Below are 115,343 nucleotides of genomic sequence, written 5' to 3' on the forward strand. Positions count from 1 at the left end.
TGGAATGAGCGGGTTGTTCGATGGATCGAGCGGGTGAATGGAATGGCCACCTCCACCACTTTCCTTTTTAAAATGCGCAGCGCAGCGGAGCACACCAATCACGCTTGGTTTTAAATCAAGAGTATTGGATTGGTCGCGAGTTGGGATACGGATAGAGCTATGTTAGGTGCCGCGAAACGAGCGGGTTCCTCGACGGAATGAGCGGGTTGGGCCGCGAAACGAGCGGGATCCTGACCCTCATCATGTACTTCCCGCTTCCGCCTTTTCCAGTATACTCTTTCTGCTAACGTCAAAAAACACGGAAGAAGGCACCCCCTCTTCCGTGTTTACAAATTATCCAACTGCTACAATATTTACAAGTCGTCCTGGAATTGCGATGACTTTCTTCAATTCTTTGCCATCGATCCATTTTTGGACGTCTTCATTGGCAAGAGCTGCTTTTTCCAACTCTTCTTTTGTAATATCCTTATCGACTTCCAACTTCGCTCGGACTTTTCCGTTAATCTGTACAGCGATTTCCACTGTATCATCCACTAACTTATCCGCGTCGTACGTTGGCCAAGGAACATACGTGATCGTCCCTTCATGACCCAACTTCTCCCAGAGTTCTTCAGCTAAGTGTGGAGTGATCGGCGACATGAGCAATACGAATCCTTCTGCATATTCAGTCGGCACGCGATCGGCTTTATAGCATTCATTGATGAATACCATAAGCTGTGAAATCGCTGTGTTATTGTGCATCCCTTCAAAGTCCTCAGTAACTTTTTTAACCGTCTGATTGTACACTTTGTCAAGTGTACCATCGGATTCCCCACCGATTTTACTTCCGAGTGATCCGTCTTCATTGACAAACAATCGCCAAATCCGATCGAGGAACTTACGTGAACCATCCAACCCGTTAGTTGACCATTCTTTAGAAGCTTCAAGTGGTCCCATGAACATCTCGTAAATACGAAGTGTATCAGCACCATGTGAGTGAACGATATCGTCCGGATTAATGACATTGCCTAATGACTTCGACATTTTGACATTGCCTTCACCGAGAATCATTCCTTGGTTGAACAACTTCTGGAATGGCTCTTTCGTTTTCACTACACCAATATCGTACAATACTTTGTGCCAGAAACGTGCATATAGCAAGTGAAGAACCGCGTGTTCTGCACCGCCAACATAAATATCAACCGGCAACCAACGCTCCGCTAATTCAGGATCGATCAGCATCTCGTCATTTTTCGGATCGATATAACGTAAGTAATACCAGCAGCTGCCTGCCCACTGTGGCATCGTATTCGTTTCGCGACGGCCTTTCATGCCCGTCTTCGGATCGACAACATTGACCCACTCCGTAATGTTTGCCAGTGGAGATTCTCCAGTTCCACTTGGTCGGATGTCTCCAGTTACAGGAAGTTCAAGCGGCAATTCAGATTCGTCAACTGCAGTCATTGTGCCATCTTCCCAATGGATGATTGGAATCGGCTCACCCCAATAACGCTGACGGGAGAACAACCAATCGCGCAAACGATATGTGATTTTCTTCTCACCTTTTCCTTCTTCAACGAGCCAAGCAATCGACTTCTCGATCGCTTCATCTTTCCCGAGGCCGTCCAAGAATCCGGAATTCACATGTGTACCTTCACCGGTATACGCTTCATTCTCAACATCTCCGCCAGCCACTACTTCTGTAATCGGCAATGCGAATTCTTTCGCAAATTCGTAATCTCGCTCATCATGAGCTGGTACTGCCATGATCGCACCCGTTCCGTAAGAAACGAGGACATAATCCGCAATCCAGATCGGCATCTTCTCACCACTCGCAGGATTCACTGCATAAGCCCCTGTGAATACTCCGGTTTTCTCTTTCGCGAGGTCAGTCCGTTCCAGGTCACTCTTCAGTTTCACTTTATCCAAATACGCAGCAACCGCGTCTTTTTGTTCTGGAGTCGTGATGGAATCGACCAATTTGTGCTCAGGTGCAAGTACGGCATATGTCGCACCGAAAATTGTATCCGGACGGGTTGTAAAAACATCAAATGACTGTTCGCTGCCTTCAATAGCAAATGTCAATTGAGCACCTTCAGAACGCCCGATCCAGTTGCGCTGCATATCTTTCAAGCTTTCCGGCCAGTCGAGATCATCCAAATCTTCAAGCAAACGATCCGCATATTCCGTAATACGAAGCACCCATTGCCGCATCGGGCGACGTTCTACAGGATGTCCGCCACGCTCTGATTTGCCATCGATGACTTCCTCGTTCGCAAGCACAGTCCCGAGAGCCGGACACCAGTTCACAGCCACTTCGTCCATGTACGCAAGTCCGCGTTTATATAGTTGAATGAAAATCCACTGTGTCCACTTATAATACTTCGGATCCGTCGTATTCACTTCACGGTCCCAGTCATACGAGAAACCTAATTCATCCATTTGGCGCTTGAATGTCGCAATGTTCTTCGCTGTGAATTCAGCAGGATCATTTCCTGTATCGAGTGCATATTGCTCAGCAGGTAGACCGAACGCATCCCACCCCATTGGATGCAACACGTTGTAGCCTTGCTTGCGTTTGAATTGACTCAAGATATCCGTCGCAATATAACCAAGTGGATGGCCGACGTGCAGCCCCGCACCTGAAGGATACGGAAACATATCCAATGCGTAGAATTTCGGTTTTGACGGATCGTCCGTCATTTTGAATGTCTCGTTCTCTTTCCAAAAGTCACGCCATTTTTGTTCGATCTGCAGATGCTTGTAGCTCATGTTAAATTTCCTCCTATTCAAAATAAAAAAACTCCCGTCCCCACTAAACAAGGGACGAGAGTGAAGACAGGTTCCCGCGGTACCACCCAAATTGACGGCTTACACCGCCCAACTTGACTCCTTAACGCGGAAAAACGGCACGATTCACTCACTAACGTGCAGACTCAGGAAGTGAGTTCACCAAGATTCCATACTGACTCGCAGCCATCGTCAGCTCTCTGAAAAGGACATTCTCAACTACTATTCTCCGTCAACGTCAAACTCTATTGAAATTCATTTTACTGGAATGAAAGGGTAATGACAAGCTTTTCGTGACAATCCTTACTGTTTCACATCAATCGTTAAGTCCGCTCCAGTGGACTCTACAATGTCCTGAACAGTATAACCTTCAAAGACTTCTTTTAAAACAAGTCCGTCAGGCGTCACTTCAATCAGACCACGCTCTGTAATTATTTTATTCACCACTTGTTTGCCTGTCAGCGGCAGATCACATTGTTTTTTGATTTTCGGTTCGCCTTTTTTGGATACATGGTCCATGATCACGATGATTTTTTTAGCACCATGGACAAGATCCATTGCCCCGCCCATCCCTTTAATCACTTTACCTGGGATCATCCAGTTCGCAAGGTCCCCTTTTTCGGATACTTCCATCCCACCGAGAATTGCCACATCGATATGTCCGCCTCGGATCATCGCAAATGATTCCGCACTGTCAAAGTAAGCAGCTCCTGTAATCGCGGTCACAGTCTCTTTCCCCGCATTGATGAGGTCGGGATCCACCTCCTCTTCTATTGGAAATGGCCCGATCCCCAGCAGCCCATTCTCTGACTGCAGCACGACCGTCTTGTCAGGGGATATGTAATTGGCAACAAGTGTCGGCATGCCGATCCCTAGATTCACATAATCTCCATTTGCTATTTCCTTTTCTGCTCGCCGTGCGATCAGTTCCCTGGAATTCGCTGTCGTCATTGTCATTCGTCCCCTTCCCTTAGCGTGTTGTCAATCGTTCAATCCGTTTTTCCTGCTTCGCTTGCAAGAGCCCTTGTACGTAGATGCTCGGGGTGTGGATGAAACCCGGATCCAGCTGTCCGACTTCCACAATCTCTTCAGCTTCCGCAATTGTTATGTTGCCTGCAGCGGCCATCATCGGGTTAAAGTTCATCGCGGTCTTGTTATAGACCAAATTCCCGAATGTATCCGCTTTCAGTGCACGCACAAGTGAAAAATCCGCCGTCAATGATTCTTCAAGGACATATTCCTTACCCTTGAAAACTCGGATTTCTTTGCCCTCGGCAATTTCAGTTCCGACTCCAGCTGGTGTGAAAAACGCGGGAATCCCTGCGCCGCCAGCACGGATTTTTTCAGCCAGTGTTCCTTGAGGTGTCAATTCCACCTCCAGCTCACCGGACAACGCTTGTCGCTCAAACTCTTTGTTTTCACCTACATACGAGGCAATCATTTTCTTAATCTGCTTTTCTTTCAATAGTAGACCGAGGCCCCAGTCATCGATGCCACAGTTGTTCGAAATGATTGTTAAGTCTTTGACGCCCTTTTCAACGAGGGCTAAAATTAGCTGCTCCGGAATTCCGACAAGTCCGAATCCACCGACCATAAGGGTCATGCCATCTTGGATTGGTTCTACTGCTTCTCTTGCGGATGAATAGATTGTTTTCATCTGACGAACCTCCTATGCACATGCAATTTTTCTACAATAACCTATCTTCATTTAATCAGACCATTTCGTATTTTGCAATTAAACCAAAAAGAAAAACCGAAAAGCATCACCGGCTTTTCGGTTCATATCCACTGCGTTTAAGCGGGGCGTCATATAGAAGTGTCGGAATGACTGCTAAACTCATCAGTCCTGTCAAAATCCAAAGCGCAATCTGCACACCATATAAGTCTGTAAGAATACCCCCGGCAATTGGCCCTATCATTTTACCTATAGTTGCCGCGGAATTGACAATCCCTTGATAGAATCCTTCCTTCCCTCTTGGAGCAAGCTGATCTGCAAGCGTCGGGAATGCCGGCCACGCAATCATTTCACCAAACGTTAAAATAACCATCGCAATGATGAATACGTTATAGGTGTTAGCGAAGCTGACAACAAAAAACGACACTAGCAATATAGAAAGTCCTAACAAGATTTGCGTCTTTACTTTGTTTTCGAGACGCGTGATGATTGGTTTAATGAACGGCTGTCCTACTACAATCAGTAAGCCATTAATTGTCCATATGAAGCTATACTCCCTTAAAGTAACACCAACAGAAGTAGCATGGGTTGAAATCGTCGTCGCCCATTGTGAATAGACAAGCCAGGTCAGCAAATAGCCAATCATGACAATCAATAATGCAATGAATGGCGCCTTTTTCTTAATTCCCGTATTTTCTTTTAAAATCGATGTATGGACTTCTGGAGCTATACTCATCTGTTTATAGAAGAAGAATGCAATAAAGAAGAAGAGTACATAAAATGCCAGGTTCGCAGTGAAAATAAAGTCGATATTGAATGCAGCGACAAATCCAGCAAGCGCAGGTCCGATTGCAACCCCGACGTTTTGCGCCAAGTAAATCGAGTTAAATGACCGTCTCCCGCCTTCAGGCCAAACAGTTCCGACCATCGCATAGAAACTCGGGAAAATAATCCCACCGCTGAATCCTAATACAGTTAACAAAACAACATATGGTCCCCATGAGTGGTCAATTACCAATCCGATTAAGGCAGCAATCGAAATAAGAATCCCAGCCATAATTGACTTATATCCGCCAATTTTGTCAAAGAAAAAACCGCCAAGTAAATTACCAACGACTCCTGCTCCTGCATTCGCCATCAATACTAAACCCGCAACGGACAATGATTTCCCTAAATAATCGTGCATATAAATTGTATTTAACGGCCACAAAAACGAGTTACCGATTACATTCACAAACATCCCAATAATTAAAAGCCATACTTTCCTAGGCAAAGAATATTCGCCTCCTATCTTACAAGCTCAGTATGATTTTATGCCTATCTTTGCTAATTGACAAGATGAAAATTGATGTTCAATTATTCAGATGATGATTGTCCTTAAAAAGATGGTACACTATCACTTTAAGGAGTGGTTTCAATGGAAGAAAACAACTATCCGTTTCCGTCTGACGGGACACGCTATCATACATGGTCCCGTCATTTGAAAGATCGATTCGGTTTTAAAGTATTCAAAGTCGCGCTTGACGCAGGTTTCGATTGTCCCAACCGGGATGGCACAGTCGCGTTCGGCGGTTGTACGTTTTGCAGTGCTGCAGGCTCCGGGGACTTCGCGGGAGATCGCGTCGATCCGATAGATGTGCAATTTGCGGAAATCCGTGACCGCATGCATAAGAAATGGAAGAGCGGAAAGTATATGGCATATTTCCAAGCCTATACGAATACGCATGCACCGCTTGAAAAGTTAAAAGAGAAATTTGAAGCCGCACTTGCACAAGATGGTGTAGTTGCCTTATCCATCGCAACACGACCGGATTGTTTGCCTGACGATGTTGTGGAGTATTTAGCTGAGCTGAATGAACGCACATACTTATGGGTCGAACTTGGATTGCAGACGGTCCATGAAAAAACAGCTAAACTTGTCAATCGTGCTCATGATTTCGAACTGTATAAAGAAGGCGTCCAAAAGTTGCGAAATCATAATATCAATGTGTGTACACATATCATTAACGGACTTCCTGGTGAAGATTTGGACATGATGAAAGAAACTGCCAGTGAAGTGGCGAAACTGGATGTCCAGGGTATTAAAATCCACTTGCTTCATCTATTAAAAGGGACACCGATGGTCAAGCAGTATGAAAAAGGGATGCTTGAATTCCTGGATCAGGAGACATATGTCAACTTGGTCGTGGATCAGCTTGAAATGCTGCCGCCTGAAATGATCGTGCACCGTATAACCGGAGACGGTCCCATCGACTTGCTCATCGGGCCCATGTGGAGTGTCACGAAATGGGATGTTCTGAACGATATCACTCGCGAACTGGAACGTCGCGGCAGCTGGCAAGGGAAACATTACAAGAAAGAGGTCGCTCAACCTTGAAGGGCGGCGGCTTTCGTTTGCGACGAATTTTGCCGCACTCCAAACAGCTGCTGACAGAGGTGATTTCAGAAGGAGACATTGTGGTGGATGCCACAATGGGCAATGGCAATGATACCGTTTTTCTGGCCGGTGCGGTCGGTTCAACAGGCAAAGTATACGCTTTCGATATTCAACAACAAGCACTCGATGCCACCAGAGAACGCCTTGGCGATCTCCATAGCCGTACTGAGTTAATTCTGGACAGTCATGCACATCTTAACCGATATGTATCCGAAGGAATTACAGCCGCTATGTTTAATCTAGGATTTCTTCCCAACCAGAACGACCATTCCGTCGTTACACAACCGGATAGTACGATACAAGCTCTCGAGGCAACTCTCGATTTACTCAAACCAGGCGGGATGATCACAATTGCAGTGTACGATGGTCATCCTGGTGGCAAGGAAGAACGGGAGGCTGTTTCAGAATTCGTTCAACAGCTGGATGCTAAAATGTATCAAGCGGTACGTTATGAAGTCGCCAACCAACAAAATCATCCTCCGTTTCTGCTTATTATTGAGAAAACGTGTAGACGTTTACGATAAAAGACTTCAATAAAGAAGGACCGCTAACTCATAAAGAATTAGCGGTCCTCTTCATAGTTGCACCTCTAGCCTGGTTGGTTACTATAGAATTCTCAAAATCACAAGGTATCATCAAGGACCATAAATCCTTACTTTCTTCTAAAATCATAAGTATCTCTACGAACGTCCAATGCATGCCCGTTGATCACTACCGTATGATGATCCTTCCAAGTGATTTCCGCAGCCTCTTCTCGGTAATTCCAGTAGATATTTTTTGCTCTGTTCTTTTTTTTATGGAATACTAACTCCCCTCTTACTGCATACGCCCCGGTGGCTCCCCCATCTGTCACATAGGCTTTCAGTGTATACTTCCCATTCGGCGATGTCTCTTCAGTAAGAAACTCCCCTTTAGGTAAACGGTCCATATCGAAGAAGAACCAATAAACACCATAGCCAACCAATGCAACTAGTAACATACCTACTATCAACAAAAATCGTAAGACAATCTTATGAACTCTCTTCCGCTCTGCTGCCTCATTCACTTGTTGATTTTCCAAGTTACATTGCCTCCTCATTCTCAAGACACCAACTGCTATTAACCCTTCTACAATATAAGTAGAAAGCTGGTAGTACTAAAACAATTCCTATTGCACCTAATCTATTGGAAACGGATTAAAAATAACGAAATTTGAAGCTTTCACTTCTTACATGGTGTGTAATTACCTGCATCTCTAAAAGCTGCTAGTCATGCAGATTCCAGAATTGCTTATTTTCTTTATTCATAGCATACTAGTAGCTTTTTCTAAATCCTGATTCCCCTTCTTTTGTTGCATCAAAAAAGCACTACTTTTAGCTATGCCCATTTTCTTATAAGTTATGTTACCTAGAATCGTCAGACGAACTCGGATGATTCACTTTACTGAAGTCGGTTTCTAATATCCTTTAGTTCCTCTAAAATTTCTGGACTTGCTGACAATTGCTCACTTTGAGACAATGCTTGATACGCCTCGTCATACTTCTTTGCCGTCATCAGCTGATGATACCGTGTAATTTCTGCTAACCACTTTTTATAATACTCATCATCATATTCTCGATTCTCCTTAATACTTAATTCCACAGCCATTTCGGCAGTTTTGACAGCTTCCTCCGTATCACGGACTGTCAATAGTTGAGACACTGAATGATACGAACCGGCTTCATTCGGTTCTAATCCGATTATAGTTTTCCTTACACTGATTGCCTCATTCCACTTCTTATGTTTTACAAGACACAATGCATACTGATGCCACGCTAGTGATTCACCCGGATGCTTCTTGACCGTTTCTTGATATAAGCTAACTGAACTTTCATAATCAGAGTTTTGACAAGTTGCATAGGCGTGATTTAAATCTTCCTGAGCCGTGTAGATTCGATTAGATAAGATAGTTAAATCGAATCCTGTCAGTTCTTGAAAAGATTCTTCAAATGCCCCTGTTTCTTTTCCTTGCAGAATTACGGTTGAGAGAACTTTCCTATCCTTACTATTTCCAACCGCATATTCAATGGCTTTTTCAGCTAAATAATAGACATCCGACTCTCTGGATGCCTTATTCCATTCAACGTGATTCCGAAGGTTATTGAGTGATATTTCTGGGATGGATCCATGTGGATATCGATCTCCACCGATCACTTGTAAACTTACGTATTCACTCACCCCTTCATGGTACCACTTAGGGATCTCCTCAAATTCCATCTTGTTTTGCTCTAAAAAAATATCTAAAAGATAATGACTATATTCATGGCTAAAGATCCCTTGCAAAGAAGGCACTTCTTCCTGGTGATATAGCATAATTCTATTGCGATGCCTCACATAGGAACCGACTTGAGAGGAAGGGGCCCATGGCACTATGCGGGAATATTCTTTTGCATTAGCTAGGATGATGATCTCCAATTTTTTCTTCTTTTGCAATGGTTCTCCGAAAACTTGTTTCTCTAAGGTCTCGACCTCATCCATTCTTTCAATGATCCCATCAACTTTAGGTTCTAAGTGTGCAGGATATTTGAATGTCATATGATCGACGATGCGTACTGAATATTCGTCCGTAATTTCATCCAGTACTCGCGTATTCACAGCAGCATTCCCTTTAATAAAATCCAGTTTGTCGCGTGCGGATAGTTCTCCTAATTCCACTCCTATTATGAAGTTCAAACTTCCGATAATGACCAAAATAATTCCGGTTATTAGCAAATATAATAACAAAAATGAAAAGTGCACTTTACCTTTCCATTTGAAGAACTTGGATTGTTTTTCCACACGACCTTTAAAAGAAAGTATGAATAAAAGGAATAGACCAACAACCCCTCCTACCAAAATAACGAGTCCAGTAAATCCGGATAAAAATAAGTAGAGACCTACTAAAATGATCAACGTAAAAAGTATACTTAACATAGTTATCGCAAAGCTCTTCAATACATTCACTTTCACGCCTCAATTCACAATACTTCCTACACAAACGGAATTATTTCAGGTCTTCTAAAATCGATTCATAAGCCTAACAAAGAGTATAGGACAACTCTTTTCATTCGGCTTAAATTATAATTGCTATCATTTAATAATGAACAATCTAACCGGATCTATGAATCACGCACACTTTGAGTGATCTTTTATTGATTATTGAAACTATGTATAGATTTGGAATCTTCTACAACTATATCATATTTACAACTTTCCCCAAGACCCAAATCGCCACTCTTTTGTGCATAAAAAAAGCACTGCTTTAAGCAATGCCCATTTGAATCACTTACATAACCCTATTTTCTCAGTTAAGACGCGCAAGCACTTCAGTAGAAGCTAAATCCTCTTTTTCCATCCACTCAATCAGCAAGTGTGCTGTCGCTTCAGCGCTTCTCAACTTGCCTTCTTCTTTATAATTGATGAATTGCTCCAGCATCGGGAATCCAGAGATGTCACTCGAGCGGATCGTCTCTTGCATCCCGGTATCAATGATCCCTGGTGCAATCGAAACTATCCCTACCGGATGATCTGCCCGGTCTTGTTCCAGTCTGATAACTTTTGAAAACTGGTCAAGCCCCGCTTTCGTAGTGCAGTAAATCCCCCATCCTTCATAAGCATTTCGTCCAGCACCTGAAGAGATATTGATGATTTGCTTTTTCGCCTTCGTGTTACTTAAAATACTTATGAACTCATTGGACAATTCAATTGGTGCCGTCAAATTCAATTCGATTGCTTGCTGCAGAGTATCCGTAGAGAGTGTGCCCACTTTCCCTACAGGTTCTACAGTTCCTGCATTATTGATAAGAGTGAATGAGTCAGCAGTTTCTAGGTAAGGCGCAAGTACGCGCTTCATCAGTCCTTCTCTTGACTCACGAGTCGCTAAATCCAGTTCCACAAAGTTTTCGCGATTCCCCGGATTGCTGCGAGCAATTCCAATTACGACCGCTCCTGTTTTATGGAGTTGTCCATATAATTCCCCGCCGATTCCTTTTGACGCCCCAGTTACGATATAAATTTCCAAAATTATCACTCCTTTATGATTGATAGTGTACCATTTAGGGAATAAAAAAAACCAACCGACGAATCGGTTGGTCTGATTTTTATGAGGTTAGTTTAAAACTTTCACACGTACGGATTTTCTTCCCCATTGGATCGCTTGACTGTGTGACGCCATAAAGACATCAATACGATTTCCTTTGATAGCACCGCCAATGTCGCCTGCGACTGCATATCCATAACCTTCAACATGCACTTTAGAACCTAGTGGAATCACCAAAGGATCTACTGCGATTACTTTTAACGAAGGATTCTTTTTCAAGTTCAATCCTGTTTTTGTAATTCCAGAACACCCTTTACAAGAAGCGGTGTACGCAGATGAGTTCGCCATGAACTCTTTTGACACGTTATCATCATCAGAACGTGATGGTTTATTCACTGGCTTTTTCGCAGCTGTTGTTGCACCGCCGCTTACCAATTTCAATGTTTGGTTCGGATAGATCACGGATGATTTAATACCGTTCCACTTCATGAGGTTATTAACAGACACATTGTACATCCTTGAAATCTTATATAGTGAGTCGCCTTTTTTCACTTTGTACGTAGACGCTGCTGCTGAACTTTCATGTGAACCACTGACCATTAGTGCCGTAGCTAAGATAAACGTAAAGATTAGTTTCTTCAAAAGCTCCGCTCCCTTGTTTTTAAGTCTGTGTCTAGGTTAACAGCCCAATATTACAAAGAGATTACAGCTAACCACCATTCCCGTTACAAATAAAAGATGATTATTACAGTTGTCGGAAAGATTCCTTTTCAAGTAGTTCACTCTAGCGGAAAAGTAAGGTATAGTAGAGTCAGAAAGTCAGATCAGGACGGTGAACGCAATGCCAATACCTCAAAATCACACGAAACCAGCTCGCCAAACTGCAAAAGAAAGCGCATTCAAACAGCTCCAGCAATGGATCATTGACGGGACGTTGAAACCTGGAGAAAAATTGATCGACAGCGAGCTGGCTCAAGCACTCGGCGTCAGCCGTACCCCTATACGTGAGTCACTTCAGCTTCTGGAAGTTCAAGGGTTCGTTAAAATGTATCCAGGAAAAGCCACTCAAGTCACCGATGTCGAACGGGATTCCATAAATGATTTGTTACCACCTCTAGCTGCTATGCAAGCACTCGCGGCAGAGTTGGCTGCCCCTTCCATTTCAAAAGAGACAATTGCTGAACTGAGTATCCTTAATAAGAAATTTGGTGATGCTGTACGAAGCAAGGACTACTTCACAGCTTTGAAAATCGATGAATCTTTCCATCAGGTCATCGTTGACGCAGCGGCAAATCCTTACATCACATCGATTACTGCGTCTCTTCAAGTCCACGTGAGACGTTTGTTCTTCCACAACTCCATCATTTTAACTAAAAAATCCATCGATGAACATGAAGAAATCATCGATATGCTGAAAAATAATCGTGCTGGCCAAGCATCTGTTATCATGCGTGGAAACTGGCTGCGTGCCATTAACGAATTCCAGTCGCTGAACAGCTAAAAAACCGGTTTCCCTTATAATCAGGGGACCGGTTTTTTAGCTGTTCAATTATTTGTTTTTGCTGCGAAATATGGAAGCAGTCATTCTTTCGCGCTCAATGATCGGCTTGAATTCATGCCTGTCATACGGGCAATCGTACCCAATACAACTATGACGATGATGGTCGGGAGTAACCAGCCCAATCCATTTTCATACAATGGAAGTACTTCTCCATAGAAGGCTGTAATCGGTTCAATCAGTTTACCTAATTGTCCACCTGGAAGTGTATCCGCAAGGGCAGCTAACCCATCCACTATACTAATAAGCATCGCTACGATAGTTACAGTCACATAGACAATACGGGCGTGACCGAACAATGGCGAAACAAATGTGAGGAGCATGAGTGTGATCGCAAGTGGATATAAGAATAGTAATACAGGAATGGAATACGTAATGATATTATCCAAACCGATGTTGGAAACGATAAAACAGAATGCCGTAAATGAGACAACAATCAATTTATAAGACAATGTAGGAATCAGTGTGTGGAAATATTCTCCACATGCCGTCATGAGCCCAACGCTTGTCGTCAAACACGCTAACAAAATGACTACCCCTAACAATACGAGACCTGCTTGTCCAAAATAATGAGTAGCAACAGATGTTAAGACAGCACCTCCTGAATCCATCATGCCAAGTGATTGAACACTGCTTGCTCCTAAATAAGCGATTCCTACATACAAGATTCCAAGAAAACCTGCAGCAACAATTCCTGTCTTGAAAGTAGCAGCGACTATCCCCTTTTTAGACTGGACTCCCATTGAGCGGACAATTGTAATGACAATGATTCCGAAGACCAATGAAGCCAAGGCATCCATCGTGTTGTAACCTTCTGTAAACCCTTTTCCAAACGCTCCCGACATATATGTACTGCTCGGTGCTTGGAATGATCCCATTGGAGAGAACAGGGCTACTGCAAGTAATGCCAGCAACAAGATAATAATCGCAGGGGACAAAACCTTACCTACCCGATCGGCGATCTTTTGCGGATTCAGGGATAACCATACCGTAACCCCGAAAAACAGTGCAGTAAATAGGAATCGTGGAATCAAAGGATCCGCCCCATTCAAAAACGGAACAATTCCGATATCAAACGCCACTGCACCTGTTCGTGGTGCTGCGAAAAAGGGTCCAATTGTTAAATATAGAGCCGATGTGAACAAAATCGCGTATAAAGGATGTATACGGCTAGCGAGTTCCTGTAAGTTGGCACTGCCAGAGAAGCCGATTGCTAGAATTCCTAAGAACGGCAGACCAACTCCCGTAATCAGGAAGCCGATGACTGCCGGCCAAAAATTCGTGCCTGCTGCCTGCCCTAGCTGGGCGGGGAAAATCAAGTTGCCTGCACCAAAGAAAAGTGCGAATAACATCGTTCCTATGACGACTAAAGATGAAAACGGTAACTTCCGATCCATTCTGAATTACCTCCTAAGATGACTGAACAGCGTATGCGATATATTGCAGGTTTTCATCATAAACCGCGACTCCGAAAAAAGCAAGTCGCGGTTTCAATAAAATCTATGAAAATCAGAGGGTTTTCACTGGAGTTCGATACGAGTATAACTATGCCCTTCTTTTGTCTTTTCCACTCTCAAAACAGCCGGAAATGCCTCTTTTAGTTCAGCAACGTGTGAAATGACACCAATCATGCGTCCTGCTTTTTGTAAACCGATCAAAGTGTCAATCGCTTTTTGCAATGACTCTTCATCTAATGATCCGAAGCCCTCATCGATGAACATGGTTTCGACAGAGATAGAACCTTGAAAACTTTGAATGACATCAGCCATCCCTAGCGCCAGACTAAGAGATGCATTGAATTTTTCTCCACCCGAAAGTGTTTTCACATCCCGGTTCTGTCCTGTATATTCATCGTAAACATCGATTCCTAACCCACTTTGGCGACCTCTGCTTTCCTGGCGATCACTTCGCAACAACTGGAATTGACCGTTTGACAAGTCACTTAACCTTCCATTCGCAGCATGTAGGATACGCTCCAGATATTCAGTTTGCAAATACCGTTCAAACGACAGCTTACGCTCGTTATTTCCCCGGACTAAGTCATGCAGCTCAGTTAATCGAGCACACGTCTGTTCAAGTCCCCTCTGCGATTCTATTAACTGTTCCAATTTTTTCTGCAGTTCACCTGCAGTCTTTTCAAGATCGGATGCAAGATGGTACTCAGTTAACGCTCGTTCATAGGCTTGCTTGTTCTGTTCAGTCCGTTCACGAAGCACTGCTACTTCCACTTTCTGTTTGCCGGCCACTTGTTCTTTCAATTCTGCAATCGCTTGTTTTGCGGTCTGTATTTCCACATCATAATTGTGAATTTTCCGGGTAAGTGCAGTCCGCTGTTCAGACCGAAGTTTACTATTCTGGTACTCTGTCTCATCTTCGAAAATTGATTGGGAAAGAGCTGTGATGAATGAGTTTGATGCTACTTGCTGCTTGCGTGTCGAGTCTTCACTGGCTTTTGTAACGATGGTTAACGCCGTCTGCGCATTAGAGACGGATTCTGCAGCTACTTGTCGCTGCTCCCTGGCATGTTCCCAGGATTGTTCAAGCTCCGCTTTATTTTTTTCCTCTTTCGATATTTCACTTTGCAACACTTTAAGTGAGCGGACGTTTTTCGGAACGGTTTTCACGGATTCAGCCAAAATCGCTTGCGCTTGCTCAAGTGCGGCACGTGTAATGTAGACCTGTTTTTCTTTCTCAACAATGGCTTGTTGATGTGAGAGCAACTGCTCTTCCGCCTCTTGGTATTGCCGTTTTACAGCAGGCAAACGATCCCGATTCGTCTTTAATTGAAGAAGCTTTTTCTCCAATTGCCGAACGTGCTCCAGAACGGAAAGTAACTCATCAGGATTAGGTACTCCATCCAACTGGCGTTCAATTCTCAAAGCTGCTGCGTGTTCACTCTCTAAACGCAGCTCTTCCGCTCGGTATTGTTCATATGCTTTGGCAGCAGTTTTTTTGTCATTCTCCAATTGTTCTTTTGAAATTCGTATCTCGGATGTTTTCTGCTTCAATGCAGGATGGTGTTCGCTCCCACAAACCGGACAAGGAGTTCCATCTTCTAGAGTTTCAGCAAGAAGTGCAGCTTGATTTGCGATCCATTGTGTTTCAGTTGCGAACGCTTCCCTCCTTGTGGTCTCCATTCGCTCTTTTTTAATCTCCAACTCAGCTTTCAATTGCTTAATCATTTTAGTGTGATCGCTATGACGCGTGAGCAGATCCTTATTGTGGCGTGCATCAGTTAGGTCATCCACAACTTGTTCGTAACCTTCCGATGCAGACTCAAGGGACTCCAGAGTAAGTCTTAACCTCTGAACGTTATCAATAGTACTTTCTAGCGATAACTTCGCGTCCTCAAGTTCCAATTGCCCTTTGTCGAAGTGTTTTTGGAGCGTATGGATTTGCTGTTCCTTTTCTTCAATTTGCATCACGTTCGGTAAAAAGTTCTGAAGGGTGATGAGACGCTCGCCGCTTTCCTGGCGTAAAGGGTGTTTTTGCATTTCTTCATTAAAGACTTTTTCGACCTGAATGGAAGCTTCCTTAGCAGTTGCAAGGTTCAACGCTGCTTGTTGTAATTCCCTCTGACGCTCCTTCAGCTCATAGTTCGCTTCGACTAAGCGACTCTCATCCGTCTCTAGCTGAAGAGCCTGTTCTGCTTTTTGAATCCGCACACGATCAGCATTCAGTTCAGCTTCACGCGAATGCAACAGGTTCAGTTCATTCACTTTCCGTTCCAAGTTTTCAAATTGTGTATTTAGAGCAGTTCCTTTAAAGAACGCCTGCTGGGCTTGCTCATGCGCTTCATATGCCTGTTTATACTGCGCCTTACTTTCTTCTGCTGCCATTTCATAATGCTTACGTTCTTGCTCCAATCCATCAAGCATACGTTTCGGATGAATGGATTTTGTTAAGAGTGTTTCAAATAAGAACGATTCCCGCTCAGGCAGACTCATAGGCAGCTGACGGATAATCTGTTCCATCGAAAGCCGGGCCGTGCTCAGTTCACTCACCGCAAGATCTTTTCTCTTTTTTAAAATCTCCGCTAATTCCCGGTAATGCTCCGTTTTAAAGATTTTGCGCAAAATTGTTTCTTTGTTTTCGGTGTCAGACGTTAAAAATTTCCGGAACTCTCCCTGAGGCAACATTACAATTTGGCTAAATTGTGCTAGTGTGAAGCCGATAAGCTCCTCAATCCTTTTGTTTACTTCGGAAACGATTTGCCGCTCTACAGCCGGTATTTCTCCTTGATCTGTTAGCTGAAAAAATTCCGTTCGGGCACTTGTTTCACTCTTATTTCCCATTTTCATATACGGAACTTGGCGAAAGACACGATACGTACGTTCTTGAATGTTGAATTCCAATTCGACTGCCGTCTGCAGGTCGTTCTGCGCAAAGTCACTTCGCAACGCACGGATATCTGTTCGATCTTCACCACTGGCCTGTCCATATAAAGCAAAACAGATCGCATCGAATATGGTCGTTTTACCTGCCCCTGTAGCACCTGAGACCGCAAATAATCCATACTCTTTCAGAATGGTGAAGTCAATCGTTTCTTTGCCGCGATAGGGACCAAATGCCGTCATCGTTAATCGATTCGGTCTCATAGTGAATCCCCCTTCCGAGTGAGCAGCTCTTGTAATACTTCATCCACGATTGTGCGCGTTTCCTCGTCAGGTGCTGAGCCGGTTATTTCTTTATAAAATGATTCAAATAATGTACGATCATCCAGCCGCTCAATATCCGTTAACCGAGAAGACGCTTGTTCAGGGAGAGAGCGATTCACGATCCGCTCCACGTGCATCGCATTAGGATACACAGAACGTACTTTTTCCATTGGGAATAATACAGGTGCATTGTCCAAGAGTTTTACGAAAACATAATCCGGACTAGGTTCCTCATTCAGCAAATCCGCCATGCTTGCTTGAACCGTTCTGATATCGCGATTCTGGTATAATGCCCTTTTTTCAACTGTAATCTCTCCATGCTTATCAAGTTCAATCTCTAAAAATCCTTTATGATGATGTTCTTCAGATATTGAATATTTCATCGGCGAACCGGCATAACGAATCTGTTCTGTACCAGTAAAATGTGCCTGATGTAGGTGACCTAGTGCCGTGTAATGGAAAGGCTTGAACAAATCAGCTGCTACATATTCCGCCCCGCCTATCGACAATGGTCGTTCTGACTCACTCGTGTTCTCTTCAGGTTCACCAAAAGGTGTAACGAACGCGTGAGCAATCGCAACATGACGTTTTGATGGATCCAACTCCCCGAACTGATCAATAATCGACTCCATCGCACGATGATGGCTGTCAATCCTGTCGTTTTGAGTCAAGTTCCGAATAACGGATGGGTCGGCGAACGGAATCAGATGAAATTGAACTGGTCCGAACTCGTCTTCCACTTGAACAATGGTCCCTCCACCGCTGTTAGAAGGTTTTCCTACTATATGTAAACCGTTTGCTTGCATAAGACGGTTGCCGAATTGCAGACGAGCAGGACTATCATGATTGCCCGCTATAGCAAGAACCGGCGTCTTACAGTCAACCGTTACCTTCCACAGCACTTCGTCTAACAAACTTACTGCCTCTGCTGGAGGAACGGACCGGTCATAGAGATCTCCCGCAATGATGACAACGTCCGGTTTTTCCTCTTTAACGGCATCAGTAAACTGATTCAATACAAATCGCTGTTCTTCTATAAGTGACACTCCTTGAAGCACTTTTCCGAGATGCCAATCAGCTGTATGGAATATTTTCATAATACGTTCGCCCCTCTTCATTTCATTCTCCCTCTAGTTTACCGGAGATTATCCATTCTCTCCAACGCAAAAGGTACTCCATCGGTGAAATGTCTTTCCTATTATCGAAGGAATTATCAGACACAAATCTTTAAAGACTGCAGAGTCACTTCTCCAAAGCGAGAGAGAAACCACTCATAATAATCTGGGTTTTCATACTTTACTTACTAGCTCAGATAGACTATACTGAACAAAAGTTGTACGCGGGAAACTTAAAGTTGCCCATAGGAAAGACATTGCTCTATTCTTTTATCGAGAACCTTTAAGATAATCTGAGCATACTGTGAAAGAAAATAAGCAAACCCGTCTTAACCTTTTATTGTGCCAACTCATATTAAGCAAAAAGTTGCACGAAGGAAACTTTAATTTATCAATTCAGGAGGAATTAGAATGACTGAGTCCATTACTGCAAGTAATATTTCCGTCTCCTATTCAGGGAAACAAGTTGTCAGCAATGTATCGTTCACATTCGCAGCAGGGAGTTTAATTGGGATTTTAGGACCTAACGGTGCAGGTAAATCCACTCTGATGAAAGCTATGCTCGGATTGATACGGAAAGATAGCGGAACGGCACAAATCGGATCCCAACCGATTGATAAGGTGCGTAAGCTTATTGCCTATGTTCCGCAACGTTCTAACATTGATTGGAACTTCCCGATTGTCGTTAAAGATACGGTACTTCTTGGTACGTATCCAAAACTCGGATTATTTCACCGGCCAAGCAAAGCGGATAAGGCTTGGGCAATGGAATGTTTGAAACAAGTAGGCATGCAAGATTTTGCAGATCGTCAAATCGGTGAATTATCTGGAGGTCAGCAGCAACGGGTCTTTTTGGCAAGAGCTCTTGCTCAAAAAGCGGATTACTTTTTCCTGGATGAACCATTTGTCGGTATTGATGTTTCGAGTGAAGAAGTCATTATCGATATATTGAGATCGCTTAAAGATGCGGGTAAGACCGTCCTAGTCGTCCATCACGATTTGTCCAAAGTGAAAAGTTATTTCGATGAATTGATATTGATGAACAGGGAACTTATTGACGCTGGTCCGGTTGAACAAGTATTCCAGGAAAAAAATATGACCCGCGCTTACGAGCGTCCCATGACGATGTTTGGTGATTTGGAGGTTCAACTATAATGGAATTTTTCCACGATTTGATGAACTATGCATTTTTGCAAAAAGCGTTTATCACATCCGTAATGGTCGGCATCATTTGTGGTGTGATCGGCAGTTTCATTGTCTTAAGAGGGATGGCATTGATGGGGGATGCGATTTCCCATGCAGTCCTGCCAGGTGTCGCGATTTCCTATATGCTAAGCATCAATTACTTCTATGGCGCAGTTCTCACCGGAGTACTGACAGCATTCGGTATTGGAGCAATCAGCCAGAACAGCCGCATTAAGAGCGACTCTGCAATCGGTATCGTCTTCTCAGCATTTTTCGCACTCGGAATCATCTTAATCACAAAAGCCCGAAGTGCAACTGACTTGACTCAAATCCTATTCGGGAATGTATTATCAGTCCGTGATTCTGACATGTGGATCACGCTTGCAATCGGAGCTGTCGTAATCGGTACCGTTGCATTATTTTTCAAAGAACTTCTTATTTCAAGTTTCGATGAGACGATGGCTGCCGCTTATGGCTTGAACACGCGATTCATCCATTATGCGATCATGTTTTTACTGACACTTGTCACGGTGGCTTCTTTGCAGACAGTCGGTGTTATCCTCGTTGTCTCAATGCTGATCACACCCGCTTCTGCAGCGTACTTGCTGACAAACCGACTATCCACAATGGTCTTTCTCGCATCTTTCTTTGGTGCTTTGTCAGCAGTCATCGGCTTGTATTTCAGTTTCTTATACAACATGCCATCCGGTCCTGTTATCGCACTTGCAACGACTTCTATATTCGTTATAGCTTTCCTGTTTTCCCCGCATCAAGGGCTGATCACTCAAATGTTCAGATCCCGCAGAAAACAAGACACGCCTGCATAACGAAACCACCGAGAACACTTTCCTGGTTCACCAGGCAGTATATTAAATTTAGTTAAACCAAAGGAGAAGATTTTGCTTATGAAGAAGTTTGTAACCTGGATGGTATTGTCTTTGATGGCAGTCTTCATGCTTGCAGCTTGCGGTAAAGATAACGAAACTGCACCAGCACCTGACGGAAAAGAAAAACTGAAAGTCGTTACTTCGTTTACCATTATCGCTGACATGGCCCGCCAAATCGGCGGTGATTATATCGAGGTCCATAACTTGGTACCCTCAGGAACGGATCCTCACGAATATGAGCCACTTCCGAACGATATCAAAGCAGCGACAGACGCAGATGTCTTGTTCTACAATGGGCTGAACTTAGAAGGTGGAGACAAGGGCTGGTTCAAAAAAATGACGGACACCGTTCGCCAGAAGGAAGAGAATATCTTTAATCTTACCGAAGAAGTGACACCAAAATATTTAACAGGCGAAGACGGACGCGAAGAAGAGATCAATCCTCACGCATTTATCGACCCGGGCGTAGGCGTTCTCATGGCTCAAAAAATAACCGAGGTACTAATTGAAAAACACCCCACGGATAGTGATAAAATCCAACAGCGTGGTGAAGAATATGTCAATCGCTTAAAAGAGCTCGATAAAGAGTACGAAGAACGGATTCACGACATTCCCGAAGAAAACCGGACACTTGTTACGAGTGAGCGCGCATTCCAATATATGAACGATCACTACGGACTAAAGGAAGCGTATATATGGGAAATTGACACGGAAGAAAATGGTTCCCCGAAACAAATCAAAGACCTGGTTCACTTTATACAAGAACATAAAGTTCCTGTACTATTTGTAGAATCCAATGTCGATACACGTCCAATGGAAACCGTTTCCAAAGAGACCGGAGTGCCGATGGCAGAGAAATTCATCTATTCCGATGAAATCGGTGATCCAGGCGAAGCCATCGATACGTATGTAAAATACTTGAACTACAACATCGATCTTATTCACGATGAACTGAGTAAAAAAAGATGATGCTATACGAAAAAGACGGGTACGCTCTCATTCAGAGTTTACCCGTCTTTTTTGCTGCATTCCATTAGGTATTGGATGGGTAGGTCTAGCATAAGATAGTGCATTGAAGAAAGGATGATGTTTTGAAAAGTGTCCCTACACTTATTACAACGCGCCAATTACAGAACCCTTCACCTTCCATATCCATTGTTTATCCAGAAGTCCATCTTCCCCATCTTCCGATTGTGCAACATAGCCTCAACACGCAAATCCGGAATGAGCTGAACCAACTGCTCATTGACCAGAATTATTACGAGCCAAATCTGGTTGAACTCATTGTTTACTTCGAAATCAAAACAAACGAGCGAAATATATTGAGCCTCACACTAATCGCCTATTCCTTTACAGGTGGCGCACATGGAATGACTGTAGTCAAAGCGTTGACGTTTGATACACTTACAGGGAAAAGGTATTCACTCTATGACCTATTAGGTTCTCAAGACTTTGAAAAACCATTATCCGATCGTATTCGCACCAAAATTGAAGAATGGGATGTAGAACTGCTCGATCCCCCCTTCACGGAAATCAGAAGGGACCAAGATTTCTACCTAGCGGACACGTCACTCGTCATTTACTTCCAATTATATGAGATCACACCTTACGTATGGGGCTTCCCTTACTTCCCAATCGCATTGAAAGACATCGCTAATCTTATCCCTGCTGAAAGCCCTCTTCAACGATTCATCCCTTTCTTATAATTTAAACCGGTTTTGTTTTTTACGGAAACTCCATATTATGAGGATCACAAAAACAAACGCACTAGAAATGACGGGTATAGTCCATCTAGATTGACTAACATCAGGGGAGCTTGTTTCGGTTTGCGTAAACTCCTTCTTCCCGAGACCAAGCTCTTTTAAATCGTCCGTTGCGTTCGCTTCAGAGACAGTTCGACTGCATATCGTACTTGTAAGGAATCTGTTTTCTCCTTCACTCCGATCAGTTGCATAGAACAGATAGCTTTCTCCAATTGCGATTGGTAATCCGCAATCTCCACTGTTGTAACCCGTGTAGATCCTAATTGTTTCGGTATCGATACCTTTCCAAGCTTCATGGACTTCGATGGTCACCTCCCTTTGAATACCCACATCCTCAATAGTGGTAACCTTACCTAGAAACACAGCATCCGCTTCGTCCTTGGCTAGCGTAACAGACGGCAGTTCCATACACGAACACGCAATCACCTCATTTTCAAAGGAAAGCCCCCACAAGAGTATGAAAATAATAAGGCTCAACCAGATTTTTTTCAAACCTTCCATCTCCTCCCTTTACTGAATCAGACGGAAATCCTATTAATCGGTTTCAAGAATTCTGAAATTGATTTTTCTGTAAATGTACCGTACTGTTAATATAACTATGCTTCGGAAAGGAAGAGAGTTATGAAACGTACACTTGTCATTAGTGACATCCATGGGGAATTGGGGTTGCTCACTGCCTTATTAGAAACAGTATCTTACAACTCAAAGACGGATCGACTTTTTTTGCTTGGGGATTACATAGATCGAGGACCGGATTCAAAAGCGACGCTCGATAAAATAATGGAATTGGTTGAAGGCGGAGCGATAGCTCTCAAAGGGAATCATGAGGATATGATGGTTAAATCACTGATTGATGGTAATGAGCGTACTTGGAGAAATTGGACAGGTCGAAATGGTGGCGATGCGACATTGCAAAGCTATGGATTCGAACCGGAATCGTTCTTATTTTCAGATGAAGAAGAATTTCTTAAGCCACACCTTCACTCGGATCATCTCAATCGTCACTTGGAGTTCATACAAAGCCTGCCTTATTATATTGAAGAAGAAGATACGATTTTCATTCATGCGGGAGTAAAGCCAGGAGTACCGTTAGAAGAAACAGATCCTTATGAACTCATCTGGATCCGGGAGGAATTCCATAACAACTATAACGGGCCCAAGACGGTGATTTTCGGACATACACCAACAAAAGGCTTCCATGAAGATGAGAGTGATCACAGCATCTTCTACGGAAGGAATTCCATAATCGGTATAGACGGCGGTGCTGTATTCGGCGGCCAGTTGAACTGTTTAGTCCTACCTGAGAAAAAAACTTACTACGTTCAGGCAAAAAAATAAAACAAGCAACCGAGTTCTGGAAACCGGCTCGGTCGCTTGTTTTTTTATATGCAGCCTACTATCTTCAGCCCTGTTTCTGTTTCTTTTTCTTTTGTTTCTTCTGTTCTTTCTTCTTATTATACTCAGCTTCAATTCGTTCAAACCGCCGGACATCCCGAGGACGTACCGTTATCGGTTCTTTCTTCAGCATCTTTACCATAGCGAACAGCATGATGATTAAAAACAGACCGAATGGCAATGCAGATACTAATGAGGCCGACTGAAGTGCTTCGAGTCCACCTGCATACAGAAGAACTGCCGCAATTGCGGACATGAGTACGCCCCACGTCATCTTCACGATCATCGGTGGCATGAGACTCCCCTTCGTCGTCATACTGGCTAATATATACGTCGCCGAATCTGCAGAGGTAACTAAGAATGTAAAAATCAAAAGGATGGCAAGGAACGTTAATACCCCAGTGAAAGGCATATGCTGGAACGTTGCAAATAGAGCGGATGTCACGTCTTGGTCGACTGCCCCAGCAATATCCGTGCCATTCTTCAAATCACTGTATAGTGCTGTCCCTCCGAGTGTCGCGATCCACATACATGCAAATACCGGCGGAAGTACCATGACCCCGATAATGAATTCACGGATTGTCCGTCCTTTCGAAACACGCGCAACAAATGCTCCGACAAACGGTGACCAGGCAATCGTCCATGCCCAGTAGAAAATTGTCCACTTCTGAACCCATGTCCCCTCTCCATAAGGCTGCAAGCGTAAACTATATTGAATGAAATTCGTAATGTAATCTCCGATTGCTAGTGTGAACGTATCTAATATGAAGACTTTCGGACCTACGATGAAAAAGAAGAATAGCATAGCGATCGCAAGGCCTAGATTGAAATTACCTAAATAGCGGATCCCCTTATCCAAACCAGTCGATGCAGAAGTCATATACGCTACAAAAACGATGGCAATGATTAGAAACTGCAACGGAAAAGTATTGCGGATACCGAATGCATACTCCAATCCTCCACTCATTTGCAGTACACCTAGGCCAAGCGAAGTCGCGATACCCATGACTGTCGCAATGACCGCAAACGAGTCAATTCCACCCTTTAAGTATTTATTGGAACCTACTATCGGTTCCAATGCGGTCGAGATTAGACCATCTTTCTTCTTTCTAAACTGTAAAAATGCAATAACCAGTCCTACTAAACCAAAAATTGACCATTGTGAAATCCCCCAATGGAAAAACGAATAGCCCATCGCAAGACGTGCGGCCTCATCCGTACCAGCCTCCACTCCCGAAACAGGTGCATTAATATAATGGCTCATCGGTTCCGCCACGCCGTAAAAGACAAGACCTACACCAAAACCAGCGGAAAATAACATACCGATCCATGTAAAGAACGGGAATTCCGGACGTTCATCGTCTCCTCCTAGTCGGATTGCTCCATATTTACTAATTGCCAGCCCAATCAGGAAGATAACTAAAGCAAATACAACGAGTAAGTAGAACCAGCCGAAGCTTTTCGTCGTGAACTCGTACAGATGATCTGCTACCGCTCCAAATTTTTCATCCATAACCGCGCCAAGTAGTACTAAAATGAAGATGACGGAAGCGGATATTACAAACACAGGGTTCTTCCAAAACTTTTTCTCCAAGGACAACGACTCCCATTTCTATAGATACTATTCTCATACCCTCATTTTCTGCTGCTTAACATGCAAATTTCACTCCATACGCATATGTATTTGTTTGTCTAAAACCATTCCATTCCGGATACAATTTGTATGAAAAGGACGTGTTCTCATGACAAACTCTGATGAATTTGCATTATCACTTTATATCCCGATTCTCCTGCTGTTAACCGTCGTCGAGATTGTTCTAGGAGCTTATGAGAATTCGGAAGGGACTTGGAACAAAAAGTTAGCATCCGGAAAATTGCTGCTCAACATGGCCTGGACAAGCACCCTATTCCCATTGCTGCTTGATGTTCACTTATTTACGTTCATGATCGACTCATTGTATGAAGGCCGTCCGAATTTCGCGTCACCATTAAGCGGTAATGAGGTATGGTGGCTTTCCGGTTCCCTTGTATTCCTGTTATTCCTTGTCAATACAATAGATGTTTATCAAAGTTTCCGGATGGCAGAAATTTCCTCTCGCGAAGAAGAGATTTCATAGACCATTGAACACCTCATCTGAATGTCCCGATTTTTCTTTCCATGAAACAATGAGACTGATGGTTAACCCGACACTGCAAACCGTTATGAGTGAAAAGAGGAGCGAAACTTTCGGGACATAAAGACTCCCTGCCGTTACAATAAGTACGTCAAATAGCAGGATAATGTGACCTGAATTGGTTTTCAAACTTTTTGCGGCAAGCTGAGCTAGTAAGTCGGTTCCTCCAATACTAATGCCACGGCGCAACATGAGTCCTGTGCCGATTCCAATGAGGATACCTCCGGTTGCGCTGCTAGCGATCGGTCCGAATTGCAAAGCTCGGGCCGTCACTTCAAGTGGAGCGAATAGATCAATGACAAGAGCCGAGATTAGCATACCGTGGATACCGTTATAGAAAAAAGGTCTGTAGACTACCCATGTCAAAAAAAAGATAGGGATGCTAATCAGCAGAAATGTCAACCCTACTTTCGTACCTGTAACATAGTGGACAATGAGGCTGATACCAAGCGCCCCACCCTCCATCAACCCTTGAGGGATTAAAAATAAGTTCAAGCCGATCGCTATAAAAACACTTCCAACAATCAATGCCATAATCTTGCTCACGAGTTCCATCCCGACTCACCCCCTTATTGCGTTCTGTTACAACTATATGGTAGGAAACTGCAAGACTTTCCTACTCCTTTGAGGGAATTGAAAAAGCGGCATCCCTATGAAGTGGATACCGCTTTTTGTGCTATAGGTGTCTCTTTATGGAACAGTCGGTTCAATCAGTTTCATTTCCCTTTCGGATCCCGCAACAATGACAGCAGCTGAGGCATCTCCGACAATATTGACAGATGTCCGCATCATATCGAGCACCCGGTCAATACCGGCAATCAGAGCAATCCCTTCAAGCGGCATATTCACGGAGTTCAGGACCATAGCGAGCATGATCATCCCGGCTCCTGGTACCCCCGCAGTGCCTATAGAGGCAAGAACTGTTGTTAAGACCACAGTCAGCAACTGCATGAAAGTCAGCTGCAAGTCAAAGAATTGTGCGATGAACACCACGGCAACCCCTTGATAGATTGCAGTACCGTCCATATTGATCGTAGCTCCAAGTGGCAAAACGAAACTCGCTATGCGTTTCGGAACACCTAGATTCTCCGTTGTATTCTTGATCGTTACTGGGAGTGTCCCTGCACTGCTGGCTGTACTGAATGCGACAAGCGCAGCTGGGAAGATCCCTTTAAAGAATGTGATCGGGCTCAGTTTACCCATTGTCTTTACAGCAATGGAGTAGACAACAAGTGCATGCACAATACACGCAATGTACACAGCTAACACTACTTTCAGTAAAGGTAATAGAACGGATAAGCCATATTCCCCTACGACCGGGGCCATTAACCCCAGTATACCGAACGGAGCAACACGCATTATGATTCCCGTGATTTTGTACATGATCTCAGCAAATCCTTCAAAGAAGGACAGCACGGGAGCGGCTTTTTCACCAATCATAGTAATCGCAATCCCGATGAACAATGCAAAGAAAATGATTTGGAGAATATTTCCCGTAGCAAGTGCCTCAAATGGATTAGTAGGTACAATATTTAAAAACGTATCTATTGCGCTTTGCGGTTCTGCGACAGCAGCTTCCGGTATACTGCTCTCTTCTGTAGAAATATTGACTCCAGTGCCTGGATTGATCAAAAAAGCGACGGACAAACCGATTATGATTGCAATGGCTGTGGTGGCTAAGTAGTACACAATGGTTTTGATACCGATCCGACCTAGCTGCTTCGGATCTGACATACTCGCAACACCTACTACGAGCGTTGAAAGAATAAGAGGCGCAATGACAAACTTAATGAGTCGAAGGAACAAATCCCCGAGTGGCTGTAGGAAATCGATTTTACTACCGAAAACACTTCCTAGAATAATCGCCAGAACAAATGCTGTGAAAATTTGTGTGACGAGGTTAAACCGAAGTTTCATCTTCATTCCCTCCCTATCCCTAATGGTCTTACATCGTATTCCACTGTATATGTATACATGCAAACGCTTTCACTAAATACTATAAAAATACCTTTCCTAGAGTACCATTACACTAGGAAAGGTTTTCGCATGTGTATTTCTATCCATAATAACTTTTTTAGAATAGAAATACAACTACTATTTTTAAAATTAGCCGCCTGGTTCTTACGCAAGAATAGGATGAGATCTCAGTTCAAAAAGAATATAGATTGATTGTTCGTTTTTTTTGCTAGGGATCCTTCTTTATGCAAAAAATCCTGAAGGCTGACATACCGGGAAATCCGAATGATTTTGGCTGTTCACTAATTACATGAGAGAAACCGCAATCTGATCAGAACCACCGTCCCACGATTGGATAGTCATAAGGCTCATCTTGAAGTGTTTTCACAATCGCTATAATCGGAACGATAATTGTCACCAGGACAAATCCGATTAGAAATGGTATCCCAATAAGGATAACCGACAGGATAGTCGATACAACGATCAATGCTCCCATGACTAATTGGAATAGCAATGCTTGGATTGATAGTCGCCTTATTTGATCATCCAACTCTACAAAAAAAGTCATAATATAGATTGCAACTGGCACTAAACATGGTGCGAAAAATGCGCTTGCATGTATGAGAATTTTTAATCCTTTCGTTTCCATAGGTTTTCACCCTTTCACTCGATCTTAGTTATTTTACGAGTGAGCTCTGGAAAAGATTCATTTACTTTGTACCGAAAGCAGCGGGCATGACAACCGCGACAACTTCTCCAGTGGCGCATAAGTCATCATCCGCAAAAACTTCAACAGCTACCTTGAATTTCTTAGGATGCATTTCCTCTATAGTACCGATTGCTTTCAAAGTCGTCCCTTGTGGAGTCGGTTTTACATAATTCACGGACAAGGATGCGGTTACAAATCTCGGTGGGAGTTCCTCTCCGTCAGGTTCGAATCCATTCTTTCGATGAAGTGCTAACGAAGCGGCGCCTGTACCATGACAATCTACCAAAGATGCAATAATCCCGCCATAAACGAATCCAGGAATCGCTTTATGATCAGGTTCCGGTTTATAATATGTAACCGCTCGATCCCCTATCCAACCGGTTCTGAACTGGTGCCCTTCTTTGTTTAATCGCCCACATCCATAACACCATGAAAAGTCATCCGGATACCGATCCTGGATCGCATACTCAACTTTTTGAACCATACGTATTCCTCCTTCACCTATTTGCCTATCAGTATATCACAACAATTCTGCGAATTACTTAAGTAACTCATGCATATACTAGCGACGGAATGGAATACCACCTGATCATGAGCATGCGTATACTACACTAACGAACGATACAAGGAGGCAGTTTCCATGAAGTTACGCGCATTTCTACTAGTTCTGCTACTTGCAGGAGGGGCATATGCCATGATCCAGTCGATAGATGAGTTCTCCGCGAAGAAGTTCTCTGAAGTGATGCAAATGAACGAAGAGCATGTAGCTCAACTGATTTTCACTAAACCATCTCCAACGGGATTGACTCCGCCTGCATGGGTTTCTTCAGACAAAGAACAGATTACAAGTCTGCTGGAATTTTTAAGTGGCTATGAGCTGCAAAAAAAGAATTCACAAGAAGCGTTGGAAGAACTGAATTTCAACCAATTCACGATCCGTTTGGAGGATCATGATGAAAATTTTGTGACCATCATGGTGGAAGACAGTATGATCGTCACGGAAAATGGCGAGCAATATACCTTACTGGACGGTCCTTTTGATACGGACTGGATGATAAAATTCATCCTGTCGAGCCATTCCCCTTCCTAATTAATAGTAGGCTATAAATGTTTGTACATTTCAATCTATTTGTTTTATACTGAAAATAGTTCAGAATTCGAAATAAGGGAGAGAGTTCATTGGTTAAACAATTACCGCCAAGATCCGAAGTACCTCAAGAAGAAACGTGGAATCTGAAAGATCTATTCCATTCGGAAGCTGCCTATTCCGAGGCTTTAGAAAAATTGCAATCCGACGTTACAGCATTTGCAAAGAGATTCCAAGGAACTATCCAATCCGCAGAAGATGTAGTGGCCGTATTAAAAGAATTCGAAGCAATCTATAAGCAGATCATTCCGATTGGCACGTATTCAAGCTTAGCAGTGAGTGTTGACCAGACGGATGACGATGCACAAATGCGCGACAGCCACTTTGGTTCCATTTCAGCCAAAGTCGGAAGTCAGCTCTCTTTTGTAACGAGTGAATTGCTCGAGCTGTCTGAAGAAGTATTACAGCAAGCGATGGAGCAATCTGAAGAATACAGCCATTATTTGAAAGAACTCATTCGTGAGAAAAAGTATCGTCTGCATCCGGAAGTAGAAAAAGCACTCGCTGCCTATTCTTCTGGTTTTGATGCACCTTACGGATTATACAACACTACAAAAATGGTCGATATGGACTTCCCTGATTTCGTTGTCGACGGCAAAGCATATCCTCTCAGTTATGTATCATTTGAAGGAGATTGGGAGTCAGAGCCCGATACGAACAAACGCCGCGCTGCGTTCGATGCGTTTTCAGCTAAGTTGCGTGACTATCAGCATACGACGGCTAAAACGTACGACTCTCACCTGCAACTCGAAAAAACCACATCTGATTTACGTGGTTACGAGAGCGTAACTGACTACTTGCTGTTCAATCAGGAAGTCGATCAGTCAATGTATCACCGTCAAATCGATTTGATCACGAGTGAGTTGGCACCTCATATGCGCAAGTATGCAAAACTTCTTCAAGATGTGCATGGTCTCGACAAAATGACGTTTGCTGATTTGAAAGTTCCATTAGATGCTTCGTACGAACCGACAATCACTATTGAAGAATCCAAGAAGTACATTCACGATGCCCTTGCAATCATGGGTCCTGACTATTTGGACATGGTGAAACGCTCGTATGATGAACAATGGACAGACTTCGCACAAAACAAAGGCAAGTCGACCGGCGCATTCTGTTCAAGTCCTTATGGCACTCATCCGTATATCCTGATTTCCTGGACAGGCAGCATGGAAGACGTATTCGTCCTTGCACATGAACTTGGACACGCTGGACATTTCTATAATGCCCATCAACACCAGAACGTGTTCAACTCACGCCCATCAACGTATTTCATCGAAGCTCCATCGACGATGAATGAAATGCTCGTTGCGAACCACCTGCTTTCGAATTCAGAGGATCTGAAGTTCAAACGCTGGGTCATTTCATCCATCATTTCACGTACGTATTATCACAATTTCGTGACTCACTTATTGGAAGCCGCTTATCAGCGTAAAGTTTACGAAAAAATCGATGCGGGCGGCAGTGTCAATGCAACCATTTTAAACGAGCTGAAACGCGGAGTGTTGGAAGAATTCTGGGGAGATACTGTAGAGATCAATGAAGGAGCTGAGCTTACGTGGATGCGTCAGCCCCACTACTATATGGGTCTGTATCCATACACGTACAGTGCAGGACTCACCATTTCCACTGAAGTTGCAAAACGTGTGTTGAATGAAGGGCAGCCAGCTGTGGACGATTGGTTGAAAGTGTTACAAGCAGGAGGCACGAAAACACCAGCAGAACTTTCTAAAATGGCAGGTGTCGATATCACAACTGACGAACCGCTGCGCAATACGATTGCTTACATCGGTGATCTCATTGATCAGCTCGTGAAGCTGACAGAAGAAATCAATGCGGAAGCACAGCCTGCTAAATAACTTAACACTCAATTGAAACATACGAAAAGCAGCGGCTCAACGAGTCGCTGCTTTTCGTATGTTAAAAGTGCTATACACACTAAGTTAGAAGGTTTCACCAAAATGACGGTTTGGCAACCATAAGATAGAGCATAATCAGAAGTAAGCCTATGTAGCGCCAAGACGTATTCGTTAACTTCTTTAACAGTTCTTCCCGATTCTCGGGTTCTTTTGGGAACCGGTCCAAGACCACGGAAAAGCCGCTAGCGAGAAATACAATCGATAGCATCATGATTCCCAGTGTGACAATGACCCACGGAGTATACCATGGCCAAGGGCCAATCAAGATCAGGATCACTCCGGAAACTACAAGAACATGTCCCGAGTGCATCACAAAGCGTATTGTCCATTTAAATAATGAGAGAAGAATCGCTTCCTCATTCAAAACTGCTGTCCGGACACGTGAAATGATCGGGAATAGCAGAAATAGCGGCCCTACTGAAGCTACTGCTGATAATATGTGAATGTAGACGATAACTGTATAGAAGAAGTCCATTTGACTTCCATCAATTCGTTACGGGAGAAAACTCATGCACCCATACTTTCATCGTTGGAATCCATTTCATCCCTGCATGCATATCGAGAATCGACTGTTTGTATGCATCTAAACTTTCAAATCCTTCTTGCTGGGCATGCACTTCCGTTACCTCACCGAGTGATTGCTGGTACAGTGAATCCACTTTGAATTCCTTACCTTCTAACTCCATAATCTCACCAGGATATGCATAGACACCATTTCTTCGTGTAGCAGTTTTTTTACCTTCCAGTACTTTTTCTACATCTGCAGGTACTGTAACGAGTCGTTCAACGGAACATGTTTTTTCTGGATAATTCATAATAAAACCCCTCATTTCATCTATTTACTTCATTATATAGAGTTTCAGATGAAATTTCGAATGTGACAGTCTTTTATTCTGAAACAGTGATTTCGTGTGTTTCGTGCTCATGCAAGCCTTCCTCATTCTCAACATGAACAGTAACACTTGCGGCTCCCGCGGTTTCAAATTTCAATTCGCCATCGTATTCACCAGGTTTCTTCTCCGTTAACGATATCCACTGAGCCTTATCTTTTTTGTCATTCACCACGATTTCAAGTCGCACTCGTGCCTTTTCTAGAGGATTTTCATCTTGTTGCAAATGGACCATCATCCTTGCTGGTTCGTTCACTTTCACATTTTCCGGTTCCATGAAGTGCATCGAGAAGCCTACTGCAGCTTCATGGTGTTCGTGACTTTCTTCACCTTCAGCTTGAGCATTCGACTTACTATCAGGAGCTCCTGCACCAACTGTGATTTCTTTCATCGGCATTGTATGCATATCTCGCGCTGTAACATGGACTTGAACATGGTAGATGCCATCGTGCTCAAATTCGGCTTCCGCTTCGTATACGCCATCCGTTTTCTGGTCCGATTTGACCTTCCAGCTGTCCTCTTTCTTGCCATCTTCCCAAATCTCATATTCAACCTCATTAGCGTCCGTTACTTTTTCATCACCTTGAGTGACTGCAGCTGCTAAATGGACCGCTTCCCCCGCTTTTCCTGTTTCAGGAACGGTTAAATCCACCGTGATGGGAACCATCACCACTTCTTCTTTCTCATTTGCATTAGTATCTGTATTATTTTGTCCGCATCCTGACGCTAAAAGTGCGATGAGTGCGGTACTAAGTGCCATGTGCTTTTTTTTCAATTGAATTCCGCTCCTTTTTGCTTAACGGTTTGACCGCTATAAAGTATCATTACCTATAAGCATCATTGTACTAAGTAAATTCGAAGTAACGATGAAGTCCGAAAACTTCATGGAATGTTCACTGATTTTTGAGAAACTGAACTGATTAATGATTGATGAAATGAGGAAACCAGATGATGTCGTATATGATTATGGTAATCGATGATGAAGCAGAAATGAGAAAACTGATCCGCACATTTTTAGAAGGTGACGGGTATCGGGTGGTTGAAGCTACAGACGGGGTCCATGCACTTTCTCTGCTGCATGAAATCCGTGTGGATCTTTGTTTAGCAGATGTCATGATGCCTTATATGGATGGCTTCCTTTTCGCCCAAGAAGTGAAAAGAACAATCGATCTTCCAATTATCTTCTTATCAGCCAAAGGAGACGAATGGGATAAAATCAAAGGTCTTAAGCATGGTGATGATTATATTGTAAAACCCTTTCTACCCGGAGAATTACTTGCCAGAGTTGCTTCCGTCCTACGCAGATCCTATCAGCGGAAAGAGCTGCACAGTGCATTAACATTCGGCCCGCTTGAAATCGATAGAGAAGCGCACCGTGCGACATTGAATGGCAAAGCGCTGTCACTTACATTAAAAGAATTTGGCATTCTCTACGTTCTCGCAAAAAATGCGGGACGCGTTTACTCAAGGGACGAGCTTCTTCAAATTGTCTGGGGGGACGATCATGATAGCAGCGTTCGAACTGTCGATACACATATAAAGACGTTACGGTTGAAATTGGGGGACGAAGGGAAAAAAGTAGAAACTGTCTGGGGTGTCGGCTATAAGTTTGAGGCCTAATCCGATGAAGCTGACATTGAGTAAAAAAATCTTATCCTTATTTTTTTTAAGTTTAGCATTCACTATTTTGTTTTCCTTTTTCTTCATTCACTTCCTTTATTCAAAATTGTATTTGGAAAGCATTGAAGAATCGATCGTCTATCAGGGAAAACGAACAGCTGCCCATTACCACTTCGGAGAGCTGAGCGATGATATTATCGAAAAGATCCAATGGTATAACGTAGTATCCGAATATGAGATTGTTGTCGTAGATCAGCTGGACGATCTCTCTTCTTACTTTCCTTACCAAGTGAACTATGAAAGCTTAGTCGATAGTTCAGATCGAAAAATTCTTGAAAAAGGTTCATATGTAGTAAAAAAAGGATACGTGGAAGAATTCAATCGTGAAATTCTAGGGGCTATTTTTCCGATTCGAGGAAAAGATTCGTTGATCGGTTTTATTTATATCTACGTACCTCTAGCTGCAATCCAGGATGTGTTCAAAGAAAGCATCCCTTTACTGGTCGCTGCCGGTTCCGGGTTCTTCCTAATCCTTTTCTTGCTTATCAATCGGGTATGGAGCTCCCTATTCAGCCCTTTACGGAAATTAGAAGGACTGGCTGCCAACATTTCTCATGGAGACTATTCTGGAAGGGTGGATACCGAACGCTCCGATGAGATTGGTCAGTTGGCTCGTGCCTTCAATACGATGAGCTCGTCATTGGAAACACAGGAAGAACGAAAAAGGGAATTTACAAGTAACCTTGCTCACGAAATGCGGACACCGCTTACCTACATTAGCGGGTATACACATGCATTAAGACAGATTACCGAGTCCCGGAATTCTGATCCGGAGTCGAAAAACTACTTAAATACCATTGAAAAAGAAACCGCTCGACTCAGTAAATTGATCAATGACTTGACTGATTTAAACCACCTTCAAGAAGGTATTTTCACTGTTGAGACTCAGCCGATTGTCGTTGCCCAAGTGCTGCTCGACACTGTTGAATTGTTCCGGATCCACTTATCGTCTCGATCCATTCAATTGAAACTCGAAGTAGAAGAAGAGTTGATCATCCTTGGTGATCCTGATCGGATTCAGCAAGTTTTTTACAATACGATCGATAATGCTGTCAAGTACGTTTCTGACAGCGGAACAGTTCGAATCAGACTATTCGAGTACGGTTCCAGCATTCGCTATGAAATCCAAAACGAAGGACTGACCATTTCCAAGGAAGACTTAAGCCGGATGGGAGAACGGTTCTTCCGCACTGACAAAGCCAGAACACGGACTACAGGAGGAACTGGCCTGGGGTTGTCCATTGTAAAGGAAATCGTCCGACTGCATCACGGAACATTCAATATGGACAGCAATCCTGTTACTGGAACCACGGTCACCATTGACTTACCACTGTTCACTGAAGAGGAGGAGACAACATGAACGCTACTCGACTCGTCCCTATATTAATAGCAGTCATCGTTTTACTGTTTTCCTGCTCTTCACCGGCAACACCGATAAGAGAAATTTCTTCATTCACTTTTAAAGATCAGGACGGGGAACCATTCGGATTGAACCAGTTAGAGGATACCGTTTGGATAGCGGATTTCATATTTACAAATTGCGAAACCGTTTGTCCCCCGATGACTTCCGAAATGGCGACATTGCAGCAGGAGTTCAAAGAACATGACTTGGATGTCCAATTCGTTTCCTTCACTGCTGACCCCGTAGTGGATACACCGGAAACGTTAAAAGCTTATGCTGCTCAATTCACGGAAGACGAAAGGAATTGGCATTTTCTAACGGGCTATTCCGCTCAAGAAATCACTAATTTTGCAAGGGACAATTTTCAAACGATCATTCAAAAACCTGACACATCCGACCAAGTGATTCACGGAACAAATTTTTATTTAGTTGCTAAAGATGGTAAACTGATCAGTGAATTTAATTATGTAGATGAAGATTATGTACATGATTTACTAAAAACAGTGAAAGACTATACAAAATAAGACGAATCAGGAGGGGTTCTTTGGACTCAGAAGCAATTGCGACATTGTCCTATACGGTTCAGCATAAGTCTGTAGGTTGGATTGAACAGACGGTAACTACAGCCGTTTGCACGCTTGCCTTGCATGAAAGTAAAATTGTCTCGCAACAAAACTCATATCCGATCCATGCAATTCACGACTGTTCCTATCGGCCGTTTTCAGATGGAACGTGCTTGTTCTATCTTCATACAAACCAAGGCGTCCGATCTTTCCATGTCAATGTCGACCCAGACTTTTTCTTAAAATCATTTAAACGTCTAAGAGGCGACCTATATCTGTAATCCATCGCTCCCTCCTCGTTCCGTCGTGACTGTTGCCATCACCAATTTTAAAATAATTGTTTAACCTGGCTGGAATGATGGTATACAAACACTAGAGCAACAAAGTAGCACTCACTAATTGGAGGGATTCACAAATGGTAGAAAAATTTTATGTGGAAAACGCAGTTCAAGCAAAAGCAAAAGTAGACGAGCTAGCAACGAAAGGTTACACACATGACGAAATCTATGTTTTTGCACATGACAAAAAACGCCAAGATCATATCACTGACGCGTTGGATACTGAAAAAGCCGGGATGAAAGAGCAAGGGTTCCTAGACTCCATGAAGAACATGTTCAGCTCTCGTGGAGACGAACTTCGCAGCAAGATGCACGGTGCTGGTCTCACTGAAGATGAGGCAGCTGCAGCTGAGAGCGAACTTGATAAAGGTAAACTCGTCGTTATTGCGAACAAATAAACCTATAGACAAAAAGCACAACTTCGTTTAAACACGAAGTTGTGCTTTTTCTTGTGCAGAAACCTTTAATTTTCTGTATGATGGTGGATGGAAAGCAGGTGCAGTATATGGACCGTCACTTAGGGAAAATTGGTTTGTTTGCCGGATTATCGACGTTGGTACTTTTGATTTTCGGTGTTCGGACAATTAGCGGAGTGGAGTTAGGATGGAAAAACTATCTTGCTTTCACCGTGTTCGGGCTAACAGTGGGACTCATTGCGTTATTGTTGTTATTTTATAAATTACGCATCGCATTTTGGTTCTTTATGGCTGGGATGATTATCAGTTTTGAGGAGTTTTTCCGCAGTATCCTTACGATTGAAGGAGAACTTGGTCAGTCCATTGGTGTTCTTTCCGTCTACATCTTCTCCTCATTCAGTCTTGGAATAGGATTGATCGTCCAATTCATTGTAATCCTTATCGGGAAAAACAAATAGTAGACAGAAAAAAGCAGAATGCGGAGTTCAAACACTCGGCATTCTGCTTTTTGTTGCAGCTCAAGTAATTTACAATGCTTTTTCTTTCTTAATTTGCTTACTTCGCAATTGTCCACAAGCCGCGTCGATATCCGTACCTTGTTCCATACGCACACCGCAAACAATGTTTCTTTTTCTAAGCGTCTCATAGAATTTCTTAATGTTCTCAGGCTCACTTCTTGTATACTGGTCATGCTCATCGACCGGATTATAAGGAATCAGGTTAACATAGGACAAGTGACGTTTGTTGTAAAGCAATTTCGCGAGTTGTTCTGCTTCAGCGACATGATCATTCACGTCATTCAACAAGATATACTCAAAAGTAATTCGTCGGTTCGTCGTTTCCAAGTAATAGTCAATGGCATCCATCAATTTCTCGATCGGGTACGCCCGATTGATTTTCATAATGCGAGTACGCAATTCGTTATTCGGAGCGTGCAATGATACAGCCAAGTTGACTTGGATGTTTTCGTTTGCGAAGTCACGGATTTTTGGCGTCAATCCGCTTGTGGATACAGTAATGTGGCGAGCACCAATCGTCAATCCTTTTTGATCATTGACAACCCGCAGGAAATTCATCAGATTTTCATAATTATCGAACGGTTCACCGATACCCATTACGACGATATGACTCACCCGATCGTCATTGCCTTTCAAGTCCAGGTGATGTTGCACATTCATAATCTGCTCGACGATTTCTCCGGAGTTCAAATCACGGCTCTTTTTCAATAATCCGCTTGCACAGAAACTGCATCCGATGTTACAGCCTACTTGAGTCGTCACACAGACTGAATGCCCATATGGAAACTTCATCAAGACCGTTTCGATCAAGTTACCATCCTGCATTTTGAAAAGGAACTTGATGGTGCCGTCTTCTGACTCTTGTTTTACGGAGAGTTCCAATGTTTGGATGACAAAATTCGCCTCCAACAATTCCACACAGTCTCCGTTAATGTTTTTCATATCAGAGAATTGGAGGACCCGCTTTTTGTAGAGCCAATCCCATACTTGTGCGGCTCGATATTTCTTCTGACCATTTTCTATAAGCCAATCTGTAAGTTGGTCAAATGTTAGACCATATATTGATTTTTTCATTAGACATCCTCATTTCAGATAATGCATTTCATCCGTCCATTGTACAGGATTGTTCAATAAGACACAACAGCTTTGCAAGATAATGGGCCTCGTTGAAAATAAACAGTTTTCTACTTTTTCACTGAAAACTGTTGCTTTCACTTAAATTGTCCAAAGTCAGCATGAACAGAGTAAGTGTTCAGCACAGAGCACTCATTTTTTGTTTGTCCATATTCCAAGAATGATGTAGGCATTCATCCAACACATATACTGTCGTTCCGTTAACGGCGGTGAGTAATGGCTGAGTAGGCGAAGCAAGTCATACTCCGATAACTCAATCCGATAAACCGAATAGGAGTTTTATCTCCATTATAATCACTTTCCTTTTACACTATAATTACTTCTTTCTTCTAAATCGTTCTCTAAACGATGCAGTAATCTCCATCCTTCTGCAAAAGAAAAACAGCGCTCTGTAAAGAGTCGCTGTCCGTCACTTATTCCGGTTCACTTTTTTCTCGATATTCAGTTTAGCAATGAACGCTACGATATTCAGCAATGCGATTACGATAAGTAGAATGGCGACTCCCGTATGTCCATCTGCATAACGGTTCCATGCGAAGTATCCGAGAAGTACTGCAAAAACGATATCGACAGTTTTAGAATTGAATAGTTTCATCATCTTTTAACCCTTCTTGACGAATTCGGATTTCAACTTCATGGCACCGAATCCTGTGATTTTGCAATCAATGTTATGATCGCCGTCGACGAGACGAATCCCTTTTACTTTTGTGCCGATTTTTAGCACAGAGGAGCTGCCTTTCACTTTCAAGTCTTTAATGACTGTGACGGTATCTCCATTTTGCAATGGATTGCCATTTGCATCTTTGACTTCCAATTGCTCGGTTTGGACGAGCTCTTCACCTGCAGTCCACTCATATGCACACTCTGGGCATATGAATTGCAATCCGTCTTCATACGTATACGGCGACCCGCATTGAGGACAATTCGGTAGTTGTTCTGTCATCATATTTCCCCCATTCTCTATCTGACTCCACTATACCAAACTATTGAGCCAGGCGAGAACAATTTCAGACGTCAATATGCCGAACTTTTGTCTGTCCACACTCCCACTAATTCAAATAACTTTTCAAAGAACTGTTTCATTTCATCATCTGAGCCGATTGTGACACGCAGCCACTCTTCGGTCTCTGGCTTGGAAAAATGCCTGACGAGGATTTGTTTGTCTTTCAAGCTTTTGTGGAGTTGTTTTGCAGGAATTTCCGGATGATGGACAAATAAGAAATTCGCAACAGAAGGTAACACTGTGAACCCCACGGACTCGAATACCTTTTTCGCTTGTTCACGGGTCTGAATAATTGATTGTATCATGTCATTGAAATAATCCTTATCGTTAACAGAGGCAACGCCAGCAGCTAATGCTAACCGATCGATCGTATAAGAGTTGAATGAGTTCTTAATCCGATTCAGAGCCTCAATCATGTTTTTTGAGCCAATTGCATATCCGATTCGGAGGCCAGCCAACGAACGGGATTTCGACATCGTGCGGATGATCAGCAAATTGTCAAACCGCTCGAGTAAAGGGATAGCGGTTACACCGCCAAAATCGATATAGGCCTCATCTATGATAACTGTCCGCCCCCGATTTCCGCTTACAATGTTTGCAACCCCGTCAATTGACAATGAGATCCCTGTCGGTGCATTTGGATTCGGAAAAATGACGCCACCCTCTGAATTGCAAAATGCTTTTTCATCCAGGTTGAAGTCTTCCTGTAGCGGAATGGCAGCATGAGAAATATCAAACAACGCTGCGTACGTTGGGTAAAACGAGTAGGTGATTGCCGGAAACAAAATCGGCTTTTCTGGTGAAAAGAATGCCATGAACGAAAATGCCAGTACTTCATCTGATCCGTTTCCGATGAACACTTGATCCGCAGAGACTTGGTGCAATTCAGCGAGAGCGTTTCGGAGTTCTTCTGGATTTGACTCGGGATATTTACGCAGATTCGATGTCAGTTCCTGCTGCAACGCTTCAAACACACGAGGACTAGGTGGATAAGGATTTTCATTTGTGTTCAGTTTAATCCACTCTTCTCCATTCACTTGTTCTCCTGGAGTATATGGCTCCGTCCGTTTGACCATGTCACTCCATAGTGCATTCACTGACTTCCCTCCTCTTGCAGTCTGCGTGATTTCAATACAGCTTTTACGTCGTCAATTGAAAGCCCCAGCTCTTCCATCAACACGAGAATGTGGTAAGTCAAATCGGCTAGCTCGTTTGCAGTTTCATCCAAATCATTGTTCTTAGCTCCGATTACTACTTCTGTCGTCTCCTCTCCTACTTTTTTCAAGATTTTATCGATTCCTTCATGGAAGAGGTACGTAGTGTAAGAACCTTCTTGAGGATTGTCTTTCCTATTTTGAATTTGCTGTGCAACTTGTTGGACAACAGTACGTTGCTTTCGGATGTCTTGTTGATCGTCATGAGTAAAACAGGTTTCTGTTCCTAGATGACAAGCGGGGCCGGCTGTTTCGACTTGAACCAGAATGGTATCCCGGTCGCAATCAACGTCCAATTGCTTCACAATCTGTTTGTTTCCTGATGTTGCTCCTTTGTTCCAGAGTTCTTTCCGTGATCGGCTAAAGAACCACGTTTCCCCTATCTCAATTGTCTTTTGCAACGATTCCTCATTCATATAAGCGAGCATGAGGACTGCACCGGTCCGAGCGTCTTGAATAATAGCAGGAACTAAACCCTCGCTGTTAAAGCGTATTGAATCAGTCCCCATAAGAACCCTCTTTAACTACTTGTTGAAGGTCATCTAATGACACAATCCCGAAATGCAGAACTGAAGCTACGAGTGCTGATTGAGCATTTGTTTCTTCAAATACATCTCGGATATGCTGCGCATTCCCTGCGCCTCCGCTTGCAACAATCGGAATCGAAACTGAATTCGCCACCAAGCTTGTGAGCTCCAGATTATATCCATTTCTCATTCCGTCCTCGTCGATACAATTTACAACGATCTCCCCTGCCCCTAACTGCTCAGCCTCTTTCGCCCATTCTATCGCATCCATTCCCGTATCTTCATTACCTGCTTTAGCAAATACCATCCATTGACCGGATTCAGATTGACTGACGTCCATGGACAACATGATTCTGCTGGATCCATAGCGCTCTGATGCTTCACGGAGTAAATCAGGATTTTTTAGTGCTCCGCTATTTATGGAGACTTTATCCGCTCCTGCTTCGATTGCAAGTTCCACGTCCGAAAGTGTTTGGATCCCACCACCAACAATAAAGGGAATTTTAATGCTTTCACCAATCTGGCGGATCAAATCCAGAAACATGCCGCGTTGTTGAACTGAAGCAGAGATATCGTAAAATACTAATTCATCTGCGCCTTCTGCTTCGTACTTTTTCGCAAGCTCCAGAGGATCCCCTAATTCTTTTACGTCTTGGAACTTCTTCCCTTTCACAACACGTCGATGATCGATATCCAGACAGGCAATAATTTTTCTTCCAGTCATTTATAAAACCTCCATCATCTCTTGGAATCGTGTTCCGTTTTCATAGATTGCTTTTCCGACAATCGCTCCATACAAGGATTCCTGTTGAAGTTTCTCAATATCCCTTACAGTCGTGACACCGCCTGAAGCAATAATATCCATCTTTGTTTCTATCCGTAAGTTTTGAAGCTCTTCAAAATTAGGTCCTGCGAGCATCCCATCTTTCGCTATGTCTGTATAGATGATGGTTTGGACCCCTGCCTGTTCCAGCTCTCGTACTAACGTGGATACATCTGTTGTGGAATCTTCTGTCCAGCCAGCTGTCGTCGGTTTTCCATTTTTAGCATCTACGGAAACAGCAATCCGTTTACCATAACGGGTAACCGCTTGCTTCAACAAGTCGGGATCCTTTATAGCCGATGTCCCGAGAATGATCCGTTCGACTCCATAGGATAAATAATCCTCGATCGCTTCGATAGTACGAATGCCTCCACCCACTTGGATTGGCAGGTGCAAAGTGTCTGCAAGTTCAATAATCGCTTGACGATTCACGGATTGTCCTGTTTTTGCACCATCCAGGTCGACTACATGCAGCCATTCCGCCCCTTGGGCGAGCCACTTTTTTCCGATTACAAGCGGTGAGTCATGATAGACCGTTTCTTGTTTGAAATCTCCTTGGACTAAACGTACACACTTTCCATTTTGAATATCGATTGCCGGAAACAGAATCATTCAATACCTCCCCTTTCCTCCATCATTACAACATCCCTTTAGTTGAGGGAATTCCTGACCGTTCATTCTTAGCGGCAGCCACACGGATCGCACGACCAAATCCTTTGAAGACGGATTCCAATATATGGTGACTGTTTTTCCCATACTGCAAATTGATATGGAGTGTCACACCCGCATGGCGGGTAAATGCGAGAAAGAATTCCTCAGCTAGTTCGGTATCGAATACACCGATTTTGTCCTTCAATCCCGAAACGTTATAAACGAGATAGGATCTTCCGCTAATATCCATCGATACTGCAGCTAACGCTTCATCCATCGGAACTGTCACGGATGCATAGCGTTCAATGCTTTCTTTTGTTCCAATCGCCTCTTTAAAAGCAGTGCCTAGAGCGATTCCGACATCTTCCACACTATGGTGCTGGTCCGTTTCCAGATCCCCTTTACATGTCACTTGTAAATCGAGACCTCCATGCATAGTCGTAAGAATAAGCATATGATCGAAGAAACCAACTCCTGTATTGATGTCACTTTTTCCTGAACCATCTAACACGAACTGCATGGAAATATCCGTTTCAGCAGTTTTCCGTTCAATTGTCGACGTCCTCATCTGGATTCCTCCCCTGCCCTGACTCGAATGGCTTGTGCATGGCCTTGCAATCTTTCAGTTTTCGCTAGTTCGATTATGTGTGCTGAAACGTGTCCAAGTGCTTCCTCGCTATAGCGGATAATGCTCGTCTTTTTGACGAAATCATACACACCTAATGGCGATGAAAACTTTGCAGTCCCACTTGTCGGCAATGTATGGTTCGGTCCAGCCATATAATCACCGAGTGCTTCCGGTGAAAAGGGTCCGAGAAAAATTGCGCCCGCATGGTGGATGTCGTCCAGTCTGCTTTCTGGATCGGCTGTCAAGATTTCTAAATGTTCGGGCGCGAGTTCATTAATGATCTCAATTGCTGCATCTTCCGTTTCCACGACTGCAATCCAGCCATTTGCTTGGATAGACTGTTCGACAATTCCTTTTCGTTCCATGAGTTCCAATTGTCTGTAAACCTCCTTAGAAAGTGCTTCAGCATACTCGACGGAAGGTACAAGACAACAAGCCACGGCGTCTTCATCATGCTCTGATTGAGCGAGCAGGTCGGCAGCAACGAATGCCGGATTCGATTGTTCGTCCGCCCAAATACATACTTCACTTGGCCCCGCAATCATATCAATTGAAACGTGACCAAACACAAGCTTTTTTGCACATGCCACATAAGCATTCCCGGGACCTGTGATTTTGTGTACCGGGAGAATCGTTTCTGTTCCATACGCAAGAGCGGCAATCGCTTGTGCTCCACCGACTTTATAAATCTCGTCTACCCCGCATAGATCCGCCGCAACAAGAACAGCAGCATTGACAGTTCCGTCGGGTAGTGGCGGTGTTGTGAGGACGAGACGCTTCACTCCTGCTATTTTCGCAGGGAGTGCGTTCATCAATACTGTGGATGGGTAAGAAGCTTTTCCTCCCGGAATATAAATCCCTGCAGATGAGAGAGGGCGTACTTGTTGTCCCAAATAGACGCCCTCTTCAGGCTCAATCCGCCAACTCTCTTCTTTCTGCTGTTCGTGAAAAAGCTGAATACGTCCTCTTGCGTCTCGAAGTGCCTGAAGTAAGGGGGAGGACACCTTCTGATAAGCATCTTCGATTTCTTGTTCAGATACCCGGAGTGTTTGTAACTGAACGCCATCAAAACGTTCGGTTAAGTCTAGAAGTGCTGCATCTTTGAACTGTTTGACCTCGTCTAGAATCGATCTGACCGCCGGCTCAACAGAAGAAACAGAAGACTTTCGAGCCATTCGCTGTTTCAATTGCTCACGTGTTGTGATAATCTCCACGGCGGTCATCCACTCCTTTCTTCAACAGTTCAATACATTGCTTAACTTCAATATTTTTTGTAGCATAGCTCGCTTTATTCACAATGACGCGCGTACTCACTTTCGCGATTTCCCTTAAGATCACCAATCCGTTATCCCGAAGGGTCGAACCCGTTTCGACAATATCCACTATGACGTCGGATAGCCCTGCAATCGGTGCAAGTTCAATCGAACCATTCAAGCGACTGATTTCAGTACGAATTCCTTCTTTATCGAAATAAGTTTTGGCAATACTGGGATATTTGGTCGCAACCGTCAACGATTTCGTGTCTTCAGGGAAACTACCAGGGAATCCAGCAACGACTAAATGACAACTCCCGAATCCTAAATCCTGCAGCTCGTAGACGTCTTTCCCATCTTCCATGATCGTATCCTTCCCGACGATACCGATATCGGCTGCCCCTTTCTCTATGTAAGTCGGGACATCAGAAGCCTTTACAAATAACAGTTGATAGTTTCCATCTATACTATTAATGACTAGCTTCCGCTCATCATACAAGGTGTCTGGAAAAGCGATACCGCCTTCAGACAAAAGTTCTCTCGCTGTTTCTGCAATTCTTCCTTTCGCGACAGCAATTTTCATCGGTTCCATCTTCCTTCAACTCCTTCATTCAACCTGTCTGGACTTGTTACTTTTAGCCATGAAGATCGCTTCCACATCACAAGCGAATCCAACTGCCGGTAACTGGGCTCCGAATTTCTGACTCACCTCGTCATAACGTCCTCCCATCAGTAATGGTTTTCCGATTGAAGTGCTGAACCCTTGAAACTGGATTCCGGAATAATAGTCCATTTCGTTAACCATGCCGAGGTCGACTGTGACATGATTTCCGTACCCGGAAGCAACGACTAATTCAAAAACCCTTTCGATATGTTGAATGATAGGAGACATCTGCTTGTTCAAAGGAATTTCTCGAAAACGGTGGAAAACCGACGTGGCTTCCCCATATGAGAAAACTGTTTCAAGAAGCAATTCTCTCGTTGCTTCTTCTACATCATTTTGTTTTAAAAAGTTTGCCAGCTCACTGCTGTTTTTCATTTGAATGAACGATTTCACTTGAAGACGTTCCTTTTCTGTCAAGTGAAGGATACGATTCAGTTCATGTAAAATCCCCGCGTGCCCTAATTCGATTTTAAACTCATGGAGCCCTAATTCAATTAGTGCTAGACAAGCAAGTATAATCACCTCAGCGTCATTTTCCGCAGATTGTTTTCCGAAAAGCTCGACTCCCGCTTGCCTCTGTTCAGTTGGAATGGTGCGATCATCCGATTGACGAAAGATGGATTGTACATACCAGCATCTGACTTCTTCACTTAAGTTTTCAACTGATGTTGCAAGTTCACGCATGAGAGGAATGGTAACGTCGGGTCGCAAAACGAGAATATTTCCTGTTTGATCGATCAGCTTCAGAAGACTTTTACGACTTTGAATGGTTTTGAGTGATTCATATGTTTCATAACTTTCTAGAACCGGCAAATTGACTTCGCGATACCCTTTCGGTAAAAAAGAGTTCCGAAAGACTTCACGTATTTCATACTCTTCTTCTGCCGATTGGAATGGATTACTCAAAATAGCACCCCTTTCACTTTATCACTTTACTACAGTGAAGTTATCTAGTACTATAAATAGACAATTAAGAAATGTCAACCAGAAAGGAGTTTTTTGTTTATGTTCGATTATCATATGCACACCTCATTTTCAGCGGATTGTGAGGTTCCACCTGAGGATATGGTACAGGCCGCCATCCAGAAAGGACTTACTGAAATCTGCATTACGGATCATGTTGACTATGATTATCCCGATAGGAATTTCGTTTTTGAATTTGACCAGCAAAAATACAAGGAAAAAATTGAGTTCTTACGAGAACGCTTTGGAAATGAAATTCAAGTGAAACGCGGAGTGGAAATTGGAGTTCAGCCTCACCTACTTGACCGATACGCAAAGCTGATTCAAGAGCAGCAGTTCGACTTTGTTATTTGTTCGCTTCATACTGTTGAAAAACAAGATTTACATTTCGGAGCTATTTTTGAAAACCGAACGGTGGAAGATGCTTTTACCGCGTACTATCAAGAGTTGCTTCGTTGCATAAGCAAGTTTGACGCGTATAGTGTGTTAGGTCACGTGGATCTTATTAAGCGGTATGCAAAACAAGTACCATACCAGGATTTCCTTGCTTGCTTAAAAGAAATTTTTACTGAAATCATTCCTCGTGGGAAAGGAATTGAGATGAATACTTCTGGTGTCCGATACGGCTTACCTACTGCAATGCCCAGTTCAGACATCCTTGAATTGTATAAAGCCTGTGGCGGTGAAATTCTAACGATCGGTTCCGATGCCCACAAACCGGCGGATGTCGGTTTCGACATTCGAAAAAGTCTCCAACTCGCTTCCGATATCGGATTCCGCTTCGTTACGACTTATGACAAGGGAGAACCTCAATTCCATTCTATTGAGGAATTACTTCGTTAATCAGAAAAAGACCTTCCCATGGCTGGGAAGGTAGAGTCTGTAGACAAAAGGATTGAGAATCAGTTGATTTCCCATCCTTTTGTCTTTTTGCATCGTTGCCTTTAGAAATGAAAGATAACAGGCCGTTGATCTCCGCTCGCAGCGGAAATCAACTTTTCATTGTTTATTCCATTGAAAAAGGAAAAAGACTGTAGGTACCACCATGATTTCTGGAGTTTGTCTACAGTATGAAAGGACCTTCCCATAGCCAGGAAGGTCCTTTCAATTATGATTTAGTTGAAACAAGCTGCTTATTCACCGCTGCATGGACTTCTGTTGGCAGTCCCCATAGTTTGATGAACCCAACAGCCGCTGCTTGATCGAATTCGTCATCTGACGTATACGTCGCAAGCTTTTCATCATAAAGCGAATTGTCCGACTTACGGCCTTCTACAATCGCATGCCCTTTGAACAGCTTCACACGGACTGTTCCGTTCACTACTTGCTGTGTGTCCTTGATGAATGCTTCCAATGCGCTGCGTAATGGGGAGAACCAAAGACCATTGTAGATCAGTTCACTCAACTTTTGGGAAACGATCGGCTTGAAATGAGCTGTCTCTTTCACCAAAGTAATATCCTCAAGTTCTTTATGTGCTTTTATCAACGTCATAGCACCTGGACATTCATAGACTTCACGTGACTTAATGCCGACGAGACGATTTTCAACATGGTCGATACGGCCGACACCATGTTTTCCAGCAAGCTCATTCAAGTGAAGGATGAGTTGGTCCAACTCAAAAGCCTTGCCATCCAAGCTCACAGGAACACCTTGTTTAAAGGTGATTTCGACGATATCCGCCTGATCAGGTGCTTTTTCAATGGATGAAGTGAGTCCATATGCATCTTCTGGCGGAGCTGCCCAAGGATCCTCTAGAATTCCACATTCATTACTGCGGCCCCATAAGTTTTGGTCGATTGAATAAGGGCTATCCAACACGATGGGAACCGGGATATTGTGTTCTTTTGCATAAGCGATTTCTTCCTCACGGGACCAGCTCCACTCACGAACAGGTGCAATCACTTCCAATGTCGGATCCAGTGCTTTAATCCCTACTTCAAAACGGACTTGGTCGTTTCCTTTACCTGTGCACCCATGGGCTACTGCAATCGCATTTTCCTTATGAGCAACTTCCACAAGTTTTTTTGCAATTAAAGGACGGGATAGCGCAGAAATCAATGGATACTTTTCTTCATAGAGCGTACGCGCTTGAAGAGCTAGCAGTGCATAATCTTTTGCGAATTCCGCTTTTGCATCGATCACATAGCTCTCGATTGCACCCACTTGAAGGGCTTTCTGCTGGATGAAATCGAGATCTTTCCCTTCTCCAACATCCAAACAACATGCAACAACTGCATAACCTTGCTCAGTTAGCCACTGAACTGCAACTGATGTATCGAGTCCTCCTGAATATGCCAATACCACTTTTTTCTTCGTCATCATAAAAACCCCTCTCATAATTTATGTATGTTTATACACTCTGAAGTATATTTATAATACCATGCTGACGAGCAAATGCAAGAGAAAATACTGATTCTTTTAATAGGCGAAATATTCAGTTCAATTTTCAATTCACGATTGTTATTGAAAGATAAAAAAACTCACTATAGAAGGTGAGGGTCTCTATAAGTTGTAATAGTGATAGAGACTGTTGATTTTGCCGAGATCGACTTGTCATAATAATTTCATTGTAAAAGAAAAAAGACTGCAGGCATCCCCACGATTTCTGGAGTTTACCTACAGTCAGAGCACACATTAAAAGGTGTGCCGATTGTTCCCTATCAACTTAACCCATGAGCCGCCATTGCGTCTGCAACTTTTAAAAATCCCGCTACGTTTGCCCCCAGGATGAGATTCCCCGGTTTGCCGAAGCGATCTGCTGCATCTATACAACTTTCATATATCGAGCGCATCACCACTTTTAAACGCTCATCCACTTCTTCAGCAGTCCATCGGAGTCTCATACTATTCTGGGCCATCTCCATCGCTGAAACGGCTACGCCCCCTGCATTGGCTGCTTTAGCCGGCCCAAAAAGGATCCCGTGTTCTTGAAAAATCGTCAGTGCTTCGTTTGTACAAGGCATGTTGGCTCCTTCACCTACAGCAGTCACGCCATTTTTAATCAGAATATGCGCACTCGCTTCATCGAGCTCATTTTGAGTAGCGCAAGGAAGCGCGATGTCACAAGGTACAGTCCAGACGGCAGAACAATCTTCAAAATATCGGGCCTCCGGATGTGATTTCAAATAATCTTGAATCCGTTTGTTGTCGATTTCTTTCAGCTGCTTTACACAATCCAAGTCAATTCCATTTTCATCGACAATATAGCCTGAAGAATCACTGCATGCAATCACTTTTGCTCCTAACTGCTGAGCTTTCTCCATCGCATAGATGGAAACATTTCCTGAACCGGACACGATTACAGTCTTATCCTTAATCGACATGCCATATTCCTTGAGCATCTCTTCGGTAAAATAAACGGTTCCGTACCCTGTCGCTTCTTTTCGACCGAGACTTCCACCATGACTCGGATCCTTACCAGTCAGCACTCCCGCTTCGTATCCACCTTTTAACCGTTTGTACTGACCAAATAAGTAGCCGATTTCACGTTTTCCAACGCCAATATCTCCTGCAGGAACGTCTATATCCGGCCCGATGTGTCGACTCAATTCCGTCATGAAACTTTGACAGAATCGCATGATTTCCCGATCCGACTTGCCTTTTGGATCAAAGTCAGCCCCGCCTTTACCTGCACCAATCGGTTGGCCTGTTAACGCATTCTTGAAAATTTGTTCAAAGGCAAGGAATTTCATGATACTGCTATTCACGGATGGATGAAAACGAAGCCCGCCTTTATAAGGTCCAAGCTCACTGCTGAACTGAACTCGATACCCTCTGTTCACGTGGACTTTTCCAGAATCGTCTTCCCATGCGACTCTAAATGTCACAATCCTTTCCGGTTCAGTCAATCTTTCTAAAATCCCGCTCGTTATATATTCAGGATGCTGAGCGAATACAGGACGTAGTGAATCGAATATTTCCCGTGTGGCTTGGAGAAATTCAGTTTCGTTCGCATTTCTTTTTTTAACCTGATCATAAACCTGATGCACATAATCATTTGAACGTCTTTGTACATCCATATTTTCCACGTTTAGTTTTGTCATATGCTTCCCCCTTAGACCCCAATCTATCGTGTTGTATTTAGTTAGTATACGCTAGAACACATAATTTTGAAAATATATTTTAATCTGCAAACAAAAACAGAGGTTCAAGTCACCTCTGTTTTGTCTAAAAATGTTAGGTCAAACTATTTTTTCACTATATTAAAATTATCTTCAAGCAGCAGCCAATTTTGAGGGAACGCCAAGCCTAACTTCCAATACATAATGCCTCGCAAATTGTATTTTTTCAATAAGTCAAACTTTGCTTGGATGCTCCTAGCATCTTCAAACCAGACTTCATGTTGAATATTGTTTTGATCGATATACGTAAAATAGGGTGCCTGTGCAACATAGTCATACGAAATGGCTTCGTTTTCTCGAATGGCAAGTTCCGTAGCTTGTTTAGGGCTAAGTGCTTTTGCCGGTTGGCCTCCTTGTGTAGGGTATGGTTTTGACCAGTTATACCCGTATAAGTTCTGCCCTAAAAAGATTTTGTTGGCTGGAATTTCCTGCACTGCGTACTTTACCACTTGCTCCACTTGAGGCAATGGACTAACCGCTTGCGGTTCGCTGTACGTATATCCCCACTCATATGTCATAAGGGATACGAAATCTACAATTTCTCCATGGGCTTTGTAATCATGGGCACCGTAAATCCCTGTTTTGACATCACTTACTTTTGGAGCAAGTGCGGTAGATAATGTTAAGCCTGCCGGGTGGAAGCGATCTCTAGCTCTTCTAAGGAAAGCATTGTATAGTGCACGATCATCCGGGAACAATAACTCAAAATCAAAGTGGATGTCTTTGTATCCTACTTTTTGTGCCACTTCCAAAATGTTCGTGAACAACAGATCTTGAACACCTTTGCTCACAAATATATCGTGTGCAAGACCTGCACTAAACGCGAAATCTTCCAAGTTACTGACCACCATTGCGTTAAGTGCGCCTGCATTCGCAGCAATAGTAGGCAAATTCGCAATAGAAGGCGCTTTTAAGGTACCGTCCCGCTTCACTTCATAACTGAACAAAGCTAGATATGTGAGTGCATCCACTCTTTTTCTTGTCTCTTCTATCATCGCCTGCGTGACCGGGGTTCTCGGTTCAACGTAAAGTAACGATTGGATCTGTGTTTTCGGCGAAGGTGGGATATATAGTCTCTGGCCGACGGTCAATGGCGCTGAAAGAGAAATTTTATTGATGTTGGCCAGCTCTGAAATGGTCATTTTCTCTCGCCGTGCAATCCCAGATAGAGTATCCCCAGGTTGGACCCAATAATAACTTCCGGTTATTGGAATAACAAGTGCTTGACCAACAGCCAATTTCCCTGTAACCCCCAACTCATTTGCTTCTGCAATTTCTTGCCACCCAATTCCATATTGTCTTCCAATCGAATAAAGGCTTTGCCCTTTTTGAACTACGTGTATTTGCATTCTATGCACACCTTTCCATACAAAATCGTAATCCATTGTATGAAAACAACTCCCTCGCTATTCATACAAATGATTCCACAGGATAGAAAAATGTTGTTCGCTCATACTATTTGTGAACGAAAACAACATAGGTTAGGGAGGAAAACAATGACTACAAATCAAAATGGAACAACACATCAAAACATGCACACCGGTACGGTACCGCCTTCCATGAATCATGGAGGACATGAACTTTTTGATGTTCATGAAGTGTTGTCCAGCACAATCGGCGCTCTTAATCAGTCGATGTTACTTCGGCCACACGTGAAAGATCCCGAGTTGCTGGATATATTGGATCGGCAATACCGCTTTACACTGGACGAATACAATACCACAGTTGAGAGCTTTAAATCAGGGCAGGATCCCTCTCATCCAACACAAAGCTACAAGATGAAGGAAGGCAATGATTTCATCTATGGGATGAAGCCCGGCCAACCGAAAAAACCGATGATGAATGCAGCTGAAATCACGGATGAAATCATTTCCGGTTTCTTATTGAGTTCTGCCAAAGCAGGAGCGTCGATGAAAACGATGGCTGCGTGTGAAGTGTGTAATCCGGTTGTCAGAAGGGTACTAGCTGATTCGGTTCCGAACTGTATTGAAATGGCGTATGAATTGTCCATTTATCAGAACAAACATCATTACTATCAAGTACCTCAGCTCGCTTCACAGGATATGACGGAGCTGCTCAATGCCTTTGCGCCAGCGCAAGGTCAACCAGGTATGCCTCCTTTACAGTGAAGTCATGACTGGAATCGCATTTCAAGTACGACCTCTTGTGCAACATAAAAATAACCGCAAGCGCCTCTTTGGCGCATGCGGTTATTTCGATTTCTTATAGAAGGAAGTCGGTGGATCGGATATGAACGTGTGTTGCTCCATCGTTAGTGGATGAATGATCGTTAACTTGACGGCATGAAGACCGAGCCTCTTTATCGGGTTTGTTGAAGCACCATATTTCTTGTCGCCAACAACAGGATGTCCAATTTCTTCCATGTGAACGCGTATCTGATTTTTGCGACCTGTTTCCAATCTCAGCTCAAGTAATGAAAACTGGGCACTCGCTTGGAGCAGCTTATACCGCGTAATTGCTTTCTGTCCACCATTATCCGTTGGGTTGGAATAGACTTTGAAAGTTCTGGTCTCTTTCAGCCAAGAGATGATCTCGCCCGTTTCGTTTCGTACTTTGCCTTCAACAAGCGCTACATAACCTCGTTCTTGTACGGACTCTTCCCAATTATCTTGAAGGAGCTTTTTTACTTCTTCCGTTTTGGCGAAAAGCATAACGCCAGAGGTTTCCCGGTCAAGACGGTGGACGATGAAAACACGATTGCTTCTATTCGCTTTCCTTACATACGAAGAAAGCTCGCTGAAAGCGGTCACTTCTTTTTTATCCTTTGCCGCCATCGATAATAATCCCGCTTCTTTGTCGATGACGATAATGGCGTCATCTTCATACATTATGGATAGACCTGTAAGTTCGCTGTCAATTTTTGCTGCTTGATTGGTCATGATTTCAACTCTATCTCCGACTTTCAACGATCGGTCATGTTGCGTAGTGGGTACTCCATTTACAGATACTTGCCCTCTGGAAAGAATCCCCTTCACTGCATTTCTGCTTTTCGGTACAGCTTGTAACAAAAAAGGAAGTAATGTCTGTTCCTTTTGTACGGTATAAACGGCTGCTTGTGGCGTGGGTTGTTTTGAGTTGTTTCGCATAGTCACTTCTCCTTATTCTTTCATTATGCGCAACCTTTAACGAAATATCAAACATGATTTAAGACAATGCTTTTAGACCAATGACGCCAACGATAATCAAAACCAGACTTACGATTCTTGCAATGCTCTTCGATTCACCAAAAAAGATCATATTCAGCAGGACAGCACCGGCTGTACCGATTCCGATCCACACCGCATACGCAGTGCTCACTTGCAAATAATTAAATGATGCATATAAAAATGCGAATGCTAGACCAAATCCGCCCAAAAATAATATCCCTGAAGGAATCGTCTTCTTTTTACTATATTTGTTCAATCCGATTACACCTGTAAATTCAAAACCTGCTGCTAACGCTACAAATAACCAACCCATATTAACGACTCCCTTCTGCTGCCATTTTTTCGTCATGTCCGTCGGCAAGTTTCAATCCGATAACTCCTGTCACCAAAATGATGATAAAGAAAATTTTACCGCCACTTAATGTCTGTCCAAAGAAGAAGACGTCCATTAATGCAGTACCAATCGTACCGACTGCTGCAAATATGGCATATACCGTTCCTGTAGGCAACGTCTCACATGCTTTAGATAAGAAATGGAAGTCCACGAATATGAATAAGACAATTGGAATCCAGTGCCACCATACCGAAGCTACATTAAAACCAAATATCCATACGAGTTCAAAAAAACTAGTTGCCGCTACATAAAGCCATTCTTTTTTCATAATTAATACTCCTTTTCATAGGTGAGTGAGTAACTGACTGACTGACTGTCAGTCATTCCATTCGGTGATTGTTTAAAGTCGACGGTACACATCGACTCCATTTAATTCGGTTGCCAGTCGATGCGCGCCACTACTTCTTTGCGTTCTCCTTAGAATACCCAAGTGCATTCGTTAAAAACAACAATGTTTCAGTTTTTTGTTCTAATGCACGAACTTCCTGACCCATCTCATCATCATATAAGTAAATTTGTTCTGCTGCAGATTCAGTCAAACCGATAATTAGTTTAGCTAACTGATCTGGATGACTGTTGCCGCGGATAGCGCCTTGCGCCTGCCCCTTCGCAACAATAGTACTTACCCACTGGTACATAGGTGCGTAGACATTTTCCCACTCTTTCAAGTGCTCCGTAGACGCCAAACCTGAATAGATCATCGCTTGAATCTCGTGATGTTCTTCATTCACTGCAAAAATTGCATCTACAAATTGCTTAAGTTGCTCATCGAATGATGCAGATTCTTCCACAGCCTCTCTGACCGTTTCTAACGTGAGTTGCACCATCACTTCAGCAATTGCCGGCATGAGTGATAATTTAGAAGGAAAATATAAGTAAAACGTTCCTTGGGCAATACCAGCTGCTTTTACTATATGTGAAACGGTCGTCTTTTCTACGCCTTTTTCAGTAAACACTTGAATCGCAGACTGAACAATCTTCTCTTTCTTGTTCATAAGATCCCCCCCCAAAAATGACTGACTGTCATTCATTATACGATACTCAGCTGAGAATGACAAGTTCTTCAGCTGGCTTCACTTCATAATCATCTAACGGGATTATTTCCAATCAAATGGTGTCTGCTGGTAGACGTAATAATTCAACCAATTCGAGAACAGTAAATGAGTATGTGAGCGCCACGTATTTGGAGGTTTCAAGGACGGGTCATTGTTCGGTAAATAGTTTTCAGGTACCTCAATACGAAGCCCTTTCGCAATATCCCGATGATACTCTTCCTGTAACGTTTCTGCATCATACTCCAAGTGCCCTGTAATCATGACGTTTTTAGCGTCTTTGGACAAGACAATGAAAGGACCCACTTCGTCCGAATAAGCGAGAATATCCAACTCTTCATGAGCTCTGATTTTTCCACTTGAAACTCCAGTATGCCTCGAATGCGGAGCCGGAAACAGATCATTGAATCCTCTAGCAAGATTCACAGTAGGATCGGTCACCATATGATCAAAGATCCCAAAACACTTAGCAGGCAGCTGATGTTTATCGATCCCATAGTAATGGTACAGCGCAGCTTGTGCGCCCCAGCAGATATGCATGGAAGAAGTGACATTCTCTGTAGCCCAATCCAATATCCTCTCCATCTCCCCCCAATACTCCACCTGATCGAATTCCATCTGCTCAACAGGGGCACCGGTTACAATCATTCCATCAAACTTCTCTTTTTCAACTTGTGGGAAGGTTTTATAGAAAGTATCCAAATGATTTTTACTGACATTTTTCGATACATACGTTTCGGTATGTAAAAATGTGATATCTACTTGCAACGGCGTATTGCCTAGTAAACGAAGAAGTTGAAGTTCTGTTTTTTCTTTTTGTGGCATTAAGTTCACGACAAGTATTCGAAGTGGTCTGATATCTTGAGATGTAGCCCGGTCATCATCCATCACAAAGATTTTTTCTTGCTTTAGCAATTCCCCTGCAGGCAATTGCTTAGGTATTGTAATTGGCATTTTTCCTCACTCCTATTCAGCCCATCAAAAAACTTCCGCTTTCTCAGAAAGAGAAGTGGAAGTTAGTAGCCGTTCCTCTTATCTCTCAAGACAAAGTCTTGTGGAAGTAGCACCTTCCTGAATTGTTCAGGGGTTGCTGAAACGTCATCAGGCCATTTCCCTCGGTTTCTCTCGATAAGCGTATTCAATTACTGAACAGTATACCATTTTCAATTTATTTGTATAGTCTAATATCAGACAGTAGCTCTTTACAAAAAGATTCGCAATTAGTTAGTCATCGTATTGTGCTCGGGAAAATCCTCGTCCTAATATTTCGGATGCGTTCAAAAAGATTACGAAAGACGTCGGTTCTTCTTCTTGTACGATCTTTTTAAAGTAAATGGCTTCGGATTGCTCAACGACACAAAGGATCATCGTCTTCTCCTGATTCGAATAGCCTCCAAGAGACTTCACTTTTGTTAACCCGCGATTGAGCTCGCTGTTTATGAGCGTTTGCACTTTCTCCTCGTGATCCGTAATGATCAGGATCAGTTTTGTAGGCGAGGTTTGGAGCTGCACAAAATCGATTACTTTACTCGTCACATAGATTGCCATCATAGCATAAAGTGCGAGTTCCAAATCAAAGACGAAAGCTGAAATGATAACAACAGCACCGTCAACGATCAACTGAGCGAATCCACTGGAAAAATTGGTGTATTTCTTGAGAACTTGGGCGATGAGTGCAGTTCCACCCGTCGATCCATTCCCCCGATAAACGATTCCAAGCCCAATACCAAGCATAATCCCGCCGTAGATAGAACTCAATAAAGGATTATGAATAGGGACATTGATATCTGTTGTCAAAAAAATGAATAACGGCACAGAAAATGTTCCTACGATGGTTCGCCAACTAAAGTCTTTTCCCACGAGGAATAGGCCTAAAAAGAGCAAGGGGAAGTTAATAAGCCACTGAACATAGGCTGGGTTAAATCCATAAAGTTCATATAGAATCGTGCTTATTCCAGAAACACCCCCTGCAGCAATTCTAGAAGGTAAGAGGAAAATAGTAAATGCCAGGCCGACAAATGCTGAGCCGACAATTATTTGGATATAATCAAAAATCGCTGATTTCTTGAATTGAGTAAATGTCATCGTGTCCCTCCGTTCATGCCAACTGTATTATTCTATCAAATTACGTGACCGTTGTGGCGGTTGTAATTGGAACGAAGGAGAAGTTCTTTCATTCAGAATGTTCAAAATCAAGGAACTTTCGACAAATAATCGACCATTTTTTTGCATTTTTCCACATGGAATTGTATGATTATAGAAGAATTCAGGTACCATAGAAGGAGGTTCTCTTATGAGGAGCTTAAGTGTTATAAGAAAAGTTGATCATCTGGGGAGAATAGTTATCCCAATCGAATTGCGTGAGACAATGAAACTTCCCGAAGGACAACCCCTTGAATTTTTCACGGAGGATGAGACTATCATTCTCAGAAGCTATAAGATTCGTGAAGCGTGTGTGATTACCGGAGAAATCACCAGCGAAAATTTTGAACTGTCTAATGGCATGTTCGTCAGCCCAACCGGTGCTGAAATTATACTGGAAGAGGTAAAAACAAGGTTTTAGAATGTAAGAAAAAGGTTGCTGTGTGTAAAGCTCATAGTGCTTTACACACAGCAACCCTTTCTTCGTTGCTTTACATTTCCGGATGATCCAGAAAAGCTGTAATCTCTTCACGCGTTTTTCTATCCTTACTCACAAACCGGCCTTTTTCTTCGCCCTTACTGTATACAAGAAAACTCGGAATCCCAAAGATATCGTGTGCTGCACAAATATCGATGAACTGATCACGATCTACATACACAAATTCATATTCCGGGTAGTCTGCTTCAATACCTGGGAGTAGCGGATCAATGACCCGACAATCCGGACACCAATCTGCGGAAAATAAAAACACCGTTCTTTCCCCTTGCTTCAGTTCTTCAAATTGCTTTTCAGACTGTAACTTTTCCATTCAACTCGCCCCCTTATGCGATTCAGTATACCATTTCTATGTAGTGAAGAGGCAATATCATTCGACTCTTCTTTTTAACTCCATATAAAAAAGCAGAGAAGAAAGCAACAACTGCTCTTCCCTACCCTGCTAATTTTTGAGATGAAAATGCGAAATCACTCTTTGTGCTGCTGTCCGTTCAAGTGCATTGGCGGAGGAATGATCCATCCTTTTTCTTTGTTCAGCTTCAATAACTTTGCTCCAAACATCACTTTATCAGTATGGAATTTGGCAAACATTGTCGCTATGTCCTCACGCAAGCATTGCCCCATAACTTGGCTGCAGGAAACAAGCGCCTGACCCACGTTGATGGAAACTGCTCCACTGATTTCCGGATCCATGAATCTTGCTCCTGCCGGAATGTCATCAGCAGAACAAGTCGGACGGTCTGGCAGCGTTGGGGGAGGCATGATCCCATTTTCTTTCAACACTTCTTCAATCTGCTTGTTATGGTCTTTCATCATATCAACCGCTTCTTGCAAGAGCTTTTTAAGCCCTTCATCCCCAGCATGGTTTATAAAAGTCTGATACCCGCTGATCAAGCCCTTGTTCGCACCGACATATGCCCAGCAGCCAATGACTTCACCGTAATGCATTGGCTGATCTTTCGGATTGCCACTTAGAATTCCCATTCGATTCTCCTCATTTCTTAGAAAGTCTTTGTTCATCCTTAGGATGAGGAGAATTTGAAAAGTTATTCATAAAAAAAATCCGAAAGCACCTCATATGGATTATTCAAATATATTCCTCTCCCAAAAGCGTTGTTTTGCTAACGCAGTGAGGTACGCATTATTGAAATCAGATTCATTTTTCTCTAGTACGATTCCTGGTCCTTCTTGGACAGATGTCATAGGAATATAGCGTGAACCCTGATTAGTAAAAGCGATTGGTTTAAAATGCTTCCATTGTTCTTCAATGAAATTTTGCATGTTGCTGTCAAATTCTGCTGGATTACTTGACGTACCGCCACCTACCAGAATACTGTCGTACAGAACAGGTGCTGCAGTTGTGAACGTCTGATTTGCAATTGCAGTTTTTCCAGCGCTCCCTATTATCGACCCGAGTGTCCCGCTTACAATATCGACTGTGACACCTGAGTTACGAAGTGACCTAACAGCATTTCCAATGATTCCACTGTCAAATCCTTCACCGATTAAAATCGCCACTTTTAGCGTTTCCGGTACGTAAATCGTTTTCTTCATGCTCAGTGCTGGAGAGGATGCCGTAACATCTGACGGTGTGCATTCAGGACGTTTGACTCCAACTGCTGTTGCAATAGCTGCTGATAGGCCGCTATCCACCTGACAAAACATATCTACAACTTGCTGCCGTACAGACCGACTTTTCACTTTTGCGACTTCAAAACTGAATGCATCGATGATGTGCTGCTTTTCATAAGGAGCCATGCTGTTCCAAAAAAGGCGAGCTTGGGAGAAATGATCGTCAAACGAGGGACTGCTGGCGCGAATGACATGCCCTTCTACCTTTTCTTGATAATGTCCATATCCACCTTCATCCACAGGCGTTGGGAATGGGGTATTATCCGCCAGGGAGTTCTTGTGATAACTGACTTGCCCGACGTCAATTCGCTGTCTGCTGAAACCATCCCGCTGGTTGTTGTGAAACGGGCATACTGGCCGATTAATCGGGATTTCAGCGAAATTCGGTCCACCTAAGCGTAACAATTGAGTATCCAAGTAGGAAAATAAGCGTCCTTGCAATAGCGGATCATTCGTAAAGTCTATTCCAGGTACAACATTACCAGGATGGAATGCTACTTGTTCAGTCTCAGCAAATACATTATCGACATTTCGATTCAATGTCATCGTACCGATCAATTCAACCGGCACGATTTCTTCTGGCCAAAGTTTCGTTGCATCCAGTATATCGAAGTCAAACATGAATTCATCTTCTTCACGAATCATCTGGATTCCTAGATCGTATTGAGGATAGCTTCCCGCTTCAATCGTCTCCCACAAGTCCCGTCGGTGAAAATCCGGATCTTTCCCGCCAATCTTCTGGGCTTCATCCCAAACAAGGGAATGCACCCCTAATCTAGGTTTCCAATGAAATTTCACAAAATGCGCTTTCCCTTCAGCGTTCACGAGTCGGAACGTGTGCACACCAAACCCTTCCATTTTACGGAAACTTGTAGGGATGGCTCGATCTGACATGAGCCACATAATCATATGAGCTGACTCTTGGTTATTTGCCACAAAATCCCAGAAAGTATCATGAGCGGATGCTGCTTGCGGCATTTCATTATGCGGTTCGGGCTTAACGGCATGGATAAGATCCGGGAATTTAATCGCATCCTGTATGAAAAAGACTGGAATATTGTTTCCGACTAAATCATAATTCCCTTCTTCTGTATAAAACTTGACTGCGAAACCTCGCACGTCCCTTGCTGTTTCCATAGAACCCTTGCTTCCTACCACAGTTGAAAACCGGGTAAATAAAGGAGTGACTTTTCCAGCTCCTTGAAGAAATTTCGCCGTTGTATATTCTTTCATACATTTGTGCAAAGTAAATTCACCATGAGCAGCAAAACCACGAGCATGAACAACCCGCTCTGGAATCCGCTCATGATCAAAATGCGTAATCTTTTCTCTCAGATGAAAATCTTCCAATAAAGTAGGTCCACGAACTCCAGCCTTTAAGGACTGTTCGTCTCCAGAAACTTTAAGGCTCTGATTTGTAGTCAATGGTTTTCCAAAATTATTGACACGGTACCCCTCTAATTGGCGCTGTTTAGCATTTTGGTTCTGCATACCAGGTTGTTCACCATTTGAATTTTTCACGCAATCCCCTTTCATTCCTTCATCTCTCGCTCCCTGATAGTATATGCAACTCCATGCAGGCGGGTTACCTACTATATAAGGGGACTCATTTCTTGTTATACTGAAACTCATAAAGGAGAGGTTCCGCATGAACCATTATTTTGCAGCCATACCGATTCCATATGAACTGGTCAAAGAAAAAATCACGGAGAGCAGCCATCAATATGAACTTGCTTTTCACTATAAGGTAATCCCACACCCTGATGACTTGCATATTACGTTGCTCTTTTTCGGTGCACTCACCCCTTCTCAACTTGAACTTGTACAACGAGAGATGGGAGAAGCTGCAACTAAAACGGATGAATTCACCCTCTCCATAAACGGTGTATCCTTTTTCGGAAATCCTTCAGGACCTCGTGTCGTATATATGAGTGTTCAAGAAAACCCACAGTTGACTGAACTTTACCATTTGCTTGGAGAACGACTGGAATCCATATTACAGAAACCTGCTACAATAGCTTATACGCCTCATATCACCCTTGCCAAAAAGAGAAAAGATACTGTTCCGGTTCCAATACAACAGGAACATTTTGAGCCATTAGCTATGAACGTATCTGAGATGGTGCTCTATTCGATTGATCCATCCAGCTCCCCTAAGTATTCCCCTGTAAGCTCATTTTCATTTGAGGATTCTTCTCGTATCGATGACTAAATTTTGCACATACTCTTCAGGACGAAACCTTAAGAAAGGAGCATGATTATGGGACGCGATGAACATGCAAAGGGTGGAAAGAATGCAGCTTCACTTCCTCAAACACCGAAAAACCAGAAGCTCTCCGCTACTGAAATGAGGGCAGAAATGTCCCGCGAACTGGATAATATTGAGACATTAGTGAAACGGCGCAAGCAAAACGAGAAACGCAAGTAAAAAACCGGCCTCCTGTTATCTATGGAGGCCGGTTTATTCATACCGTAAATTGGTTCATATTTTGTTGTAATTTCTCCGCAAGTTCTGCAAGAAGTTGGGCGCTCGTGGAGATTTCTTCATTGACAGCCAGTTGTTCCTCCGATGACACGCGTGCCGATTCCGCTTCATCCGCTGCTTGCTGAGCTAACGATTCAATGGAATTCGCATGATCCACGACATGCTGGATCATGGTCTTCATCGTATTAATGGAATTCGCGACCATACTTACCCGCTCATCTACATCTGATGCAGCTCGTTCGATTTCTTCGAACACTTCACTCGTTCGGCTCGTTACTTCAAGCCCCTCTTGCATCTGACTTGCACTCACTTCTGTTTGTTCAACCGCTTTCTTCACATTTTCAATCATAATAGCAATGAGCTGATCGATCTCAGCGGAGGAACGTTTCGATTGCTCTGCTAAATTCCGAACTTCTTCAGCTACAACCGCGAACCCTTTGCCATGTTCGCCAGCACGTGCTGCTTCAATAGCCGCATTCAGCGCCAGTAAATTGGTTTGATCCGCCAAACCTGTAATCATCGAGGTTACACCACGGATATTTTCCGAGTGATCCGCCATTTCAGTTATTGAGCGCGATGAGTCCTTCATTATTGAACTGATTGCTGACATTTTAGCAGAAAATGTTGCCAATGAACCTGAACCTTCTTGTACTAATTTCGTTACTTTTTCCGAAGAATTGAGCATTTCATCATTATCTGTAGAAATCGTATCTACGGTATGGAGAACTTTACCGATTGCAGCATTCGATTCGAAAACGAGGGATTGTTGGTCTGTACTCGCTTGTAAACTTTGCTTAGCAATACTGGCAACCGTTTCCGAGGCAGCTAAGCTTTCTTCTGCTCCGGCAGAAAGTTGTTCAGCTTGAGCGGCAAGCTGATGTGCAGAATCTCGTACATGTGTCATGACGGCTCTTAGATTGCTCGACATGCCGTTAAATGCAGTCGCCATATCGCCAATTTCGTCTTTGTTTTTAACTATTACCGGTTCAGCCGATAAGTCTCCAGATGCGATTTGCTGAAATGCTTCTGTCATTTTCCCGACTGGACGGGCAATCATCCTGCTGATCAGCCGCGCAATAACGATTCCAGCCACCACTGCTAGGCCTGCCATAGCAATAATTATTAACTTTACTGTCAAAATGGATTTCTCTAAGTCTTTCTCCGCATTACCACGTGCTTTTTCTTGTGCAGTAATCAGTTCGGAAATCTGGCCAGCCATCACATCTTGATAAAGGGAGGCTTGTGAAGAAACTTCGATTCCCCGCTCTTTTGACTCGACTTGATAGCCTTTTATGGCTTTGTCCGTCAACTCATCATAACTTATGGAAGAGCTAATGATATCCGCAAGCAGTTCTTTGTTTTTCTTTGTATGCAACATCTTTTCTAATGTTTCGGACTTCTCTTTGAACTCTTTAATGAGGGTTTCCCGACTTTCCAAATAAGAGATCTGATCAAAAATCATGTATCCTCGGATTTCATTGGACTTTTGACTTTGTATCGCATTCAACTGCTCCAAAAGCATCACTTTCTGAATACGATCATTGATAAGTACTTTGTACTCGCGATCTAATTTAGTCAGTGCCCAAAAGCTGGCTGTTCCCATCACTACCATAATGATCAATACAGCTAGAAAACCAAACCACAGTCTCTTTCCAACAGTCATTCTCACAATATGTACCCACCCACCTATAGTCTGATAGATTGAGTATATCGTACTTATAGATAGGCGTATAGGTCTAGAAACAGAAAATTAATGTTTCACACAGGTGCTATATTTTTTGTTTCCTGTACAAGACAGTATAGCCTCCATCACTTACTTTTATGGAAGTTCCGATCCAACCAGCTTGTAGAAGTTTCTGTTGTTCTATTGTCTCTCCCATTCCTACTTCGATAGGATCGTCATTTGTAACGGTCACTTCCGTCAACAGATTTTTCATCATAATATAACGTGTGAGTGTTTCATATTTCACACTGAGAGCGGCGATATGCATCCCTAGTTCAAGTTTGTCTTTAATGCTCGCTATATTGAACGGAGCGACTGTGGAGCAAACATAGGTATACTGTTCCGTATCGACTTCTTCCATTACGATCTTTCCGAGTTGGCGCTGTAACCCATTTCCTTGAAATGCCGGATCGACATTTGTGATTTCTGAATACAGGACAGAACTCCACTGTTTTTGAGGAATGCCGGCATCTTTCCCCAAGTGTTCATCATCTTCTCCAGGATCGAGCAATGCACGAAAAGCAATCAGATTGTCCTCAGCACGCACTCCGACAACTACTCCGTTTCCCTCTAAAATATATTCAAATTCTTCGTCTGTTAACGGCTGCAAAAAGTTCTTGTCGGACAAATGCTCGATGACTTTTGCCTGCAATCTCATAATTTCAGGCAAGTCGGACGTTGTTAACTTAACGACAGGCAATGTAGTTCCGTCTTTTAGCGTTACTATGTTCATAGAGACACCACTTTTCACTGAACACGGTAATTTCAGCTAGAACTGATTCGTCGATGTCAATACCAAGTCCAGGCTTCTCGTTCAAACGGATATATGGGACATCGTAGTGTAAGTTCCCCACATCTTGGCTGAACTTCAATGGACCAGTCAATTCAACACTCGTAATCGCTTTTTGAGAAAACGCCACATGGAAACCTGCTGCTGAGCCGATCGATGACTCGACCATTGAGCCAACTTGGCAATCGATACCTGCCATTTCTGCCATGTGTGCGAGTTTCATGGCGGGATACATCCCACCGCATTTCATTAATTTGATATTCACTTTGTCTGCAGCACGCTTTGCGATGATTTCTCTCATTTCACGGACTCCGCGTAGTCCCTCATCTGCCATCAATGGAGTTGCACTCTTCGATTTCACTTCAACCAAACCATCGATATCATCTGCTTTTACAGGCTGTTCCAACCAGTCAAGATGGCACGTCTCCAGTTTCTTCATTGCCTGAAGTGTCGTTGAACTGTTGACCCAACCTTGGTTGACGTCCACGCGGATTGCAACTTCCTCTCCAACACGCTCCCGTACTGCTTGAATGCGTTTCACGTCTTCGGATGCATTTGTTCCTACTTTCATTTTAAATGAGGTATACCCGGCTTTCATGCGTTGAGCCGCCTCTTCCGCCATCGCTTCAGGCTCTCCGATACTTAAGACGTGTGTTATCGGGAACTCACTATGGTAACGTCCGCCGAGTAATTGATAGGCTGGTAGTCCGAGACTTTTACCAACGGCATCGAAACATGCGATGTCAATGGCCGCTTTCGCAGTTGGAACCCCGTAAATCTCTTTGTCCATCGTTTCATGCAGACGCTCGAATTCACTTGGATTGAGACCTAATACAGCCGGTGCAAGCGTATGACGCAAAACGGCAAACGTGCCTTCCCAGCTTTCACCTGTAACATGATCATCTGCAACCGCTTCCCCATACCCCACGACTCCTGTATCCGTCGTGAGTTTTACGATAATAGAGGGCATGTCATCATATGTTGCATAACTAATGACGAATGGCTCATGGAGTGGTAGTCTAATAGCAAAAATCTCAATTTCTTTAATTTTCATATAATTATCCCCTTCCTGCTTGGCAAGTGCTTGTTTTCATTGTATCATTGTCGTTAAATAGTCGCTAATTAAAAAGGTGGTTGAAGATGAGAACAAAAGTCGCTATATTCGGTTCCGAGGAATTCTGCCAACGTGCTGTACAGTTTACTGAGCAACGCAGTGAACTCATTTTAGACTTGTATCCATATACCGTGCCTAGTGAATCACCGGATCTCTTGAAAAAGTTACTTCCTTGTGATGCTATCCTTTTTTCAGGTTCGCTTCCTTACATCGCTTCCAAGGACCTACTGGCATCGATTCCCGTACCAGCCAGTTACCTAAAACAAGATGAATCTGAGATTACCACTACCCTGCTTGCAATTTCATTGCAACAGTCGTTAGATATTGGAAAAATGTCGATAGATATACGTGATCGTGGCGTTTTGAACAACGTGTTATCCGATATCAATGCAGATGGACTATGTCCTCTCGTTTACCAGTTGGAAGAAGATTATGTGTTGGATTCACTTGTTCAGTTCCACGCATCGGCCTATGAAAAAAATATTACAAATGTCGCTGTTACGAGTGTACACGCAGTTTATGATCTTTTAGCAGAACAAGGGATCCCCGTTTTCAAGATGATTAGTGTTAAAAGTTCTTTTTTGAAAACAATCGACCGTGTGTGCCAAGAAGCTCTATTACAAAAGAGCGAGACGTCAAAAATCGCTGCCGGTATTTTAAACAAATCCACTCTCACCACTGAATTGAAAGATCAGGCTGAAAAGGTTGCGGCGTTATTGCACGCCCATTATATCCTTGCAGAAGAAGGCATCTTGTTTTACACAACCCAAGGAGCAATCCAGGCTGCTCTACACACTCCTGAATTTCAACAGCTCGCCGCACAAGTGAGTGGACAATTGGCTTTCGGCAGCGGCCGCACGCTTACTGCTGCGAAGGAAAACGCTGTGAGTGCTCTGCGATATATGCAAACCGAGCCGAACTCAGGTCCCTACTTATTGGATGAAAAAAAAGAACTTCATAGTCTTCTCCGTTCTTCAAACAATACAATTGAATTGAGAGTGATTGAACCTGCCCTCACCCAAATCGCTGATAAGACTGCTCTAAGTCCCGCGGTCCTATCGAAGCTTGCTACATTCGGACAAAGCCAGCAGTCCACATCATTCACTGCAAACGATTTAGCCAATCATCTGGGTGTTTCCCGGAGAACTGCAGAAAGAACGATAAAAAAATTACTTTCGAGCGATTATGCAAATACAGTAGGTGAAGAGATGACGTATCGCCAAGGAAGACCCCGTTCTGTTTATGAGCTCAATTTCCCGATATATTGACGAAAAGGCTGTCCAGTAGATCAGTTATTCGCTGATTTCCTGGACAGCCTTCCTTTTTAAGAATGGACTGGTACTTGTTGTTTTTCTACTAAATCATTCTCAAGCAATTTCTTATCTTCTTCATCCACACGCTGTTTTTCCTCTGCAGTCATCTTGACAATTGAGAATCCAGTCATCGCATAGAGAATCGAAAGGATCGGCACTACAAAGTTGATGATTGCATAAGGGCCATATTCTGTCACTCCAACACCTAATGTACCGAGTATGAAGACTCCACACGTATTCCATGGGATGAATACTGACGTAAGTGTCCCTCCATCTTCCAGGGCGCGAGACAAGTTTTTTGAACTGAGTCCCTTATCTTTATAGGCTTGGCTGAACATACGTGAAGGGACAACAATCGAAATATATTGTTCTGAGCAAGTTGCATTCGTCATGAAACAAGCACCAATCGTTGAAATGATGAGTGAGGATGTTGACTTCACAACTTTCATAAGCTGATCCATTATCGATTTCAACATACCGGAATACTCTAAGATCCCGCCAAACGTCATCGCAACAATTGTCATCGACACGGTGTACATCATCGAGTCCAAACCACCGCCGTCAAACAATTTGTCGACGAGTTCGTTTCCTGTTTGAATAGAAAACCCCTCTTGTAGTGCAACTAACGCTTCTGTAACTGATCCACCTTGAATGAAGATTTGGCTTAAGAATCCCATGACAATTCCGACAATTAATGCTGGAACAGCAGGAACTTTTAGCGCCACCATCACAATTACTGCCAGCGGCACGAGTAATAGCCACGGAGAAATTAAAAAGCTCTCTTTCATTACTCTTGAAGTTTGAGCGATTTTCTCCATATCGAGATTACCATCTGCAAAACGTCTGCCGAGTACAGTAAATACACCAAATGCAATGACAAGTGCAGGAATAGTTGTATAAAGCATGTGTTTGATATGATCGAAAAGGTCTGTTCCTGTCAGGCCGGAAGCTAAGTTCGTCGTGTCTGAAAGCGGTGACATTTTATCCCCGAAATAAGCACCTGAAATGACAGCACCAGCAACCATCCCCGCTGGAATTCCCATACTCAGTCCGATTCCCATACCCGCAACACCGATTGTTGCCATCGTTGACCACGAACTTCCGATTGCAAGGGATACGATTGAACATATAATCATGATTGCGACTAAAAACCAAGCAGGTGTTATTAACTTCAGTCCGTAAAAAATCATCGTCGCGACAATTCCTCCACCCATCCAAGCACCGATTGTGAGTCCGACAAGCATGATGATGACAACTGCAGGGAGGGCAAGTCGGATTCCCTTATACATCATTTCCTCTATTTCTTTCCAATTGAATCCATATTTCCAAGCGACAAGTGATGCAATCGATGTCCCTACGATTAGCGGCATGTGAGGGCCTTGTTCGAGCCATACCACCGTAACAAGCATGACACCTATCATAATGACCAACGGTAAGATTGCCATCCAAAAATTAATCTCCCGTTTCTCTCTAGTTTTTCTCTGTTCCATTTGGAACCACCCCCAGTGAAATGTCAGACTAGCACTAACTGTCGCTTAATAGTCGTTAATCGAATAATAAACGCGCATTTCTGCATTGTCAATAGTTTTTCTGTAAACGGTTACAATGGTATACTTGTAAAATCAGAATAAGTCTGCACTTATTCTGCTCACCCCTTCCCAGATATTGATAAAAGTCTGGGTACAACTCTATAGAACAAAGGTGGTTACTTCCTATGAAAAAGGAGCATAAAAAGGAAACATTCTGGCACTTTGTCCTGCGTTATTTATTTATCGCGTTTGGTGCTGGCCTAGCAGCAGTTGCACTGGAATTATTTTTAATACCTAACTCTGTCATCGACGGTGGGATTATCGGGATTTCGCTGATCGTCAATTATTTAAGCGACATCCCCTTCGGTATTCTCATTCTGCTTTTCAACATCCCTTTTGTATTTTTCGGATACAAGCATATCGGCAAGAACTTCTTCCTCTCTTCCACTTTCGCCATCGTATTTTTGGCGGTCATTGAATTTCCCCTGAAAGCAGTCGGTCCCTTTGTGACAGATCCGCTTCTTGCGACAGCTTTTGGAGGAATACTTCTTGGTGCGGGTGTAGGTATCGTCATTCGTAACGGAGGCGCTTTGGATGGAACGGAGATACTAGGGATATTGCTGACTAAAAAAGTGCCCTATTCCGTAGGGGAATTTGTAATGTTTCTTAATATCTTCATCTTTGGTTGGGCAGGATTTGTGCTCGGTCCTGAAAAAGCGATGTATTCGATTTTGACCTATTACATAGCGGCGAAAGCGATCGACGCAGTGATTCAAGGGTTCGATGAGACGAAAGCAGCAATCATCGTTTCGGATGAATACGAAGAAATGGCAGCAGCGATTGGCAAGCGTCTAGGTCGTTCCGTAACGAAGTTGCATGGTAAAGGCGGATTTAGTGACAATGAAAAGGATGTCATCTATGTTGTGGTGACACGTCTTGAGTTGACCAAGTTAAAAGAAATTGTTCACGATATCGATCCGTCTGCATTTACAACTATTATGGATACGCAAGAGACGCACGGTTCCCGGTTCAAGTCTGCAATTCATTGATGGAAGAAAGGGCTGCCGCAAGAAGTCATTCGAATGACTCTTGTGACAGCCCTTTTAATTTTGTTCCTATTCCTTTCCATAGATAACTCATTCTTTGCAAATTGAACTAAATAATCCGTTTTAAGTACCAGGCTCCTATAACAAGTGCCGCGATTGTTATTGAAGGATTAAATTTATAGGAGTGCCAGTAGTGGAAGTCTTATCTGTTTTAACTTTGGCATCTTCCCTTTTTATCTGGATAGAATTTCTACTCCTAGTATAGACAGCCTTTCCATTATGCATGCTGATACCAAATAGCAATCAGAATGGAGAATTACTATGCAGGAAATAAAAAGAATTGAGAATCCGTTTTCAGTTGGTATGAATCGATTACTTTGGATGCTTCTAGGAATGTCCATTTTCGATGCGCTGGCTACAGATTTCGGATTACGTTCCGGGTTCATTGAGGAAGCGAATCCAATAATCGCTACAGTATATGAACAGACTGTTTACGGATTCTATTTTTTGAAGCTTGGATTCCCTTTTAGCCTGTTTACTCTTCAATCGGTTCTTGCCCATTCCAATTTAGTGAAAACACTTCTTCAATTTACTGTCGGTCTTTATGGAATCATTTCCGGGATTCATGTTTTCTGGATACTGCTATACTTACAATAATTGAACACCTTGCATTTCATCTGAAATCGTGTTGGTGCTATACTGTCAGTAAAACGATTTTGTGAAATGGCGGGTACATAGATGAAACAGACAATCGGAATTCTCGCGCATGTGGATGCTGGGAAAACAACTTTTTCAGAACAACTTCTTTTCTTGACGAAACAGATCCGGGAGCGCGGCCGGGTGGATCATCAAGATGCTTTTTTGGATAATCATTCAATTGAACGTGCCCGAGGAATCACTGTGTTTGCGGAACAGGCGGAAATTGAATATGAAGGCTGTGCATTCACTCTGATCGATACCCCAGGTCATGCCGATTTCTCCCCGGAGATGGAACGTGCGGTTCAAGTCATGGACGCAGCAATTGTATTAGTTAGCGCTGTTGACGGTGTTCAAAGCCATACGGAGCGCGTCTGGCAATTGTTGAAAGAGGCGAAGGTTCCCACATTTTTATTCCTGAATAAGATTGACCGGGAAACAGCTGATGCAGCTGCCATTATGAGAGAAATTCAAGAGTCGTTGTCGGTGGATTGTTTCGACCTGGAACAAATCGGTAATGACGGATCGATGTCTGAGGAGTTAGTGGAGTGGCTTGCGGAGCGTGATGACTCTTTACTCGATCACTATTTGAACAGTGGGTATGATGCGGATTACTGGATGCAGATGTTAAAACTGCTTGTGCAGGAAGGGAAAGTCTTCCCTTGTGGAAAAGGATCTGCACTGAAGGATATGGGTGTCGAGTCTTTCTTTTCTTCATTCGTCCATCTTCTCAATCGTCCAAAAACGGATGAGTTCCGTAAGCCATTTGCAGCATCCGTCTATAAGATTCGTCACGATGAAAATCGGCAGCGCATTACGTACTTGAAAGTTCTAAATGGGACTCTGCATGTGCGCGATGAGTTAACCGTTAAAGGACTTTCTGAAAAAGTCACACAAATCAGGGTCTATACTGGCACCAAATTCACTGCAATCGCTGAAGCGACAGCAGGAGACTTAGTCGCTGTGACGGGCCTGACAATTGCTTCGGCTAGTGACGTGTTCGGTCTTGCAGAAAAAACACAACCATTCAGTTCGATACCTGCTCTTAAGGCAGCTGTCCAGTATGATGCTTCCTATTCCAGTAAAGACGTCTGGAACGTATTCAGCATGCTCGACGCAGAAGATCCGACTTTACATGCGGTTTGGAACGAACATAGCCAGGAAATCGAAATCCGTGTGATGGGTGTGATCCAGCTTGAAGTCCTTCAACAGATTTTACAAGAGCGGTTCGATATAAATGTTACATTCGGAACACCTACTATTCTTTATAAAGAAACCATCACTTCGACAGTAACAGGATACGGACATTTTGAACCACTGAAACATTATGCGGAAGTGCACGTTGAAATGGAACCAGCTGAGCGCGGCTCAGGCATTCAATTTACATCCCGTTGCCATACGGACGCCCTCTCCCCCGGTCACCAGCGCGTTATTGAAAAGCATTTGTTTGAGCGCGATCATCATGGAATCTTGACGGGTTCGCCACTCACTGATATTTCAGTGACATTATTGACGGGCCGTTCCCATAATGAGCATACCTCTGGCGGCGATTTCAGAGAAGCCCTATTCCGAGCGCTTCGGCAAGGATTGGAACAAGCTGAGAATCTGCTTCTTGAACCGTACTATAAATTTAAAATGAAAATCGACAGTGATCTCATAGGACGTGCATTGACAGACATCCAAACGGCCTATGGAAATTTTGTTGCCCCAGAAACTGTCGGGAGTCAAACGATTGTCACTGGACGTGTTCCTGTTGCAACATTCATGAACTACAGTACAGAATTCGCTTCCTACACAGGCGGTAAAGGTGTTCTTGTTTTGACTCTGGACGGATATGATGCTTGTCACAATCCCGAAGAAGTCACAAAGCGCATCGGGTACGACAAATCAGCTGATCCTGAATACTCGTCTTCATCGGTATTTTGTGCAAAAGGCAAAGGGTATGCGGTTCCTTGGCAAGAAGCGAAAGAGGCCATGCATTGTGAGGTTGAGTAGAAAGGAAGTGATTTCTTGAAACGAGTCATTATCACTGGATATAAACCCCACGAGCTCGGTATTTTCGATGCAAATCATCCTGGCATTAACATTATAAAGAAAGCCTTATCAGACAGGCTTCAAGGACTCGTTGAGAACGGATTGGAATGGGCTATTATTAGCGGTCAGCCTGGGTGTGAAACGTGGGCGGGACAAGTCGTGGATGAGTTGAGAAATATATATCCGAGTCTTCAGCTGGCACTCATCACCCCATTTTTAGAGCAGGATAAAAATTGGAACGATACGAAAAAGCAAGATTATGAAGAACTTCAGCTTATGGCGGATTACCAAGTGAGTTTAACGAAACGCCCGTACGAAGCACCCTGGCAATTCATCGAGCGGGATAAGTTCTTGTTGAGGAATTCGGACGGATTGCTTGTCGTTTACGATGAAGAGAACGATGGATCACCGAAGTTCATGAAGCGGATGGCAGAAAAGTTTGCGGAGAAGCAACCGTATGAAATCTTAACCATTTCTGCTGATGATCTGCAGCTTATTGCAGAAGATATCCAGCGTGCGGAGCAAGAAACTTTCATGGATTTCTGATTTGACGAAGTATATTGTCCGCGGGGACAACAAGATCGTAGATAGGCATATAAGGACTGAGTTGTAAGGTTTCTTGGTTAGAAATCATTGGGACACCACCTGACTGTAATGCATTTATGATATAACAAACGTAAAGAGCTCATCACCTGTTTCACGGATGATGAGCTCTTTATTTTTCAATTAGAAGGTTTTGACTGTCTAAAGATGAATGACGAACCCCCTATGATTGGAGCAGAAGGCGGCGACTCCGGAGGGATTAGCGAAAGCCGTAACGAGGAACGGCTTTTGCGAGTAAAAGCGAAGCGTTAGGAGCACGTGTTTTCGAAGACCCTGAACTGAGCAACACGAGGGTGATGAGTGCTGCCTTAATTTCAGCAAAGTTCGCTAAAATACGGCAAATCGAACTCTTCGTCGTTCGATTGGCTGAAATCGAGCCTCTCGGAAAGCGTCCGCCTGGAGCGCAAATCAACAGTCTCCCACGCGTAACCAACTATGAATGGACTTTTTCAGTGGCCCCCACGTGCACTCTGTCTTTTTTGTATTAAAGAATTGAAGTAGTCATGAGGATCATGGACATGAAGAAAATGGTCATGTAATTGACGGAGTATAAGAACATCCATTGGGCCCATTTGTAATCATCTTTCATGAATAATCCCGCTAACGCAAGGATGAAGAAACCGATGTTCATGATTGTTGTCAGTACGATGAAACCTGTACCGAATGCTGCCAGGAAAAATGGCAGTGGCAAAAGACATGCGCTATAGACGATCGACTGGCGCTTAGTCATAGGTATTCCCTTGACAACCGGAAGCATCGCAACGCCTGCTGCACGGTATTCATCCACTTTTTTAATGGCAATTGCAAAAGTGTGAGGCATCTGCCAGATGAACAATACCAAGGCCAATACAATCGGAACCATATGATAAGAGGGTCCTACTGCTGCCCACCCAATTAGTGGGGTTACAGCGCCTGACACACTGCCGATAACCGTATTGAGTGTGTACTTCCGCTTTGACCACATCGTATACAGGACGACGTACGTAAACCACCCTACAAATCCGTAAATTGCTGCACTTGGGGAAGCCGCGTATAGCAGGATGACCCCTAATACGGATAACCCGATCCCAATTTTAAGGATTGTTTCCATAGAAATATTACCGGTTACAGTAGGTCTTTTCTGAGTTCGTGCCATCACTCGGTCCAAGTCCACCTCATACCAGTTATTTAACGTAAGAGCCCCAGCCATAAGCATCGTACTGCCCGCCATCGTTAAGAAAAAAAGAGTAATATATTCCGAAAATGTGCCTCCATAGAAATAGATAGCAAGCCAGAATCCTGCGAAAACAGGAAGGATATTTGCAATTAGCACAGGACCTTTAAATAAATATTTCAGATCATTAGCAAGCGTTGACGCATGCTGTTCGTTTTCAAGAGTTCGCTCCATAGTTTTTTGCATAAGTTCGCATCCTTTGAAGAATGATAAAAGGTAGTAGACGTGTTTCCTTCATACTACTATATCATCATTCGGACAGAAACAGAAAGACATGAAATGAAGAAAATGTGACATTTCTCTGGAATTCCATATTTTTAAAAGGGACGGACTCATATTCCACAATTGTTTGGTTAACGATAACTATACATTACAGTAACAGTTGCGCGTATTTCTAATGTACCCGGCTCAATTCGCGGAGCAGCGGCCATTTTCCCCATTTGAACAGCGAATGGGACAGCTTCACTTTGTAAAACTTCTTGAATAGTAACAGGAACATGATTCAAAACAACTTCAGCCGCTGTCGCAAGCGCTTGTGCATGAGCTTTCGCATTTTCAACTGCTTTACTTAACGCCTGCTCATAAAGATCTGTTATCTGTTCGATTCCGAACTGTAGGGAAAACACCTCTGTTGCACCTGACTGTACAGCAGCGTCAATGATCGACCCTATACTCGACACGGCCCTCGAAGTCACACGAAGCTGATGATGTACTTCGTAATCTCGAAAACGCTGCTGTCCATCGATGTAATCATATTGTGGAGAAACTGTATACGATGAAGTCTGGATGTCGTTTTCCTGTACATCTAACATGGCCAGTCGAGAAATTACAGACTGGGAGCGTGTCGTATTTTCAGCTTGGGCATCTGCTAATTGTTCAGCATGAGTTATGATTCCAAGCTGAATGGTGACCAGATCAGGTTTTCCCGTGACGCTTCCAGTTCCTGTGACAACCAGCGTCTGACTTCGTTGTACACTCATTTGCTTATCACCCTTTCCGTGGTTTCGAAGACCTTTCCCTTTACTTTCCTATACTATTCAACTGGGGTCAAATCCGTTTTGCTGGATCGATAGAGGGAATAAGAAAAACAATTGAAAGGAGTCGATAAAATTGAAAAACACTGAAATAGCTGCACCCACTAATCGAGGTAAATTAACTCGGAATATTTTAGTACCTATAATTGGTGGTTCACTCACCGGTTGGCTAGCGAATCGAAATACCCAAAAGCAATATGCCAACCTGGAAAAACCTTCGTTCAGCCCGCCTCCTTCTGTATTTCCAATCGCTTGGACGGCTTTATATGGATTGATGGGTTATGCGAAATACCGGGCAGAACAACATTCCAAGCCGAGCGTAGCACGAAAAGTACTGACCCCCTATGAACTGCAATTAGGACTGAATTACATCTGGTCCTTTCTCTTTTTCAAATGGAATTTACGTGGGACAGCACTTATCGAAATGACTATTTTGTTTGCGATGATTTCGTTAACCGCCTATGAGTTCAACAAAGTCGACAAATTGGCTGGAAAATTACTCGTTCCTTACTTAGGCTGGGTTTCGTTTGCATGGATGTTGAATTACTCCATTTGGAAACTGAACAGAAACTGATCCAAAAGGTTTTTTTCACATCAGGATACGTTCCCTTCAATTATGGGTATAGAACGCTTAAGAACTACTGCACTCATTATTGAATACAAGGGGTTATGCACATGAAATGGCGAGGACGAAGGGAAAGTTCAAATGTAGAAGATCGGCGAGGCAGAGGTGGAACTGTAATTGTCGGAGGTGGAATCGGGACCGTCGTCCTGGCACTCGTTGTGCTATTTCTAGGCGGCGATCCCTCAGAATTACTCGGTTCAATATCTGGTGAGGACACTACTCAGAACCAACCTTATGAAGAAACCGCAGAAGAACGGGAGCTATCAGACTTTGTCTCGGTTGTTCTAGCCGATACGGAGGATGTATGGGCTGACGTATTTGCTGAGGTCGGAAAGGCATACGAAGATCCGACACTCGTCATGTATACAGGCAGTGTTCAGTCCGCATGCGGAACAGCAAGTTCAGCTGTCGGGCCATTCTATTGCCCAGGTGATGAGAAGCTTTACATCGATTTAAGTTTCTACGATGAACTCAAAACGAATTTCCAAGCTCCTGGCGATTTTGCGATGGCGTACGTCATTGCCCATGAAGTCGGACACCACGTGCAAAAACTGCTCGGAACAAGCGACAAAATGAATACACTTCGAAACCGTTTAAGCAAAGAGGAATACAACAAGTATTCGGTGAGACTCGAACTGCAAGCCGATTATTATGCCGGTGTGTGGGCAGGACGCGCAAAACAAAAGGATCTGCTCGAAAAAGGTGATTTGCAAGAAGCCTTGAATGCAGCAAGTGCCGTCGGTGACGATACGATCCAAAAACGTTCCCAAGGATATGTTGTCCCTGAAAGCTTTACACACGGAACATCGAAACAGCGACAAGATTGGTTCTACAAAGGGTTTGAAACTGGAACAATTGAAGGCGGGAATACATTTGTAGGAATGAATTTCTAATTTCGGAACTAAAAAACGTTCGAACTTGTCCTTACATTGACAAATTCGAACGTTTTTTTATCTACTTGGTCGCACTATATGTGCGTATGGATTAGGCGTTCCCTCGAGCAAATCCTGAATGATTGCAGCCCCTGCCATCGAATAACATGTCCCATTGCCTTCAAACCCAAGCAAGTAGTAGACATTGTCTTGATGAGGCGCCCTCCCCATGAATGGCAACCCATCTTTGGAGATACCAAATAACGAATTCCAAGCATCTTCAATCTCAACGTCGATGTGTGGAAACATTTCTTTAATTTCATCTAAGATTTCCTGACCTTTTCGTTGGATGAATGCCGGATCATCATACAGGTCACTCGATTCTTCGTCCAATCCCCCAGCAATCATTCTGCCGCCAGGTGCCGTCCGGAAATAGAGGTACGGCTTTTTCGTCTCCCAAACCATGACCTGATCTTTCCAAAGCTCCCCCTCTATCGGTGTTGTCGCAATTGCAAATGTCTGATTCATTTGCGCTTTCCCATTCAGCTCGCTATAAAGCTTGCTGTAGCCGGTTGCGATAATGATCGAGTCGAATGAAATATGAGCCCCGGATTCACTCTTGATGGCATTTTCAGTCAGGGAGTCCATGTCAACTGCTGTATGTTCAAAATAGGTAACGCCCATTTTTATATTTTCAGCAGTCAACGCCTGTATGAATTGGTAAGGGTTCACTTCAGCATCATGCCATGTACGCAATGCTCCAGGTTTATCGATTCCATATTCCTCAACCAACTTCTGGTGAGCTAAAAACTCTGCTGGGAAATCGTATTTTTTTAAGTAGCTGTACTCCCTTTTCAATTTATCTACATCATTTGGCGTGGAAGCATAGTAGATACTGTCGCGCAAACGATATCCTGTGGTTTCAGGTAATGTTGAAGCGATCTTAGTTAACTCATCCATGGATTCCAGACACATTCTGTAGAATAGGACAGCGTCGTCTTCTCCGATTTTGTCAACAAATTCAGAGAGCATCGTGTCGCTCGCATACTGAAGCAGTCCAGTATTGGCAGAACTACTCCCTTTTCCGACTTCAGCACGGTCGATGACTGTGACGTTCTTCCCTGCAGATGCCAATTTGAAAGCAGCTAATGTCCCTGACATTCCACCTCCTACAATTAAGATGTCTGTATGGATATCCTCTTCAAGTGATGGAAAACTTGATGTTGGTTTTGCTGTTTTATCCCAATATGTTTGTCCTGTCGTCAGCTTCATAAGTATCTTCCTCTCGTTTACGTTCAACTCTAACGGCTATTCCCGCTAATGGAGTGAACACAAACCTGGAAAGTGAAAATTATTACCGGTATTTGCTACGTCGCAAAGATAATTGCTCCACGACAATCGCTACAATCGTACCTGTAATTAATCCATTGGATAATACCGAAGCAAGAACAGCTGGCAATTGGGCAAAGCTTACTGAAGGGACAAACATGATTCCTACTCCAGTCATCAGACCAATCGCGACCGCTTTCCTCGCACGCTCTTTTTCAAGATCCTCATCCAGTTCTGCAAATGCCATGGACACCATCTTCGTGAAAATGACAAACGTCACAGCATAGGCAACTGGTGCTGGCAACGCAGAAAATATTGCCATGATAGCAGGGAAAAACGTCACCACAACTATGAATGCACTGCCCACGATGAATGGAACGATAGATGCCATTCCAGTTGTCCCAACAAATCCCGCAGCCCCGGAAATCGGTACTGGACCTATTGCAGAAAACACACCAGCCAAAAGGTGGTTGATGCCCGAAACAAATGATCCTTGACGGACGCGGTCTTCAACTTGCAACGAAAACTTCTGTTTGAGCAAATTCTCCATAACACGCATGGAAGCTAACATATTGGCGATTAACAGCAAGGTGATAAAAACTGTTGTCATTGCAACACCGCTATCCCAAACAGGCGGCCCATAGACAAAAATTTTCGGCAGTTCAATAATCTGGGCGGAGACGATTGCGACACTTGGCGCACGTCCAATAACCGCAAAAATCGCCCATCCGATCACTATGGAGAACAACACTGCATATTTGGATACCCATTCCCGCTTGTTGGCCATTGCAACAAATGTAATAAGCAGAACGAGTAAGCTGCCCGTTACAATGCGAAGATCGATCACATCTTCACCAGTTTCCACGCCTGCCATTCCTTTTACAAAGGTTCCGCTCAGCTGTAAAATCAGCAACATTAAATAAGTGAACGTGATAGCGGGTGTAAATAGTTTTTTCATTTTTGTGATGACGCCTGCTGCCGAAAGGATGATGAACAACACGCCACTGTACAGCATGCCGCTTTGGAGTGCCTGTAAGGCTTCTCCGGGAGCGCTGTAAAACACACCCACCATCCCTGCGTATACGACGAAGATCCCCCACCACAAACCGGCTGGTCCCTCATTGATCGGCATCTTGTGTCCTAGAAATGCTTGTAATAGGCAGGCAACTCCTAAAACGAACATGGTCCGTTGTAAAAACAAGGCCGTATCCACTGAATCCATTCCGAATACGTGGGCGATTGCAATCGGTGCAGCGATGGAAGAAGCCATTAAGAACACTGCCCATTGAATGCCTCCCACAAGTTGTTTCATGTGCAATCCCTCCATTGGATCCGCTCGATTTTTTGTTTCTCAGTATACCATGCAATTTACCATTAGTTGAGGAACACTGTCGATTTTAAAAGGATGTTACCGCTTGATTTGGAACGGTTGTGGGTACAAGATAGATATAGAACGATCGAGAGAGGATGGTCACTCATGAGTTCCCAATTTGACGAAATGCGTCAGCGACTACAGCATATTGGAAATTTATCCAATTACGTAGAAGAGCTATTTACAAAACTACCCGGTAATTTAATTTCTGAGAAACAGCGAAAGAAAATGATGGAGATCATGATGGATGATGATGAGTTACAAAACTTATTGGAAGGCTTGAAAAACCCACGTCCACCGCGATTTGTATTGGTCGGCAGGACAGGCGTCGGTAAAAGCAGTCTTATTAACGCACTGAGCGGTCGCTATCTAGCTGAAGTGAGTGAAGTGGAGATTGGCACGAAGGAAGCAAAATGCTATGCATACGAGGCGGATGGGCATATTTACTTCGAGGTGATTGACACTCGGGGTATAGGCGAATCGGAAACGTTCGACTCAAAAGCGGAGGATACTTTAAAAGATGTGATTCAGTCGTTCCAGCCGGATGCTGTTCTATTTTTACAAAAAGCCACGGAACGTGCTCATATCGATAAAGATCTTGCCATTACCAAAAAGATTATGAAAAAAGCTGCTGAAGGACTTCCGCTGATTGCTGTGATAACACAAGTGGATGATTTGAACCCTTCTCGTATAAAAGAGACGGACAACTATCCTGCTTCAAAAGTGCAACTGATAACAGAGAAAACGGAACAGCTGAAAAGGATTTTCGAACAGAATGATCTGGAAGTTTCGGCTTTTCTGCCAGTATCATCTTACATCGAATGGTCAGATGAAGAGGACGCTAACCGCTCCATTGAATTTGATGGACGTTACGGGATCGAGGAACTGATCGATTTTTTAGAAGACAGCCTGGACATCCGGGCAGCGATCCATCTCGGGTTATCGATTCGACTGAACACTATTTCTGAACGGATTGCTTCGCGTTTCATCAAAGTCTTTGCGGCGTTGGCTGGAACAGTCGCACTGAGTCCGTTAATCGCGACGGACATCGCGGTTCTGCTTGCACTGCAATCGATTTTGCTTATGATTATCGCCTATCTCTCTGGCCGTGAACTTGATTTTAAAACCGCGCGTGAAGTATTGGTGTCGCTAGGCGGAATCGGCGCAACCGGTTTTACGCTGCGCATGATTGCCCAACAAGGGAGCAAATTTGCGAATCTCGTCGTTCCAGGAGCTGGTTCTGCTATTAGCGCAAGTATTGCTAGTGGCGGAACATATGCAATCGGAAAAGCTGCAGTTGCCTACTTTTTGCGTGGAGCTGATGAAAAAGAGTTAAAGGCCATAGTGAAAGATGCACGTCAGGAATACGAAAAAGACATGTAAAAAAGGATGAGCAGAGTGCTCATCCTTTTTATATTAAAACGTTATGGTTTGTGGCTCTTCACCTTTTTTGTTCATCACACGCATGGAATCCGGTACCACTTTTAAAATGACTAAATCGGGATCTTCCGGACCGTCGAACCAAGGTTTCATATGATCATTCCAGACCTTTTCCTTGAGTCGCTTTTCATCTGAAATCGTGACCGTCCCTGCTATTTCCAAGAAAGCATCCCCATATCCTTCGTCATTGTATCCAAGCAGAATATGTGTATTGGGATTTTTCTCAAGTTCGTCAACTTTTTCTGTTTTTTTAGATGTGGCTGTGTATAAAGTAAAGTTTTCGTGATAAAACGTCATATATCTGCTGAAAGGTTTGTTCGCCTCTACAGTTGACATCGTTCCGATATGACTCGTATTCAAAATATGTTGTGCAGTTTCTTTTGCATTCATAATACCCTCTCCTTTTTGTCCAGTTAACGTTAGTCTTCCTTCAATCGACCAAAATTAAACATGAAGCGGGAGCAGTTGTTATCGTTTAGAGGTGGTTGCAGGTGACACAAGTGTAATGACATACCCGATCCCAGCACCAATAATTGCGGGTAAAAGCCAGCCGATCTGCTGCTCGTACAGCGGCAAATGCTGAAGAATATCGGCGACTGGTTCGACTGTGATTCCTCCACCGGCAAGACCATCAAAAATACTTACTAGTGCTGTTCCGAGTAACGCAAGAACATAGACAACCGGTCGTCTGCCAAATGCGTTATCTACGAAGGACAATAGCATGAGAACAATAGCAAGAGGATAGATCATCAAAAGCACCGGAATGGAAAGTGAAATCAGCTGAGTAAGCCCCACATTTGCTACTACAGTGCTGAATATTGCAAAAACCATAACAAATTTCTTGTATGAAAGGGCAGGTACCACTCGAGAAAAAAATTGAGCACAAGCAGAAACGAGACCGACTGAAGTAGTCAAACAAGCAAAAAGGATGGTGACCGCTAAAATAATCGGACCAAATGAGCCATACAACAGTTCAGAAGCAAGTGATAAAACAATGCCGCCATTTTCTTGAAGCCCTATCGGCTCAAGACTCGTTGCACCTATGAAACCTAACGATATGTAAACGAAGCTTAAACCGATAGCCGCGACACTGCCAGCAATAATCATCGATTTCATTAGGCCTTTCGAGGTTTTTACGCCCTCTGCATGAATCGCAGTCGTAATGACGCTACCGAAAATAAGTGCTGCGATGACGTCCATCGTCAAGTATCCTTCGACAAAACTTTTAAAGAAAGGATGGGCACCAAACGCTTCATCGGGTTTGTTAATCGTACCAATCGGATCAACAAAGCTCTTGATGGCTAGAAGTGCAATCACTAAGAAGAGAATGGGTGTTAAAAACTTCCCAATCCGGTCAACAAGTTTTGCTGGATTGAGTGCCAGCCCAATAGTAATCGCAAAAAACAGAATACTGAATACAATTAGTGGCCATTGCGCAGTAGCTGCTCCATCAGACAAAAATGGTAAGATTCCGATTTCGTACGAAACTGTGGCTGTCCGAGGTATTCCAAAAAACGGACCAATTGCTAAATATACAATCATAGTGAAAATCAATCCGAAAACTGGATGAACACGATCTGCGATAGAGCGTAAATCGCCTCCAGCATGCGCGATTGCCAAAACTGCTAAAAGCGGTAAGCCAACCCCCGTAATCAGGAAACCGAACATGGCGATGGCCAGGTCGCTTCCTGCTAATTGACCTAGTTTTGGCGGAAAGATAATATTTCCAGCGCCTAAGAACAACGCAAATAGCATGAGACCGATAATGAAATTCTTTTTAAACGTCAATACTGTCACAACTCCTCAACAAACTATAAATAAATGGATTAGACAATCTTTTCTCACTTTAGAGCGTAACAAACATTCATCGAATTATAAAGGATTTTGTCGAAATCGTTTTGGGTAGAGTTAATATGGATCCAATTTAGTTGCCATCTAGAACTCGGCTCGTTAAAATGCTTTATTGGTAAAACAATTACGGAGGTCATTTAAAATGAAAAAAATACTACTCGTAAGTGCGTTGACTTGCTTGCTAGCGGGGTGTACGAGTAATGATCCTGCACAAAAGTCGGATACCCAAGACCAGAGCATGTCTTCCTTGGAAGAAAACTCAATCAATATTCCGCCTGACGACCACATTGAAGCGGAAAAACAAGCTTCTGAAAACGGAGCTGACAATAGCGGACTTTCGACATTCGAGGAGTACAGTAAGGTGGCAGAAGTGGCACCTATCGAAGGCCTCAAAGGAATCGTAGAGACGGATAACTCAGGAACAAGGGTCCTCCTCTTTGAAGATGAAAGCGGTCAAAAAACAATAAAAAGCATTTATGTGAAAAAAGAAAATCGTTTAAAAGTAATCTCTTCAGATGAAAATGATTTACTATATAACGACATCCTGAAATAACACATCGAAAAGCCCATTCGCACCATTGCGAATGGGCTTTTCATATCTTATTTCAAATAACGGCGGGCTCCTGAGAATTCGGTGTGATATGGCTCCGCATCCATTGAAAGGATTTCAACTGTTTTCTTAGGATTTGGTGAATGAATCATTTTTCCATTTCCGATATACATGCCAACATGATGTACAGATCCTTTTCCTTTGTTATAAGCAAAGAATAGTAAGTCACCTGGTTGAAGTTCACTCTTTTTCACAGCTGTGCCATGCGTAGCCTGGACACTCGCATCCCGAGGAATATCGATTCCATGCTGTCTATATACGGAGTACGTGAACCCGGAGCAATCCAAACCGAATCCAGAGGTACCGGCCCATAGATATGCCAACCCATTGAATTTTTTAGCTGTAGCTAATATATCCTGTGATGTCGGCGTCTTAACTTTATTTCCTTGTTCAAGCACGTTGACATCTTGTTTCTTTACATATTTCACTCCATCTGTTGCTGTCTGGACTTTTACCCAATCCCCTTGGACGTCCAGTACCGGTAAAATCGTGTTGAAACTGATTTCCATGAACGGCCGAGCTGTTGTCTCACCGTGATACAAGTTTGTGATGGGGGCTTTCACCATAGCAGTTGCACACTTCCCATAATCCGCATAAGACTCTTTAATGTGGGACGCAGGAACCCAACCTGGATAGCCTGATTTGTTTTTAGGTGAGTACTGGTCTTTGACAGCTATTTGTATCCAACTTCCCGATGTCTTCAGCACAACTACTTCTTGCCCATAGAGCGCTTGTGTTTCTGTTTTACCGACTAGCCATTGTTTCTGGGGTATGGTCATCGACTTCGTCCATTGACGAATATCAGATGGGGTCGAAACAGCTGGTCTGTCAATGACCCTGGCAGCATTAGGCGCTGTCCATAGTGTAGTAACCGCAACATTCACATGATAAGTCTTCTTCGCAGCAGGTTCGAAACACGTTAACGCTTCTCTAAACTCCGGCTTCAGAATCCGTGCGATGAAAATGCCGAAATGAGCACGAGTTAACGTCATCTCAGGTTTGAACGTATGATCTGGATAGCCGAAAGTGATGTTGTTTGCGAATAGAATACCAATCGATGGCGCTGCAAAACTTTTAGTATTCACATCTACAAATTGGAATTTCTTAGCGCCGCTCGGAGACTGCAACTCGAATGCCCGTACTAGAATCGCCGCCATTTCGGCACGCGTTAAAAGCGACTTAGGATTAAATTCCCGTTTCAGATTCCCGACCATAATTTTTTCATCGATTACTGTTGCAATGATGTCGTAGCCAGGGAATCCTTTCTTCACGTCAACTACAGATGGATCAGGACGATTTGTGGTGTCCAGTTTCAGTGCACGAACGAGCATTTCAGATGCGTCTAATCGTGTAATGGAATGGTTGACTCCATAAGCAACGGATGGACCTGATGTGACAATGCCTTGTTCAGCGAGAAATTCAAGTTCAGCTTTCGCTGCGTATTGGTCACCGACATCACTGAATACTTTTCCTGCTGATGCGGGACTGGTCACTGAAAATATAAGTGCGACGATAAGAAATGGGAAAATGATTTTCTTAATCATTAGAAGCCTCCTGATAGATTTTGTACCTATACCGTACATGAACCAGAGGCTTCTGTATAGATTTTTTTCAGAATACTATCCTTTCCTTTGTCATTCTAAAATTGCAAGCAGACGGTTCACTTCCCTCACTCCGATTTCCTGCCACTTGGATTTGTCGGGTATTCTTCCATCCTTATCAAGCGGCTCTTGGAATTGGTTGAACGTTGACGTCAATAGTGAATTTTCTTCCGACTCGAACCCGATGTTGACGACATGTTTGATTATAAAGGGAACTTTAAATTGAATGGATGCGTTATCTTGATCCAGCATACCGGCAATCACGTCAAATGGTGCACGGATGTAAATGGTCTCTCCCTCTTCCCGATTCAAAACCCTATCGAAAAAACCGGTATGGTAGTCCCAGTTCCCTCCGAGATGATAGCCGCATTCTTCAAGTCGATTTTGAATGATACCAAATTGTGTTTTTCTACCTTCTAGCCCTGTCTTTAATTGAATCATAAGAAGCACTCCCTTTTCCTCAAGTTCCGCTTAGTGTCACCTCTTAGCTTCTTTTCATACTCACGATGGAACTGTAAAAAGAATCTGTGCTATAATCATTTTGTGACCAGGTATTGATACTGACTGCTAACTAAAATAATTGTTATAGACCGATTTCAAGGGGGCCACTGAATCATGGAAGATTTACTGAAACTTAAGGGGAAAAATATTGTTGTCATGGGAGTCGCGAACGAGCGGAGCCTTGCTTGGGGGATCGCGAAAACACTTTTCGCTGTAGGTGCAAACGTTATTTTCACTTACCGGAAAGAGCGGTCTCTAGCAAAACTTGAAAAGGCACTTGAAAAGAATGAATTGACAGCTCGTTTAGTTGTTGAATGTGATGTGAATGAGGATGAAAGCATGCGATCTGCATTTGAAAAGATCGGTTCCGAAGTAGGCGTCATTCATGGCATCGTCCATTCCGTAGCCTTTGCTCATGCGGAAGATCTGCACAATGACTTTGTAGAAACATCACGTGATGGATATGCGTTTGCGCAAGATACAAGTGCATATTCCCTAGTTGCAACTGCTCGTGAAGCGCGCCGCTATATGACTGAAGGCGGATCGATCATTACGATGAGTTATTTGGGTGCTGAGCGTGTGTTGGATGGCTATAACGTAATGGGTGTGGCAAAGGCCGCGCTTGAATCATCCATGCGTTACTTGGCTTATGATCTCGGGAAAGAGAATATCCGTGTGAATGCAGTGTCGGCTGGAGCGGTTCGTACGCTGTCCGCCAAAGGTGTACCTTCGTTCAATACGATTCTCCATGAGATTGAAGAGAAGGCACCGCTGCGCAGAAACATTACGTTGGAAGAAGTGGCGAAGATGAGCATGGTCATGCTAAGTGACTTGTCGAGTGGCGTGACTGGCGAAGTGGTTTATGTAGATGCTGGTTATAACATTATGGGGTAATTGGTTACTTTGTTGATTTAAAAAGGCTGTTCAGAGGTCAGTATTCACTGATTTCCGGACAGCCCTTTTTGTGTGATGAAATCTTAAGTACACGGTATTGATTTACTTTACAGATAGACGCGGGCGTACAGGATGTAGGTCATGCACCCGTTGCCGCCCGACGCCGCTAACTTAGGTTGTTTCCATATCATCCCTCAAGAGTCGCCGTCCTCCCTTTCATTCAACGTAAACTGATGAAGCTTTCTTCTATAACTGCCATTTGAAAAGTTACAGGTAGAAGATCACTGGCCTACTTGCATGAACTTCTTTGTGCCTTTGTTCAGGATTTCGTCATAGTCGATATAGGCGAAGACGTCTTCGTCTATAGAATCGCTGAAGTTTTTGAGTTCAGCGATGGTGAGTTCTTCGATGCCCTTTTGCTGTTGTTCGCAATAGATAATCAGGCGGCCGACGATGCTGTGGGCGTCCCGGAATGGAGTCCCTTTACTGACCAGGTAGTCCGCGACTTCTGTTGCGTTCAGGAAACCGGCTTTGACGGCATTACGCATTTGGTCGGCATTGACTTGCATGGTATCGATCATGCTGGACATGATGTCTATACAATCGATGACGGTGTCAACTGCGTCGAAAAATTGTTCTTTGTCTTCTTGCATGTCTTTGTTGTACGCAAGCGGCAACCCTTTCAGTGTAGTCAACAATGCGAAGAGCGAACCATAGACGCGTCCCGTTTTTCCACGGATCAGTTCGGCAGCGTCCGGATTCTTCTTCTGCGGCATGATGCTACTGCCTGTGGAGAATGCATCGGACATCGTGACGAATTTGAATTCTTGACTGCTCCATAGAATAAGCTCTTCACTTAAGCGGCTTAAGTGCATCATAATGATGGAGAAATCGGACATCAGTTCCAATAGGTAGTCTCTATCGCTGACGCCGTCAATATAATTGTCAACCGGCTTTGCGAAATGTAGGAGGGCTGTAGTCACGTCACGATCGATTTCATGAGTCGTTCCTGCTAACGCACCGCAACCTAATGGGTTTTCATCCATGAGTTCCGCAGCATTTTCAATTCGTTTCTTGTCTCGTGAAAACATTTGGACATAGGCACCTAAATGATGACTGAATGTAATCACTTGCGCTCGTTGCAGATGTGTATACCCGGGCATAATGACATCATTCGCTTGTCCTTTCGCAGCCAAAGAATCCATCAAGCTTTGAAGCAAATCTGCTACTTCTTTCGCTTTAGCTTTAGCGTACAACCTCATATCCACGGCAACTTGGTCGTTCCGGCTTCGTGCAGTATGGAGTTTCTTCCCTGTTTCTCCGATTCGCTCCGTCAGTTGTACTTCGACAAACGAATGGACATCTTCGTAATCCCCTTCTACCAATAGCTTACCGGACGTAATATCCTGTTGAATCTCTTCCAACCCCTTGATGAGCAGTTCACCCTCTTCAGGTGTCAGTAAGTCACAATGCACTAACATGGTTACGTGAGCAAGACTCCCAGCAATATCCTGTTCAATCAACCGGTTGTCTACAGGTAATGACGTGTTGAATTGTTCCATGCGCTCGTGTTCTTTAGAAGAAAATCTTCCACCCCAAAGTTTCATGCAGCTCATCCTCCATCGATATGTATAATTATTATAATACATGAATTATAATTCATAATAAAACTTTTTGCAACGTTCTCCTTCCAGCTTCTCCACTTGTATTGTGTTTGTCAAAAAGGTATACTTATTGGTACGCAATTCACAAGAAGTGAGTGATTCCCATGTATACGATGCTTATTAATGACCAATCCTATAAATTCCCGACCCCACCCCCTGATGTAACTGCGTCAGGGGTTTTTGTTTCCTCTCTACAACTTTATCACTTGGAGGTCCTCAGTTCATGACAAACACGACACATTCACTATCCTCCCTCATTGCAATTTGGGTCAGTCTTGTCAGTAACATCTTTCTCACCATCCTGAAAATCGTTGTTGGCTATCTATTCCACAGTCCTGTTTTGTTAGCGGACGGATTCCATAACGCAGGAGACGTGGTCGCTTCTGCCGCAGCCTTAACCTCGATGCGCTTTTCTAAACGACCGCCAGATGAAGATCATCCATATGGTCACGGAAAAGCAGAAGTCATCAGCTCCGCTATCGTCGGCTTGATTTTAGGGGCAGCAGCCATTTACATTGCGATTGAAGCCATTATCGCATTTTTCGAAGTGCCTGCTAGAGCAAGTGTCCTTGCATTGATAACGGCCATCGTTTCGATGCTTTGGAAACAAGCGCTCTACTTCTACACCATGAAAATCGGCAAGCAAGAAAACAGTAAAGGGCTGATTGCCACTGCGTATGACCATCTTGCTGATGTGTATGCCTCACTGGCAGCTGTCATAGGAATCGGTCTCGGCTTAATTGGCTATCATTATGATATCCCTATCCTTTCCTACGGAGATCCGCTCGCTGGTCTGATTGTTGCTATTCTTGTCTTACGACTCGCAATTCACATCGGAAAAGAAGCGCTCGATATCCTTATGGAAAAGACAGTGAGTGATGCACGGCTGTTAACTTTCAAACAGGTCATAGAAGCATTACCTGAAGTGAAACGAATTGACCGTCTTCGAGCGCGGGAGCATGGTCATTATGTACTCGTGGATATCCGAATCAGTATTCCTGCGGAGCTCACCATCCAGCAAGGCCATGACATTACGAGCACTCTTAGAAATGCCATCAAAGATGCGAATCCGGATGTCGGTGAAGTCCTGATCCACGTGAATCCATGGTACCCAGAGATCGAGTGACTGTCGCGTGCCAATTAAGGTATACTGATAGTATTGAAGGAGTTGTGTTGAATGATAACAAAATGGATGACGAATTATATGGCAGGACACAATGCGCAAGAAGGAATTGCGCTGAACACGTTACAGAAGGAGTTTCTAGTGAACAAGGGGTTGCTTTCACCAGAAGTGAAAGTACTTGAAGCACCTGCTTTTTCCCCGTCTTATAGCCTTTCAAACAAAGAAACTGATGAGCCGCTGGAAACACCTGTGAATGCTGGAGAACTAGCTGTCTCTTATGTGAAGACACAACCGAATGATTACATGTTCGCAGAAGATACGTCATTTACGACGATTGGAATCGATGGCGTCGTCCTGGAGATGGATGATGTATTCGGCACCATCACTGCATTGTTTGGACTTCAGGTCCAGAAAAAGCATGGGGAATGGATGAAGAAGTATATCGATACGAAACTCGGAACCGCACCTGGTACACGCAGTTTGATGTTTTCTGCTGATGATGGATTGTGGGATGTAAATATCGCGCTTGACTATGTAGATGGCTTTAGCGAAACACATACTTTCAACGAAACACTGGAACTTGTATATGAATTTGTATTTAACATGCTCGTTGCATTAGAGGAAGAAGCGTGAACAAGACAGCAGTCAATCACCTATACACGTATAGTCGACACACCGATGAAATAGAGTTGTGCCGGCTTGAAATGCGCGCATTTTTCAATAAAGATACGCACGAGAATTTCATCTTCAGCGAAACCTGCATCGATCCAAGCCGAAGCCCTTTCATGAAAGAGCGGCTAGATGTACTAGTTACGTGCAATTCCATTCAGGAAATTACAGAATATGTTTCTACACTTACAGATAACGGACAACGTTTTCAAATTCGTTGCCTCAATACAATGACACTTGGTGAAACTGCTAAGATTGCTCATCCGGATCGGCGAAAAGTGGAACGTTCAATTGGACTGGCAATGCAAGGAGAAGCCGACCTGTTTCAACCCGATATTATGTACGGTGTTGTTCAGATTGGCCATCAATATCTTTTTGGCTATTTGACTGAGAGTATATCAGTATGGAGACAGCACATTAAAAAGCCTGAAATGTATTCAACCGCATTAAGCACACGTGTTGCACGCGCGGTTTCGAATATCGCCGTACCTCATACTGAAGGCGTAAAAGCGATTGACCCATGTTGCGGTATCGGTAACGTGCTAGTTGAAGCGTTATCGATGGGAATCGACATGGATGGACGCGATATTAACCCTCTCGCAGTTCTCGGTTCACGAAAGAATATTGAACACTTCGGTTACACGGGCAATGTAACACCCGGTCCTATCGAAGAAGCCCCAGGCCATTATGACGCGGCGATCATCGACATGCCATATAACTTGTACACACACGTTACTCGTGAGCAGCAAGCCTCGATATTAAAAGCGGCCCGCACGCTGACCGACAAACTCGTTATCGTTACAATCGAATCGATGGATGATTTACTGATCGATGCAGGTTTTGAAATCCAGGATCGCTGCATTGCAAAGAAAGCGCACTTTGAACGGGAAATTGTCGTGTGTCTGTAAAATTAGATGAGAACCAACAGGAAAACGAGCTGACCTAGTTTCTCAGGTCAGCTCGTTTTGCTTTTCCTTATAACATGGAACGTCACTTGAAGATGCTGGTCATTGAATCCAAAACTATGACTGGTAAATTGCTAATGAATCATTGAGCACGATATGCACTCCATTTTGAATAACCTGGCTAGTTATTATCCTCTAGATAAAACCGCTTTTTATCCGATCTAAGTACTAATCCTGCATATATAACAGAAGTTACAAGCATTACAATCGCTAATGATGCAATGACAACTCGTAAAGACAAAACATCTCCTAGAACACCTACGCCAATGATGAATATAACTTGCATAATGCTTTGAATGAGCTGATAGATACTAGTTACTCTTCCCATTATGGAAACCGGTACATTGTTTTGATAAAACGTCATAATCCCTGCATTTAGAAACACATTAAAGAATCCTAAAATCAAGAAACCGATCATGATTGATAAAAACGACCAGGAAAAGGCGTAAATCAAATAGCCTATCGTCATCATTATCAACCCCATGGAAATCATAGTTCTCAGAGAAATTTTAGTTGAAAAAATTGCAATCAAAATAGCGCTACACACGGATCCTATACCCGTAATACTGACTAGCAAGCTATAGTCGATTTCAGAAAGACCGATTACTCGTTGAGTGAAGACGACTTCTTGAGTATCCATTGCAAAAGAAAAGAGCATAACCATAGTGAACCCTAGATAAACAGAAGCTACATACCGATTCGCTATAACAAAATCCTTCACGACCGTGAAATCACTCACTACTTGCGGAATCGTCAACACAGGAATCCGACTTTTATCAATCACTTCTTTTTCCGGCAGCAATAGGAGCACCAGTGCAGCTACCACAAATAACACCGCATTGATCCATAAAGTAAGTTCATAAGATAATGAAAAGAGCATTGCACCTGCTATCGCTGGTCCAATAATGAAAGCGCCGGAACTTGCAAAAGAACGAAATGAATTGAACCGCTTCCTTTTCTCAATCGGCACAACTATGGTTAAATAGGTCGTAGATGCTGGATGGTAGAAAGAGTTCGCTATACTGAGCACCACCAAAATTCCATAAATAACGACCATATTGTGAGCTAACGGAATGAGACTTATGAACACAGCCCGAACTATATATGTGGTCATCATTATTTTTCTCTTACTTCTATAATCTATATAGCTTCCTGTCCAAAATTTAGTAGCGATGTTCGTAAGTGGACTAATCATCCAGAGTCCTGCAACTGCTGCCGCAGAACCTGTGAGATGATAGACAATAATATTAATGGCGATCAGATAAATAAAGTTACCCATATTGGAAATTGCGATGGACGACAGTAATATGCCTGGTTCTTTCCATCCCTTTAATGTACCCAATGTAAAACGACCCCTTCTTGCAGAAATCTCCTCCCTACAAGGATTCCCCTCGTTTTGCTAACACATTTTTTATAGTCTCCAAAGAAACGGGCCCCTTCTGCATAGGACGAGGACATGATCGATTATATTTAGAAACCTTTTTATTTATTTCCTCTAGCCGTTCTTCTAGGTACAAGGTGATATCCGCCTCATAACAATCAGCTAGAAATAGAACGTCCTCTCGAATTTCTTGTTGCAAATTCAGCCAATGCGGCTTATATCCAGCGTCCTTAGCAATCCGTTGAAAATGTTGCAGCGTATCTCCTGAAAAGTAGTCTTGACTCAGTGGTTTCCCTTTACCAGGTAAATTGTCCATCCCACCTTCTTCTGCATGTTTCTTAATGATGTCACCCATCAAGTCATTATAAGGTTCTTGAAAATCGCTTTCTTTCATAATTCCTCGCTCCCTCCATCTGACCAGCAATGATTTCTATCACTTGGTTGGGATGCCAACCTATACAAATAGTGAAGTCTAGTTTCCTATTCTTAGACCAAAACCTACACCTAGCTGCTCATACGCTGTCGCACTTTTTCACTTGCATTCAGTGCATATTTGAAACAGGTAGTTGCTTGCTTATAAGCATGGAGTTTTTCATAAAATGACGCCCATAATGGAGCGTAGTACAAGGTTAATGAATAATACTCTTGCTGCTGGAAATAAGGGAAAACGAGTTCTTCAATATCCTTCAACTTAGTAAGCTCGAAGTCTCCCTCGCTTGCACATTTCAACAAGAGCAGCTGATAGTGATGATGTGTGACGTTGAACCGATCTTTTGGGTATGCCCTCAATAACATCTTTAACATCTCTTCATCCCGTTCTTGATAGCTTGCCCGCATCCAATTAATCACTGTATGTAAATCTTCTTCAAAACGATTTGCTTGCTCATAATAAGACATAGCTTTTCTAAATGAGCCTTGGCACTCGTAGCAATAAGCGATGTTGTTATAAAGAGAACTCCATTGCCTCGGTGTTTGGATTGACTCAACATTTCTTAACAAGTCCTGCCCTGCCTCAAACTCCACTAGTGCCTCTTGGAATCGGTGGAGATCATTCAAAATAACTCCTTTCATCGAATATAACTTTAGTTGAAAGAGAGGCTTGTATTGGTGGGAAAATGCTAGGGACGCACTATTCATATAATCCAGCGCTTGTTGGAATGAATAATTGCGGTGGTGTGCAAAGGCTAAGTGGTAATAATAATTCGCTTGTTCAAAACGATTAGCAGTATTCATATAATTACTAACGTGTTGGTCTTTCTCTCTTAAGATAATCTGCTGAAACTCCAAGAAGGATAAATGAAGATTTGTCGAAGTAGCAATATATAGTTGAGTGATTCTGTCCTGATGCCATGTGACAAACGGCTCGATTTTTAAAAGCAGTTTCCGAGATTCATTCAAGCAATCGATAGAAAATAAATAACGGCTGTAAACTAATCCAGCCAGCAAATCGATTTCTTGTTGAAAAATCTCTTTCTGAAAAGATTTTAATTGACTTATTTCGTTTTCCATAAGGCTTTCATTCGATAATAGCTTTGCATATATCGTTTCAAAGAATGAGCGCTTCATCTCCAAATTATCTTTTTCTTGGGCTAGGTCAATCCCTAAGCGGGCTAATAGCATTTCGTAGACAGTTTGTTCAGCAATGACCACACCATTTTCAATCCTACTCAAATAAGAAGGCGTACAAACCCCCATTGAGACATCATCTTGCTTCAATCCTTGTTGCTGACGATGGAATTTAATCAGCCGTCCCCAGTTCTTACTATCGTAATCACTCATTTGTGCACCTCCTCCTTCAGTTTATCACAATATTTCGTTTCTTTATTACGTATTCTCCGAAGAACGTAAGGAGCCATTTATCTAATTCCCCTCCACTTACACAAATTAAAAACCATCAATTTGATGGTCACTTTAACTATCTGAACTTGTTAGTTTTCAGTGCCTGATTATAGGACAGTATCGTATTTGTGCAAGCATAAGAGTACTCCTTTTTGACGGGAAATTATTGCGGGTTGTTAAATAAGAACTATTAACAAAACGAGCTGACCTATTTTCCTAGGCCAGCTCGTTTTTTCGTAAAATGGGACATGTATTAAGAATTATTCAGAATATGCGTTTTTCATCCATTTTGCCGTTAACGTATCTGCCCTCATCATATCTTCCGGAGTTCCTTCAAATAGTACATGCCCACCCTTTTTACCGCCTTCAGGCCCCATCTCGATAATCCAGTCGCTCGCCGCAACAAAGTCCAGATTATGTTCAATAATGATAACGGAATTCCCTTTGTCTACAAGGTTTTGAAAGACGTTTAATAATTTGTCATTATCTTTTGTATGCAGCCCCAAAGAAGGTTCGTCCAACAAATAGATTTGTCCTTCATTTTTCAAGTGACTTGCCAATTTCAGACGCTGTACTTCTCCTCCGCTTAGAGAACTTGTTGTCTGGCCTAAAGTCAGATACTCTAATCCCACATCTTTCAACGTATCCACCTTTTTCCTGATCTTTGGCATTTCAAAATAGTGATTTGCTTCATCAATTGTGAGTTCTAAAATCTCAATGATATTTTTACCTTCATAGCAATAAGACAATGCTTCTTCTGAATATCTCGTACCTCCGCACGATTCACAGGTAACCGTCACTGGATCTGCAAAGGCCACGTCAGGTGTAGTGACTCCTTTGCCATCGCAGACAGGGCACGCTCCTAGCGAGTTGAAACTGAATAGCCCTGCCGGCTGCCCTGTCACTTTTGAGAAAATTTTACGAATGTCATCCATGATTCCCATATAAGTAGCAAGTGTTGAACGGCTCGAGGTCCCAATACTTCCCTGTCCAACCGCTATCGTCTCAGGATACTGTTCTAAAAACGCTTCAAACATCAAAGAACTTTTACCTGACCCCGACACTCCGCATATCGAGACCAAAACGTTTTCCGGAATCTCCACACTCACATCTTTAAGGTTATTATTACTCGCATTTTCAATTGTATAATAGCTTTCAGGCATTCTTGGATTTCGGTTGACAGTGAACTTATGGTCTAAGGAAGTGATGCTTGAAGAGTTTTTCAGTCCTTCCAGTTTCCCTTGGTAAACAACTTGTCCTCCATGTACGCCCGCTCCTGGGCCCATCTCTATGATTTCATCCGCGATTTTTATTACGGAGAGATTGTGTTCGATGACGACCACGGTATTATGATGATCTCTCAGACTTTCCAGCATGTGGATTAACATATTGATTTCTTCCGGGTGGAGTCCTGCACTAGGTTCGTCAAAAATGTAAGTGATGTTATTCAGACTGCTGCCTAAATGCCGAGCAATCTTTACCCGTTGGGCTTCTCCACCTGAAAGTGAGCCCGTTTTCCTCGAAAGACTCAGATAGCCCAATCCTAAGGCAACGAGTTGTTCTACGTTGGGGACTGCCTGCTGAGCAATCGATTTTCCAACTGGATCTTTTATTTTCGATAGTTCACTGAGTAGTTCAGTCAGTTCCAATTGGTCATATTCCGCGATATTGTATCCATTTATTTTACATTCCAGAACTTTTGGATTGAGGCCTGATCCTTCACAGGTCGGACATAATGTATGCGTAGAGACGGCTAAGACATCCTCCTGAGAGATTTGTTTTAGCTTGGTGACATCTCTGTTTATGTAGAGGCGAGTGAACCTTGGCAATAATCCATCCCACTCATGATCATGAGGGCCGTCTTTCGTATGAAATGGTGCAAAAACCCGTTCGCCTTCCGGTGGGCCGTATACAAGAAGGTCATACTCACCTTTGGCATAGTCTTTAATAGGTTTGTCCGGGTCAAACAATCCACCCGTCATCATCCAGTTCCCTTGCCATCCTGAAGGGGACAACGGCTTGAATTGCACAGCATATTCACGAAGGGACTTATTGGCGTCAATGAGTTTATCCACATCTGGTGCGATGACCTCACCATACCCATTACATTCCGGACATTTGCCGAAAGAACTTTGGCTGGAAAAATCCGTAGCGGAGCCTATCGGCGGACTGCCAATACGTGAGAACAGCAGTCTGATCAATGGATGAATATCCATATAGGTGCCTACAGTTGAGCGGGAATTGCCTCCTACAGGTTTCTGTTCAACTACGACAACGGGACTCAGATGCTGCATAAGATCCGCATGGGGTCTTTCATATCTAGGCATCTGATTTCTGACATAGAGGGGATAGTTCATCGTCATCTGTCTTCTGCTCTCCGTAGCTAATGTGTCAAAAACAACCGAGCTTTTTCCTGAACCTGATAGGCCGGTAAATACATTTATTTTCTCTTTAGGTATGTTTAAATCCACATTTTTTAAATTATTTTCTTGCAGTCCTCTTAAAATGATTTCATCTCTTGCTTCAGACACCTTATCTTCCTCCCTTGCTTTTCAACTTTTCACGGCTTCCGGGTGAATTCGTTCATACAAAATACATAATAATTCCCTATAGCAACGGGTTTCCCTGTTTCACTCAAACTTACACTATATCCTTTTCAGTAAGATTAGTACCCGTTTTGAAGGCACTAGCAAAATTACTGCAGAGCTGATTACATATATGGATCATTGAGTGCACGGATTTGACCTTTACAATCTAAAGAAAGGTATCAACCCTTTTTTATAAAGATAAGCCACAGTATTCAGGAAAGGGGCAGGAACCTTCTTCAAAAAGAAAGGGTTGCTGTAAAAACGCTGATGGGCCCTTTTAAGATGACTCCATTGGTTACAGACCTTCCTTTGCCTGTAGCGCGCAACATCAATAAGTTGTATTTCATTGTTAGAAGTGATGATAAGATTACGCAAGTGAATGTCGGACGGATTTAATCCCTGGGTTGAAGCCAGTGCAAGGGCGCGATCCACTTCTTTAATATGATCCGAGGTAATGATTTTTCCACGAGTCATACACTCAAAGAACGTGTATCCCTCGATGTAATCCATCACAATGTAGTTCAGTCCTGTTTCATGGATAGTTGGAAAATAATCAATACCCACTAGTGATTTATAGATTTCAGCTTCTTCTTGAGCAATATCCGTAAATTCAGGAAAGAATACTTTAATTGCCTTTTCTGATGAAGCCATCCTAAAAACAAATGCACTCCTCCCTGTGCCGACAAGTTTTAAAGAATCGTCATAGCTAATAAGACGATTCTTCTTATTAATGATTACGGTATTTATAAGTTCTAGATAATGGCTCAAAAGAAAACCTCCTATAACTTTCTAAAAATAAAAAAGAGACGCTATAACCAGTTTCGGTCATAAGGTCTCAAATAAAACAAAAGACCTCACCAAATAATTGGTAAGGTCTCGCAAACAACGTCTGTTGCCAATAAAGCCGAGGATTCACATCCCGTATTGACGGCTTTTACTGTATCAGCTACTCCCCTTAGTGGAAGTTGAATATATTATTATATAGATTCACTATAATTTTAAATTGCTTTCGTGTCAATTATCAGTGGATAGGCTGTACTTAAAATTAAGAGTGATACTTATTTAGAATATATAACGATTGTGTTCATTCTATTAAATATCTTGCCACATCTTGACTGAATCCTTCAATTCCGTAATACGATATATATCAGGTAAATAATGTAAGCTGAAGTAAGAACCATTCCTTCCCGCTTTCCAATTTTGAAACCGGTCCTGGAGAAAATCAATAATACAACTGTCAGTGCAATCATAAACACGACATCCATAAATACTTTTTCGTTCACCGCTAATGGAGAGATGGTAGCCGAGGCACCAAGTACAAATAGAATGTTGAAAATATTGCTTCCTACAATATTCCCTAGCGCAATTTCACTTTCTTTTTTCAATGCCGCTGTAATAGATGTGACAAGTTCGGGGAGAGATGTCCCTATTGCAATGATTGTGAGCCCCACTAAAGTTTCACTCATTCCTAGAGAGTAGGCTATTTCTGTCCCATTCTTGACTACCAAATCTCCTCCGAAAATAATTGCCGCCAGCCCTATGATGGTAACACCTATATTTTTCCCCCAGCTGATGTTCTCAGATACAGGATCGTCTGTTGCGTTTTTCCGGCTTTTCAAGCCGATCTCTATAACATAATACATAAAAATGGATAGGAACAACAAGAAGATGAACCCATCACTGCGTGTAATCATGTTGCTGCTGAAACCTTGCAAGGCCATGTCGCTCATTAGAATAAGCAATGCCACACTTGCGAGCAAGGTAAATGGAATCTCTTTTCTAATTGTCTCACTTTCAACTTTCAAAGGATAAAGAAAAGCAGTCAACCCAATAACTAGCGTAATGTTAAAAATATTACTGCCAACTACATTTCCCACTGCGACGTCAGCATTTCCTTCCAGTGCTGCAATGATACTGACAGTCGCTTCGGGAGAACTCGTCCCAAAAGCTACAATTGTTAAACCGATTAAAATAGGCGGGATTTGAAGCAATCTTGCGATATTGGAAGACCCGTCTACAAAAAAGCCTGCCCCTTTTATCAACAATGCAAATCCTACAATTAATAAAATATAAGCCATAGATTCGTTTTCCCCTTATACCATTCACGTATTTTCACTATCATTTCCTGATTACTAAAAAATTATAAATCCTTTTCCAACTTTCGCTTATGTATCTTTCTGCGAGTAAGCTGAGCGACTATTACACTCTCCTTAATATAGTAACATCAGCAAATTACCAACTCGATATGCAATTCTACAATCTTAAACGAAAATAAACATCCTACTTATTCTATTCGAAATAACTGTAGAAGCAAAGTAATAATTACAATCCACGTTACGACAATAAAAAATAACGGGATGATCTTTCTAACTTAAATACGCATTCTTTGCGATATACCTTAAAATAAAGTTAGAGTACATAACAGAAAAAAATCCTCACAAGTATTTCAAGCATAGGTTCCGCTTAAACGCCGTAGGAGGATTTTATATCCGGTTGTTCCAATCATTAAGACTGCTATTATCATTGTATGAAAACCTCTTCATTCCCTATCTGCAAGTTGAAGGGTAGTGAATCCTGCAGTTTCCAATGTTCAGTGTCCTCGAAACAGAACATTCAACGTAGGGGTTAGCACCTTGCAATTGGCACGCTGATTAAACATGCATTTCAACTTTATAGAAGGAATCAACTTACTTAGACGTCTTACGCATTATCTTCTTAATCATCCTTATCTGTCCCCGATGATTCAACTCATCCTCCATGACATGGAACCATTTGAAGTAGTTGTTAGTGAGTTCACCGTCCCAAAATGGAGTTTGTTCGAATAACCATGAATCGGGTAAAGTGCGGAAAGTTTCGATTGTCTTTTCTCGTGTTAACTTCATATTTTCCATATAGAATTCAACCGGATTCCCTTTAATTTGTTCCCTAGCTTCTTTCCCTAAATCCAATCCTGGATTGAGCAGTCGGATATCCTCTTCCGTGTATTCACGTTTTTCAAATGTATCGATTTGATAGGCTTTTTCAACAGAGATCGAATGGGCAAGCAGCATACCGATTGAGTTCGCTTCATCGTGAATTAGAAAATCCAATTCTTCAATCGTTAAGTCTTTCACTTCGGCCAATGTCGTCACTCGAGTATATTCCATCATGGAAAGTAACTTGCCAAATTCCAAATCCAATCCTTCTTTTTTCTCAATTAAATACAACCCGTGTTTTTCCAATCTGATTTCCCCCTAATCCCCTCACATTTACTGTGATTTGTAATTATCGTCATTAAGATGGTTCCTGTATGTTTCATAAAACTTCGTCAAACAATAGAATGCTGTCATTAATTAGATGCATCAGCCCCTAGGTGACAGAATTATTATACCACTTCACGATCCATTAGTTAGATAAAATTCCCAATAATAAAAAAGCGCATTGTTGTTTCACAATGTGCTTTGGTCACCCGTTTCGTTCTATTCACTTCGAAATTTCAGCAACATAATCCGCCAGCAATCGTGCTCCGTAGCCTGTTGCTGTCTTCGGATAATAGCCGGAGTTTGATGTCTTTTGCATCATCCCTGCCATGTCCACGTGGAGCCAGCGTGTGTCTTGAGATACGAAACGGCGTAAGAAGAGTGCTGCAGTAATGGATCCTGCGAAACTGAGTGAGCTGATGTTATTGAAGTCTGCATAATCACTTTGCAAAGTTTCATCATACGCATCGATCAGTGGCATCGGCCATACTGCATCCCCGTTTTTCGCCCCGATTTCTTTCATTTTACTTGCAAGTTCTTCATCCCCGAAGACACCTGCAATCTCAGAGCCTAGTGCATTTTCGATTGAACCGGTTAATGTGGCAATATCCACAACATAGGCAGCATTCAGCTCAGCCGCACGTAACAGTGCGTCCGCCAAAATCAGTCGGCCTTCTGCATCAGTATTGCCGACTTGGACTGTGTGTCCATTCTTATACTGAATGACTTCCCCTGGCAGAACAGATAAGTTGTCTGGAGAATTCTCCACGATTGGTATCAATGCCACAACATTGACATCCGCTTCACTTTCAACTAGCAGCTTCATAGCTCCAGCGACCGCAGCAGAGCCACCCATATCCATACGCATATCACTTAAGTCTTTCCCACTCTTCAAACTGATGCCGCCTGTATCGAATGTGACGCCTTTTCCCACAAGTGCAACCAATGGTTTCGAGGGGTTATGGCAATAAGAAACCTCTACAAATGAAGGAGCATATCGGCTTCCTCTGCCAACAGTGAGAACTCCATTCATCTTCATCTCTTCCAGCTTTGTTTTGTCATGAACGATGACGTTTGCATCTGTGTTCTGGAATGTCTCTTTCAAGCGCTCTGGATAGGATTCCGGATTCAGGACATCCGATAGTTCATTCATCAGATCCCTCGAATAGGAGACCGCTTCTGCACGGTGTTCCCCTGTTTGAATGGCTTTCTCGGGTGCGTCTTCAATCGTCAATTTAGTGCTGAACGGTTCCACGTCGGATTTGTATGTGAGGAACTGATAAGCTCCTAAATGCCAGCCTTCCACAAAGGCAGTGACCGCTTCTTCAGAATCCAAACCTGAAAATTGATCACTTAGCGCATTCACCTTTAATGCTGCTGATGAAACCTTGGCACGGCTCAATGCACGTGCTGCCATTCCTGCCATCGACCGTACGGTTTCCAGACAGCCTGTTTTGCCATCTTTCACCGACATCACATACCATTGTTTCCCCTCGAAAAAAACAGTACTCCCAGCTCCAGGTTGTACTTGTTGTGCATACGTTTTCAAATCTTCATTGTGTTGAATTGCTTGGTCCGTTGAAAAGAGCAGCTTCACTTCAGTCATCATGGTTCTCCCCATTCTCTTATAGCATCGTTATATAACAAATGATTCCTCCACAGTGTACCACGTGAAAACAGAGGATTCTAATAATTGATAGCATACAAAAAACCATCCCAAGAGAAGGAATGGTTTAGCTATTGATGGAGTTCATCGCTCCTGAAACCTGGACATGGTCATAATTCCAATCACCTGACCTTTTTTTATTTCTTCTAATGAAAGCTGAGGGGGTAACTTTCACCCTCTTTAGCAGCGGTTTCCTTCAGCTTATGTGTCTTCTCCAATGTGCGGTTTTCAGCATCCATCCGACGCCCATACTCTTTTCGATTATTCCACAATCATCCGACTATTCTCAGACGACTTCATCCTATTCCTTCCCATTTAGTAGATCACTTATTTTTTGTTTTCCCGCGGAGGTTCCGTTAAAAACATCGAAAAGTGGGGAAAAATGATTTTATATCCTATGCTGTGATACGCTCTAACTAAGTGGGGTGAAAGAAAGATGAAAATATTAGTCGATGCAGATGGATGCCCTGTAGTGGACATGACGATCAGCACTGCAAAGGCACATCGAATCCATTGTTTGCTCATTTGCGATACCGCTCATGAGATGATCCGTGAAGGTGCTGAAACACTTGTTGTTTCCAAAGGAGCGGATGCAGTTGACTTTGTCCTAGTGAACCGCATTGAAAAGGGCGATATAGTAGTTACCCAAGATTATGGTCTTGCTGCCATGGCGCTCGCTAAAGGCGGACGTCCAATTGACCAAAACGGAAGATGGTATACAGATGCAAATATCGATCAGCTGTTATACTCCCGGCACTTTGCCCAAAAAGTTCGCCAAGCGGGAGGTCGTTTAAAAGGACCAAAAAAACGCTCCGTTGAACAAAACGAAGCGTTTCAAAGCAGTTTAACACAACTGATCGCACATCAGCACTGAGTATCACGTTCATGCTATTCAGCATAATTCATGAATTACAGTCATACCATGATTGCGTTATGGTGTGATTTGAAAGACACAGATATCCGCATCGGTCTCTGCGAACAAGCTATGCTTTTCGTAAGGGGCCATGTGAAGGATATTTTCTTCTGAAACTGTAGCAGGGATCCCTTCGACTGTAAACCGGACTTTTCCTTTTCTGACAATGATCAGCACTTCTCTATCCGAATCATGCTCAGCCACTTCTTCTCCTGCGCGAAGCTGAATATTCAGCACAGTGGCATTTGGAATGGCACATACTTGTTCAATCGACTTCGCCTTACTGGATAATTGACTACGTGTTTCAATAAGATTCATGATGATCTCCCCTTCAAAATGGTTTATGAGAACTGTTCCTGCCCGATTCTATCTGACTCGTTTTCAATACCTTACTGCTTCCCAGTGTATAAGACTTCAGGGTGTTTTACTGATTTAGCGTTTCATACGGTTTGAATTATCCGGATTTAGGAAATTATATAAGTAAAGACAACTAGGAGGTTCAAATATGCCCCAGATTTTATCCGTAAGCACTCATTTACCACCTAATCTTATAAAACAGGAAGAAGCCGTTGAATTATCACGTTCCGTTTTCAGTGGACGTTTCAAAGACATCGAACGGCTATTGACTGTGTTTCAAAATGGGGATATCGAACAGCGAAATGTGTGCATGCCGCTCGAATGGTATGGGCAAGCCCATGATTTTGAAGAACGTAACGACTTGTACATATCTCATGCGATTGAATACGGAACAGCTGCGGTCACTGCGTGTCTCGAATCTGACATGCTCGATCAAAAAGTGGACTACAAAGATATCGATGCCATTATTTTTGTATCCAGTACCGGAATTGCCACCCCTAGTATCGATGCCCGTATTATGAATAAGTTACCCTTTCGTGACGATGTAAAACGTATCCCTCTTTGGGGACTCGGGTGTGCGGGCGGCGCTTCAGGGCTAAGCCGTGCCAACGAATTCTGTTTGGCATATCCAGAAGCAAACGTCCTCGTTCTGGCGATTGAGTTGTGCAGTCTGACGTTCCAGAAAGACGATTATTCAAAGAGTAACCTCGTCGGAGTCTCATTATTTTCAGATGGAGTCGCTTGTGCATTAGTTGCTGGAGATCAGTCCAAAATCCGTTCAAAACAAGCCCGTCCTTCTATTATTGCGACAACATCCAAGCTAATGCCTGATTCCGAAGACGTCATGGGATGGGATGTTAAAAACAGCGGACTGTACGTCGTCTTTTCAAAAAGCATACCGACCATAATTAGTGACTGGCTTGGACCTTTCGTCCATCACTTCTTAGAGAAATACAATCTCACAGACAAAGACATCTCCCATTTCGTTGCACATCCAGGCGGAAAAAAAGTGTTGGAAGCTTATGAAAAAGCACTTCACTTTGACAACTCTATGACTGAGATATCCAGGGATGTCTTGCGGATGAATGGAAACATGTCATCACCCACGGTTCTTTACGTATTGAAGGAATTCATGGAATCGACGCCTGCAAAAGGGGAATATGGTGTGCTCGCTGCACTTGGACCTGGGTTTTGTGGAGAACTTCAATTGTTGAAATGGGAATGAGGTGGACAACTTGTTTTTCTGGATTGTAATTTCACTTGTCATCCTTCAAAGGCTTACGGAATTAGTCATAGCGAAAAACAATGAGAAACGGATGAAAGCACAAGGAGCATACGAAGTAGGCGGGCGTCACTACCCTGCAATTGTCCTACTTCATACTGCATTTTTTGTTTCCTTCCTACTGGAAGTAGCCATTCGTCAACCAGCTTTGTCGCCAATATGGATCGTGTTATTGACGATTTTCTTGTTGACACAAGTATTACGGGTTTGGTGCCTCGCTTCTCTCGGGAGGTATTGGAACACAAAAATCATTATCCTTCCAGGTGCCGATGTCGTCATGAAAGGACCCTATAAATTCATCCGGCATCCTAACTATCTTATCGTTGCAACAGAAATCCTTGTATTGCCCATGATATTCGGAGCCTATATCACCGCTATTATCTTCACTTTATTGAATGCCTGGATGATGTCCGTTCGGATACCTCAGGAAGAACAAGCGTTGAAAGAAGCAACCAATTATAAAGAAAAATTTTCATTGGAATAAGTAAAAGCAGTGGCCATGTTCGGAGGCCACTGCTTTTTGCATGTTATGAATGGGATTCTTTTATAGAGTCATCGTATGTCAACGTTTTGCCGAACAGGCTGAACAAGACTGTCAAGATGGGTGAGAATAGACAGAAAAACGCAAATCCGAAGTAGTCTACTACAGGTACCCCTAACACATCCGCAATGAATATCCCGCACACACTCCATGGAACGAGCGGATTAACGACCGTCCCTGCATCTTCCATAACACGGCTCAAGTTCTTGCTCGCAAGACCTAACTTTTTAAATTGGCCTTGGAATGCTTGACCGGTTAGTAAGATCGATAGATATTGTTCCCCGATCAGTACATTTATACTGATCGCAGTTAATGCAGATGCTCCAATTACTGATCTTGCAGAACGCAGCGATTGTTCCACCTTTTCAAGTAACGTCTGCACGATGCCTAGCTTGAACAACAACCCGCCCATCGTCAGTGCTAAGATGACCAGTGTAATCGTGAAGAACATGCTGCTTATGCCTCCGCGACTCAGTAAACTGTCTACCGCTTCAACACCCGTCTCTGACTTAAAACCGTCAAAGAGAATTGCAAATACTTGTGAAACACTATAAGCATGTAATGCACACCCGATTGCAACTGCTGATGCTGTACTTGCCGCCAGCGTCAACAGTGCAGGAACCTTGATTAGCGTCAGGACAATAAGTATGACTAACGGCAAGAACGAAACCCAGTTCACCAGACCGGTTTCAGCAAGTGCTTCACGGAACGACTGAATCGTGTCTAATTTGGCATCCCCTGCTGCAGGGGAAAGAATCGCAAAGATTCCAAACGACAAGACAAATGCTGGAACGGTCGTCCACATCATATTGCGGATATGGGCGAACAGATCGACGCCGACGATCGACGAAGCTAAATTCGTCGTATCGGACAAAGGAGACATTTTATCCCCAAAGAATGCACCTGAAACTATTGCTCCAGCAGCAATAGCTGGAGATAGACCAAGGACTCCTGACATACTAAGCAATGCTACCCCAACTGTCGCAACAGTAGTCAAGGAACTCCCGACGGAGATCCCGATAATTGCCGTCACCGTAAAGGCAATCGCGTAAAAGTAGGATGGTGTGATGAGTTGGAAGCCTGCATTGATCAAGCTTGGAATCGTACCGCTCATCATCCAGCTGCTGATGAGCATACCGATGAAGAAGAACAAAAACACGGCAGCCATCCCGGCTCCGGAACCTTCTGTCATTCCGTCTTGCAATTCCCTGTATGAGACTTTCTTTAAGAATCCATAGCCGATAAGCAGTAAGATACTGCCTAAAATCGGTAAGTGTGGAACAGCTCCAAAAAATATGATGCTCACACTGATCATCGTGACGATAATGAAAATAAGAAGAGCGGCTTCTATTACGGTTGGCTTAATACGTGACTGAATATGAAACATGTCTGTGTCCCCCTCGGCTTTTGCATACAAAAAAACTCCATTCGTTCCCTAAGACAGGGACGAAGGAGTTCTCCGCGGTACCACCCATGTTGACAAGCTGACATCGCTTATCCACTTCATTGGATTCAAAGATTGCTTGTTGACGTAATTCATGAACGAAGCGCCTGGATTTGCACCACCTATCCAGTCTCTAGTTGCTGCGATCTTCGTTCACTACTGCATCATCACTTTGAATAAATATTCACGTTTCGGTTTGAATGATTATTGAAATCTTACCATGACTTTATAGTTTGTCAAGCATCTACTTTATTTATCTTGGTTCACAAGCGACGCCGTCTTTGTCTCCGTCCATCCGTTCGGTGTAAGCAGGATAGCCTTGTTTTACACCCTCAGGGTACACTTTGCGAAGTTCTGTACAATTCGCATACTGTTCAGCGGACGGTGTGGATGACTTTTCAGATTTTGGTTTTGGCGAAGTATCTCCTTTTACAGGATAAGAGTCACTGTCGAATCCACGATCGGTTGCATAATCTTCTAACGTCCAAATTCCAATCCCTTTTTTCTTCGCTTCGTTCTGGACTTTTTCATAGTCATCCAAATGCCGGGTGTTCGGAGGATATACATACGCTACTCTGGCAAGCCCCTCTGCGAGCAATTTCTCCTGAACGCTTTCCCCATCTATGTAAATATAGGCAAGCAATCGGCCATATTTATCGTACTTCTGTCCGATGTCAAATTCAATTTCCAGCTTCCCGCTATTCATCAATTCCTGGTTCCGTCGCTTCGCTTCTTCACCAAAAGGCTGCTTTCCCAATCTTGGATGGTTCGTCTCAGGAGTATCTATGAGTAAATAGCGGACGTTCGTTTCTTTTCCCTCATACATAATTTTAATCGTATCCCCGTCAATCGTTTTGACTAACTCAACGGGTTCCAGCCCTTCTCTAGAGGGTGACGTATCCGCTTCCGGAGAGAAAATGTAGTACACTCCCGCGAGAATAACCGCAATCACAAGCGCAGATAGACTTCCCTTCGCTTTACTCGTTTTTCTTGATTTTTGTGCCATTTCGTTCATTCCCCACTCAATTCGTCATTCTTACAAGTTTAGCAGGTTGTGTGGCGAATGAAAAGCAGACGCCTCACCGAGAATATGAAGAAATGAGAGAACAGCTTTCCAGTTTTGGACCTTAGTTACGTGTTTTAGCGAAGAGTTCAATCCTTGCACCTATTTCGTCACGTACCCGCTGAAAAAATGCCCATTTCTCCTCGTCTGTTCCTTCTGCTTTCGCAGGATCATCAAATCCCCAATGTTCACGTTTTATATGAGACGGTGTCACAGGGCATTTGTCAGCTGCATCCCCACAAAGAGTAACGATGAAATCTACATGATTTAAAAGTTGCGGATCAATAATATTCGACGTTTGGCTTGAAATGTCAACGCCAATTTCCTTCATCGCTTTCACCGCATTCGGATTGACTCCGTGCGCTTCAATACCTGCACTTAATACTTCCCAATCTTCACCAAGAAACTTTTTGCCCCATCCTTCAGCCATTTGGCTGCGGCATGAGTTACCTGTGCACAAGAAATAGATTGTTTTTTTTGACATTACTATCATTCCCTTTTTTTATATTAGACTACCATTAACCACAAATAGAGGCCCATCAACGTAACAAACAAAGTAGGAATTGTCAGGACGATCCCGATTTTGAAATAAGTTCCCCAACTGATTTTCACCCCTTTTTGAGACAGGACATGCAGCCATAAAAGAGTCGCAAGGGATCCGATCGGTGTGATTTTCGGACCCAGATCAGACCCGATTACGTTCGCGTAAATCAACGCCTCCCGTATCGGTCCGGAAGTCGTTGTCTCTGCAATCGCCAGCGCATCAATCATCACAGTAGGCATATTATTCATAATTGATGAAAGGAATGCGGCTATGAAGCCCATGGCCATCGTAGCGGTGAATAATCCCTTGTCGGCAGCCAGTTGAATCACATCCGCCAATACACTCGTCAGACCCGCATTTTTCAATCCGTATACGACAACATACATGCCAATGGAGAAAAAGACGATCGCCCACGGTGCACCTTTCAGCACTTGTTTCGTTTGAACAGCAGCGCTTCTTTTTGCCATGTACAAGAAGAATAAGGCGACGATTCCTGCAACAAATGACACCGGCACCCCGATAAATCCACTTGTGAAGTAACCAACCAGTAAAATGCTGATAACAATCCAAGATAATCGAAACATCTTATGATCTTTTATCGCTTCACTCGGTTTTTTTAATGCCGCAACATCATAGTTGCCAGGAATACTTTTACGGAAAAATAGATACAACACCACAATACTTGCCACTAAAGCAAACAGATTCGGAACGATCATCCTGGAAGCATACTCAACGAAACCGATATCAAAAAAGTCCGCGGAAACGATGTTGACCAAGTTACTCACAACAAACGGCAGAGATGTCGTATCTGCTATGAATCCACTAGCGATTATAAAGGGGAAAATCATTTTCTCACTGAAATTCAAGTTCCGCACCATCGCCAGAACAATGGGTGTCAAAATCAATGCGGCGCCATCATTTGCAAATAATGCAGCAACGATTGCACCAAGAATACTAACGTAAACAAACATACGGACGCCGCTTCCTTTAGCGAATCGCGCCATGTGAAGAGCAGACCACTCAAAGAATCCGATTTCATCCAATATTAAAGAGATGATGATAATTGCAATGAAAGCAAGTGTGGCATTCCATACAATGCCTGTTACATCGGCAACATCTCCGAAGTCCACTACACCGAAAAGTAAAGCGACCAGGGCACCGATACAGGCAGACCAGCCAATCGACAAGTTTTTCGGCTGCCAAATGACAAATATTAGTGTTACAACAAATATCAAAGATGCGACAAAAACTGAAACCAACTTACTTTCCTCCTTCAATACAAGAAATACGTAACCCTTGCATTTCCAACTCCATAACCAGACCATCTTGTTCAGGCAGGTGATTCAAGATACTTTCAACGAAAAAATAATCATCGTGTTCGTTATTAATGGAGTAAAAGATCCATTGTCCTCTTCGTTCTTCTTTCACCAATCCAACGTCTCGCAGCTTCCTTAAGTGCTGGCTGATAGCAGGTTGACTCATCTTAAAGATTTCAACAAATTCACAAACGCAGCAATCGTGCGTTTGAAGTAACTTCATCATTGTTAAACGAGTTTTGTCTCCAAGCAACTTTAAAATTTGCGTTGCTTTCTGCAGTTCTACTCCCTCTGTTTCGTTCACCTATCATCCCTCCATAACTTCCAACAGTATATAATCATATACTTATATAAACAAGTACATATTTGTGTATGATAGCGAAAAGGGCTGTCAATGGACAGCCCTTTTCTTTCAAAGCTTTTAATTCAGGAACTCGTGCTCCTTTGCATACCCTATATATAACTCTTTCCCTTCAGCCCATGACATTTCATAAAAAAGTACCCTCGAACCAATAATCCTATTCGACAAATAATTTTCCCTTATCAGTACACTCCATCTGCTGCGCTCTGGTTAAACGTGTGAGCAATGGAGCAAAAAAAGCGGCAGCTGCCCAGTTGGACAGCTGCCGCTTCTAATTTTATCGATCCCAATGACGGTGTTCAGCTACGGCGTTGACAAATTGAGCAGCAAAATCTTTTTGTTCACACGTAATTACACCTGCAGTCATTTCTACAATCGATTTCTCTGTAAATGCCTGACCTTTTGTGAGTATTGCAATTGGCTTGAAGTGCTTATAAGCTTCGTTCATGAAGTCTATCGTATCCATTTTGAATTTCTGTGGATTATCAGCATCCCCACCTGCGACAACAATCGCGTCATACAGCACGGAATGCATCGTCAAGAACGTTTCGTCTACTTCAGCTTCCAATCCATTCTTTCCTGTCAGCTTGCCATACTTCTCACTTACCAAATCTACGTCCACACCAGCCCCTAAACAAGCTTCTACAATCGATTCCACTTCGGAGTCATCGAACTGATTTCCGATGAGGATACCGACTTTTCGTGTATCAGGCAATTTCACCTTGTTCTCTTGGCTCAATGCTGGGGAACTTTTGGTCACTGTGCTTTCTTCACTCGCATTCGGTGCATGTACACCTACTGCATGAGCAAGTGCAGAGGCTAACCCGTTATCCACATGACCAAACATGTCAACGACTTGTTGACGAATGTCTTTGTTTTTCACTTTCCCCACTTCAAAGCTGAACGCATCCACAATATGTTTTTTCTCCACAACCGACATACTGTTCCAGAATAATTTAGCTTGGGAGAAATGGTCTTTGAATGAGTCACTGCGAGCAGCGATTTTGCGCCCGTCCACTTTCTCTTGATAGTGGACGTATCCTCCCTCTTCTTCCGTGGAAGTCGATGGTGTGTTATTTGCTAACGAATTCTTATGGTAGGATACCTGTCCTGTATTGATTGTCTGACGGCCGTAGCCATCCCGCTGATTATTATGGAATGGACAAACCGGACGATTGATTGGCAGCTCGTGGAAATTCGGTCCGCCTAGACGAATCAACTGCGTATCGGTGTAGGAAAACAAACGACCTTGCAATAGCGGGTCATTCGAGAAGTCGATTCCTGGTACGACGTGTCCTGGATGGAAAGCGACCTGTTCAGTTTCTGCAAATACATTGTCGACATTCCGATTCAAAGTCATCTTCCCGATGATTTTGACTGGGATGTCTTCCTCTGGCCAAAGTTTGGTCGGATCCAATATATCAAAGTCAAAGTCGAATTCCTGGGACTCTTCTACGAGTTGTACGCCGAGTTCCCATTCCGGATAGTCACCATTCTCTATGGATTCCCACAGATCCTTACGATGGAAATCCGGGTCTTTCCCACTGATTTTTTGGGCTTCATCCCATACTAGGGAATTCACTCCCAGTTTCGGTTTCCAGTGGAATTTGACGAAGTGGGACTTCCCTTCGGCATTCACGAAGCGGAATGTATGTACCCCAAATCCTTCCATCATACGGAAGCTTCTCGGTATTGCCCGATCCGACATATGCCACATCACCATATGGGCGGACTCCTGGTTATTTGCAACAAAATCCCAAAATGTATCATGGGCGGAAGCCGCTTGAGGCATCTCATTATGCGGTTCCGGCTTTACAGCATGTACCAGGTCCGGGAATTTGATAGCATCCTGAATGAAGAAAACCGGTATGTTGTTCCCAACAAGGTCATAGTTCCCTTCATCCGTGTAGAACTTCACAGCAAACCCACGGACATCCCGTACCGTTTCAGCAGAACCTTTACTGCCAGCCACTGTTGAAAAACGTGTAAACACAGGTGTTTTTTTACCTGGGGTCTGTAAGAAGTCCGCTTTTGTGTAGTCACTCATCGATTCATACAATTCAAACTCACCATGGGCCGCATATCCTCTAGCATGTACAACTCGTTCTGGAATCCGTTCATGATCGAAATGCGTCATCTTTTCACGGAAATGAAAGTCCTCCATAAGTGTCGGTCCGCGTTGACCCGCTTTCAGCGAGTGTTCGTCTTCTGATACTTTCAAGCCTTGGTTTGTTGTAAGCGATTTGTTTTTGTCTACTGTCCGAAACGTTTCAAGTTGACGGTGTTTTTTGTTCTGATCTTCATTTTCGTTTTGCAAGCTTGTCCGCCTCCATTCAAGAATATCAGTCACCAGTCTATTCCCGAACAATAGCTTACTAAACCGTTACTCCCGAAAAAAAGCAGCACTATGATAACCCGCATAGACACATGCAATTCCCAAGACGATAGTTCCAAGCAAATAATAACTCGACTTCCCTACCTCTTGTAAACGTGCCAGACCTACGATTTCTTTCAGCCAAGTGGAATACGTCGTCAACGCCCCGGCCACGCCCGAGCCTAGTAAAAAGGTCAGCGACGGAGAAAGTTTCAACCCTACCACCAGACCGATGAGAAGGCAGCCTAACAAATTGACTAGAAGCGTTCCATAAGGAATACGTGCATGGGCATTCAGTTTTCCAGATAAGAGATAGCGGATGATCGCGCCTATGAAGCCGCCAGCTAGAGTAGCAGCTAGATCTACCCACGTCATTTTGCCTGCCTCCTTCCGCCAAGTTGAATTCCAAGGGCACCCGCGAATAAGCCGACAACCAGACTGACTCCCACGTAAAGCATCGCCATTCCAACATTCGTTTGTAACAATATCATCGTTTCATAACTAAACGCTGAGAATGTTGTAAACGAACCAAGAAAACCGACCGTGATTGCTTCATGCACCGTTTTGTTCACAAGCGTCCAGTGAAGGGTCCTTTCAACTAGAAAACATAGAATGAAAGTCCCTGCAATGTTGATAATAAATGTCCCTATAGGGAAACCATTTACTGCCGGAACAAGCATGCCGACACAAGCCCGCGCTACCGCCCCTAGTGCCCCCGCTCCACCAATCGCTAGTATCGTTTTCATAACTCAGCCGTCTCCAACATCCGCTTTTCCAGAACGGGTTGTAATGCTAAACGCTTCGTTGCTGCAGCGAACCTGATTTCGATGGACTCCGCGCTCACTTCGATGATTTCCCCTTTACCGAAAACTCGATGTTTGACAAGTGCCCCCCTTGTCAACAGCTTGAGATCACCAATCCCATTTGGATTGACTGTAACCGATTGTGGTGCGGTTTTCGCCAAGCCGCTCGTTTGTTTCAAGGAATCCGTCCGCTTCGGCAGCAAAATCCCTCTCACCTCATTCACAAACTTGGAATCTTCCTTCGACTTCCCGTCTTCAGAGGAGTACGACAACAATTCGAGGCGTTCTTTTGCTCGAGTCATACCAACATAAAATAAACGCCGTGCTTCTTCTAACAAGGATGGGTCCATCAAGTCTTCTTCCGAAGGTATGGTGCCTTTGACAAGGTCAATCATGAATACCCGTTTAAACTCCAATCCTTTCGCACTATGGAAAGTCGATAGCGTCACCGCTTGTCCCACAGGCTCCTGTTTAGCTTCCTGTACGGCGTCTTCAAGGGTTTTCAGCTGTTCTGCAAACTCAATCATCGTCCGCGTCTGTTCAGCTATCCCTTCTAATGTATCCAGAATACCTGTTAAACTGTCTGCCCGGTAGCCGAACTTCGTCGACATGCTCAAAAGGCTTTCTTCAAAGCCGAGTTCGTAGCGAATCATGCGGATAATTTGAGCCGGTCTCATATCAGGGATTTTCTTATACACATTCAAATACGATTCGAGCTTTCTCACCTGGCTGTCTTTTAACACCGCCATCTTTTGGAAAGCTTCAAAAACATTCCCCTCTACCGTGCTCCGTTCAAACTGCTGCAATGTCGACTTTGAAACAAACAACTGCATTTTCCCCGCAATCTTCGCGAAAATATCTTTGCGTTCCAGGTTGAAACTAAGTCTCATGAAGTTGAGAATATCTTGTACGACCCAGTGGGAGAAAAATTTATCATCTGCATCTTTCATGTAAAACGGAATGCCTCTTCGATGCAGTTCGTTCACAAAAGGTGTAGAGGAGGCGTTATTCCGGAAAAGGATCGCCACCTCACTTAGATCATCTTCAGCAAGAAGTTCATACGTCACATATTCCAGCTGCTGCTTTGGATTATGGAGACGCCGTAACTGAATCGCTCCTTTAGCACCGTTTTCCGTGAACATTTTCTTTTCCCAACGTTTTGTATTCCGTTTTATGAATGCTGCGGAAGTTGTGACGATTTCAGAAGAGGATCGATAGTTCTGTTCCATATACAGTAGCTTAGCTTCCGGATATACGAGCTTGAAGTCCATTAAATAATCTGGATCCGCCCCTCTCCATGCATAGATGGATTGATCGTCATCTGCAACAACACAGAGATTTCCATGCATCGCAGTCAGGTGTTCTACGATTTTGTGCTGGACGAGCGACGTATCCTGGCTCTCATCCGTCAGGATATAGTCATATTTAGATTGGAATTCCGCTCCAAGCTCTTCATCGGTTCGCATCGCTTGTTCAGCTGCTAGCAAAAGATCATCGAAGTCGAGCAGTACGCTATCTGAAGATGCAGTCTTCACTGATTCATAATGACGTGCAATTTTTGCTGCCTGCTGGAAGGGCTCATCCTTTTCGGTCCATTTCTCTGCAGGAATCATTTGGTTTTTCATAAGGCTTATATAGGTGGAGAGCGTGTTCAGCTGATCGTCCGTCGCATTCTCTTTCAGCACATGACGGCATGCTGATTTCAAAGCGTTCTGCTTCGGATATCCTTCCAACAGCGTAAATTGGCGGCCTTGCTTCGCGAGCCACTTCTTAGAAATCGTGAAGGCTAAGCTGTGAATCGTCGAAAAATCCGCTGTCGGCAGGTCAGGAAACAACGCAGCGAATCGTTTCTGCATGTCCCTCGCAGATGCTTTACTGAACGTAATCGCTTTAATACGCCTTGGTTTAACACCGTATACTTCTATCAGATATCCGATTCTCATAATTATGGTGGTCGTCTTTCCAGACCCTGGACATGCGAGAAGAAGCAATGGACCTTCCGTAGTTTGGACGGCCTGTTTCTGCACGTCGTTCAACTGGATATTCAGTTGTCTTTTTTTACGTTCAAAAAAATCTTCCATCCACATCAAATCTCCCTTAAGAATACGTTCCTTTAAATTTATCACAAAATGAGTGACTTGAAGACTATATAAGGTGGACTGACTTATTTCTGTACCTCCTCAAGTTAGTTGTACGGCTCAGTAGGCAACAGTCCGGAGGTATCCATACAATTCAACTTACCTAAAAAGATGTAAAAAACCTCTGCACACTTTCTGCAGAGGTTAGGATACGAATTTGCGGCTAGCTAAAAGCCGCCTGTTTCAAGTCGATCATTTTGCAGATCGACTTTCTTTTTAGCACTGCCCGTATAAGCAGTTGACGCGACTTCATCGGTTCGCCGCTGGCCGTCGGTATACTCCGTACCAGCCATGCTTCGTGTTTGTCCATTTGATCGCGGTTCTTTGCCTGATTGCCTTTTTGACATTTACGCCACTCCTTTTCAAAGCCGTCTATCAGTAGCATGTCTCAAAACCATCAGACTTAATCAGGTGAAATTTACCTGTCGAGAACAACCAATCACTTTGGATTTCCGATTTCATTGAATGGATAAAAACGAAATTTCACTTTACCAACGACAGAGTCTTCTTCAATACTTCCAAAGATTCTGCTGTCCATACTGTTGGAGCGGTTATCTCCCATCACGAATAATTGACCTTCCGGAACAATCACTTCGAAGTCCTGTGTCAACTTCTGACCTTCCGGAAGTGCATCTTTGTTCAAGTCCAAATAGGGTTCTGGATACTCTTTCCCATTAATGGTAAGCACATCATTTTCCATTATCACCGTGTCTCCCGGCAGCCCGATTACCCGCTTAATGAAGTCCTCATCTGCGTTTGGTGCATGAAATACGATTTTGTCGAAGTGTTCAAGTGATGAAATTTTCGAAATGACGACCCGATTATTGTCATGGTATGTCGGTTCCATTGACTCTCCCGACACAATGACAGGTGTGAACAAGAACTGCCTAACGATAAATGCGATGAGTACTGCGACAATCAGGGACTTCCCCCATGACCAAAACTCTTTCTTTGCCTCTGCTTCCATAGTTGCCCCTCCGTCTATCAATTTTCTATCACATATCCAAGTGAACGTAACACATTATCAATGAATGATTTTGTATATAAAAAGACCTCTTCCTTTTCTGGCTCGAGATAGACGTCATGATATAAATACCGCCACTCTTTATATTGGAATTCACTTAAATTTTGACGTTTCATCCACTTCTTTGTTTCAGCGATATCTGTCATCCGATCCTCTCCGCCGTTCTGAACAAGCAACGGTACATCTTGTATCGATTTCTCTGACTGGAGAGTTCCTTTCATGAACGAAGTGAGCTCTTTATACCAACCGCCTGTTACAATCGATTTTACATCGGATGAGATACGTGTTTTCGGACGTTCTTCCGGGTTTTTTGTAAGCA

At 43.3% G+C, this 115,343-nt stretch carries 115 protein-coding genes, 1 riboswitch and 1 other annotated feature (1 of these 117 running past the window's edge); of the genes, 38 read left to right on the top strand and 77 right to left on the bottom strand.

Annotation, left to right across the window (positions count from 1 at the left end; genetic code table 11):
• Positions 1–333: 333 nt before the first annotated feature.
• The 4 genes from leuS to ABE021_RS12780 form a co-directional block, all read right to left on the bottom strand.
• Positions 334–2,751, bottom strand: coding sequence for a leucine--tRNA ligase (leuS, locus tag ABE021_RS12765; protein WP_430289139.1), 2,418 nt, complete (start codon positions 2,749–2,751; stop codon positions 334–336).
• A gap of 47 nt (positions 2,752–2,798) precedes the next feature.
• Positions 2,799–3,014 (bottom strand) — a binding site (T-box leader).
• A 58-nt stretch (positions 3,015–3,072) separates the two neighbouring features.
• Positions 3,073–3,720, bottom strand: coding sequence for a 3-oxoacid CoA-transferase subunit B (locus ABE021_RS12770; protein WP_430289316.1), 648 nt, complete (start codon positions 3,718–3,720; stop codon positions 3,073–3,075).
• Positions 3,721–3,739: 19 nt separating this feature from the next.
• Positions 3,740–4,426 carry a CoA transferase subunit A gene (locus ABE021_RS12775; RefSeq protein ID WP_430289140.1) on the bottom strand — a complete coding sequence of 229 codons (687 nt, stop codon included), beginning with the start codon at positions 4,424–4,426 and terminating at the stop codon, positions 3,740–3,742.
• Between the two features lie 106 nt (positions 4,427–4,532).
• Positions 4,533–5,717 (bottom strand): MDR family MFS transporter, encoded by a 1,185-nt coding sequence (locus tag ABE021_RS12780; protein WP_430289142.1) that lies wholly within the window; start codon positions 5,715–5,717, stop codon positions 4,533–4,535.
• Between the two features lie 144 nt (positions 5,718–5,861).
• Between ABE021_RS12780 and ABE021_RS12785 the strand changes: the two genes are divergently transcribed.
• Together ABE021_RS12785 and ABE021_RS12790 are read left to right on the top strand one after the other, a co-directional pair.
• The gene (locus tag ABE021_RS12785) at positions 5,862–6,821 is read left to right on the top strand and encodes a TIGR01212 family radical SAM protein (protein ID WP_430289144.1); all 960 of its coding nucleotides are present in this window, start codon (positions 5,862–5,864) and stop codon (positions 6,819–6,821) included.
• Between the two features lie 17 nt (positions 6,822–6,838).
• Positions 6,839–7,405 (top strand): class I SAM-dependent methyltransferase, encoded by a 567-nt coding sequence (locus tag ABE021_RS12790; RefSeq protein ID WP_430289145.1) that lies wholly within the window; start codon positions 6,839–6,841, stop codon positions 7,403–7,405.
• A 128-nt stretch (positions 7,406–7,533) separates the two neighbouring features.
• On the opposite strand, the gene ABE021_RS12795 is transcribed toward ABE021_RS12790, so the two are convergent.
• From ABE021_RS12795 to ABE021_RS12810, 4 genes are all read right to left on the bottom strand, one after another.
• Positions 7,534–7,890: a DUF5412 domain-containing protein gene (locus ABE021_RS12795; RefSeq protein ID WP_430289318.1), complete on the bottom strand. Its 357-nt coding sequence runs from the start codon at positions 7,888–7,890 to the stop codon at positions 7,534–7,536.
• Between the two features lie 410 nt (positions 7,891–8,300).
• The gene (locus ABE021_RS12800; RefSeq protein ID WP_430289147.1) at positions 8,301–9,842 is read right to left on the bottom strand and encodes a hypothetical protein; all 1,542 of its coding nucleotides are present in this window, start codon (positions 9,840–9,842) and stop codon (positions 8,301–8,303) included.
• Between the two features lie 340 nt (positions 9,843–10,182).
• Positions 10,183–10,908, bottom strand: a complete 726-nt coding sequence (locus tag ABE021_RS12805) for an SDR family NAD(P)-dependent oxidoreductase (RefSeq protein ID WP_430289148.1) — start codon at positions 10,906–10,908, stop codon at positions 10,183–10,185.
• Positions 10,909–10,986: 78 nt separating this feature from the next.
• Entirely contained in the window at positions 10,987–11,559 is a 573-nt protein-coding gene (locus ABE021_RS12810) for a 3D domain-containing protein (protein WP_430289150.1), read from the bottom strand.
• A gap of 199 nt (positions 11,560–11,758) precedes the next feature.
• On the opposite strand from ABE021_RS12810, the gene ABE021_RS12815 reads away from it, so the two are divergent.
• Complete coding sequence (locus ABE021_RS12815) at positions 11,759–12,418, top strand: GntR family transcriptional regulator (protein ID WP_430289151.1); 660 nt, start codon at positions 11,759–11,761, stop codon at positions 12,416–12,418.
• Positions 12,419–12,498: 80 nt separating this feature from the next.
• Here ABE021_RS12815 and brnQ (ABE021_RS12820) read toward each other — a convergent pair whose 3' ends face one another.
• From brnQ (ABE021_RS12820) to ABE021_RS12830, 3 genes are all read right to left on the bottom strand, one after another.
• On the bottom strand, positions 12,499–13,872 hold the full coding sequence (gene brnQ / locus ABE021_RS12820) for a branched-chain amino acid transport system II carrier protein (RefSeq protein ID WP_430289153.1): 1,374 nt from the start codon (positions 13,870–13,872) through the stop codon (positions 12,499–12,501).
• A gap of 123 nt (positions 13,873–13,995) precedes the next feature.
• A complete protein-coding gene (locus tag ABE021_RS12825) occupies positions 13,996–17,073 on the bottom strand; it encodes an AAA family ATPase (protein WP_430289154.1) in 3,078 nt (1,025 codons plus the stop codon).
• A complete protein-coding gene (locus ABE021_RS12830) occupies positions 17,070–18,230 on the bottom strand; it encodes an exonuclease SbcCD subunit D (protein ID WP_430289156.1) in 1,161 nt (386 codons plus the stop codon). Before ABE021_RS12830 ends, ABE021_RS12825 begins: the two co-directional genes overlap by 4 nt.
• Positions 18,231–18,659: 429 nt before the next feature.
• Here ABE021_RS12830 and ABE021_RS12835 point away from each other — a divergent pair, with 429 nt between their 5' ends.
• The 4 genes from ABE021_RS12835 (at position 18,660) to ABE021_RS12850 (ending at position 22,026) form a co-directional block, all read left to right on the top strand.
• On the top strand, positions 18,660–19,403 hold the full coding sequence (locus tag ABE021_RS12835) for a metal ABC transporter ATP-binding protein (RefSeq protein ID WP_430289159.1): 744 nt from the start codon (positions 18,660–18,662) through the stop codon (positions 19,401–19,403).
• The gene (locus ABE021_RS12840) at positions 19,403–20,260 is read left to right on the top strand and encodes a metal ABC transporter permease (RefSeq protein ID WP_430289160.1); all 858 of its coding nucleotides are present in this window, start codon (positions 19,403–19,405) and stop codon (positions 20,258–20,260) included. Before ABE021_RS12835 ends, ABE021_RS12840 begins: the two co-directional genes overlap by 1 nt.
• A gap of 78 nt (positions 20,261–20,338) precedes the next feature.
• Positions 20,339–21,289, top strand: a complete 951-nt coding sequence (locus ABE021_RS12845) for a metal ABC transporter solute-binding protein, Zn/Mn family (protein ID WP_430289162.1) — start codon at positions 20,339–20,341, stop codon at positions 21,287–21,289.
• Positions 21,290–21,411: 122 nt separating this feature from the next.
• Positions 21,412–22,026 (top strand): DUF3298 and DUF4163 domain-containing protein, encoded by a 615-nt coding sequence (locus ABE021_RS12850; protein ID WP_430289164.1) that lies wholly within the window; start codon positions 21,412–21,414, stop codon positions 22,024–22,026.
• On the opposite strand, the gene ABE021_RS12855 is transcribed toward ABE021_RS12850, so the two are convergent.
• Complete coding sequence (locus ABE021_RS12855; RefSeq protein ID WP_430289166.1) at positions 22,021–22,575, bottom strand: hypothetical protein; 555 nt, start codon at positions 22,573–22,575, stop codon at positions 22,021–22,023. The genes ABE021_RS12850 and ABE021_RS12855 overlap by 6 nt on opposite strands.
• A gap of 129 nt (positions 22,576–22,704) precedes the next feature.
• Between ABE021_RS12855 and ABE021_RS12860 the strand changes: the two genes are divergently transcribed.
• Positions 22,705–23,421: a metallophosphoesterase family protein gene (locus tag ABE021_RS12860; RefSeq protein WP_430289168.1), complete on the top strand. Its 717-nt coding sequence runs from the start codon at positions 22,705–22,707 to the stop codon at positions 23,419–23,421.
• A gap of 64 nt (positions 23,422–23,485) precedes the next feature.
• Here ABE021_RS12860 and ABE021_RS12865 read toward each other — a convergent pair whose 3' ends face one another.
• The gene (locus ABE021_RS12865) at positions 23,486–25,072 is read right to left on the bottom strand and encodes a BCCT family transporter (RefSeq protein ID WP_430289169.1); all 1,587 of its coding nucleotides are present in this window, start codon (positions 25,070–25,072) and stop codon (positions 23,486–23,488) included.
• Positions 25,073–25,220: 148 nt separating this feature from the next.
• Here ABE021_RS12865 and ABE021_RS12870 point away from each other — a divergent pair, with 148 nt between their 5' ends.
• Positions 25,221–25,595 carry a hypothetical protein gene (locus ABE021_RS12870; RefSeq protein WP_430289170.1) on the top strand — a complete coding sequence of 125 codons (375 nt, stop codon included), beginning with the start codon at positions 25,221–25,223 and terminating at the stop codon, positions 25,593–25,595.
• Here ABE021_RS12870 and ABE021_RS12875 read toward each other — a convergent pair.
• The 4 genes from ABE021_RS12875 to ABE021_RS12890 form a co-directional block, all read right to left on the bottom strand.
• Complete coding sequence (locus tag ABE021_RS12875) at positions 25,590–26,207, bottom strand: YitT family protein (protein ID WP_430289172.1); 618 nt, start codon at positions 26,205–26,207, stop codon at positions 25,590–25,592. The genes ABE021_RS12870 and ABE021_RS12875 overlap by 6 nt on opposite strands.
• Before the next feature lie 135 nt (positions 26,208–26,342).
• Positions 26,343–27,575: a dicarboxylate/amino acid:cation symporter gene (locus ABE021_RS12880; protein ID WP_430289173.1), complete on the bottom strand. Its 1,233-nt coding sequence runs from the start codon at positions 27,573–27,575 to the stop codon at positions 26,343–26,345.
• A gap of 364 nt (positions 27,576–27,939) precedes the next feature.
• Positions 27,940–28,257 (bottom strand): DUF4870 domain-containing protein, encoded by a 318-nt coding sequence (locus tag ABE021_RS12885; RefSeq protein ID WP_430289174.1) that lies wholly within the window; start codon positions 28,255–28,257, stop codon positions 27,940–27,942.
• Between the two features lie 61 nt (positions 28,258–28,318).
• Complete coding sequence (locus ABE021_RS12890; protein ID WP_430289175.1) at positions 28,319–28,801, bottom strand: PaaI family thioesterase; 483 nt, start codon at positions 28,799–28,801, stop codon at positions 28,319–28,321.
• 156 nt (positions 28,802–28,957) lie between these two features.
• Here ABE021_RS12890 and ABE021_RS12895 point away from each other — a divergent pair, with 156 nt between their 5' ends.
• Positions 28,958–29,407, top strand: coding sequence for a hypothetical protein (locus ABE021_RS12895; RefSeq protein WP_430289176.1), 450 nt, complete (start codon positions 28,958–28,960; stop codon positions 29,405–29,407).
• An 89-nt stretch (positions 29,408–29,496) separates the two neighbouring features.
• On the top strand, positions 29,497–31,323 hold the full coding sequence (gene pepF / locus ABE021_RS12900) for an oligoendopeptidase F (RefSeq protein ID WP_430289178.1): 1,827 nt from the start codon (positions 29,497–29,499) through the stop codon (positions 31,321–31,323).
• Between the two features lie 94 nt (positions 31,324–31,417).
• Here the strand turns inward: pepF and ABE021_RS12905 are convergent, their stop codons facing one another.
• The 3 genes from ABE021_RS12905 to ABE021_RS12915 all read right to left on the bottom strand — a co-directional run bounded on the left by ABE021_RS12905 (position 31,418) and on the right by ABE021_RS12915 (position 33,048).
• The gene (locus ABE021_RS12905; protein ID WP_430289179.1) at positions 31,418–31,858 is read right to left on the bottom strand and encodes a hypothetical protein; all 441 of its coding nucleotides are present in this window, start codon (positions 31,856–31,858) and stop codon (positions 31,418–31,420) included.
• A gap of 10 nt (positions 31,859–31,868) precedes the next feature.
• Positions 31,869–32,198, bottom strand: a complete 330-nt coding sequence (locus ABE021_RS12910; RefSeq protein ID WP_430289180.1) for an ASCH domain-containing protein — start codon at positions 32,196–32,198, stop codon at positions 31,869–31,871.
• Positions 32,199–32,271: 73 nt separating this feature from the next.
• On the bottom strand, positions 32,272–33,048 hold the full coding sequence (locus ABE021_RS12915; protein WP_430289182.1) for a FixH family protein: 777 nt from the start codon (positions 33,046–33,048) through the stop codon (positions 32,272–32,274).
• Between the two features lie 173 nt (positions 33,049–33,221).
• Between ABE021_RS12915 and ABE021_RS12920 the strand changes: the two genes are divergently transcribed.
• The 6 genes from ABE021_RS12920 (at position 33,222) to ABE021_RS12945 (ending at position 37,130) form a co-directional block, all read left to right on the top strand.
• Entirely contained in the window at positions 33,222–33,893 is a 672-nt protein-coding gene (locus tag ABE021_RS12920) for a response regulator transcription factor (RefSeq protein WP_430289183.1), read from the top strand.
• A 4-nt stretch (positions 33,894–33,897) separates the two neighbouring features.
• On the top strand, positions 33,898–35,313 hold the full coding sequence (locus ABE021_RS12925) for a sensor histidine kinase (protein WP_430289184.1): 1,416 nt from the start codon (positions 33,898–33,900) through the stop codon (positions 35,311–35,313).
• On the top strand, positions 35,310–35,879 hold the full coding sequence (locus ABE021_RS12930; RefSeq protein WP_430289185.1) for an SCO family protein: 570 nt from the start codon (positions 35,310–35,312) through the stop codon (positions 35,877–35,879). The genes ABE021_RS12925 and ABE021_RS12930 overlap by 4 nt, the downstream gene beginning before the upstream one ends.
• 20 nt (positions 35,880–35,899) lie before the next feature.
• Positions 35,900–36,199: a hypothetical protein gene (locus tag ABE021_RS12935; protein WP_430289186.1), complete on the top strand. Its 300-nt coding sequence runs from the start codon at positions 35,900–35,902 to the stop codon at positions 36,197–36,199.
• Between the two features lie 134 nt (positions 36,200–36,333).
• Complete coding sequence (locus ABE021_RS12940) at positions 36,334–36,654, top strand: general stress protein (protein WP_430289187.1); 321 nt, start codon at positions 36,334–36,336, stop codon at positions 36,652–36,654.
• 107 nt (positions 36,655–36,761) lie between these two features.
• Positions 36,762–37,130 (top strand): hypothetical protein, encoded by a 369-nt coding sequence (locus tag ABE021_RS12945; protein WP_430289188.1) that lies wholly within the window; start codon positions 36,762–36,764, stop codon positions 37,128–37,130.
• A 69-nt stretch (positions 37,131–37,199) separates the two neighbouring features.
• Here ABE021_RS12945 and rlmN read toward each other — a convergent pair whose 3' ends face one another.
• The 11 genes from rlmN to hisZ all read right to left on the bottom strand — a co-directional run bounded on the left by rlmN (position 37,200) and on the right by hisZ (position 45,993).
• A complete protein-coding gene (gene rlmN / locus ABE021_RS12950; RefSeq protein ID WP_430289189.1) occupies positions 37,200–38,264 on the bottom strand; it encodes a 23S rRNA (adenine(2503)-C(2))-methyltransferase RlmN in 1,065 nt (354 codons plus the stop codon).
• 469 nt (positions 38,265–38,733) lie between these two features.
• The gene (locus ABE021_RS12955; RefSeq protein ID WP_430289190.1) at positions 38,734–38,922 is read right to left on the bottom strand and encodes a hypothetical protein; all 189 of its coding nucleotides are present in this window, start codon (positions 38,920–38,922) and stop codon (positions 38,734–38,736) included.
• A 3-nt stretch (positions 38,923–38,925) separates the two neighbouring features.
• Complete coding sequence (locus ABE021_RS12960; protein ID WP_430289191.1) at positions 38,926–39,267, bottom strand: zinc ribbon domain-containing protein YjdM; 342 nt, start codon at positions 39,265–39,267, stop codon at positions 38,926–38,928.
• Between the two features lie 71 nt (positions 39,268–39,338).
• Positions 39,339–40,424, bottom strand: coding sequence for a histidinol-phosphate transaminase (gene hisC / locus ABE021_RS12965; RefSeq protein WP_430289192.1), 1,086 nt, complete (start codon positions 40,422–40,424; stop codon positions 39,339–39,341).
• Positions 40,421–41,050, bottom strand: coding sequence for a bifunctional phosphoribosyl-AMP cyclohydrolase/phosphoribosyl-ATP diphosphatase HisIE (gene hisIE, locus ABE021_RS12970; RefSeq protein WP_430289193.1), 630 nt, complete (start codon positions 41,048–41,050; stop codon positions 40,421–40,423). Before hisIE ends, hisC begins: the two co-directional genes overlap by 4 nt.
• The gene (gene hisF / locus ABE021_RS12975; protein ID WP_430289195.1) at positions 41,040–41,792 is read right to left on the bottom strand and encodes an imidazole glycerol phosphate synthase subunit HisF; all 753 of its coding nucleotides are present in this window, start codon (positions 41,790–41,792) and stop codon (positions 41,040–41,042) included. Before hisF ends, hisIE begins: the two co-directional genes overlap by 11 nt.
• A complete protein-coding gene (gene hisA / locus ABE021_RS12980; RefSeq protein ID WP_430289196.1) occupies positions 41,793–42,503 on the bottom strand; it encodes a 1-(5-phosphoribosyl)-5-[(5-phosphoribosylamino)methylideneamino]imidazole-4-carboxamide isomerase in 711 nt (236 codons plus the stop codon).
• Between the two features lie 25 nt (positions 42,504–42,528).
• Positions 42,529–43,110, bottom strand: a complete 582-nt coding sequence (hisB, locus tag ABE021_RS12985) for an imidazoleglycerol-phosphate dehydratase HisB (protein WP_430289198.1) — start codon at positions 43,108–43,110, stop codon at positions 42,529–42,531.
• On the bottom strand, positions 43,107–44,384 hold the full coding sequence (gene hisD / locus ABE021_RS12990) for a histidinol dehydrogenase (protein ID WP_430289200.1): 1,278 nt from the start codon (positions 44,382–44,384) through the stop codon (positions 43,107–43,109). Before hisD ends, hisB begins: the two co-directional genes overlap by 4 nt.
• The gene (hisG, locus tag ABE021_RS12995; protein ID WP_430289201.1) at positions 44,362–45,015 is read right to left on the bottom strand and encodes an ATP phosphoribosyltransferase; all 654 of its coding nucleotides are present in this window, start codon (positions 45,013–45,015) and stop codon (positions 44,362–44,364) included. Before hisG ends, hisD begins: the two co-directional genes overlap by 23 nt.
• A gap of 15 nt (positions 45,016–45,030) precedes the next feature.
• Positions 45,031–45,993 carry an ATP phosphoribosyltransferase regulatory subunit gene (gene hisZ, locus ABE021_RS13000; RefSeq protein WP_430289202.1) on the bottom strand — a complete coding sequence of 321 codons (963 nt, stop codon included), beginning with the start codon at positions 45,991–45,993 and terminating at the stop codon, positions 45,031–45,033.
• Between the two features lie 99 nt (positions 45,994–46,092).
• On the opposite strand from hisZ, the gene ABE021_RS13005 reads away from it, so the two are divergent.
• On the top strand, positions 46,093–46,893 hold the full coding sequence (locus tag ABE021_RS13005; RefSeq protein WP_430289203.1) for a histidinol-phosphatase HisJ family protein: 801 nt from the start codon (positions 46,093–46,095) through the stop codon (positions 46,891–46,893).
• Between the two features lie 265 nt (positions 46,894–47,158).
• Here the strand turns inward: ABE021_RS13005 and ABE021_RS13010 are convergent, their stop codons facing one another.
• From ABE021_RS13010 to ABE021_RS13020, 3 genes are all read right to left on the bottom strand, one after another.
• Positions 47,159–48,373, bottom strand: coding sequence for an argininosuccinate synthase (locus ABE021_RS13010; protein WP_430289205.1), 1,215 nt, complete (start codon positions 48,371–48,373; stop codon positions 47,159–47,161).
• Positions 48,374–48,711: 338 nt separating this feature from the next.
• Positions 48,712–50,094, bottom strand: coding sequence for an NADP-specific glutamate dehydrogenase (gdhA, locus tag ABE021_RS13015; RefSeq protein WP_430289206.1), 1,383 nt, complete (start codon positions 50,092–50,094; stop codon positions 48,712–48,714).
• A gap of 143 nt (positions 50,095–50,237) precedes the next feature.
• The gene (locus ABE021_RS13020) at positions 50,238–51,521 is read right to left on the bottom strand and encodes a LysM peptidoglycan-binding domain-containing protein (RefSeq protein ID WP_430289207.1); all 1,284 of its coding nucleotides are present in this window, start codon (positions 51,519–51,521) and stop codon (positions 50,238–50,240) included.
• A 147-nt stretch (positions 51,522–51,668) separates the two neighbouring features.
• Between ABE021_RS13020 and ABE021_RS13025 the strand changes: the two genes are divergently transcribed.
• Positions 51,669–52,301, top strand: coding sequence for a spore coat protein (locus ABE021_RS13025; protein WP_430289208.1), 633 nt, complete (start codon positions 51,669–51,671; stop codon positions 52,299–52,301).
• Between the two features lie 81 nt (positions 52,302–52,382).
• Here the strand turns inward: ABE021_RS13025 and ABE021_RS13030 are convergent, their stop codons facing one another.
• The 6 genes from ABE021_RS13030 to ABE021_RS13055 form a co-directional block, all read right to left on the bottom strand.
• Positions 52,383–53,279 (bottom strand): RluA family pseudouridine synthase, encoded by an 897-nt coding sequence (locus ABE021_RS13030; RefSeq protein ID WP_430289210.1) that lies wholly within the window; start codon positions 53,277–53,279, stop codon positions 52,383–52,385.
• Between the two features lie 58 nt (positions 53,280–53,337).
• Positions 53,338–53,652, bottom strand: a complete 315-nt coding sequence (locus ABE021_RS13035) for a DMT family transporter (protein ID WP_430289212.1) — start codon at positions 53,650–53,652, stop codon at positions 53,338–53,340.
• Position 53,653: 1 nt separating this feature from the next.
• Positions 53,654–54,004, bottom strand: coding sequence for a DMT family transporter (locus ABE021_RS13040; protein WP_430289320.1), 351 nt, complete (start codon positions 54,002–54,004; stop codon positions 53,654–53,656).
• 127 nt (positions 54,005–54,131) lie between these two features.
• Complete coding sequence (locus ABE021_RS13045; RefSeq protein ID WP_430289213.1) at positions 54,132–54,728, bottom strand: TetR family transcriptional regulator; 597 nt, start codon at positions 54,726–54,728, stop codon at positions 54,132–54,134.
• A gap of 102 nt (positions 54,729–54,830) precedes the next feature.
• Positions 54,831–55,739, bottom strand: a complete 909-nt coding sequence (metA, locus tag ABE021_RS13050; RefSeq protein WP_430289215.1) for a homoserine O-acetyltransferase MetA — start codon at positions 55,737–55,739, stop codon at positions 54,831–54,833.
• Between the two features lie 75 nt (positions 55,740–55,814).
• A riboswitch (SAM riboswitch) is annotated at positions 55,815–55,920 on the bottom strand.
• 89 nt (positions 55,921–56,009) lie between these two features.
• On the bottom strand, positions 56,010–56,870 hold the full coding sequence (locus ABE021_RS13055) for a YitT family protein (protein ID WP_430289216.1): 861 nt from the start codon (positions 56,868–56,870) through the stop codon (positions 56,010–56,012).
• Positions 56,871–57,078: 208 nt separating this feature from the next.
• On the opposite strand from ABE021_RS13055, the gene ABE021_RS13060 reads away from it, so the two are divergent.
• The gene (locus ABE021_RS13060) at positions 57,079–57,348 is read left to right on the top strand and encodes an AbrB/MazE/SpoVT family DNA-binding domain-containing protein (protein ID WP_430289217.1); all 270 of its coding nucleotides are present in this window, start codon (positions 57,079–57,081) and stop codon (positions 57,346–57,348) included.
• A 70-nt stretch (positions 57,349–57,418) separates the two neighbouring features.
• Here the strand turns inward: ABE021_RS13060 and ABE021_RS13065 are convergent, their stop codons facing one another.
• The 3 genes from ABE021_RS13065 to ABE021_RS13075 form a co-directional block, all read right to left on the bottom strand.
• Entirely contained in the window at positions 57,419–57,736 is a 318-nt protein-coding gene (locus ABE021_RS13065; RefSeq protein WP_430289218.1) for a thioredoxin family protein, read from the bottom strand.
• Positions 57,737–57,891: 155 nt separating this feature from the next.
• Positions 57,892–58,407: a DUF3231 family protein gene (locus ABE021_RS13070; RefSeq protein ID WP_430289219.1), complete on the bottom strand. Its 516-nt coding sequence runs from the start codon at positions 58,405–58,407 to the stop codon at positions 57,892–57,894.
• Between the two features lie 99 nt (positions 58,408–58,506).
• Entirely contained in the window at positions 58,507–60,591 is a 2,085-nt protein-coding gene (locus ABE021_RS13075) for a catalase (protein WP_430289220.1), read from the bottom strand.
• 112 nt (positions 60,592–60,703) lie between these two features.
• On the opposite strand from ABE021_RS13075, the gene thpR reads away from it, so the two are divergent.
• A complete protein-coding gene (thpR, locus tag ABE021_RS13080) occupies positions 60,704–61,267 on the top strand; it encodes an RNA 2',3'-cyclic phosphodiesterase (protein ID WP_430289222.1) in 564 nt (187 codons plus the stop codon).
• 48 nt (positions 61,268–61,315) lie between these two features.
• Complete coding sequence (locus ABE021_RS13085) at positions 61,316–61,483, top strand: YfhD family protein (protein WP_430289223.1); 168 nt, start codon at positions 61,316–61,318, stop codon at positions 61,481–61,483.
• A gap of 37 nt (positions 61,484–61,520) precedes the next feature.
• Here the strand turns inward: ABE021_RS13085 and ABE021_RS13090 are convergent, their stop codons facing one another.
• The 3 genes from ABE021_RS13090 to ABE021_RS13100 all read right to left on the bottom strand — a co-directional run bounded on the left by ABE021_RS13090 (position 61,521) and on the right by ABE021_RS13100 (position 65,107).
• The gene (locus ABE021_RS13090) at positions 61,521–63,203 is read right to left on the bottom strand and encodes a methyl-accepting chemotaxis protein (RefSeq protein WP_430289323.1); all 1,683 of its coding nucleotides are present in this window, start codon (positions 63,201–63,203) and stop codon (positions 61,521–61,523) included.
• A gap of 106 nt (positions 63,204–63,309) precedes the next feature.
• Complete coding sequence (locus ABE021_RS13095) at positions 63,310–63,996, bottom strand: GNAT family N-acetyltransferase (RefSeq protein ID WP_430289225.1); 687 nt, start codon at positions 63,994–63,996, stop codon at positions 63,310–63,312.
• Positions 63,950–65,107 carry a mandelate racemase/muconate lactonizing enzyme family protein gene (locus ABE021_RS13100; protein WP_430289227.1) on the bottom strand — a complete coding sequence of 386 codons (1,158 nt, stop codon included), beginning with the start codon at positions 65,105–65,107 and terminating at the stop codon, positions 63,950–63,952. Before ABE021_RS13100 ends, ABE021_RS13095 begins: the two co-directional genes overlap by 47 nt.
• An 86-nt stretch (positions 65,108–65,193) precedes the next feature.
• Here ABE021_RS13100 and ABE021_RS13105 point away from each other — a divergent pair, with 86 nt between their 5' ends.
• The gene (locus ABE021_RS13105; protein ID WP_430289229.1) at positions 65,194–66,435 is read left to right on the top strand and encodes an HTH domain-containing protein; all 1,242 of its coding nucleotides are present in this window, start codon (positions 65,194–65,196) and stop codon (positions 66,433–66,435) included.
• Between the two features lie 56 nt (positions 66,436–66,491).
• Here the strand turns inward: ABE021_RS13105 and nhaC (ABE021_RS13110) are convergent, their stop codons facing one another.
• A complete protein-coding gene (nhaC, locus tag ABE021_RS13110) occupies positions 66,492–67,970 on the bottom strand; it encodes a Na+/H+ antiporter NhaC (protein WP_430289230.1) in 1,479 nt (492 codons plus the stop codon).
• A gap of 224 nt (positions 67,971–68,194) precedes the next feature.
• Between nhaC (ABE021_RS13110) and ABE021_RS13115 the strand changes: the two genes are divergently transcribed.
• The 4 genes from ABE021_RS13115 to ABE021_RS13130 all read left to right on the top strand — a co-directional run bounded on the left by ABE021_RS13115 (position 68,195) and on the right by ABE021_RS13130 (position 72,331).
• The gene (locus tag ABE021_RS13115; RefSeq protein ID WP_430289232.1) at positions 68,195–69,058 is read left to right on the top strand and encodes a YitT family protein; all 864 of its coding nucleotides are present in this window, start codon (positions 68,195–68,197) and stop codon (positions 69,056–69,058) included.
• Between the two features lie 318 nt (positions 69,059–69,376).
• Positions 69,377–69,712, top strand: a complete 336-nt coding sequence (locus ABE021_RS13120) for a DUF5658 family protein (protein WP_430289233.1) — start codon at positions 69,377–69,379, stop codon at positions 69,710–69,712.
• A gap of 81 nt (positions 69,713–69,793) precedes the next feature.
• On the top strand, positions 69,794–71,746 hold the full coding sequence (locus ABE021_RS13125; protein WP_430289235.1) for a GTP-binding protein: 1,953 nt from the start codon (positions 69,794–69,796) through the stop codon (positions 71,744–71,746).
• Between the two features lie 15 nt (positions 71,747–71,761).
• Entirely contained in the window at positions 71,762–72,331 is a 570-nt protein-coding gene (locus ABE021_RS13130; protein ID WP_430289236.1) for an SLOG family protein, read from the top strand.
• 541 nt (positions 72,332–72,872) lie between these two features.
• Here ABE021_RS13130 and cyoE read toward each other — a convergent pair.
• Complete coding sequence (cyoE, locus tag ABE021_RS13135; protein ID WP_430289237.1) at positions 72,873–73,787, bottom strand: heme o synthase; 915 nt, start codon at positions 73,785–73,787, stop codon at positions 72,873–72,875.
• Positions 73,788–73,954: 167 nt separating this feature from the next.
• Entirely contained in the window at positions 73,955–74,581 is a 627-nt protein-coding gene (locus ABE021_RS13140; RefSeq protein ID WP_430289239.1) for an SIMPL domain-containing protein, read from the bottom strand.
• Positions 74,582–74,711: 130 nt separating this feature from the next.
• Here ABE021_RS13140 and ABE021_RS13145 point away from each other — a divergent pair, with 130 nt between their 5' ends.
• Both ABE021_RS13145 and ypfJ read left to right on the top strand, forming a co-directional pair.
• Complete coding sequence (locus ABE021_RS13145) at positions 74,712–75,209, top strand: TspO/MBR family protein (RefSeq protein WP_430289241.1); 498 nt, start codon at positions 74,712–74,714, stop codon at positions 75,207–75,209.
• A gap of 101 nt (positions 75,210–75,310) precedes the next feature.
• Complete coding sequence (gene ypfJ / locus ABE021_RS13150) at positions 75,311–76,153, top strand: KPN_02809 family neutral zinc metallopeptidase (protein WP_430289242.1); 843 nt, start codon at positions 75,311–75,313, stop codon at positions 76,151–76,153.
• A gap of 57 nt (positions 76,154–76,210) precedes the next feature.
• Here the strand turns inward: ypfJ and ABE021_RS13155 are convergent, their stop codons facing one another.
• On the bottom strand, positions 76,211–77,404 hold the full coding sequence (locus tag ABE021_RS13155; protein WP_430289244.1) for an NAD(P)/FAD-dependent oxidoreductase: 1,194 nt from the start codon (positions 77,402–77,404) through the stop codon (positions 76,211–76,213).
• Between the two features lie 82 nt (positions 77,405–77,486).
• A complete protein-coding gene (locus ABE021_RS13160; protein WP_430289245.1) occupies positions 77,487–78,773 on the bottom strand; it encodes a purine/pyrimidine permease in 1,287 nt (428 codons plus the stop codon).
• Between the two features lie 165 nt (positions 78,774–78,938).
• Between ABE021_RS13160 and ABE021_RS13165 the strand changes: the two genes are divergently transcribed.
• Positions 78,939–80,216, top strand: a complete 1,278-nt coding sequence (locus tag ABE021_RS13165) for a GTPase (protein WP_430289246.1) — start codon at positions 78,939–78,941, stop codon at positions 80,214–80,216.
• A 33-nt stretch (positions 80,217–80,249) separates the two neighbouring features.
• On the opposite strand, the gene ABE021_RS13170 is transcribed toward ABE021_RS13165, so the two are convergent.
• Positions 80,250–80,663 (bottom strand): pyridoxamine 5'-phosphate oxidase family protein, encoded by a 414-nt coding sequence (locus ABE021_RS13170; RefSeq protein WP_430289247.1) that lies wholly within the window; start codon positions 80,661–80,663, stop codon positions 80,250–80,252.
• A 78-nt stretch (positions 80,664–80,741) separates the two neighbouring features.
• On the bottom strand, positions 80,742–82,070 hold the full coding sequence (brnQ, locus tag ABE021_RS13175; RefSeq protein ID WP_430289248.1) for a branched-chain amino acid transport system II carrier protein: 1,329 nt from the start codon (positions 82,068–82,070) through the stop codon (positions 80,742–80,744).
• A 196-nt stretch (positions 82,071–82,266) separates the two neighbouring features.
• Here brnQ (ABE021_RS13175) and ABE021_RS13180 point away from each other — a divergent pair, with 196 nt between their 5' ends.
• Positions 82,267–82,677 (top strand): hypothetical protein, encoded by a 411-nt coding sequence (locus tag ABE021_RS13180; protein ID WP_430289250.1) that lies wholly within the window; start codon positions 82,267–82,269, stop codon positions 82,675–82,677.
• 47 nt (positions 82,678–82,724) lie between these two features.
• Here the strand turns inward: ABE021_RS13180 and ABE021_RS13185 are convergent, their stop codons facing one another.
• Complete coding sequence (locus ABE021_RS13185) at positions 82,725–84,278, bottom strand: NlpC/P60 family protein (RefSeq protein ID WP_430289251.1); 1,554 nt, start codon at positions 84,276–84,278, stop codon at positions 82,725–82,727.
• Between the two features lie 90 nt (positions 84,279–84,368).
• Positions 84,369–84,776, bottom strand: a complete 408-nt coding sequence (locus ABE021_RS13190) for a YugN family protein (protein WP_430289252.1) — start codon at positions 84,774–84,776, stop codon at positions 84,369–84,371.
• A gap of 174 nt (positions 84,777–84,950) precedes the next feature.
• On the opposite strand from ABE021_RS13190, the gene ABE021_RS13195 reads away from it, so the two are divergent.
• Positions 84,951–85,730: an enoyl-ACP reductase FabI gene (locus ABE021_RS13195; protein ID WP_430289253.1), complete on the top strand. Its 780-nt coding sequence runs from the start codon at positions 84,951–84,953 to the stop codon at positions 85,728–85,730.
• A 281-nt stretch (positions 85,731–86,011) separates the two neighbouring features.
• Here the strand turns inward: ABE021_RS13195 and argH are convergent, their stop codons facing one another.
• Positions 86,012–87,337 (bottom strand): argininosuccinate lyase, encoded by a 1,326-nt coding sequence (argH, locus tag ABE021_RS13200; protein WP_430289254.1) that lies wholly within the window; start codon positions 87,335–87,337, stop codon positions 86,012–86,014.
• A gap of 280 nt (positions 87,338–87,617) precedes the next feature.
• Between argH and ABE021_RS13205 the strand changes: the two genes are divergently transcribed.
• Genes ABE021_RS13205 through ABE021_RS13215 form a run of 3 tightly spaced genes read left to right on the top strand, consistent with a single transcriptional unit; the run spans position 87,618 to position 90,094 of the window.
• On the top strand, positions 87,618–88,520 hold the full coding sequence (locus ABE021_RS13205) for a cation diffusion facilitator family transporter (RefSeq protein WP_430289255.1): 903 nt from the start codon (positions 87,618–87,620) through the stop codon (positions 88,518–88,520).
• 51 nt (positions 88,521–88,571) lie between these two features.
• Positions 88,572–89,150, top strand: coding sequence for a hypothetical protein (locus tag ABE021_RS13210; RefSeq protein ID WP_430289256.1), 579 nt, complete (start codon positions 88,572–88,574; stop codon positions 89,148–89,150).
• On the top strand, positions 89,147–90,094 hold the full coding sequence (locus tag ABE021_RS13215) for a TRM11 family SAM-dependent methyltransferase (RefSeq protein WP_430289258.1): 948 nt from the start codon (positions 89,147–89,149) through the stop codon (positions 90,092–90,094). Before ABE021_RS13210 ends, ABE021_RS13215 begins: the two co-directional genes overlap by 4 nt.
• A 178-nt stretch (positions 90,095–90,272) precedes the next feature.
• On the opposite strand, the gene ABE021_RS13220 is transcribed toward ABE021_RS13215, so the two are convergent.
• The 8 genes from ABE021_RS13220 to ABE021_RS13255 form a co-directional block, all read right to left on the bottom strand.
• Complete coding sequence (locus ABE021_RS13220; protein ID WP_430289259.1) at positions 90,273–91,493, bottom strand: MFS transporter; 1,221 nt, start codon at positions 91,491–91,493, stop codon at positions 90,273–90,275.
• 34 nt (positions 91,494–91,527) lie between these two features.
• Complete coding sequence (locus tag ABE021_RS13225) at positions 91,528–91,926, bottom strand: DUF1992 domain-containing protein (protein ID WP_430289261.1); 399 nt, start codon at positions 91,924–91,926, stop codon at positions 91,528–91,530.
• 110 nt (positions 91,927–92,036) lie between these two features.
• On the bottom strand, positions 92,037–93,311 hold the full coding sequence (locus ABE021_RS13230) for a helix-turn-helix domain-containing protein (RefSeq protein ID WP_430289262.1): 1,275 nt from the start codon (positions 93,309–93,311) through the stop codon (positions 92,037–92,039).
• Positions 93,312–93,631: 320 nt separating this feature from the next.
• The gene (locus ABE021_RS13235) at positions 93,632–95,902 is read right to left on the bottom strand and encodes an ATP-binding cassette domain-containing protein (protein ID WP_430289263.1); all 2,271 of its coding nucleotides are present in this window, start codon (positions 95,900–95,902) and stop codon (positions 93,632–93,634) included.
• A 216-nt stretch (positions 95,903–96,118) separates the two neighbouring features.
• Positions 96,119–96,727, bottom strand: a complete 609-nt coding sequence (locus tag ABE021_RS13240) for a protein kinase family protein (RefSeq protein ID WP_430289264.1) — start codon at positions 96,725–96,727, stop codon at positions 96,119–96,121.
• 356 nt (positions 96,728–97,083) lie between these two features.
• On the bottom strand, positions 97,084–98,037 hold the full coding sequence (locus ABE021_RS13245; protein WP_430289265.1) for a calcium/sodium antiporter: 954 nt from the start codon (positions 98,035–98,037) through the stop codon (positions 97,084–97,086).
• Between the two features lie 609 nt (positions 98,038–98,646).
• On the bottom strand, positions 98,647–99,108 hold the full coding sequence (locus ABE021_RS13250; RefSeq protein ID WP_430289325.1) for a DinB family protein: 462 nt from the start codon (positions 99,106–99,108) through the stop codon (positions 98,647–98,649).
• A gap of 313 nt (positions 99,109–99,421) precedes the next feature.
• Positions 99,422–100,804, bottom strand: a complete 1,383-nt coding sequence (locus ABE021_RS13255) for a leucyl aminopeptidase family protein (protein ID WP_430289266.1) — start codon at positions 100,802–100,804, stop codon at positions 99,422–99,424.
• A 496-nt stretch (positions 100,805–101,300) separates the two neighbouring features.
• Between ABE021_RS13255 and ABE021_RS13260 the strand changes: the two genes are divergently transcribed.
• Complete coding sequence (locus tag ABE021_RS13260) at positions 101,301–101,738, top strand: YaiI/YqxD family protein (protein ID WP_430289268.1); 438 nt, start codon at positions 101,301–101,303, stop codon at positions 101,736–101,738.
• Positions 101,739–101,795: 57 nt separating this feature from the next.
• Here the strand turns inward: ABE021_RS13260 and ABE021_RS13265 are convergent, their stop codons facing one another.
• The gene (locus tag ABE021_RS13265) at positions 101,796–102,095 is read right to left on the bottom strand and encodes a hypothetical protein (protein ID WP_430289269.1); all 300 of its coding nucleotides are present in this window, start codon (positions 102,093–102,095) and stop codon (positions 101,796–101,798) included.
• A gap of 187 nt (positions 102,096–102,282) precedes the next feature.
• Here ABE021_RS13265 and ABE021_RS13270 point away from each other — a divergent pair, with 187 nt between their 5' ends.
• Together ABE021_RS13270 and ABE021_RS13275 are read left to right on the top strand one after the other, a co-directional pair.
• The gene (locus ABE021_RS13270; RefSeq protein ID WP_430289271.1) at positions 102,283–103,359 is read left to right on the top strand and encodes a type III polyketide synthase; all 1,077 of its coding nucleotides are present in this window, start codon (positions 102,283–102,285) and stop codon (positions 103,357–103,359) included.
• A 10-nt stretch (positions 103,360–103,369) separates the two neighbouring features.
• Complete coding sequence (locus ABE021_RS13275; RefSeq protein ID WP_430289272.1) at positions 103,370–103,900, top strand: isoprenylcysteine carboxyl methyltransferase family protein; 531 nt, start codon at positions 103,370–103,372, stop codon at positions 103,898–103,900.
• Between the two features lie 43 nt (positions 103,901–103,943).
• Here ABE021_RS13275 and nhaC (ABE021_RS13280) read toward each other — a convergent pair whose 3' ends face one another.
• The 12 genes from nhaC (ABE021_RS13280) to ABE021_RS13335 form a co-directional block, all read right to left on the bottom strand.
• Positions 103,944–105,344, bottom strand: a complete 1,401-nt coding sequence (nhaC, locus tag ABE021_RS13280; protein WP_430289273.1) for a Na+/H+ antiporter NhaC — start codon at positions 105,342–105,344, stop codon at positions 103,944–103,946.
• Between the two features lie 310 nt (positions 105,345–105,654).
• Positions 105,655–106,407, bottom strand: a complete 753-nt coding sequence (locus ABE021_RS13285) for a thermonuclease family protein (RefSeq protein WP_430289274.1) — start codon at positions 106,405–106,407, stop codon at positions 105,655–105,657.
• Between the two features lie 121 nt (positions 106,408–106,528).
• On the bottom strand, positions 106,529–106,948 hold the full coding sequence (arsC, locus tag ABE021_RS13290) for an arsenate reductase (thioredoxin) (RefSeq protein ID WP_430289276.1): 420 nt from the start codon (positions 106,946–106,948) through the stop codon (positions 106,529–106,531).
• 23 nt (positions 106,949–106,971) lie between these two features.
• A complete protein-coding gene (locus ABE021_RS13295) occupies positions 106,972–108,267 on the bottom strand; it encodes an arsenic transporter (protein ID WP_430289278.1) in 1,296 nt (431 codons plus the stop codon).
• Between the two features lies 1 nt (position 108,268).
• The gene (locus ABE021_RS13300) at positions 108,269–108,628 is read right to left on the bottom strand and encodes an ArsR/SmtB family transcription factor (RefSeq protein ID WP_430289280.1); all 360 of its coding nucleotides are present in this window, start codon (positions 108,626–108,628) and stop codon (positions 108,269–108,271) included.
• A 334-nt stretch (positions 108,629–108,962) separates the two neighbouring features.
• On the bottom strand, positions 108,963–111,002 hold the full coding sequence (locus ABE021_RS13305; RefSeq protein WP_430289281.1) for a catalase: 2,040 nt from the start codon (positions 111,000–111,002) through the stop codon (positions 108,963–108,965).
• A 66-nt stretch (positions 111,003–111,068) separates the two neighbouring features.
• The gene (locus ABE021_RS13310) at positions 111,069–111,434 is read right to left on the bottom strand and encodes a fluoride efflux transporter FluC (RefSeq protein WP_430289282.1); all 366 of its coding nucleotides are present in this window, start codon (positions 111,432–111,434) and stop codon (positions 111,069–111,071) included.
• The gene (locus tag ABE021_RS13315) at positions 111,431–111,805 is read right to left on the bottom strand and encodes a fluoride efflux transporter FluC (RefSeq protein WP_430289284.1); all 375 of its coding nucleotides are present in this window, start codon (positions 111,803–111,805) and stop codon (positions 111,431–111,433) included. Before ABE021_RS13315 ends, ABE021_RS13310 begins: the two co-directional genes overlap by 4 nt.
• Complete coding sequence (locus ABE021_RS13320; RefSeq protein WP_430289285.1) at positions 111,802–113,943, bottom strand: ATP-dependent helicase; 2,142 nt, start codon at positions 113,941–113,943, stop codon at positions 111,802–111,804. Before ABE021_RS13320 ends, ABE021_RS13315 begins: the two co-directional genes overlap by 4 nt.
• A gap of 224 nt (positions 113,944–114,167) precedes the next feature.
• A complete protein-coding gene (locus ABE021_RS13325) occupies positions 114,168–114,347 on the bottom strand; it encodes a hypothetical protein (RefSeq protein ID WP_430289286.1) in 180 nt (59 codons plus the stop codon).
• Positions 114,348–114,439: 92 nt separating this feature from the next.
• Positions 114,440–114,967: a signal peptidase I gene (gene lepB / locus ABE021_RS13330; protein WP_430289287.1), complete on the bottom strand. Its 528-nt coding sequence runs from the start codon at positions 114,965–114,967 to the stop codon at positions 114,440–114,442.
• A gap of 17 nt (positions 114,968–114,984) precedes the next feature.
• Positions 114,985–115,343 carry the end of an alpha/beta hydrolase gene (locus ABE021_RS13335; protein WP_430289289.1) on the bottom strand. Its footprint extends 436 nt past the window's final position, so only the last 359 of its 795 coding nucleotides appear in the window; the start codon falls outside the window, past its right edge — the gene reads right to left on this strand; it ends in the stop codon at positions 114,985–114,987.

This window comes from Sporosarcina gallistercoris (assembly GCF_050459885.1).
Classification (GTDB): domain Bacteria; phylum Bacillota; class Bacilli; order Bacillales_A; family Planococcaceae; genus Sporosarcina; species Sporosarcina gallistercoris_A.

What these genes read in the sequence shown, in the direction of transcription:
- thpR (WP_430289222.1), top strand. Translation starts at nt 60,704, where the DNA reads ATGAACCATTATTTTGCAGCCATACCGATTCCATATGAACTGGTCAAA.
- ABE021_RS13105 (WP_430289229.1), top strand. Translation starts at nt 65,194, where the DNA reads ATGAGAACAAAAGTCGCTATATTCGGTTCCGAGGAATTCTGCCAACGT.
- ABE021_RS13260 (WP_430289268.1), top strand. Translation starts at nt 101,301, where the DNA reads ATGAAAATATTAGTCGATGCAGATGGATGCCCTGTAGTGGACATGACG.
- ABE021_RS13020 (WP_430289207.1), bottom strand. Translation starts at nt 51,521, where the DNA reads ATGCAAATACACGTAGTTCAAAAAGGGCAAAGCCTTTATTCGATTGGA.
- ABE021_RS13250 (WP_430289325.1), bottom strand. Translation starts at nt 99,108, where the DNA reads ATGATGGAATATACTCGAGTGACGACATTGGCCGAAGTGAAAGACTTA.
- ABE021_RS13100 (WP_430289227.1), bottom strand. Translation starts at nt 65,107, where the DNA reads ATGAAAATTAAAGAAATTGAGATTTTTGCTATTAGACTACCACTCCAT.
- ABE021_RS12870 (WP_430289170.1), top strand. Translation starts at nt 25,221, where the DNA reads ATGACAAACTCTGATGAATTTGCATTATCACTTTATATCCCGATTCTC.
- ABE021_RS13155 (WP_430289244.1), bottom strand. Translation starts at nt 77,404, where the DNA reads ATGAAGCTGACGACAGGACAAACATATTGGGATAAAACAGCAAAACCA.
- ABE021_RS12875 (WP_430289172.1), bottom strand. Translation starts at nt 26,207, where the DNA reads ATGGAACTCGTGAGCAAGATTATGGCATTGATTGTTGGAAGTGTTTTT.
- ABE021_RS12910 (WP_430289180.1), bottom strand. Translation starts at nt 32,198, where the DNA reads ATGAATTATCCAGAAAAAACATGTTCCGTTGAACGACTCGTTACAGTA.
- ABE021_RS12825 (WP_430289154.1), bottom strand. Translation starts at nt 17,073, where the DNA reads ATGAGACCGAATCGATTAACGATGACGGCATTTGGTCCCTATCGCGGC.
- ABE021_RS13055 (WP_430289216.1), bottom strand. Translation starts at nt 56,870, where the DNA reads ATGACATTTACTCAATTCAAGAAATCAGCGATTTTTGATTATATCCAA.
- ABE021_RS13095 (WP_430289225.1), bottom strand. Translation starts at nt 63,996, where the DNA reads ATGAACATAGTAACGCTAAAAGACGGAACTACATTGCCTGTCGTTAAG.
- ABE021_RS13010 (WP_430289205.1), bottom strand. Translation starts at nt 48,373, where the DNA reads ATGATGACGAAGAAAAAAGTGGTATTGGCATATTCAGGAGGACTCGAT.
- ABE021_RS12770 (WP_430289316.1), bottom strand. Translation starts at nt 3,720, where the DNA reads ATGACGACAGCGAATTCCAGGGAACTGATCGCACGGCGAGCAGAAAAG.
- ABE021_RS13090 (WP_430289323.1), bottom strand. Translation starts at nt 63,203, where the DNA reads ATGACTGTTGGAAAGAGACTGTGGTTTGGTTTTCTAGCTGTATTGATC.
- ABE021_RS13210 (WP_430289256.1), top strand. Translation starts at nt 88,572, where the DNA reads ATGATAACAAAATGGATGACGAATTATATGGCAGGACACAATGCGCAA.
- hisG (WP_430289201.1), bottom strand. Translation starts at nt 45,015, where the DNA reads ATGGAACCGATGAAAATTGCTGTCGCGAAAGGAAGAATTGCAGAAACA.
- nhaC (WP_430289273.1), bottom strand. Translation starts at nt 105,344, where the DNA reads ATGTTTCATATTCAGTCACGTATTAAGCCAACCGTAATAGAAGCCGCT.
- ABE021_RS13170 (WP_430289247.1), bottom strand. Translation starts at nt 80,663, where the DNA reads ATGAATGCAAAAGAAACTGCACAACATATTTTGAATACGAGTCATATC.
- ABE021_RS12940 (WP_430289187.1), top strand. Translation starts at nt 36,334, where the DNA reads ATGGTAGAAAAATTTTATGTGGAAAACGCAGTTCAAGCAAAAGCAAAA.
- metA (WP_430289215.1), bottom strand. Translation starts at nt 55,739, where the DNA reads ATGCCAATTACAATACCTAAGCAATTGCCTGCAGGGGAATTGCTAAAG.
- ABE021_RS12840 (WP_430289160.1), top strand. Translation starts at nt 19,403, where the DNA reads ATGGAATTTTTCCACGATTTGATGAACTATGCATTTTTGCAAAAAGCG.
- ABE021_RS13180 (WP_430289250.1), top strand. Translation starts at nt 82,267, where the DNA reads ATGAAAAAAATACTACTCGTAAGTGCGTTGACTTGCTTGCTAGCGGGG.
- ABE021_RS13185 (WP_430289251.1), bottom strand. Translation starts at nt 84,278, where the DNA reads ATGATTAAGAAAATCATTTTCCCATTTCTTATCGTCGCACTTATATTT.
- ABE021_RS12945 (WP_430289188.1), top strand. Translation starts at nt 36,762, where the DNA reads ATGGACCGTCACTTAGGGAAAATTGGTTTGTTTGCCGGATTATCGACG.
- ABE021_RS13140 (WP_430289239.1), bottom strand. Translation starts at nt 74,581, where the DNA reads ATGAGTGTACAACGAAGTCAGACGCTGGTTGTCACAGGAACTGGAAGC.
- ABE021_RS13320 (WP_430289285.1), bottom strand. Translation starts at nt 113,943, where the DNA reads ATGGAAGATTTTTTTGAACGTAAAAAAAGACAACTGAATATCCAGTTG.
- ABE021_RS13025 (WP_430289208.1), top strand. Translation starts at nt 51,669, where the DNA reads ATGACTACAAATCAAAATGGAACAACACATCAAAACATGCACACCGGT.
- ABE021_RS13045 (WP_430289213.1), bottom strand. Translation starts at nt 54,728, where the DNA reads ATGAACAAGAAAGAGAAGATTGTTCAGTCTGCGATTCAAGTGTTTACT.
- ABE021_RS13315 (WP_430289284.1), bottom strand. Translation starts at nt 111,805, where the DNA reads ATGAAAACGATACTAGCGATTGGTGGAGCGGGGGCACTAGGGGCGGTA.
- ABE021_RS13310 (WP_430289282.1), bottom strand. Translation starts at nt 111,434, where the DNA reads ATGACGTGGGTAGATCTAGCTGCTACTCTAGCTGGCGGCTTCATAGGC.
- ABE021_RS13255 (WP_430289266.1), bottom strand. Translation starts at nt 100,804, where the DNA reads ATGACTGAAGTGAAGCTGCTCTTTTCAACGGACCAAGCAATTCAACAC.
- ABE021_RS12845 (WP_430289162.1), top strand. Translation starts at nt 20,339, where the DNA reads ATGAAGAAGTTTGTAACCTGGATGGTATTGTCTTTGATGGCAGTCTTC.
- ABE021_RS12925 (WP_430289184.1), top strand. Translation starts at nt 33,898, where the DNA reads ATGAAGCTGACATTGAGTAAAAAAATCTTATCCTTATTTTTTTTAAGT.
- hisIE (WP_430289193.1), bottom strand. Translation starts at nt 41,050, where the DNA reads ATGGGGACTGATTCAATACGCTTTAACAGCGAGGGTTTAGTTCCTGCT.
- ABE021_RS12890 (WP_430289175.1), bottom strand. Translation starts at nt 28,801, where the DNA reads ATGGTTCAAAAAGTTGAGTATGCGATCCAGGATCGGTATCCGGATGAC.
- ABE021_RS12955 (WP_430289190.1), bottom strand. Translation starts at nt 38,922, where the DNA reads ATGATGAAACTATTCAATTCTAAAACTGTCGATATCGTTTTTGCAGTA.
- ABE021_RS13070 (WP_430289219.1), bottom strand. Translation starts at nt 58,407, where the DNA reads ATGGGAATTCTAAGTGGCAATCCGAAAGATCAGCCAATGCATTACGGT.
- ABE021_RS13190 (WP_430289252.1), bottom strand. Translation starts at nt 84,776, where the DNA reads ATGATTCAATTAAAGACAGGGCTAGAAGGTAGAAAAACACAATTTGGT.
- ABE021_RS12930 (WP_430289185.1), top strand. Translation starts at nt 35,310, where the DNA reads ATGAACGCTACTCGACTCGTCCCTATATTAATAGCAGTCATCGTTTTA.
- ABE021_RS13195 (WP_430289253.1), top strand. Translation starts at nt 84,951, where the DNA reads ATGGAAGATTTACTGAAACTTAAGGGGAAAAATATTGTTGTCATGGGA.
- hisA (WP_430289196.1), bottom strand. Translation starts at nt 42,503, where the DNA reads ATGATTCTGTTTCCGGCAATCGATATTCAAAATGGAAAGTGTGTACGT.
- ABE021_RS12880 (WP_430289173.1), bottom strand. Translation starts at nt 27,575, where the DNA reads ATGAAGATGAAACTTCGGTTTAACCTCGTCACACAAATTTTCACAGCA.
- rlmN (WP_430289189.1), bottom strand. Translation starts at nt 38,264, where the DNA reads ATGAAAAAATCAATATATGGTCTAACATTTGACCAACTTACAGATTGG.
- ABE021_RS12830 (WP_430289156.1), bottom strand. Translation starts at nt 18,230, where the DNA reads ATGAAAATATTCCATACAGCTGATTGGCATCTCGGAAAAGTGCTTCAA.
- ABE021_RS13120 (WP_430289233.1), top strand. Translation starts at nt 69,377, where the DNA reads ATGCAGGAAATAAAAAGAATTGAGAATCCGTTTTCAGTTGGTATGAAT.
- ABE021_RS13035 (WP_430289212.1), bottom strand. Translation starts at nt 53,652, where the DNA reads ATGGGTTGGTTATTTGTAGCGTTAGCAGCAGGTTTTGAATTTACAGGT.
- hisB (WP_430289198.1), bottom strand. Translation starts at nt 43,110, where the DNA reads ATGAGGACGTCGACAATTGAACGGAAAACTGCTGAAACGGATATTTCC.
- hisF (WP_430289195.1), bottom strand. Translation starts at nt 41,792, where the DNA reads ATGACTGGAAGAAAAATTATTGCCTGTCTGGATATCGATCATCGACGT.
- ABE021_RS13225 (WP_430289261.1), bottom strand. Translation starts at nt 91,926, where the DNA reads ATGAAAGAAAGCGATTTTCAAGAACCTTATAATGACTTGATGGGTGAC.
- ABE021_RS13245 (WP_430289265.1), bottom strand. Translation starts at nt 98,037, where the DNA reads ATGGCTTATATTTTATTAATTGTAGGATTTGCATTGTTGATAAAAGGG.
- gdhA (WP_430289206.1), bottom strand. Translation starts at nt 50,094, where the DNA reads ATGACAAAACTAAACGTGGAAAATATGGATGTACAAAGACGTTCAAAT.
- ABE021_RS12860 (WP_430289168.1), top strand. Translation starts at nt 22,705, where the DNA reads ATGAAACGTACACTTGTCATTAGTGACATCCATGGGGAATTGGGGTTG.
- ABE021_RS12895 (WP_430289176.1), top strand. Translation starts at nt 28,958, where the DNA reads ATGAAGTTACGCGCATTTCTACTAGTTCTGCTACTTGCAGGAGGGGCA.
- ABE021_RS13005 (WP_430289203.1), top strand. Translation starts at nt 46,093, where the DNA reads ATGTTCGATTATCATATGCACACCTCATTTTCAGCGGATTGTGAGGTT.
- ABE021_RS12920 (WP_430289183.1), top strand. Translation starts at nt 33,222, where the DNA reads ATGATGTCGTATATGATTATGGTAATCGATGATGAAGCAGAAATGAGA.
- ABE021_RS12775 (WP_430289140.1), bottom strand. Translation starts at nt 4,426, where the DNA reads ATGAAAACAATCTATTCATCCGCAAGAGAAGCAGTAGAACCAATCCAA.
- cyoE (WP_430289237.1), bottom strand. Translation starts at nt 73,787, where the DNA reads ATGCAAAAAACTATGGAGCGAACTCTTGAAAACGAACAGCATGCGTCA.
- ABE021_RS13125 (WP_430289235.1), top strand. Translation starts at nt 69,794, where the DNA reads ATGAAACAGACAATCGGAATTCTCGCGCATGTGGATGCTGGGAAAACA.
- ABE021_RS12960 (WP_430289191.1), bottom strand. Translation starts at nt 39,267, where the DNA reads ATGACAGAACAACTACCGAATTGTCCTCAATGCGGGTCGCCGTATACG.
- ABE021_RS13230 (WP_430289262.1), bottom strand. Translation starts at nt 93,311, where the DNA reads ATGAGTGATTACGATAGTAAGAACTGGGGACGGCTGATTAAATTCCAT.
- leuS (WP_430289139.1), bottom strand. Translation starts at nt 2,751, where the DNA reads ATGAGCTACAAGCATCTGCAGATCGAACAAAAATGGCGTGACTTTTGG.
- brnQ (WP_430289153.1), bottom strand. Translation starts at nt 13,872, where the DNA reads ATGGATCGGAAGTTACCGTTTTCATCTTTAGTCGTCATAGGAACGATG.
- ABE021_RS13075 (WP_430289220.1), bottom strand. Translation starts at nt 60,591, where the DNA reads ATGAAAGGGGATTGCGTGAAAAATTCAAATGGTGAACAACCTGGTATG.
- ABE021_RS13270 (WP_430289271.1), top strand. Translation starts at nt 102,283, where the DNA reads ATGCCCCAGATTTTATCCGTAAGCACTCATTTACCACCTAATCTTATA.
- ABE021_RS13065 (WP_430289218.1), bottom strand. Translation starts at nt 57,736, where the DNA reads ATGGAAAAGTTACAGTCTGAAAAGCAATTTGAAGAACTGAAGCAAGGG.
- nhaC (WP_430289230.1), bottom strand. Translation starts at nt 67,970, where the DNA reads ATGGAACAGAGAAAAACTAGAGAGAAACGGGAGATTAATTTTTGGATG.
- ABE021_RS12815 (WP_430289151.1), top strand. Translation starts at nt 11,759, where the DNA reads ATGCCAATACCTCAAAATCACACGAAACCAGCTCGCCAAACTGCAAAA.
- ABE021_RS13030 (WP_430289210.1), bottom strand. Translation starts at nt 53,279, where the DNA reads ATGCGAAACAACTCAAAACAACCCACGCCACAAGCAGCCGTTTATACC.
- ABE021_RS13115 (WP_430289232.1), top strand. Translation starts at nt 68,195, where the DNA reads ATGAAAAAGGAGCATAAAAAGGAAACATTCTGGCACTTTGTCCTGCGT.
- ABE021_RS12835 (WP_430289159.1), top strand. Translation starts at nt 18,660, where the DNA reads ATGACTGAGTCCATTACTGCAAGTAATATTTCCGTCTCCTATTCAGGG.
- ABE021_RS12885 (WP_430289174.1), bottom strand. Translation starts at nt 28,257, where the DNA reads ATGGAAACGAAAGGATTAAAAATTCTCATACATGCAAGCGCATTTTTC.
- ABE021_RS13265 (WP_430289269.1), bottom strand. Translation starts at nt 102,095, where the DNA reads ATGAATCTTATTGAAACACGTAGTCAATTATCCAGTAAGGCGAAGTCG.
- arsC (WP_430289276.1), bottom strand. Translation starts at nt 106,948, where the DNA reads ATGTCAAAAAAAACAATCTATTTCTTGTGCACAGGTAACTCATGCCGC.
- ABE021_RS13085 (WP_430289223.1), top strand. Translation starts at nt 61,316, where the DNA reads ATGGGACGCGATGAACATGCAAAGGGTGGAAAGAATGCAGCTTCACTT.
- ypfJ (WP_430289242.1), top strand. Translation starts at nt 75,311, where the DNA reads ATGAAATGGCGAGGACGAAGGGAAAGTTCAAATGTAGAAGATCGGCGA.
- ABE021_RS13160 (WP_430289245.1), bottom strand. Translation starts at nt 78,773, where the DNA reads ATGAAACAACTTGTGGGAGGCATTCAATGGGCAGTGTTCTTAATGGCT.
- ABE021_RS12785 (WP_430289144.1), top strand. Translation starts at nt 5,862, where the DNA reads ATGGAAGAAAACAACTATCCGTTTCCGTCTGACGGGACACGCTATCAT.
- ABE021_RS12905 (WP_430289179.1), bottom strand. Translation starts at nt 31,858, where the DNA reads ATGGACTTCTTCTATACAGTTATCGTCTACATTCACATATTATCAGCA.
- lepB (WP_430289287.1), bottom strand. Translation starts at nt 114,967, where the DNA reads ATGGAAGCAGAGGCAAAGAAAGAGTTTTGGTCATGGGGGAAGTCCCTG.
- ABE021_RS13285 (WP_430289274.1), bottom strand. Translation starts at nt 106,407, where the DNA reads ATGGCACAAAAATCAAGAAAAACGAGTAAAGCGAAGGGAAGTCTATCT.
- ABE021_RS13325 (WP_430289286.1), bottom strand. Translation starts at nt 114,347, where the DNA reads ATGTCAAAAAGGCAATCAGGCAAAGAACCGCGATCAAATGGACAAACA.
- argH (WP_430289254.1), bottom strand. Translation starts at nt 87,337, where the DNA reads ATGAAACTTTGGGGTGGAAGATTTTCTTCTAAAGAACACGAGCGCATG.
- ABE021_RS13205 (WP_430289255.1), top strand. Translation starts at nt 87,618, where the DNA reads ATGACAAACACGACACATTCACTATCCTCCCTCATTGCAATTTGGGTC.
- ABE021_RS13165 (WP_430289246.1), top strand. Translation starts at nt 78,939, where the DNA reads ATGAGTTCCCAATTTGACGAAATGCGTCAGCGACTACAGCATATTGGA.
- ABE021_RS13060 (WP_430289217.1), top strand. Translation starts at nt 57,079, where the DNA reads ATGAGGAGCTTAAGTGTTATAAGAAAAGTTGATCATCTGGGGAGAATA.